Here is an 82,608-nt window from a genome sequence, read left to right as displayed (position 1 = left end):
GCTACATAGGGGGGCAAATAAGGGATGTGCCGAGAGAACTTCTGCCAAAGAAAAGACTTCATGGGTGTGTATTATGCTACGTACAGATAGGTACTACTTCGCCAACGCCTGGTTGGGAGCCATCTGCAACATATCCTGCGGTACAGAAGAGCATATAGTGCTTGCGAAGGCATCCAACAGAGAGGTGCGGACAAAATCGCTTCTGAATGCCAAATGAATGGCACGCACGGGGCGAGGGATCGCAAAGGGCCGTACCAGCGAGCGTTGGTCTGTACCCAAATAACGCTCCGCCAACTTGGGAATAAATGTCATCCCCTGCCCCCCCTCTACAAGGTGCATAAAGGAGAGGAGATTGCCCTCCGAATAGCGAATAGCACGCTTGGCACTGGCCGATAGTTGGCAGTAACGCACCAACTGATCGCGGAAGCAATGCCCCTCATCAAGCAGCCACAGACGAGAGGCATCCACCTCACTACTACGCACTACCGACGAGCAATAGATCTTTTCGTTGCGGGAGACATAGCCCAAAAACTCTTCGTAAAACAAGAGGCGGTATTGCATCCCCTCTACCTCGGGCGCACTTGCTATGATGGCCATATCTATACTGCGCTCTTGCAAAGCAGCAAGGCATTGACTCGTCTTAAGCTCCACAATTTCGAGTTTAAGATTCTTGAACCTTGCCTTCCATTTAGGCAAGACTAAGGGAATAAGATAGGGTGCTATTGTAGGCAAAACAGCCAGCGTAAAATCTCCCGATAGCGTATCGCGGCTTTCGGCGATAAGCTCCTCAATAAGGGCCGATGCGCCCAACGTACGCCGCGCCTGCTCTATCACCTTCTCGCCAATAGCTGTAGGCTCCACGGGTTGTCTCTGCCGATCAAAAAGTTGTACCCCCAACTCCTCTTCGAGGCGTTGTATCATGGTACTCAACGTGGGTTGCGTTACATTACAGGCAGCCGCAGCTTTGGCAAACTGACGATGCTTGTCGAGGGCAACCAAATACTCTAGCTGTTGGAGGGTCATAGCAAAGAAAGATTTAGTTGTTGGGGACTTTTCTGCGCTTTAGATAGTGTTTTACAATCAAAATCGCTAGTACTAAAGCGACGAGCGAGAGCAGGGTAAAGCCAATCTCGTGGCTGTACTTGGTAACCTGTTCTACGAGCTGTTCCTTGGTATCTATGCCCGGCACCATGGAGGGAAGGAAGTATCCCATAAGGAAAAGGATCGTATTCCAGAGCCCGGCACCAAGCAACGTATAAAAAAGGAATGTGGCAAGAGGCATTTTTGCCAACCCTGCCGGGATAGAGATAAGCTGGCGAATCCCCGGCAAGAGACGCCCTATAAACGTAGAGATGGCTCCTCTTTTATCAAAGTACTGCTCGGCTTTGATGAGCTTAGCCTCACTCAGCAAAAGAGCATGCCCCAAGCGACTATTCACAAAGCGATAGACAAGAGGACGCCCCAACCAGAGGGCTAAGAGGTAATTGATAAGGGCACCGGCTATAGCCCCCAAGGAAGAGGCCAGCACAACGCCCCACGAAGAAAGCTCGCCGGCTCGGGCTAGATACCCGGCCGGAGGCACCACCACCTCACTAGGGAACGGGATAAAACTACTCTCGATGGTCATCAAGAGGAAGATCGTTCCGTAGTTGAGATGCTCTAGGCACCAAGCGATAAAAGAGAGGTCTTGCATCCCTAGGAGGTACTATTTTTTAGTGGCAATCTTACCCCAAGTATCCTTGAGAGAGGTCGTACGATTGAGGATAAGACGCCCCTCTTTTGCCGTATCCTTATCGACCACGAAGTAGCCAATACGCTGGAATTGGTAGTGAGCTCCTACAGCGGCATCGTGCAAGAAGGTCTCCACTTTGGCATGAGGCAATACCTTCAAACTCTCGGGGTTGAGTAGCTCTGCCAGCTCTTTCCCCTCCACACTTGAGGGATCTTCGTCTAGGAAAAGATGGTCGTAGAGACGCACCTCAGCATCCATAGAATGCGCAATAGAGAGCCAGTGAATGGTACCCTTTACCTTGCGATTGCTACCGGGGAGACCGCTACGTGTCTCGGGGTCATACTCGGCATATACCTCAAGGATGTTGCCATCAGCATCTTTTTTGCAGCCCGTACAACGCACGATATAGGCATTTTTCAAACGCACTTCCCCCCCGGGGGTGAGACGGAAATACTTCTTAGGAGCATCCTCCATAAAGTCATCTCGCTCAATCCACAGCTCACGAGAGAAGGTGATAACATGGCTGCCCGCCGTAGGATCTTCGGGGTTGTTGATGGCTTCAAAGTCCTCCGTTTGACCTTCGGGGTAATTGGTAATGACGAGTTTGATTGGGTCGAGTACCCCCGATACGCGCGTAGAAATGCGGTTAAGATCTTCGCGTACAGCGTGCTCGAGGAGGGCAACATCGATCATACCATCGTACTTGGTATACCCGATGCTATCGACAAAATTGCGAATCGCTTGAGGAGTATAACCACGGCGACGGTAGCCACATATCGTAGGCATACGAGGGTCGTCCCACCCTGCAACGAGCCCCTCTTTTACGAGGGCAAGGAGCTTGCGCTTACTCATCATCGTATGGGTTAGATTGAGTCGATTGAACTCATACTGCCGTGGACGATAGTCGCTATCCTGAGGCTTTAATAGGTCTATAAAATAATCGTATAGGGGACGGTGGGGTACAAACTCGAGTGTACAGATAGAGTGCGTTACCCCCTCGAAGTAGTCGCTCTGCCCATGGGCAAAGTCGTACATAGGGTAAACGTTCCATGTATTCCCCGTGCGATGGTGCGGATGTTTTATGATACGATAAATAATCGGATCGCGGAAGTGCATGTTGCTCGATGCCATATCAATCTTGGCACGAAGGGTCATTGCCCCCTCGGGGAACTCGCCTGCATTCATGCGATGGAAGAGGTCAAGACTTTCCTCTCTAGGGCGATCCCGATAGGGACTTGCTACCCCGGGCTCTGTGGGAGTTCCCTTTTGTTTGGCAATCTCCTCGGCACTCTGCTCATCCACATAGGCGTGCCCTTCCATAATCAACCGCTCGGCAAAAGCGTAGAGCTGCTCAAAATAATCGGAGGCATAGTATATATTGCCATACTCAAAGCCGAGCCAATGAATATCCTCTTTGATAGAGTCTACATACTCCACGTCCTCCTTAATGGGATTTGTATCATCGAAGCGCAGATTGCATACTCCTCCGTAACGCTGAGCAATACCAAAGTCTATGCAAATAGCTTTTGCGTGCCCAATGTGCAGATAGCCGTTGGGTTCGGGTGGGAAGCGCGTCTGCACGCGACCCTCGTTAAGCCCTTCGGCAAGGTTTTGCTCCACAATTTGCTCCACAAAATTAAGGGAGCGTTTTTCTTCTTTAGGCTCTTCAATAGGAAGAGCAGGGGCATTTTCGTTCATCTTTCTATACCGGCTACGATAGGATATAATACTACAAAGATAGTAAATAGAACGTTTGGGGCGACCTCCGCCTCCCCTCTCCTCGCTCGCGCTCTGGAGCAAAAAAGAAAAACAAAGACGTGATAGGGTAAAACCACTCATGCAAAAGGTCTCTAGACAAGGCATAGGAACTCTCACAGCAAAACCCCTCTTAGACATAGAAAAAGGGTTGGAAAAGCCTAAAGACTTCACCAACCCTTATGGAGAAAAGAGCAGGAATGCTCTTAACAAAGTATAGTAGTCCTCACATTATCTGAGGGGAACCATCTCGTACGTATGCGAGGGATCGTACTGCATAGTCCAGAGGAAAGGAATCCAAAAAAAGAGTCCTCCAACAATTGCTCCGGCATCAACCCTTTCGTTACGAGTAAGCATTACATGGAAGTCTTCGTAGCCATCAAGTTTAAGAGTAATAGGAGTCGTGCTTCCTAGAATCTTTGTATCGCTGTAAGTGTAAGGCGTTGTACCCACTCGCGACTGATTAATATACACAGTAGCACCCTGTGGTACACTGTTGATAATGGTGGTGCTTGCGCAACTTGCCAAGGTGATAAGCCCCACAACAAGGAGGGCAAAATTTCTAAAGAAAGTTTTCATTTCTGTTTCTAATTATTTGTTCCGAAAAAATTCAAGGCAAAGGTAACAATTTTTCATTTCTGCACAACATCACGAAATAACCTCCCCTAGAGTAAAAAGAAAGCTAGGCACCATCTCGTAAAAGAGAGAGTGCCTAGCGAAAAAGTAGTGGGCTAAAAGGATTTCTCTTTTGCCCTATGGATTAGTGGCGAACCACCAGTACAGAGGTAGTAAGAGAGTTATCTCCCTTAGTAACCCCTACAATATAGCTACCTGCGCTCAGAGCAGAAGTATCAAGCGTATAGCTCTTCTCGCCATGGAGGTTAATTGTGGCCACCTGAGCACCATCCGTGCTAAATACAGCAATGTATTGGATGCCCTGTTCACTACGGATGGTAGTAGAAGCATCCGCCGGATTGGGTGCTATCATAGCATCGTCCATTGTCACATCAATCTGCTCATTGGTTCTCTTACTATAGAAAGATACCCCATAGTTTGCTTTGTTATAGATAGTATGAGAAGATGCGGAGATCTGTCCCTGTTCGTTCTTTCGGAACGCACCGAGAATGACAACCCCACTGCGTCCGGTAGCTCTCCTCACATAAGCTGTATTTTCGAACTGGGGGGCATAGGAGATACGTGCCTTAGCCTCAATACCTGTCTCAACAAAATTCAAAGAAATACCAACGAGTTGCGCCCTTCCACCAATGACTGCTGAGAGCAAAGAGCCCAACACAATACTATTGGATGAAGAGGCGAGAAGAGGCTTTTCTCCACGGTTTTCGATCTCAAATGATGGAGTGATTTGCGCTTCGGGATCAATATCGTACCAGAAAGCGGAGCCTTGAGTATTATACGCAACAAGGGTAACCTCTTTATAAGAATCGGGGCGAACGATAGTAACGGGAGTCTCTGATATGCGAAGGGCATTGCTCCCCGATAGACGAGCCGTGAAGTAACCTACCATCTCCTGTTCGAGGGTTTCCTTTAGATTAGCAAACCGAACATAGGGATAAACCTGGGTACCCTCGTAGAGATTGATAATAGGATCAAGCTCAACCTCTAGCGTTTGACCTGCGGGAATTGATACGAACGTGGTGCGCACTTTTTCCTCTCTAGGATACCATTGCTCGCCCTTATCAGCAGAGGTTAGATACAGCTCTATGGGGCCATAGTACTCCTTCTTGTTGGGGTTGGTAACCTCTACCTTAATCTTAGAGGGAGCAAAAGCATAAAACGCTTGACCGGCAAGGAGTTTGGCCTTCATGGGCAATAGCGTATTATCATAGGCAATAGAATTGTCTACAATCTTACCGTCTTTGACCGAGAAATAAATGATCTGAGGCTCATCGTTGGTAGGAGCAAAAGCTTCTTGTTGGGGGAAAGCGTCGTTGCCCCAAGTGTAATGTATTTCGTAGTCTCCATCGGGATACTTTTCTTTGCTTATGCCAAAGAGGTACTCAACCCTCTTAGATGATAGCATCAGCAAAGAGACAGTCTTCTCCTTAGAGTCAATAACGTCTGTGGTACCCTTTTTGTAGATGGTTGCTATAGATTTGATATCCATCTTTTTATAAGAGTACTGCGATACAATTACATCCGCACTAATCGTTTCTCCGGAGCTATATACATATGCACGGGTATACAGGCTGGGAGCAGAGGGGCGAGGCTCCTCTCCGGGGTTATTGTCGCGGTCGGGGATAAGATCTACAATGACGCTTTGTCCCATGTTGTAAGCACCCATACCGGCACCGATACCCAGCTCGGCAGGCTCAAGGGCATTTAGGCGATAGTACCCATTTGCCATACCGCTCCAACCCCAATTGAAGTGGAAGGTATTGTCACTTGCTTTGTAGCCATCACACACATAAGCGTGCCCACCCTCTTCTCCTGCACCGCAGTAGAAGACAGGACGCTGAGCCTTAAGTTCTTCGAGAATAATCTTAGTCCAAGACTCTACCGTGTGTGCAGAGCGGAAGTGAAGACGAGCCTGTTTCTTAAAATGGAAACGCGTCTTAAGAGCTACCAAAGCGTCAGACTCCCAAGCACCACTAGCCGATGAAGAGTAATTCATATCTACAGCGTAGCCAACTTCTTTGAGCAGAAGTCCAATCGCATCAGCCTCCTCTTTGGTCGGCTTGCGGTCATTGTCGAAGTTTTCCGGCATGTGGTCCCAATCATAATCCTTCTGTCCAAAAGTTATGGAGCGAGTAACACCTCTATCTTTGTAGCTATATTCTCCGGGAACGGAACGCACAGGCCACCGATAGCTGCGAAGTATTTGAGCCATAGCTGTAGCAACACACCCTGTTACTGCACGCCCTCCCATATCTGAGGGACACATACTATTGTAGGGATGGTTTTGGTCCCAACGAATATCCTTGAGAAGGGGTGCAATATCACTCTCTTGGCGCAGAACCGATGCCAGACGAGACTGGCGAGGCTGAATGTAATTAGCCTCGGGATGGGTATAGAGATACTGATACTCAGCATCGTACTGAGACATCCAGTAACGAACTTGTGCCGGAGCTTGTGCCAAATCGAAGTGACCCGTCTCCGAGTACCCTAGCACGGCAGCAGTACGATCATCTGCCGAAACAATCACAAAACCCTCATCAGTACCTCGATTGAATACATAGTAATAGGCTGGTGAAGAGAGTAGTTGAGATGAATTGCCGGAGCGCAACTCGTTACTACCCTGGTGCGTATAAGTCAATGCCACAGGGGTTGAACTGCGGAGATCTGACCCATTAAGATAGCTCTCTGCTATCTTCTGCGCTTGCTCGGGAGTAACCGGCCCCGCCAGAAGCACCAACTGAGAGATCACTGCCGCCAGCGTAGAGAGGATAAATTTTCTCATAGGTTCTATACTTATTTTTTAATTCGATATTTCGTTACTGTAGCTTTGTTGTAGCAAAGAGGGTTGTTAGTGTCCATCCAACCATCCATCCCACAAAGGTATATCTCTTGGGGCGAATTCTATCACTTTGTCACGTGAAAAGACTATAATACTGCCAATACTAGGGGATACGGCAGCTATCTCCGTCGAGTATCACCCGCCCCTTTGCCAGAAGTTGCTGCAAAGCCTCAAAAAAAAGACTCGAAGGCACCCTACTCTGCTCTCGCCAAGAGACAAGCGGCAACGCCTTGTCTTTGGGGATGAGAGCCTCTGCCTCTTCTTGCAGTAAAGCCACGGCTTGGGAGAGAGACATAGAGGGAGAGGGGCGTTTATTCCGATGCGAAAGACAGACATCACACATACCACAAGGCTCACTCTCCTCCTCCCCAAAGTAGCGGAGAAGCAGCTGACTACGGCAAGTATCAGACGCACCCGCATAGGCAATTATGGCCTCAATACGCTCTGCCAATCGCTCTCGACGCACCTCGTACACCTCTTGGGAGATGAGTAGGTGCCGACCCTCTTCGCGTCGGGTTAAAAGGAAAAGTTTGGGTAGAGACGAGCGCGGCACATAGTGTACAACGTTGCTCCGCGAGAGGTCGACAAGCATTAAATAGGCCTCCTCCACAGAGCAATTAAGAGCTCTTGCAATGGTATCTTCTTCTATAAAAACGTACTCGGTAAAAATACCCGTATAGCGACGGAGTAGAAATTGGATCAGGGTATCACTTGCCGGTGATAGGCTTGCATTGTTGTATAGTGCCTCGCGATCAATGGTAAAGAGAAGGCGCGAGTGCTGGTCTTCTTTGTCCCGATACTCCCACACTCCTGCAATATCAAGCAGACGAATGGCACTCATCGTATAAATGGGAGAGAGCTTATTAAGTTTGATAAATCTCTCAATATCGACTAGGAACGTGCGCAAAAACCCTTCGCCCATGCCCACACCCAAATAGCTCGTAAGCTGGTCGTACACATCCGAAAGGAAGCTGCGAGAGGGAAATTCCTCATTAATACGCCTACGGATAAGCATGGGATCTCGCTTATCCACGAGTGCCACGGCGAACGACTTCTTACCATCTCGCCCGGCTCTCCCGGCCTCTTGGAAGTACTCTTCGGGCGACGAGGGGAGCATCCAATGGATTACCGAACGTACATCAGGCTTGTCAATACCCATACCAAAAGCATTGGTTGCCACCATCACACGCACCTCACCGGCCATCCAACGACGCTGTCGCTCGTTGCGCTCGGCATGGGTAAGTCCGGCATGGAAAGCGTCTGCCGATATCCCCTGTTCCCTCAGATACTCGGCCAATTCTACGGTACGTTTGCGATTGCGACAGTAGACAATGGAGGTGCCGGGTACTCCGGAGAGAATGCGCAGCATCGTGGCCGCCTTGTCGCTTGTGTGCCGTACAACATAGGCAACGTTGGGACGAGAGAAACTTCGTTGGATAATATTGGGTTCGGGGAAGTTCAAAACACGCATCACATCCTCCGCAACTACCCTGGTAGCCGTAGCTGTAAGAGCCAATACAGGAGCCTTCGGCAGCAAAGAACGCAACTCAGTAACTCGCATATAGGAGGGACGGAAGTCGTACCCCCATTGGCTAATACAGTGGCACTCGTCTACCACAATCATACTTACCCTAAGCTGTGGTAAAATGGCGCGAAATAGGGGCGAAGCGATACGCTCGGGGGAGAGATACAAAAACTTGTAAGCCCCCAAGACTGCGTTGTCGAGCGTGCGTTGGATCTCAAAACTTGCCATACCGGAGTGGATAGCCACGGCAGGTATTTTACGCTCTTTGAGGTGCTCTACCTGATCACGCATGAGAGCAATAAGGGGGGTTACAACGAGTGTGACTCCTCGCATCATAAGCCCCGGGACTTGAAATGTGATGCTCTTACCTCCTCCCGTTGGTAGCAACCCTAATGTATCACGCCCTGCGAGTATCGAATCGATAATCTCGCGCTGTTTGGGTCGGAACTCAGAATACCCCCAATAGTACTGCAAAACCTCCTCGGGGGTCTCAAAGCGAGTTCTTCTATTTCCGACCTCCTCGTCGTCACCCTCTTGCGAAAGGAGTATTTCCTCCCCCTCTCCTTGGGGAAAAGAAGGAGTCTCCGGCTCATCAGCCAAACCGGCAATAGAGTCTAGCTCGTAGCCATACTTATCGCAATAGGATCGCCATTCCTCCTCGTCGTCAAAGGCTGGCGCACCCTCCACTCTTGCCCCTTCGGAAGATGTACTCACAGCGTACCTAGGTAAAACGTTAAGAGACTCTATGCAGAGAAATTGTCCTCATGCTTGATATCCTTGACCAGTATTTGTATCGATGAAGTGCCATAATAATCGTTTTCCTCCACCGTATAACAGATAGAAAAGGGTCGGTAACTCTTGATGTAGGATATATGCGAAGAAAGCCCGTAAGCAATACCGCTCTTGACCTGGAACATCTGAGGAGAGTCCGTCATCTCCAGCTTGATATGCTCTCCATTCTTGCCCACAGCCTTACTTGTACCGGTATCGAAGAGGAAACGTGTCATAAAGATAGGCTTGGGATTATCAGGACCAAAGGGACCCATTTTCTGCAAGTTTTTGTGCAAACTCTTCGTTATCTCCACAAGGCTCAGCACGGCATCAATTTCGATTTCCGGATTAAACTGCTTGGCGTACACGTTCTCCTCAGCATAGTGCTGGATACGCTCGGTAAATTCCTCCACCTTATCCTCGCTCAAAGTGAGCCCGGCAGCATAGGGATGCCCCCCAAAGTTGGTCAGCAGATCACGGCAATGCTCTATGGCATGGTACATATCAAAGCCTCCATAGCTACGCGCAGAACCAGAGACTTTGTCCCTTTCTCCACTCAAAACCACCACAGGACGAGCATACTGCTCAGCCAGGCGAGAGGCTACAATGCCAATCACCCCCTTATGCCACTGAGGCTTGTGAATCACTATGATTTTGTACTTCTTATGGGGCTTAAACTCCTCCACAAAGCGCACGGCCTCTCGGGTAATTTGCTTATCAAGCTCACGCCGCTGCTCGTTGTACTGTACAATCTCGAGGCACTTCTCTTCTGCCTCCTCTATATCCCGACTGATAAGCAGATCGACCGTTTTTTTGCCGTCCATCATACGCCCCGAAGCATTGATCATCGGACCAATCTTAAAGACGATACTACTCATATCAATCTCCTCATTTGCCAAGTTGCAGATATTGATAATACCCCTCAAGCCCGGCGACGGATTACGATTGAGTTGCTGCAAGCCAAAATACGCCAATATGCGGTTTTCTCCCAATGTGGAGACCACATCGCTCGCAATGCTCACGGCTACCAAATCAAGCAAAGAGTAGAGACGACGCATGCGTATGTTGTTGTTGATGGCAAAGGCTTGCATAAGTTTGAAGCCAATACCACACCCCGAAAGCTCCTCAAAAGGGTAGGTATTATCCGCCCGCTTGGGGTCGAGTACCGCCACAGCATCGGGCAACACCCCATCCGGCGTATGGTGGTCGCATACGATAAAATCAATCCCTAAAGACTTAGCATAAGCGATCTCCTCAATCGCCTTGATGCCACAATCGAGTACAATAATAAGCTTAACCCCCAACTCGTGGGCGCGGTCGATCCCCTGCTTCGAGACCCCGTAACCATCGTCGTTGCGATCCGGGATGTAGTAATGCAACTGATGATCGCTACAGCCCGATTGGCGCAAAAATTTATACACCAAAGAAACCGCCGTAGTGCCATCTACGTCGTAATCGCCATACACCAAGATATTCTCCTTCTTACCCAACGCCTTATTGATGCGCTCCACAGCCTTATCCATATCCTTCATGAGGAAGGGGTCGTGGAGGTCTTCGAGCTTGGGAGAGAAGAAATGACGCGCTTCGTCGGCAGTTCTAATACCACGCTTAACCAGCAGCCGCCCCACTACGGGAGCTAACTTTAGCTCCGCAATGAGTTCGTTGCTGGTAGAAATCTCTTCGTCTGTTAGAGGCTTCCAAATCCATTTGTTCGTCATTATATCGTTCTATTTTATTCTATCAGAAGGTGCACCAATCAAAGGCTCTCGCATTGATCGCTCCGGCTACCTTATCCCCGACTCTCACGGCAATAGCTCTCGCAAAAAAAGGAGCAAACTGCCCAAAACAGAGTACGGCTCGTAAATTTACGACAATCTGCCGAAACCTCACTCTTACCTAATCCTAAACTATGTAAGCAAGCCTTTTCAACTGCCCCCAGAGCCCCCCTCATACCCCCTCCTGTAGAACGCGGAAAAACTCCAGGCAAAAACCTCTCTCACTACTGCCCTAGATTTTTTTATTTTCTGGGCAAAATACCAACCCATTTTAGGGTGAGAAAAAAGAAAAAATAGGGCAGAAAGGGAAGGCATTACTAGCTGATTTTCGGAAGGGAGCTCCTCTAGTAAATTCACAAGAATATCCTGCCCCTAAATTATAAACAGATGAATCTAGGAAAAAAGCCCCCTAAATGGGGTGCTCCATTAGGTAAAAAGGGGTACTTTTGCAGAAGCAAATGAGAGAGCTATTTTGCCGAGGGCGAAGATGAGCCTAAGACGGTAGCTGTTACGAACCAAGGTGCAACGAATAATCTACTAACTACTATTGTAATGGTTTCAGAAAATCCCTATTTGGTCTTTTCGGGGTCTAAATCCCAATACCTCACTGAGCAAATTTGTAAAAGTTTGGGGTGCTCTATGGGGCGAATGACAACGCAACACTTTGCCGATGGCGAGTTCGCAGTTTCGTACGAAGAAAGCATCCGAGGTAGAGATGTCTTCCTCGTTCAATCGACCTTCCCCTCGGCAGACAACCTGATGGAGCTACTCCTTATGATTGATGCTGCTAAACGAGCATCTGCCCACTACATCACAGCTGTAGTACCTTACTTTGGCTGGGCTCGTCAGGATCGTAAAGACAAACCTCGTGTATCTATTGGTGCAAAACTTATTGCAGACCTCCTAAGCACGGCAGGGATTACGCGCCTTATCACGATGGACCTCCATGCCGATCAGATACAAGGATTCTTCGATGTACCCGTAGATCACCTCTATGCTTCGTCTGTCTTTATGGACTATATCGAAAAGACGATGCCTCTAGACAACCTCGTAGTCGCGACTCCCGACGTTGGGGGAACTAAGCGTGCCAGCAGCTACGCTCGCCACTTGGGAGTACCCATGGTTATTTGCCACAAAACTCGTTTGCGCGCCAACGAAGTTGCCGAAATGCGCATCATTGGGGATGTAGAAGGCAAAGATGTACTACTCGTAGACGATATTGTAGATACAGCCGGCACCATTACCAAGAGTGCGGACTTGATGCTCAAGCACGGAGCCAAGAGCGTGCGCGCTATGGCAAGCCACGCCGTAATGAGCGACCCTGCTACCGAGCGGGTAAATGACTCCGGGCTCTCCGAAATGATTTTTACAGACTCTATCCCTTACACCAAGGGATCTCCCAAAGTAAAGATTATCTCGGTTGCCGACCTCATTGCAGAGTCCATCAAACGCGTTTGCAGCCACGAGTCTATTAGCTCTCTCTACTCTTTCTAAGAAATAGAGCTCTTAATTAGTCTACCCTCTCCCTCTCGTAAGATTCTTTCTTACTCCCGAGGCGAGATAAAATAACGAAGCCCCACCGTTCCTTTGCAGGCAACGATGGGGCTTTTATAACAGCGCTTTTTTCGTCTGTCTAGCTATTCTGTTCTGGTATGGAAGGGCACGTAGGTAAGATCGGAGCCTACACCATTCTCCTCGTCATAGGCAAAGACCACAATATAATAATCCGTATCCTTCATAGTGGCCCTGCGATATTCCGGAGTTAGTTTAAACTCTCCTTGAACAAGATAGGGATTAAATTCATTCAAAAGATCAGCCTCTATTATCATCTTGGCCATCTTATACTCCATATTTTTCTCCCTGTAAAAGTCCACAAATTTCTTCTTCTGGACCGTTACACTGTACTTGTCGTTGGTCGAGGGTTTGATGAGAGCATCCACCCCATCCAGGTAAATATTCTCAATCCGAACGTCAAATGTTACATTCTTTTTCTCCGACGACTTTGTTGTAAACTCCAAGGTTTTTACACTTCCTACCTGCTCTGCCTGGTCATTTAGAGCGTAAGCATATACCACATAGGTCGAGTCGGGATCCAACGTCAAGAGGCAGCCTGGCTTAGGCAACTTTAGTGTAGCAACTCCCTTTGTGCAGTCTTCCAAGAATAAATCTTGCCAAGTCTTTCCGGCATTTGCCTCACTCAAAAACATAAACCAACTCTTTTCGAAACCATAAATACCGGCGTCAGTACGAGAGCTCTCTGTCTGGTACTTCTCCCGAGTCATGGCATAATAGTAGTAACGCATGGTAGGATCTTTGGGGACAATCTTGATGGTAGCAGATGTTTTTTCCAAAGCTACGATCTCAAAATCAACCTCCAGACCTTTGGCTTTCACCTCAACTGTGCACTTAGCTTCTAAGTCCTCCACCTTTGCCGTTATGGATGCTTTTCCTTCAGCCACTCCCGTAATCGTTCCCTCTTTTACAGAGACAACATTTGGATCACTAGAGGTCCAAACGATACTTTTCCCATCAAGAGTAGACTCTTTAGGCGTAGCAATGAGCCTAAGAAGTAGACTCTCGCCAACGGAAAGATTGATAGTTTCTTTCTCAAATTTTATCTCCGAAATCTTCTGAGGAGAGGGAGGTTTAGTCCCATTATCACATCCTGCAAGAAGGAGCGAAACGAAGGAAAAGACTCCCACAATAAGCAACAAATTCCTTTTCATCTCTGGCATTTTGATTCATTTATACTCTTCATTATAATCAAGGTCTTCAAGAAATGGAATAATTATATCTCCACGTCATTAACCCTATTCGGCGCAAATGTAAGATTTTTATTCGAAATGCCGCAATAAAAAGAACTGTCTATTATATATCTTCAGCTCAACCACTCTTGCCCTCTCCCCTCTGCTCAACAAAAATTGCCCTATGAATGGTTATCTCACTCACAGGGCAATCCAATCCCCCACCCTCTGAGGGCAATTTGTTAGCATGATCATCAAGAGAGAATGCCCATTTGACTCCCCCGTATTTCAAACTATACTAGGGTACAATTTGGAGATTCCTTCACAATTACAGGCAACCGTAATCTTGTATTTCAATTCCACTAAGGTACAATTTGGAGCAAAAAGAATTAGGATTTATTTCCCTGTCTCTCTTATTTCAATTCCACTAAGGTACAATTTGGAGTCACTACACGAAGCAAAGATAAACAAAATAATGAACGTATTTCAATTCCACTAAGGTACAATTTGGAGGATCTCGCTCGTGAGGTCTCTGAGCTGCAATCTAATTTCAATTCCACTAAGGTACAATTTGGAGGAAAAACGTAACGAGGAGTAATGAAGAATACGCTGAATTTCAATTCCACTAAGGTACAATTTGGAGTTCCAAAAGAAAATGGAGAATATATTATATTGCTTGAATTTCAATTCCACTAAGGTACAATTTGGAGGTAGCCGAGCGGACGTGGACGGACGAGATCGAGAGAATTTCAATTCCACTAAGGTACAATTTGGAGATATGACGAAAACTACTAAAGGATGGCTCTCTTATATATTTCAATTCCACTAAGGTACAATTTGGAGGGCGAGCCTGGAGTAAGCCCATCCGCCCTAGCTGATTTCAATTCCACTAAGGTACAATTTGGAGATGAAGTTGCGCATCATCTGCGCTGCCCTCAACGAATTTCAATTCCACTAAGGTACAATTTGGAGACGGTATGGATCTTGATTACGGGGCTGTCCCTAAATTTCAATTCCACTAAGGTACAATTTGGAGGCCGCCTTATCGGCAATGATAGAACGAGATTTACAATTTCAATTCCACTAAGGTACAATTTGGAGTGATAGCTCGACTTGCTCAAGATCAGTGACAACCATATTTCAATTCCACTAAGGTACAATTTGGAGGGTCTCCTGCACACTCTATATCCTCACCTTCTAAAGATTTCAATTCCACTAAGGTACAATTTGGAGGGGGAGAACCTCTCCTCTTACGAGGAGCAGAGGAAGATTTCAATTCCACTAAGGTACAATTTGGAGCGGGGCTGAAAGACAAGAACGGAGTAGAGATATACAATTTCAATTCCACTAAGGTACAATTTGGAGTCAGAGTTTTTGCATTTTACCTCTCAGATGCTTATAAATTTCAATTCCACTAAGGTACAATTTGGAGGGAGGGCACGAAAGCCAAGACGTGTTTTCGCTCATTTCAATTCCACTAAGGTACAATTTGGAGTCTCTTATAAGTCCAATACGGAGTCTGTTATTACCAATTTCAATTCCACTAAGGTACAATTTGGAGGATCTCTTTGTGGTTCCCATCAGTCCCCTTTAGTTTATTTCAATTCCACTAAGGTACAATTTGGAGTGTCGATAGTCGGAGGGATAGAAGACGAAGAGATAGCATTTCAATTCCACTAAGGTACAATTTGGAGCCGTGAAGTTAGACAGAAAATATCACATAAACAAGGGCTTTGAGAAACGTTTCCGATGAGATAATGAGGAGAAAATATCGTCGATGTGCAATCCTAAGAAAAGGGCCGAGGATCGACAAGAGCACTAATTATCTGCTAACCAAACACTTCAATGGCGCAATCTATTTGAGGTATAGCTATTCCTCAGAAAAAGCTCCTTCTTCGACACAAAAAGAGCTCTGAAACCGCTATCTCCCACCCTCTTTGTGCGAGCTGGTACTTATCTAGCTCTAGCAATATTACCAATAAATACTGAAATAGAAAAGTGCTCTCTTCAGTAGCAATCTATCGTTTAGTAGAAGCCTTGACCCTAGCAATCTTGTGCTACCTAGCATCAAGAACCTGTACTACAGGCGCCCACACGATAGAGAAAAGCCTCTCGTAATACCAGAAAGAATAAAACTTTCACGGCTCTCCATGGCTAGAGGAAATTATCTATAGCAGCTTTTTCTTTTCCCAATATTTCCCTCTCTAGTCTTTGCCTCTGTCTCGAAGAAAAAATAATAACGCTATCTTCTGTTTGATCCAAAATGCAGGATGCCTCAATCTTCAATTCCTTTAGTTTCACCTCTGTGATCTCTCCTTCAAAAACAGAGTTTTGGATCCAATTGAGGTATCTCCGGCAAAGCTTCAGCATCTTAGCCACGCGTTTTTCGCCAACGTCGTATACTAGAATAACGTACATTACCAATACATTCTAAAGGGTTCATACTCCTCTATTCCCAGCAAATCCTTCGCTAACTTATAGCACTCTAGACGAACCAAGTGCTTATAGCTGACCGAACGCCCAAGCCGTCTGTGCTTTATTGTTTCGCTTAATCGCTCTTCAAAAGCCTGTACGAATATCTTTTTCCCCGAAGGATTAAGCACACAACGATTCAACTTATTATCAAAGTGCCGCTCTTGTAACATCCCCTTATTCAGTACCTTAAAGATAGTTCTATCCACAAGAATTGGCTTAAAAATCTCAGAAACATCCAAACAAAGAGAGTAGCGCCTCTCGCCGGGAGTGTGTAGGAAGCTGATTGTCGGATTCAATTGTGTTTGGTGTATTGATTTGAGACAAACGGTGTAACACATCATATTTCCAAACGAAATCAAAGCATTGACTTCATTCTGAGGAGGGCGTTTCGTCCTCGTTCCCATATCAAAATCATTGATGATAACATCAAAAGCTCCGTAGTAAGCCTGTCTTATATTTCCTTCAATCCCCATTAGCTCTTCAATACTTTTTGTTGTAGCAATATGAGGAGTATACTGATCAATTTGCTCTATTATCGACTGCAAATCCTTCCCTCTATTGTGGTAATAACTTAGGTTTTTCTGCATATTGAATGCAGCTCCATAGACAAACTTTTGTGCCAATAGGAGTCGGCGGCTTTTCTTATGATACGCTTGCGCCTGTGCCAATATCATTTTGCCGGAGAGAAGGGATTCTTTAGGCATAAATGAGCCTGTATAGTTCTCGTAGTAGTCGAAGAAATGCACAGCAATATCATTCACTCCTAGGAAATTAAACAAGGAACTATTAGCTCGCAAAGAGCCAAAGACATACATATCTCCTACAGTCTCTACGGGGATATAACGGGGGACTCCAAAGGATTCTGCTCCATTAACCCCTTCTTCTATTGGGACGAAACGCAACGAATTATCCTTACGAGACAACTCCCCCGGATTGAATAAATAAAAACTCTTTTTCATAGATACCAAATCTTCACAATCTCTAATATTACACATCTCTCTCCTAGAGAAGGTTTTCCCTAGTTTCCCCCCTTCTAATCCGACCTCAGCTATCTTTCGAAAAAAACCAGCCCTATTTTCTAAAAAATCTCACTCAAAATAGAGATGCCTTTTTGGGTAGAAATCTTTGAAAAACTAGGCAGCAAATCCTTTGCTTTTAGGCTGGATATTTCTCTATCTGTACTTAGCCCTAAAGTTGCTCTCTTCTACGACTCCTCTCCCGAGAAGCAGAAGTCGTAGTAACTACAGAGCTTACAAATCCGAGACTTGATACAGGGAGGACACTCCGAACTCTCTGTAATCTCTTCTATATCAGCTGTTATCTTCTCTATATTTTCTCGATCAATATCCGTCAGCAAGACCTCTTCTGTTTTCCTCAACTTGGGATATTCCAATATCCCAGTAGCTCCAAGGATGCCATTTTGTTCTAAAACATAGAGATAATAGAGCAGCTGGAGACGATGGGCTGGAGCTATTTTATTCGATTTCTTCACCTCGTGAACGATTTTATTCCTCGCGTCATAGAAATCTATTTTGATCCCATCAATAGCAAGTTCTTCGTAACGAACGGAACGTTGGGGGTAGGATTCTTCATGGATTAACTTGCCCTCATAGACTAGATCCGAAGTGTGCTCCATCGTTATTCCTGAGGAAAACAACCACAACTTCCGATGGCAAACTTGATAGTAATTGAAGTGCGTTCCCGTAATAACCATAACGTAATAGAAGAAGAGATGTACCCCACCCTAAGAATACATCTCTTCTTTAGAAATCACATAGTTAGCATTGATTTTCGTAGTCGAAAGACTGCATCAAATGGATGAGATGCTTCTCTGCCGCCTCAAGAGCATCGGCACTTTCATTCTCCACCACAATGTAAGCAGCACAGGGAAGGGCTACAAACAGCTCAGCCCCGGCCTTCTCATCTACAATGGGTTTCGCCTTTGGCTTATCTCCTCCATCGTCAATCAATTTGGCACGAATAGCTCCGGCTTGTGCATTTGCGTTATCACTAATCGCCACAGCAAGTGTTTCCATCAAACTAAACGTACGAGCTTGATTAGAAGTGATGCGCCAATGGATAAGAGCGTGAGCTAAAGCCGGTATTATCTTTTCACGCTCCTCTTTGCAAAGAGTCCAACAGTCTCCAAAAATATTTTTGCTTCTAATCCACTTTTTCGAGTCTAATTCTATGGTTGAAGATAAATCATGGACAGAAACAGAAAAGAGGGTACGCAAGTCAATGGCAACGTCATAGACAAATAGACCAGAGGCTCTACCTTTACTCGGTATCCATTTTCGGTAAAGGTCTCGATGAGTATTGTCTAGTATATTTTGTACTTCCTCTTCACTTAAGAAATCTCCATTCTCATTTCTGATTTTTACTTTGTGAAGATCCTTATTGTCAGACCTATCGAATGATACATTTTCCTCATGATAACCGACTAAGAGAGGGTGTAACGGTACCATTGCCGAGATGGATAGAGGACTTCTTCGCTTTAGAACATTATCGTCCTTTTCTTCCGAATCGTTCTCTTTTTTCTTCCCCTTTTTCTTATCATCTTTATCCTTCGCAAGCATCCATCCTCCAATGAGTTGATCTGGATAATTAGGGTCGCACAGAGATAAAACCTCTGCCTCACTAAGTTTGGGTTGCTTAAAAACAAAGGTTACACTACTCCGCTGAACATTAAGAGCAGATAAGAACTCTTCCATTATACTACGCTTGACTTGTTGTCCACTTGAGTAAGGAAGTTTTCTATTATTCGAATTGTAATTACAGTATATTGGATCGTAGAAAAATTTCTGCTCCTTATCTACACAAAATACAGAGAGAGGAATACTCTTTAGTCCTCTGAGATAGAGGACAGGTTGTTTGCTTTTATTCATATCTATTTTACCTTAATATTACATGGTGAATCTTTGTTAGTGCGATGAAGTAAGGAACATTTTCGGCGGGCATATCATGTATTATTTTGATGACATCCATAATTGTTTCCCTTTCTTCTTCCGCATCTTTGAGAATCGGATAGACATTACGAACAACAGATTGCTTTGAAGGATGTGCCAATAGCTCCTCAATAGCATTGTCTCGATTCGTCCTATCTTTTCCTTGTCCCTTTCTAAAGGAATCTAAGGCTCGGGCAAATTCGTTTGCCCTATTCCATAGTTCTTCGTTGTTCAACATAGCTAATAACCAAATTTGATATGTTTCGTATTTTAATTTTTCTTCCTGCTTATAAGATGGAATCTCTTTACCCATCATAATTGAACTAAGTCCCTCTGGTTCCAGTGCCTTGAGACCAATAACTCCCTCTTTGCAAGCCATTGAGAAGCCAAATGCAGTACCAAATAGTTTCATTGCTTTTTCTTCATCCTCTGTTCCAAAGTGTTTCTTGTACAAGTAATTAACCTCACGAGTTGAAGACAAAACAAAGGGAATAAAACCAATAGTCGTATTCATATTATCCATTTTGTACACATACCCCATCATCCGTGGATCAGGAAAATAAAGGCTCACAGCTGTAATTAGCTCTATCCAAGACAAAGTCTCAATCTTTGTAAGGTCGCTCTTTTTCTCCCCCTTTTTCTCTTTATTTGAAAAAGCAGAATCAAAATCCAACAAGCTGGAACTATCATTAATGTCATACTTCCTTTTGAGCCATTGTCCATTCCAGGTGTTTATCTGATTTCCTTTCATCCCAGGGGTTGTATCTAGATACTTACGATACCACCCCCAGCCCTCTGCAATATCAAGCAAAATATCGGGTTTAGAAAAAAGGATCGTCAACCCACCTTTGATTCCTACGCCCAACCCTGCTCCAATCCAAGATAGGTAAGCCTCTTCAGTTTTCATCCTATAATTGTGAATGCAAGTTTGCCCCGAAGTGGTTGCATCACTCCTTTCTGCTTTATATCCAACAGCAATACTAGCATCAAAAAATTCCGCACTTTCTATTTTATCAATCAACTTATTCTTTTTGATTTCAACAATCTTTTCCTGTCTTGTTTTTTCATTATTTTCCTGAGGAATCTCCTCCTTTTTTAAATTCTGTACAATAGCGGAATTTTGTATCCAAATTAGATACTTCTCATTTGCAAAGAAGATCGGATAGTATACTTCCACAAAGAAACTCTTGGGCGTATAAGCCTTGTTATGCTTCTCATTGTATGCTTCTAAGAATATCTTTCCTATGACTGATGTTACCATTGTATCACTCTCACTTATAGTATTTCAAAGCTCTTGTTTTTCTCTTCCTCCAAAAAGTCCTCTACGTATCCTAGCTCCTTATCATAAGCCCTATCGGGAATAATGTAAGGATATGACCCCTCCTCTAGCTGTATAATCCCCTTAAATGATCGAATTGCTTTTGAGACAGGGATTTCAAGCTCTACCCGAGATGAGTAATTGCCCTGTAGGTAATCTGTATAATCGCTCTCCGTAATGCAGCAGACAGAATCAATGTCTAACATTTCGAGAAGAACCGACTTAGGTCTGTGCTTCAGCTCTTTAAGCGTCCATTGCCCTCCACTAAAAATTGAATGCAACTCAATATCGACTATAGGGATTTCGGGATAAACAAAATCCAGCAGGGACTGAACTTCCGTCTCATGGAAAGGGGCTCCATCTTTCAAAGCATCGAAACTTCTTTGCAAAACATCCAACTCATAGGGTCTGCATTCAGCCTCTTGATCAGAAGGAGCCAGCACATATATAGGCTTTTGTTGGCCAATAGTCTCATAAGATCGTCGCCTATTGATCCGACCAAAACGTTGAATTAGCGAATCCATTGGAGCGCACTCCGTTACCATAACATCAAAGCTAATATCCAAACTAACCTCCACAACCTGAGTAGATACCACTATGCAAGCCTCCGTACCTTTATCGTATTTCTCCTTCAAATCTTGCTCCAAACGCGATCGATCTCCTCGCTTGAAGCGACTATGAATAAGCATGGATGGAACTTCGGGATACTTTTCGTGCAACTCCATATAGAGACTTTGCGCTCTCTTTACTTGGTTACAAACAAAAAGGAGCTTGCGCTTCTGTCGGATCGTTTCCTCTACGATAGGAGTCGCTTCTTCTAGCGTATTCAATTTATGAATAACGTGTCGGTCAAAAGTTACGAGCTGCTCATCAGACAACTTTACCTCATACACTTCTTGAGGTCCTCCTAAAAGATTCAATAATGTATCGTACAAGATACTCGGCATCGTAGCTGTACCAATGTGCACACGGCAACCCAGAGCTGTAAGTATCTCGACAATCTTTAAGACCATAGCTTGAGCAACAGACGAATAGGTGTGGATCTCATCCAAGATTACATCACACCCTCGTAAATCTAAAGCCATTGCCTCATATCCTTTTAACCCAAATGCAATGGCTCCCATCTGATGGGGCGTAAGGATTTTGATAGAAGCTCCGACATGGTGAGAAAGCACCCGTTCATACTCACCATCCAACTTCAATATAGATGCCGCATGGAGTGGATAAATCTGAGCTTTTGACCCTTTCAAATCTTGTTTTACCCTATCGTACATGGCATTAATAGAGGCTTGAAAAGGCAATGTGTAGAATACACGTCCCTCACACCGCTTCAATAAGAAATCGGTTTTGCCTGCTCCCGTAGGAGCCGTTACTAAGGTGTGGATACGAGGATCGTCAGACGAAATTTGGGATAAAGGGTACAATGGACTTTGCCTACTGCTGTAATAGGATAGATCCGGCTTGATAAATAGTTTCTGGAGAGCGGTATCTGTATAATCTTCTAGAGCTGAGGCCAAGTGGTCAGCAGCCATCAGTAGACCTTTCCAACGGGAACAATTCGGAGTAAGGCTTCTACAATACGCTAGAGTTTCATCGTAATTTGATTTTGCCTCCTCAATAGAAATAGGACGTACTTGCCAGCCCAATTCCTTCAAAATCCCCAACGCTTCTTTACTCCACAGCTCAAAATCTTTGCTATGATGACTAAAACAACGGCTATCCAGTGCATTATCCATAAAACCCTTCTTTCTTTTAATACCTCCACAAACAGAGTTGTGATGAGCAATAATCATCCGAGTAATAGTCTGTCTCTTTTCTACATCCTCAATCAACGATAGAAAGAAAAGAGAAGCAATCTCATGACGAAATACTAAAGCACAGGGAGGAAGATTTTTCTGTTTCAATCGCTCTTGGAAAATTGGACTAGCCTTACCAATATCGTGAAGATGCGCTCCCATGCGAGCAATTTCGGGATCTAAACCTACATTTTGAGCTATACACACAGCTATCTTCGCAACATCCTCTAGATGCTGTTGGAGTGTAATCCCATTACTCTTAGCTAGAATGTGATCAAACATTTCCATCTCTACGATAGGATAGCTTCGCCTCCAATCTCTATTCTTCCGTACATGTGAGCATTATCATCAAAGCGATTGAAGCCAACCATAAAGGCGTCCGAAAAAGAGGAGCCAAACCGCAATTCAAATCCTGGCAGGGCATCAAATTGAGATTCCTCCATGGGTATTATATCCTTTTCCGGTAGTACAACATCTTCGTTGCGACACAAGCACAGATGTTGCTCCGAAGCTATAATGGCATCTTCCTCCGTTGTAAAAGCAAGATAAAGAGAGGGATAAAGCATCACACCCCTATTGAGAATAGATTGCTTTCTCTCGTAGAAATTCTTCTTTTTATAGAATGTCCATGCCTGAGGTTGGGTTCTTTCTCGTTGCACGTCTATACCTTTATAGGAGAGCTTATGTCGGACAATTTTATGTATTCCCTTATCTGATAATGTCTCGGGAAATAGTTTCTTTTCCATTCCCTCTACAATGGAAGGAGTGAGGAATTGCTGACTATACGTCTCTCCATCTCGAACGGCAGTCCAAGGCTTGATGTAGCCAAATGTACCCGAATAGTGAACTACAAATAATATTCTTTCCTTCTCCATCACATCTTTACTTTATGGCTCCAAATCCAATTCCCGTAGAGTTTCCCAAGCCGGCATTCCATGCCAAAAGTTTTGTCTCGGGGCTACCTATAATCCGTACAGGAGACCAACTAACTTTATTCTTCACGCCTTTATAATCGACAAGCATCTCCTTAGCAACTCCTTCACAAGGAGCAAACTCTGCTGTTGCATCCCTATCATCAATCCCTGCTGCGAGGAGCTTTTTCTGTAGGTTTAGAGTCAATACCTCATTAGCTTCTGAGTCTTGATACAACAGATGCTTATAATGGTTTTCCTTTTGTTTTACCTTAAGAAGAATAGGACTTGCCGGATAAAACAATTCGCGTTTACTTAAGTCCGGATCCTCTTCAATCACAACCTCTTGAACGGTTAACCCACAAAACATCTCCGGATCTTGCTGAATCCCTCGCAAAACCTGCCTTAAGAAATCAGGGTTACTAGCTCCAATAAAGAAAGTTGCTCGGTGATCGAAAAGAATACCCTCCAGATCTTTTACTGCCTTGCCCCCCGATAAGCGAGAGAACGAAAAGAGGGACGATTGCCCATGCCAAGTATTAGGTCCTAACCATTTATGGATACAACCTACCATTTTTTGCTGATGAACAAAAGGAACAATGGTTCCATTTGCTTGTACATCTAATAATAATCTCATAGAATTTCTGATAAACTAATTACCAAGATCCGCCGGCTCCACCACCTCCGGTAGAACCTCCACCCCAACCACCGCCAGAGCTACCTCTGGAAGAGCCGAAGCCTCCTCTACCCGACAATCCTCCTAAAATACCGCCTACAGCTGCGGCTGTAGCGATATCTCTCGTCGGACTTTCTTTCGGTCTCTTCTTTCTATCTTCATGGTTACAATAGAGGCATTTGTAATGGGTTATATAGTGGTTAGTCGTCTCTTCTTTTCGGACAACATAGTAGGCATAAGTACCACACTTGGGACAACGAGAATAACGCGAAGGAAGTTCTCGCACCGGAAAAACATGCTCATACCCACAGCTACTGCATTGCATCGCTCCGTACTCACGCGACTTTATATCCGTCTCCAGAAGCATCTGGGGATTGAGTAGAGCACGCACTTTTGCTCGGTCACTAATGGGTAGCATTGCTTCCTTTCCGCAATTAGGACAACGCTTACTCTCCTTATCAAGCTTCTTACAAAGATTCTTTCCTAGCAGGTAAATCACAATCCCAATAGGCAGACAAGCAATGGCAAATATCACACTATAGGTTTTATTTTTCGACTTCAAGCGAGCCAATCGCTCTGGCGCACTCTTGTATTTGTATTCTCCCTTTTTCTCGAAAATATTCGTCAGTTTACCGTAGGATTTAACGGCATAATAAAGTACAAACAAGAGATAGAAAATGAAAAGAATATAGTCCCCTTCTTCATCTTCAGAGCTATTTCCTCCGTCTGATCCCTCAAAATCACCCGTCTTAAATATCTCACTTATGGCATCTATTCCACTCATGAGACCCTCTGCATAGGCATCTTCTTTGAAGTAGGGTATCATACGATTTCGAATGATACTAGAACAAGTAGCATCGGGTAGTACCCCTTCTATGCCATAGCCCGTGGTGATAAAAATCTTGTGGACGTCCATAACAAGAAGGATGAGCAGCCCACTATTGGTTTTCTTATTGCCCAATCCCCATGTGCGAAAGAGCTCTACACTGAAGTCTTCTATTGTCCGATCTCCTATGGAGGGCAACACCACAAGGGCAGCATCTACCCCAAAATTTAAGCGAAGTTGATGGAGCTTATTATCCAACTCCTCTACTTCCGAACTATCCAAGAAATGGCCAGGATCGGATACAAAACGTAGACTATCCCCTATCTGTACATTAGGTACATCCTTTACTTCAAAGACATCTCGACTCTCCGTCGCCTCCACTGGAAGGAGGGTCGAGAGAGCCAGGAATATCCCTAATAAGGGTACTAAAAGTCTCTTCAAATTCATGGTATTATCTACCCATTTTTATGGACTTAGAATTGTACCGTAGGAGCGGATTCGGCTCCCTCTTGGGCTTTGAATTGGGGACGTACAGAGAAACCAAAAATCCCTGCTAGCATATTATTTGGGAAGCGACGTACCAACTTATTGTAGATAGTAGCGGCATCATTGTAGCCCTTACGAGCCACTGTAATGCGGTTTTCTGTTCCTTCAAGTTGTGCTTGTAGTTGCAAGAAATTTTCGTTTGCCTTAAGTTCGGGATATTTCTCTACTACCACCATAAGTCTATTCAAGGCTCCGGAGAGTCCATCTTGTGCCTTTTGAAAGTTAGCAAGTTGCTCTTCGGTCATATTGCTTGGGTCTATGGTAGTTTGGGTTGCTTTGGCACGAGCTTCTATCACACCTTCGAGTGTTTCTTTTTCGTGTGCTGCATATCCCTTTACCACATTCACTAGATTTGGGATAAGATCAAGGCGACGTTGGTACTGATTTTCTACTTCAGACCATTGAAGATTTACGTTTTCATCCTCGTTTACCATACTATTGTAACCTTTCATAAGCCAGCCTACAATGAGGATAAGCAAGGCCACAATCCCAATGAGGATTAAGGGTTTCTTGTTTTTTGTCATAGTTTTATTCTATTAAAAGTTAGTAGTTATTTTCTCTGTTTGATAGGCTCTTTTCCTTTCTTTACGGACCAGCCGAAGTAACCAACAAAGCTCCCCAATCCAAAATATTCTCCATGAGCATAGGCAAGAAGTTCACTTTTATGGAGATCTAATTTACCCGTCTCGGGATTGAGCAAAGACTCATCTACCGATACACTTACAATCTCTGCCAAAAACATATCGTGCGAGCCAAGCGGCAAGATCTCACGCACACGGCACTCCATACTGAGGGGGCTCTCAGCCACCAAAGGGCATTGTATCAATTGAGCCTTCTCGGGATGCAAACCCGTCTTTTCCCATTTATCTCCATCCCTACCACTAATAACGCCTGCCATGTCGGTGGCTTCTGCCATAGATAGGGTAGTGAGGTTGAGCCCAAACTCCATGCTCTCTTTGATAAGCTCATAACTATACCGCTCGGGGCGAATGCTTACATAACACATTGCCGGATTGGTACAAACGATACCTGTCCAAGAGGCCGTAAAAAGATTGGTTCGCTCCCCATCTAGACTCGCACTCGTAACGAGCAGAGCCGGTACGGGACTAATCATCGTACCGGGTTTCCAGTGCTGTTTCATAGCTTGTATCTCTCTTTCTTATTGTAAATCAGCCTCAGTACCTACTACCTTACGACCACAATAGGCACACTGTATTACTCCCTTCTCATGCCCTTGTAGAGCCGAAAATCGGGTAGGCATAGGTTCATTATTGGTAATGCACTTGGGGTTGGAGCAGCGTACAATGCCCACAATCTCACTCGGTAGTTCTACCGATTTCTTTTCTACTACCTTGTAATCTCGTATTACGTTGAGGTGTACATTGGGAGCAATAAGAGCTATTCTATTGACTATATCCCCATCGAAAAAGTGGTCGGCTATCTTGATAATCCCTTTACGACCCAGCACTTTACTGGGGAAGTTATTACCAATCGTAATGGGGCTTTCCATCGTGTCTAGATGCAAAAGGGCAGCTACCTTAAAAAGTTTATCACTGGGGATATGATCTATAACGGTGCCATTGCAGATAGAGGCAACAGGCATCTCTGCTGAATATTGTTTCATACTTTACGTTTACTCTAGAGACTCAATTTTTTACCTCAATGCCCAATACTTCGGACAAAATACTCTGACGAACGTACAATCCGTTGAGGGCTTGCCGGAAGTAATAGGCTGCCGGATGATCATCTACCTCCTGCGCAATCTCCTGCACACGAGGCAATGGATGCAATATTTTCAGGTTCGGCTTGGCAAGACGCAGCAACTCTCTGTCTAGTATATAGACGTTTTTGACACGCTCATACTCTTCCGGATCCGAAAATCGCTCCCGTTGTACACGTGTCATGTAGAGTATATCCGCCTCGGCAATTACCTCAGAGGTAAACTCGGTTACCTCCTCAAAGGGGATGTTATGCTCCCTACAATAGGAGCGGTACTCCTCAGGCAAAGCCAACTCTTTAGGTGCCACAAAAATAAATCGTGGGGAGAAGGGTTGCATTCCCTCTATCAGCGAATGAATGGTACGCCCATACTTCAGGTCGCCCACCATCACTATAGTTTTTTGCTCTAGTGAGCCTTGAGTTTGACGGATAGAGTAGAGATCGAGCAACGTTTGCGAAGGATGCTGATTAGAACCATCCCCGGCATTGATAATAGGCACAGGGCTAACCTCCGTAGCGTACTGCGCTGCACCCTCAAGATAATGACGCATCACAATAGCATCGGCATAGTTAGAAACAATCTTAATAGTATCCTTGAGAGTCTCTCCCTTAGTACTGCTAGAAGTACTAGCGTCTGAGAAGCCAATCACCTTGCCTCCCAGGCGACAAACTGCCGTCTCGAAGCTCAATCTGGTACGAGTGGATGGCTCAAAAAATAGGGTAGCTACCACACGCCCTTGCAAAAAGTCACGGTTGGGATTGCGCTCGAATAGAGTAGCTCTATCCAAAATACGCATAATATCTTCTGCACTGCAATGGCTAATAGAGACGAGGTGTTTCATTGTCTAATGTAAAATCTAATACCAAATCTTACGTGCATTTCAGGGCTACTCAGAGATCACCTTAATCTCATGATCTCCGCTTTATTTGACCCCAAATTCACTCAATACAAAGATACTATTTTTTATCTCTAAGATGAAAGAAAGAATTTATACACTCTCACCTCTTTTTAGGATAAGCCGGAAACAACAAAAACGCTACCCTCAAGATCGAAATTCTAAGGGTAGCGTATAGGTATCTAGAGATAGCGTTTTCCTACACAGAAAAGCGATGAAATAGAACCTCCGTTACATGCAAAGAGAGACCGGATTGCCACAAAGTGAACTCGCTTTCACCCATCCCGTAAAAGTCTTATTGCGACTATTCGTATGTTTTACCTTTACCCATTGCCCTTTTATTGCCATAGGCTGAACAACAACATCTGCTCCAATACGTATGGAGACAGGTGCAGACGAAGAGGGTTCTTTGAGAAGCTGAACATCTACACGCGTGGTACAACCAAGCAGTGAGCTGTGAATCCATAGAGTAGGCATCTCTCCATCGCAGTAGAGATCTTCCTCTGTATCGAGTACCTGTATGGGGTTATCAATGCGAAACCAACCATTCCATTCTTCCAAAACACTCACCATATAAGAGTGCTCATTGGGCATAAGTATACGCATAACCACCCCATTGGGTATCTGACGTACATTGGTACCCGTAGGATCGGGGTCTGTAACCCAAGCCTGAAATACCGGCTCATCACGACGATTCTGATTGCGGTAGGTCTCTTTAAAGAGCTGCTGAGTGCTTTTCTTCTGTACCTTACTAGTTTCTGTTTTAGCGATAGATTGTGTTTTGTTTTGCGCCACAGAGAAACAAGTGCCGAGGAAGAGCATCCCCATCATGGTCAAACAAAGTCTTACTTTTCTCATAACAATGGTATTACAATGATTTAATATTACTATAGCTAGCATAGGCAAAGATAATCTTTTTCTCTCTCATCGGGCTCAAGAGATATACTCCTGACCCCATCAATTTCTCTGCTTCCTATCTTCTTATTTATTTTAAAATATAGAATTACATAGAGGAAGAAAAAAAGGCTGTTCATAGTGTAGATAGCTGCTCTTGCCATACCGGTAAAACTCCACTTATAAACTGGGATACCAACGCTAGACTAACGAGTTATTAAACCCATTATCAACATAGATTTCCCTTGGTTTACTCTAGTTTTGCTGCTATTATCAACAATAAGTCTTCTCGGTTTAGATTACTATTTTTAGTTTTCTCCCCTCTCAGATCGTAGAAAACTGACTCAATAACGAAACAATAACTCGTGCTAACTTGGCTTGTGTAGTTCGGATTAATTCCTTAGGGGAAGGGGGATATTGCCTCTATACTCATGGAGCTACTTTTTCTTTGATGACAGGTTGATAACGGCTTTTCTACAGGTTATCAACGATTTTTCTAGCTGAAAACAGACTCGGAAAGTAGCTGGTTTTGCAAAATATATTAGCCTATTGTACCCTCCTATTTTGGTTGGAAACGGAATATTTTTAGGGCAGGAGATTTTTCTTAATCAAGTACCTTTGTTACTTGTGAATGTATTACGCAGAATAAATTTCTAAGATGACTACAGAAGAACTCCTAGCATTTGACCGAAACCATCTATGGCACCCCTATACATCAACCATAGACCCTTTGCCCGTCTACCCTGTGCAGAGTGCTAAAGGGGTAGAGATTACACTCGAAGATGGACGTGTATTGATTGATGGTATGAGTTCGTGGTGGGCAGCTATCCACGGGTACAACAATCCCGAACTCAATAGAGCCATAGAGACGCAATCGAAGTCTATGAGTCATATTATGTTTGGAGGCTTTACCCATAGACCAGCCGCAGAGCTTGCCTCTCTTTTGCTTCCTCTTTTACCTAAGGGTATTGACCAAATTTTTTATGCCGATAGCGGTTCGGTAGCTGTAGAAGTGGCTCTTAAAATGGCTCTTCAGTACCATGAAAGCGTAGGAGATAAGAAACGAAAACATTTTGCAACGATCCGCTCGGGCTATCATGGGGATACCTGGCATGCTATGAGTGTGTGCGACCCGGTAACGGGTATGCACGGCATCTTTGGGTCGGTGTTACCGGCGCAGTACTTTTTGCCTCAACCTAAAAGTCGTTTTGGAGGAGAATGGAATGCTGAGGATATAGCCCCCTTTGCAGATCTTATTACGGAGCATGGAGATGAAATTGCAGCACTCATCTTGGAGCCCATTGTGCAGGGAGCCGGGGGAATGTATTTTTACCATCCTCAATATCTAGTGGAGGCGATACGAAAGGCGCATGAGGCAGGTATATTGGTAATTTTTGATGAGATTGCCACCGGCTTTGGTAGGACGGGCAAATTCTTTGCTGCCGAGCATGCCGGGGTAGTACCCGATATTATGTGTATTGGCAAGGCTCTGACGGGAGGATACATGACCCTATCGGCCACCTGTACGCACAAGAGCATTGCCGACCAAATCTGTAGTGGTGCGGCAGGATGTTTTATGCACGGACCTACATTCATGGCCAATCCGCTTGCTTGTTCCGTAGCACTGGCAAGTCTGCGTCTTTTGCTCAATTCTCCTTGGCAGGAGCGCATAAAAGCAATAGAGAGCCAACTAAAGGAGGAATTAAGTCCGGCTGCGTCATTCGATACGGTTGCCGAAGTGCGTGTATTGGGAGCTATTGGGGTAGTGGAGATGCGTGAGGCGGTAGACATGGCAAAGATGCAGCGTCTTTTGGTAGAGCAAGGTGTTTGGGTGCGTCCCTTTGGGCGTCTGTGTTACCTAATGCCTCCCTATATCATCAATCGGGAGCAGCTCCATAAGCTTACGACTGGTCTCTTGGCGGCTATTGCTGAAAGTAGGCAATAGAGCTTTCTTCTTATTCTATATTCTTTATAGATAGAACATATAGTAGTAGTAGAGGGTGGGTCAATTGTGTTCTCATCCTAGGAGTATTCTGTACTTACCAACAGTCATATCTACCTATTGTATACGCTATATAAACAGGTTATTCAACCAGTTATCAACATATATTTGGCTGATAAAACCTAGAGATTAGGCTACTTTTCAACAATATGGTCTACCAAAGAGGTTTACTCTAAGGAGAAATTCACCTAGATTATAGGTTGATAAGAGGGTGATAATCCACTTATAACTCATGCCAATTTGACTTGTTTAGGTCGATTTATTTAGCTAACGAAAAAGAAAGGGGAGTCTATAATCCATAGATTACCCCCTATTTGTAGACAGGTTATGAACGGCCTATCGTTCTAAAAAGGCATAGAGAGGAGGAAGGATTTCTCCGAACGTCTGAGGCATGAGGGAGCTACGATCGGGACGCCAAGGAGTGTCGGCAAGGCGTAGAGTAGCCCGGAGAGTTTCCTCGATTTGCTCTAGAGAAAAAGGATCGAAAAGTACTACCCCTCGTGTCCCTTGCAGCATACTGGCAATACCGGTAGCTCTACTGATGGCACTAGGTAGCCCAATGGTAAGAGCTTCGTTGGCTACCGCACCAAATCTCTCTAGGGTGCTGGCAAGTACAAAAGCATCCGCCATAAGGTAATGGCTATAAAGCTCTTTTCCCTCTTTTCTCCCTGCGAAATGAATCCGTTGCCGGCAAGGAGTTTTCTCCGCTTTGGCACGTAAGAAGCCTTCTAAAGGCCCATCGCCTACGAGTACTAAGTGTACGTCATTTTGTAGCTCAAAGGCACGAGAGAAGGCAGAAATAAGGCTATCTAGATTTTTTTCCGGCGAGAGTCTCCCCACGTAGAGTAGTATTTTGTCGGAGGAATGGTGGGTATAATGGCTACGCAGTGCTGCGGCATCGGGATAGAGAGGGGGCAATATCTCTCGGATCATTTCTTCCTCTTGCAGGATAGGGAAGGTGTGGTAGCGGTGCCCCTTTCCAAACTTGTGAGAATATACCTCTTGTGCCCTTCGATCACATAGTATCATCCCATCGAGCATACCACTCTCGAGGATAATCTCTTTTAGGTCGAGTTGCTTTTTTACGGTCTCTTGGGCAAGGGAATAACTATCGTCTACCATGGGGACGATGCGACTATGGGGAGAAGCTATATAGCGAGCGGCAAGAGCGAGTAGGGTAGTGAGGTTAATTTCGCTGGTGAGAACAAGGTCGTATCGCCCCCGAGCTACGAGCTTGAAAATATCCCATCGCAGGTTTTTTATCCCGACTACTCCGGGGGATAGGTATTTATAGGGAAAGCGAACTCGCGACTTTAGTAGGCTTTGATTGAAACTATGGTTCTCGGCTTCTTTTTCTTCAAAGTAGATGTCGCACCCATAGCGAGAGTAGAGAGCGTTGAAAAGATCTATGCGGTAGGGAGTGAGTGCGCGATGGATGATAAGGGTTCTGAGGTTCCTCCCAGATGGTTCTGTTTTCATACGAATCTACTTTTTATTCGGGACAAAAATACGAACATAAAGGCGAACCTCCATATCCTCTACCAATCGAACATAATAATGGTTCCAATTTCCGGATTTTCTGAGGGGAGGTACAATGCGGATTCAAATTCGAGAAAATTGAGACCTTTGATAACCCTCTGTTTTCATGATAAATCGTTGATTACAAATAGAATGTATCTTGAAATATCCCTCTTCCTCTCTCCTATAATCTAGAATTATAATCTCTAAAAATCTATAATACATCGTCTAGCATACAAAAAGGGGTACCCAAATTGACTTTGAGCATCCCTCTTATTACTTGGAACTTATCCGTGGTGGATATCAGTCAATGACGTCCGGACCATCCAAAGGAACAAAGTTCATACTCGCAAATATGCGCTTACGTCCGTCTTTCATTTTGATAGTCCATTGACCCAAAGTGAACTTATTGCCCTTCTCGGCATGGCTGTAGAGGTTTTTCTTATCCCCGGTTTTGGAGATCGTATAGCCCAAGCCCTTGACATAAGTATCGAAGGCACCCATTATACCGAAGCCTTCTCCTGCGGGTTTGATGATGTAATTGGCTGGGGTTACTTGCAAGAGTACTTTCACGAGTTTGCCCTCTTTCACTAGGTAGCGAGCTATAAACATTTCTTCGTACTCCTCTCCGAGTTTTTGTGAGCCGTAGATAATTTCCTTTCTTCCAAGTTCGTCGATTCTTTGTTCAAGGTATTTGCGGCCGGCTTTTTCCTCAAATTTCTTGATGGCATCTTCTGAAGCATTCCAGTCGAGCAAGGGTAAGGGAAGAGTTTCGAAGGTGGGTTCTTTTAGATTGAAGCCGAGGAAGGTACCAACCCCGGGATATTCTACATAGATGAATCCGGTAACTGTTTTGTACTTATCCGTCATGAGATTCATGAATTTGGGCGTCCAATCATTGCTTCCATAGATGAATCCATTTTTTTCTAAGAAGCTCTTCAACTCTTCGCTTTGAGCTACCTCGGGAGTCAAATCAATCTGAACAGCTTGCCCCACGATGTACTTAATAACGGGCATCTTCTTACTCTTGGTTTGGAAAGAATAATACTGCATGCTTTCGTCTTTTTCCGCAGGGATATTGCCACGAGCCGTCTCAAAGGCAATGAGTTCTTCGGCAGAATCGAACCATCGTAGGTAGGGCATCATAAGCTCTGGCTGTGGCCCATCTTCTTCTTTTTTGGTTACGGTGATGGTTGCTTCAGCTTCTTTCCCGTTGTAAGTAGCCTTGAGGGTGGCTTTTCCTACCTTGAGAGCCGTGATTTTCCCCTCCTTAGAGATGGATATAATATCCGCAGGTGTGGTGCTAAAGGCCGCTTGGCTGGTTACCTCTTTTTGACCCAACAATACTTTGATTGTGAGGCTTTCGCCCATCTTGATAGAGGCTTCTTTGGGTGTAATGGAGAGTGTCTCTTCTACGATCGGTGGTTGAGGTTTGTTACCGTTATCACAGCTTTGGAAGCCCATGAACCCCACAACAAGTAGGAGTAGTGAGGTTAGATAATTCATTCTTGTCCGTTTCATTTTCTTTTCTGTTAGTTTGTTTCTCTACTTGGTGTAGCTACTATTCACTCAGATGGTGAGGACCTTAGTTTGCTATCCTATTGACAAAGATATGAGTATTTGTGCTTGCATGTGTCGCTTCTTGGGCGATATTTGAAATATTTTAGAGTTGAAATCTCCAAATTCTTGCTCCATATGTTTTTGATATCATAACGATAAGTACTACTTTTGTTTGTCGGAAGTAAGTAGAGATAGTGCAGAGATTGTACCGCCTAGATATAGAGGAGCATGAATATAATAGAGCAAATAGTTCAACCGATTGAGGATTATCGTTTGGCTTTCGAGGAGGAATATGTCCAAGCCTTTGTTACTGAAAGTTCTATCGTTGCTCAGTCTATAGAAAAGATCACAGCAACCCGTGGAAAGCATATTCGTCCTATTTTGATGGGCCTTCTTGTTTCATTACAAGGAAAGGAACCCAACCAGCGAACGATCTCGTGTGCAGTACTTCTTGAGATGCTCCATATGGCTAGTTTGATCCATGACGACGTGATCGATCAAGCTCCCTTGAGGCGTGGAAAACCTACCCTCAATGCCTTTTACGGCAATCACTCTGCTGTATTGGTGGGCGATTATATCCTATCTATTGCTTTTCTTCGTGCGGCAGAGATTGGCGGCTCTAGCTTGATACGTACCGTTGCCAACCTGGGAAAGCACCTATCGGAGGGAGAGCTATTGCAGATACAGGTTGCCACCGAACACACCATAGACGAGAAAAATTATTTCTCTATCATCGAAAAGAAAACAGCAACCCTCTTCGAAGCTTGCGCCGCTTTGGGTATGTATAGTGTAGATGCCAATGCAGAAGAATTACTGAAGGTGACGCAATTAGGTAGGCATCTTGGGATTGCTTTTCAACTCCGGGATGATATCTTTGATTATACGAAGGAGTCGGAGGTAGGGAAGCCTGTGGGTAACGACCTTAAAGAGGGAAAGATAACTCTCCCGCTTATATACGTCTATAACCAAGCCGACGCCAATCTAAAAGAGCAGATAAAGAATCTACTCGATAAGGTGGAAAGTGACGAAAAAGCCATTGCGGACCTGCTCCAAATGGCACACCAATTCGGGGGTATTGACTATGCCCAAAAGAGGCTGGAAGAGGAGCTCTCGAAGGCCTTAACTATTCTGAGAAGTTTTCCCAATTCTCCCGCGAATAACTCCCTTGTCTTGCTCACGGAGTACCTTGGTAAGCGCACCTATTGAGCATTTGCTAAAGCTCCTTATAGAGTGGAGTAGGGTAGTGCAAAGGGAATCATCTCCACTGTTTATCAAATAGATATCATTTTCCCAAGAGCATTCTATGGCTTCTTTATACCTTTGTGGGAAGAAAATTAAGACTACACTATGAATCGCGAAGAGTATGATGTGATTGTGGTCGGAGCCGGGCATGCAGGTTGCGAAGCGGCTGCCGCTGCGGCTGCAATGGGGTCGCGGGTACTGCTTATCACCCTCGACATGAATAAGATAGCCCAGCTGAGTTGTAATCCGGCTATGGGTGGAATCGCAAAAGGGCAAATCGTGCGAGAGGTGGATGCTCTTGGGGGATGGTCCGGATGGATCTCTGATGCTTCTTCTATACAGTTTCGCATGCTCAATAGAAGCAAAGGCCCTGCCATGTGGAGCCCTCGTGCCCAGATCGATCGTATGCGTTTTATGGAACGCTGGAGAGAAACCCTAGACACAATTCCTAATCTTCACATCTGGCAAGATGGTGTAGCAGAGCTACTCGTAAAAAACAAGAGAGTAATTGGGGTTAAAACCTTGTTGCTCAAAGAGTTCTACTCTCGCTCCGTAGTGCTTACTGTAGGTACTTTCTTGGGAGGAATGATGCACTTTGGGCGTACCATGATACCGGGTGGGCGCATTAGTGAACCTGCTTCATATGGACTCACCGAGCAGCTGAGGGACTTAGGGTGCCGCACCGATAGGATGAAGACGGGTACCCCGGCTCGCATCGATGGGCGTAGTGTAGACTGGTCTCTTACCACAGAGCAAAAAGGCGACGAAGGTGACTTCCATCACTTTTCTTACTGCACAGAGGGCGCGAATACCTTGCGTCAATTGTCTTGCCATATTCTCTATACTTCGCCCGAATGCCACGAGATACTTCGCGCCTCGCTCGCCGATTCTCCCCTCTACAATGGCCAAATACAAAGTATCGGCCCGCGATATTGCCCAAGTATAGAGACTAAGATTGTAACCTTTGTCGATAAGCAACAACATCAGCTTTTCCTTGAGCCCGAGGGCGAAAATACCAACGAATACTATCTCAATGGCTTCTCTTCGAGCCTCCCTCTGGAGGTGCAATTGGACGCGTTACGTACCCTTCCAGCTCTACGTAATGTGCGTATTTATCGCCCCGGTTACGCCATAGAATACGACTTCTTTGACCCTACACAGCTCTATCCAACCCTCGCACATAAGCTCCTTGGAGGGCTATATATGGCAGGCCAAATCAATGGTACTACGGGGTATGAAGAGGCTGCCGGTCAGGGGATTTTGGCAGGAATAAATGCCCACAACGAGGTTCATGGGTTAGGAGATTTTGTCCTACAACGCAGTGAGGCCTACATAGGAGTGCTGGTAGACGACCTCGTAACAAAAGGGGTGGATGAGCCCTACAGAATGTTTACTTCGAGGGCTGAGTTCCGTACGCTCTTGCGCCAAGATAATGCGGACGACCGCCTTACTCCCTATGCGATTAAACTGGGATTGGCCTCCGAGCTGCGAAGAGATCGCTTTACCTATAAGGAGCAAATGATAGAAGAAGTGAAGGCATTTATGGCTCAATATTCGGTTCGTCCCGAGAGAGTAAATAGCCTTTTGGAGCAGCAAGGAGAGCAGCCTCTAAAGCATGCAATTCGCCTTAGAGAGTTGTTGCTTCGCCCTAGATTGCCCCTCGATCATTTGCTGGATGTGCTACCGCAATTCCGCGCGTTTGTGGAGAAGATAGCTTCGCAGCGAGAGGAGATCTTGGAGCGTGTGGAGATTGATGTCAAGTACGCTGGTTATATAGAGCGAGAGAAACAACAAGCGGATAGAGCCATGTGTCTCGAGAGTATTACGCTGGGCAATCGATTCGACTACCTCTCGCTGGAGCAACTCTCCACCGAAGCCCGACAGAAACTCGATCGTATTCGCCCCGAGACAATAGGCCAGGCAGCGCGTATTCCCGGGGTCTCTCCTCACGATATTAGCGTGCTTTTGGTTCTCTGTGGTAGATAATTAGCTGCTTTTTGTTCCACGTGAAACAAAAGAGCCTCCCCCAAGATTTATGACCCTCGAAGAGATAAAAAAGATCCTTACCACCCTCCCGCTCTCTCCCGGTTGCTACCAATACTACAACGCCGAGGGGGAGATTATTTATGTGGGTAAGGCAAAGAATCTGCGACGGAGGGTGAGTAGCTACTTCCAGAAGGAGCACGCCGATCGAAAAACACGCCAGTTGGTTGCTCAGATTGTGGATGTAAAATACATTGTCGTAGCAAGCGAGAGTGATGCTCTTCTGCTCGAAAACAATCTGATCAAGACTTACCAACCTAAGTACAATATCCTCCTCAAAGACGATAAGAGTTACCCGAGTATTGTGGTGACAAGAGAACCGTTCCCTCGGATATTTGTAACCCGTACGATTGACCCCTCTTGGGGCGATTATTATGGTCCCTATACCAGTGTGGCAATGGCGCATGGCATAGTGGGGATTATACGAGAGATGTACAAAGTACGTACTTGTAGGCATCGTTTTACTCAGGAGGCAATAGAGAGGGGGAAGTATGCTCGCTGCCTTCAGTATCATATCAAGCGGTGCGAAGCTCCCTGTGAGGGCCTCGTGTCGAGAGAAGAGTATCTCAATAATATTGCCGCTGCGGTGGAGTTGCTAAAGGGGAATCTGCGGCAGGTGATACAGCAAACAACTAGCCGCATGTTGGCACTTAGCGAGGAGCTTCGCTACGAAGAGGCTGGACAAGAAAAAGCTCGGCTTGCTATGCTGCAAGCGTATAGTACAAAACATATCGTAGCTCCCGAGACGCGTCTCGATATTGATGTCTTCTCTTACGAAGAGGAGGGGGCTATGGCCTACGTTAATATGATGCAGGTGCATGAGGGTGCTATCGTGAGAGCCCTTACGGTAGAGTATAAAAAAGCGATAGACGAGGAGGCTGAGGAGGTTTTTGCCACAGCCATCACAGAGTTGCGAGGCCGTTACGAAAGCAGGGCAAAGGAGGTGATTTTGCCTTATACTTTAGGCTGGGAGTCTTTGGGGCAATTCACTATCACCATCCCTAAGCAAGGCGAGAAGAAGAAGCTTTTGGAGCTATCTATAGATAACGTAAAGAGGTATAAACTAGATGAACTTAAGCGTGCGGAAAAACTGAATCCGGAGCAGCGTGTACAGCGTCTGATGAATAGGATGATAGAGGACTTGCACTTGCCGGTGGCTCCGCGTTACATTGAGTGTTTCGACAATTCCAATCTACAGGGAACAGCCCCTGTCGCAGCTTGTGTGGTCTTTCGCAATGGAAAACCCTCCAAAAAAGAGTATAGAAAGTTTCACGTGAAAACCGTAGAAGGTGCCGACGATTTGGCCTCTATGCGAGAGATTGTAGAGCGGCGCTATCGCCGTTTGCAAAAGGAGGAACTTCCTTTGCCACAGTTGATCGTAATAGATGGTGCGCGAGGGCAACTCGAAGCTGCAGTGGAAACGCTTTCTGCCATGGGTATTGGAGCTCCGACTACTACCATAATCGGCTTGGCAGAGCGCATGGAAGAGATTTATTTCCCAGGTGAGGAGAATCCTCTTTTTCTCTCTCGAGATAGCGAAACGCTCCGTACACTTATGCATATTCGAGACGAAGCGCACCGCTTTGGGATAACCTTTCATCGAAGCATTCGAAGTAAGAATCAAATTCACTCCGTGCTTGATGATATAGAGGGAGTAGGCAAGCAAACCAAGGAGGTACTGCTCCGGCATTTTAGGAGTGTAAAGCGTATAGAGGCTGCCGATTTACCCGCATTGGAGTCTCTTATTGGTAAGAAACGAGGAGGCATTGTGTACAAAGCACTGCACCCTAACGAAGAGAAAATATAGATACGAGCTTAGAGAATGAGAGTTGTAATACAGCGAGTGCGCTATGCTCGCCTCTCTGTTGCTGGAGAACTAATCAGTCAGATCTCGCAAGGTTTGATGGTGTTGGTTGGCATCGCAGAAGAAGATGGTCGAGAAGAAATTAACTACCTTTGTAAGAAGTTTGCTGCCCTGCGCATTTTTGATGATGACGAAGGGGTGATGAACAGATCCGTAGTGGATGTGGGCGGAGAGGTGATGCTTGTAAGCCAATTCACCCTAATGGCCAATACTAAAAAGGGCAATAGACCTAGCTATATACACGCTGCGCGCCCAGAGATAAGTCGCCCTTTGTACGAAGAGTTTTGCTCTGCTTTGGAGAAGGTGCTCGGTAAAGAAGTGGCACGAGGACGCTTTGGGGCTGATATGCAGATTGAACTGGTCAATGATGGCCCCGTAACCATCACGATAGATACGGCTAGGGATCGATAAGAGAGAGATATGACTATAAACGAATGGCAAAAATCCGTAGATGAATGGATTCATACCTATGGGGTGCGTTACTTCGATGAGCTAACGAATATGGCGATTCTTGCCGAAGAGACAGGAGAAGTAGCTCGTATCATGGCTCGCCGCTATGGGGAGCAAAGCGTGAAGGAGGGGGCTACTCTTGGAGATTTGGGTGACGAATTGGCCGATCTTATATGGGTAGCAACCTGCATTGCCAACCAAACCGGTATCGATCTTGAGGCAGCTCTGCATGCTAATCTGGAGAAAAAAACGCAGCGCGATAGGGAGCGTCATCGGCGCAATCCTCGCCTTCAGGGCTCAGAGAACAGCTCTCTTTCTCCTTTGAATCTCGCTCAATCAAAAGACAATAATAACTCGAATTAAGATGGAACTACAAGGAAAAATCCAAGAGACTTTTGAGCATTTTACTCCGGCATCTTCTCCCGAAGAGATCGACAAGATCGTTGAGGGGATTATTGCTCGCCGCTACAAAGCCGCTTACACGATAGAGACTCTTCGCTTTTTATTCAGCACCATAGACCTCACAACACTCGCCGGGGCTGATACCAAAGAGAGTGTGCAAAAGCTTGTGGAGACGGTAAATCACACGGCTTCTCATCCCGAGGAGGGGCTTCCCAACGTGGCTGCGGTCTGTGTATATCCCCTACAAGTGCCTGTTGTAAAGGAGTTTATGAAAGCCGATGGGGTGCGTATTGCTGCTGTAAGTGGAGGCTTTCCCGCATCACAAACTTTCCTAGAGATTAAGTTGGCAGAGACGGCTCTTACTGTGGCTGCCGGTGCCGATGAGATAGATATTGTGCTGAATCTCAATCACTTCCTCCCAGGCAACTATTCGGCTGTAGTGGAGGAGATAGAGGAACAGAAGGCGGCATGTCGCTCGGCGCACCTCAAGGTGATATTGGAGACGGGGCTTCTCAAAGATCCGGAGTTGGTACGTAAGGCCTCGATTCTTTCGCTCTACTCCGGTGCCGATTTCATCAAGACGTCAACCGGTAAAGAGTATCCCGGTGCCGATCTTCGTGCTGCCTATACTATGTGTTGTGCTCTTCGTGATTACCGCAAAGAGACCGGTCTCTTGCGAGGGATTAAGTTCTCCGGAGGGATCCGTAGTGCCGAAGATGCGGTCAAATATTACTGCATTGTGGAGGAGATTTTGGGTACAGAGTGGATGACCAATAAGCTATTCCGTATAGGGGCAAGTAGTTTGGCAGGGAATCTTATAAAGGCTATTTCTGAATGTAAATAACCTTCGATCATTTTGTTATGAAGCCCATGGCTCTTCGGAGCCGAGGGAATTAGGTGATACCTCATTGGGGTGTCACCTATTTTTTTTGAGAGGATTTTTTCTGGAGCTGGAGGCTGATTCTTGGGAATTTCCTGCGTACTATTGCGCTCCATTTCCGGCTAAAAAAGAAAAGATTTTTGCCTGAGATTGGGGCGGCTCCAGCCCGAGAAACATTTTTTTTCTTGCCCTGTGGCGGAATCTTTTTCACCCTGCCTTTTCTTGGCGTTTCTCGCGTAATAAAACGCTTTTTCAATAGCTAAAAAGAAGGGCAATCCCAAGCCAAGTAGGGGAATTAGGAGGCAACGACAAATGAATATCGCTTGCTATGCCGGGCGGTAGTCAGTTCGATGGAGACAATATAAGGCGTGTGGGGAGGTAGGGTGTAAAGCTGAGTAAGCTCCCCTCTGAGCAATGCACGACACCACGCTTGGGTAGCTGAGCGTCCCACGACTGCCGAGCGGTATCCTCTGAGTGTGTAGAGGGTGAGGGTGGCATTATTGGCGGGGTCTTGTAGCGCATAGAGGGTAAGTGCGGCTATTTGCTCCGGAGTGAGGGTTTCGCCCTCGCGCTCCTCGATGGGTAAATCGCATTCTACCCGCACGGAGTTGGGGCTGCCAGGGGTTGCATTTCCCTGTTCGGGTCGTGCTACATGCCAATTATCGGGAGCGAGTGCCGGTCGGGAGAATAGGATGCGCTCTAGGGATACTCCTTCGCTCATTTCTCCTCGAGATGCAATTTTAGGTCCGTAGAACATCTCTTCCACAACGACCGAATCGCGGAGGGAGTAGAGTACTATTTGCCCCTCTCGATTGGGGAGTGCCGGGAGCTTCTCCACCTCACTCAGGCTGTCTATTGAGCAGTGATAGTAGTCGGCAAGGCCACGCTTCCAGGGAGTGATAGCCCGATATTCGTTGGGCTGAATCAGATGATTTTTTTCCACGATAAGAGGATATAGTTTGCTTCGCCGGCCTTCTGTGCGAACCGCCAAAGCATAGTCTCGAATGTCAATGGGGTGCGTGGTGGGGTTGTACACCTCGACGAACTCCGCCGCGTGGGCTGTTGGGTGGGGGAGTACCTCGCTAAGAAGCAGGTGGTCTTGGGGTAGGTGCTCTTCGTCGGGCTTGCCGAGTCCTATTGAGTCGCTGGGGAGAGATATTTCAAAATCGATCCGCTCCGAGGGGGCGAGAGCGCCATCTAGGGTTTTGATACCCCGAACAAAAAGACTGTAGTTGCCCGATTTGAATGGGTTTTCTAGATCCAGCGTGATGGTTTTTCCCTTGATGCTGGGGGTAAGGGTACCACAGGAGGGTTGCAGATTAAAGTCCGCCCCCTCTATACTTACAAGGCTATGCGTTATGAGACGGATGCTTTGAGGGGTAAAATCGAAGGAGGCAAATATGGACTCTGTGGGGGGTGAAGGCGTTTCGTTTGCGGCGAGGGGCTTTTGCGAGTAGAGGAGCCGGTGAAGCGTAAAGTGCTGTGCGTTTTTGAGCGAGTAGCGTAGGGCAATGCCCGAGAAGGAGCCTTGTGCATAATCTTGTGGGGGAAGACTTGTTGAGTCGCACCCTATGTAGATAAATTTCTGCTGGGGTTGTAGGCTCTTCTTTAGGTAAAGTTGCCATCCCTCTGTGCCCGAGTAGGTGATATGCCAAGCAAGATGGTGGAGGTTGGGCGAGGTAAATCGGATGGCATCGTTTGCGGAGGAGGTTACGATGGGTTTATCTGCATTCTTGTCTTTGTGCCGTATTATCCCATCTTTCCCAAGCGAGAAATTTCCCTCAAAAAGCCCAATACTCCCCGTCTTCTCTCCCGAGAGATAGGCATAGCGACAGGTTGTATATCCATTCTCTTGCGTGGGGGCGCTCAAAGGGGCTATGAGCACAACGAAAGTATTGGCAGAGGTGATAGCAAAGCGAAAAGAGATCTCTCCCCGCCAGGTATGTATGCCGGATAGCGTGGGAGTGTGGAGTAGAGCTGCTTTGTTATTGGTCCTTTGGGGAGAGAGGTCGTGGAGGGCAACGCCTTGAGGGGTGAGGGAAAACTTGGCAAGAGTCCCCTGCCATGGAGGGCTGGATAGCGTAGTTGAATCCGCAAAGACAATCTGTTCTTGAGCCTTTGTCTGCGGTGAGAATAGTAAGATGAGGAGCAGTGCAAGGCTAAGTATAGAGGTGGATTTTACTTTGCATGTAGTGTGGTGTGCCGGCACTTCCCCCACACCATGATATACCTTTGGCACTGATGGTTTCATCTATTTGAGACTTAGATAGGATGTTTTCTTTGCAAATTTAAGCATTTCTATCCTCTTGCAAGAAGGAAAAGTTTGGACTTTAAGTCCTCGAATGAAGTCTTAGCACTACTTTTGTCATACCGTCGCACTTGATACTGGAATCTGAATATGTACCCGAAATGCTTTTTTCGGGTACACGTTACAAGGATGTGTACCCAAAATCCTATTTTCGGGTACACATCATAAGAGTGATTGATTATCTGTCACCGATTCTATAATCTCATCTTGTCGTGGTAATGGTAATGCAGAACCTTGATTAAGAAACAAGTCCATAAGAGCGTGGTTAATATAATAATTCTCCCTCCCTATCTTTACGACAATTAAAACCCTCTCTTCGACCATCATATTCAAATACTTAGCTGCTGTTTTACGCTGAACCATTAGATCCCTCTGCATGAACTCGATTTTAGTGTAGGGATGATAAAATAGATTGTTGAGCAACTCGTGTTTGTAGTTCTTGCCAAATAAGGGACGCAGAATCTGCTTATACTCCTGCATTAGTTTAGAGATACCCTGCACCAATCGAATGGTGTCGCGAGCCGTTTGTTCGACACCTTTGAGAATGAAAAGAATCCATTCTTCCCACTCCAACGAGTTATCTTCACTCTTATCCCTAATAGCCTGAATCAAGGAGTAATACTGCGATTTATTTTGAGTAATATACCTGCTTAGGTAGAGAATTGGTAAGTCGAGCAAATTATTTATCACCAAATAGAGCACGTTAATAATACGTCCCGTTCGTCCATTACCATCATAGAAGGGATGAATACTCTCAAACTGATGATGTATAATCGCCATCTTAATTAGAGGATCGACTTCGCACATCTTAGGATTATTGATAAAAGCCTCAAGGTTTGCCATACACCTCTCTATATCATCTATATTTTGAGGTGGAGTATAAACGGTTTCTCCCTGACTATTCTTTAGCATTGTCCCTGCTTGTGAACGGAAACCTGCTCTATTTCCTTCAAGGTGCATTTGAATATCCTTTATTCTGCTGTTGGTTAATAGAGCATCCTTTCTAACCAATTCAAATCCTCGCTGTAAAGCTTCTCGATACCTAAGGACCTCTTTGGTAGCCGCCGTTACAAGATGCTTCTCTATATCTATCTCAGCTTTGTAGAGATCATCTTGCGTTGTGACGATATTCTCTATTTCGGAACTATCCTTTGCCTCTTGAAGAGTCAAGGAGCTAATCAGTATCGCTTCGTTAGGAATTGTTGCTGCTATCCCCTTTAATTCCGCCAAAGCACGATTGGCCTTGTTCACCTGTCGTAATATCTCTTTGCTCTCTATATCAAAGGCGAGAGGCAATGTAGGTATGTTATAGCCTTTGCCCATATCCATTTACTACTTATTAATTAGGCTTTCGAGTCCTTTTGAAAGAGTATTATACACTTTATCAGTGGCAAATGTAAGGAATAGAAATCTATTATATCCCTTTTCGGGTATTTATCAGGGCGCCTGCCGGAGCGACTCGTTTCCACTTCGTTAAGGGAATGTTATGTATCTTTGGCGGGAGAATATTCGTCCCCTCTCTCGGGATTTTGCGACTCCCCGGGGGGCTTGGATTGTTGTGCTAAACGATTAGCAGAGATAGTATGAAACAGAATACTCCCCTTTGGGCTACCGCCCTCTTGATGCTCTCTACAGCCGCTGTACAAGCTCAAGAAGAACGCTCTTTACACTGGTACGAGCAGCTTCAAAATCAAACTCTTCTTGCACATAGTGGGGCTATTCGAGGGTATAATCCTCGTCTTACGGCTCCTTTTATGGCTCAACCTCAAGGTGCTGTTCTTGCCGACTTATTGGCTCGGAATGCTCACGAAAACTATCGTTTGGGACACACCCTTGCGGCGGAGACGATTCACTATTTCTTAACGAAAGTGCCGGTGGATGAGCGACGCCCTATTTTGTCTCTAGAGCGAGCTGCTTTGTATATGGCCGAGGGTGATTTTCATCGCGCACGCAATCTCCTCGAAAAGGTAGACGAAAGTGCACTCTCAAGAGCCGAGCGTACCGAGTGGCAGGTGCGTACAGCGTATGCACTCCTGCGTACGAATCGAGGAGGGGACAAGTTAGATCCTTTGTTTGCCGAAGCTGCCCAAGCGAATAACCGCTGGGGACGCATTGCCAAACTCTACGTGGCAAGCAGCAAGATGGCAAAGGGAGATTTGCAAGCGGCGGAGGCTATCTATCGATCTCTTTCGGGGGATCAAGAGTTGGCTCCCGAGACGCGCATCGGTATGGCTGCTCTCTCCTATTATTCGGGAGATTATGCCAAGGCGGTTGCCGAGGTGGGTGAGATTGAGCGCGTAGAGCCTCGTTTGGCTTCTAATCCATCACTTTTGCAAGTGGCCGGTAATGCCTATTATCGATTGGGAGATGCCCCTAATGCGAGTAAATACCTAGAGCGGTTTATCGAAGATTCTCCCGAATTTGCTTCCCCGGAAGATTACCTCTTGCTGGGAGCCGCTTACATGGAGCAACAGAGATACAATGAGGCTATCGAGCCCCTCAAGCAGGCTACGCAAGGGAAGGGTGCTACGGGATATGCTGCCAGCCTTTACCTAGGGCGCGCCTTGCGAGATCAGGGGAATTACCCCCAAGCCATTGTGGCCTACGAGCGAGCCGTAGAGGAGAGTGCCCCCACACAAGTGCGGGAGGCTGCCATGTACGAGATGGCGTTAGTTATGCGCTCTTCCGGCCAATCCAACTTCGGACAAGATGTGCGTATTGCCGAGCGTTTCCTCAATACCTTTCCCACCTCCAAGCATCGCCCTACGATGGAGAAGTTCCTAACGGAGTTTTATCTCTCCAATACGGACTATGCTACCTCGTTGGTATCTATTCGGCGACTGAAGAAAACGACACCAGCCATAGACGAGGCACGCCAATATGTTCTTAACCATTTGGCTCTTGATGCGCTCTCTCAGGGCAAATTCTCACAAGCGGCTAAGTATGTAGAAGATGCTCTTGATAAACAGTCCGTAAGCTCTCTATACAAGGGAGAGTCGCTGCTCATTCAGGCAGATATACTACGAGCTCAAGGAGATTATGCCGGCTCTATTCGCCCTCTTACCGCTTTCCTCGCTTTGCCGGAGAGCGCACAGAGACCCAACCGATCGGAGGCACAGTACTATCTCGGGTATGCCCTATTCAATGGCGGGCGGTATGCCGAGGCTAAGGGTTATTTCGCCTCTTCTGTACATGATTCTAAGCAGGGGGCTTTGCGTCAGAGCGATGCTTATACCCGCCTTGGGGATTGCCAGTATGCGACCAATGCTCTAGATGCTGCTTTTGCGTCCTACGAGCGAGCCATCAGTCTTGCCCCATCGCAAAGTAGTGATGCTCTTCTGCGTTTGGCAGAAATTAACGGACTTCGCAAGCAATACTCTCGCCAGATAGCTTTGCTTGATAGACTTATCACCTCCTTCCCCGATAGCCCTGCAGCAGCACAAGCGTCGTACCAAAAGGGGCGTGCTTACCTGCTCCAAGGGAATAACGATGCTGCGGAAAAGGCTTTTGTTGCTACCGCTTCGCAATACAGTCAGAGTGAGGAGGGGCGTCTTGCTTTGCTACAGCTGGCACTCCTCTATTACAATACACAACGTGTAGAGAAGTCGCTCGATACCTATACACAGTTGATGCACCGCTATCCCAAGAGTGCCGAGGCGGCTACTGCCTTTACGCACCTAAAGAGCATTTGCATTGAAGAGGGACGCACCGATTATTTGCAAGGGGCTGTACAGAAGACGGGAGGGGCATTCTCTTTGAGCGAAAGCGAGAGTCGAGAGCTAGAATTTAAGGCACTCGAGAGAGAATATAAGCGTCGCTCCCAAGATGTTGAACCCAAGATGGAGGCCTTTGTTGCCCGATATCGTGTGGGGAGCGATGTCTCCACCATCCAAAAGTACCTCGCAGATTTGGCTTTTGAGCGAGGTGACAAGGATCGCGCCTACACCCTATACACCGCCCTTGCAGCAGAAGTTAAGCAGTTGCCTCGTGCCGCACAATCTTCGGTACTACAACGCTTAGGAGCGTTACAAATAGAGCGAGACGATAAGCAAGCGGCATACGATACGTACCATACCCTTTATACCCAAAGTTCGGATCGTTCGTTGCGAATGCAAGCGGCTGAGAAGGCGGCAGAAATGGCTCTTTCCATGGAAAAATGGAAGACTGCCATCGCTGTAACTACAGATGCCCTCACGGCTTTGGGAGAAGAGGGTGCAGAGAGGCTCCATCTCCTTCGAGGGAATGCTCATAGCGAACTCGGGGAGCGTGCAAAGGCATTAGCAGAGTATAAAATGATTCTTGCCAAGACGGATCTCTCGGCAGGAGCTGAGGCGATCGTCCACTATGCCTCCCTACAGGCAAAAGGCTCCGGCAAAGAAAAACAAGAGGCCAAGCAGCTACTCAATAAATTTATTGAGAAGGGTACTCCGCATGAGTACTGGCTCGCTCGAGGGATATTGGCACTGGCAGAGATCTATCGCTCCGAGGGCGACAAGGTCACCGCAGACCAATATGTGGAGAGTCTAAAGAACAATTATCCCAAGCGTGAAGACGATATTCTTGAGCGCATTGCACGCTATCAAGACCAGCAAACAGGTACCCCAAAGAGATAGAGATAAGTGATGAAACGATATTCCCATACACTATTTTTTGTGGCATTTGCCACCTTCGGACTTCTCACAAGCGGTCTTGCTCAAGCCCAGCAACCCACAAAACCGCAAAGGGCAGATACACTCCGTCGTGAACTTACTGTGGTAAGCGATGCCGAAGTACACCTGGGCACGGTGCAGCCCTTGGCCTCCACATATCAATTTGATAAGCCCAAAGTAACACGGCTAGAGCCTATCCCACCTCGCTCTACGGGCGATTTTACCCCTCCTGTACTATTGCCGGAGTATCCTGCTCTGAGCAATATGGCGTCGTGGGTGCCTCGCTCAAATAAGGCCGGCTACCTAGATCTTTCTCTAGGACTAGAGCCGGTGGTACGAGCTCAGGCCGGCTATACACAATGCTTCAAAGGGAAGCATGTTGTGGATTTGCACCTGCGTCACAACTCCTCCTTCAACAATAATTCTCGTATCTATCAAGGAATCCCTGCAAGGCTTTACACCTATCGCCACCTAACGGACTGGGACCTAAGTTATGAGTATAGGGGGAAAAAGTCCGCTCACTCGCTACAGATTATTGGGGACTATGACCAGTTCAATTACTATGGTCTGGATGCCCAAACGGCAGCTTTCTTGACGAGCAATCGCCCTCCCATGGAGGTAAAGCAGGACTACGAAGCCGCTATTTATCGTTATGTACACCCCGGTAATGTGGGACGAGCCAATCTGTTTGGCCTTGATAATCAGACCTCGTTTCGCTTCCTCGTAGAGCATACGGGCCGTAACTACTCGCAACTTCCTGCCTTCTTTAGCAAGTGGAAGCATCACGAACTCCGCTTCATCGGCGACTTCGATCTTCTCTTTACTTCTAAGCAAGATTTTGCTTGGGGGCTTGCCGGTATGCTGCTCTATCAAGATTGGCAAAGAACCCCAAAAGACCCAAAACAACAAACTATTTACGTACCAGGGGGGCCGTTGCCTTCTCTCTACTTCAACATCACCCCCAAGATTTATTTCAATGGCTGGCTGGGGAATACGGAGTGGCAAGTAACGGCGGGAGTGAATGTGCTTCCTCTTTCTCCGGTATTCAGAGGGTCGCTTCGCTGGCGTAATAATCTAGAGGTGTTTGCCCGTGTAGATGGTAAGGTAAACATGCCCTCTTTGCACGAGTTGGCTCGGGAGAATCGCTATCTGCACCCCGATTCGCTCCTCCGTCCTGAGATGAAGTTTGTGGATAGCGAGTTGGGCATACGAGCACAACTACCCGGTGGTGTCTCTCTCTCCCTCTCGGGAGGCTATGAGCGCACACGTAATACCCACTTCTGGCAACCCTTCCTTTTTGGCGAAAGGGCAGACAATAACACTCCTCGCTTCTTGGCTTTTACGCCTCAGTATGCAAGGAGCCAATCTTGGTTTGTTTCGGGGCGTATAGGGTATGCCTTGGGAGCGAAGTTGCAAAGCTCTCTGCAATGGACCGAACGCCGTTACAAGCTCGATGGGGGAGGAATAGCACAAGGAAAGCCCATCCGTTCGATTGACTTTTCTCTTATCTATAGCCCCTCTTCAAACCTCGACATCTCGGCTCAAGCCTCTTTGCGAGAGGGTATTCCCTTTATCTCCCCACACGACGCGTCCAAGACTCTTACCACGGCGCAACGTGTGGCTCGCGTAGCTACGGCATGGCGCATTACAGACTGGCTTGCCCTACACGGAGAGCTGTCCGCTCCCTTCCTTTTTGGTAGCGAATATCCCTTGGGTTATCAAGATCCTAACTATATCGTAGGCATCGTTGGAGCCACGCTTCGCTTCTAAAATAAGGATAATATGTTGGGAAAACGTACAAAGTCTAGTGGAATGTGCCTACCTTTGTGCTGTTATGGAGGGATAGAACGCTTCCTCCCATTTTGTTAGAACCAGGTAGAAATATCAATACAATTCTAGAATAATAATTGAGTTTAGTATGCAACTGAAACGTTTTGCACTAGGTGTGCTTCTGATCTTTGGCTGCCTCGTACCCGCGAGTTTGCGAGCCCAAGATCCAATGATGCAGCAGTTACCCATTGATCCGGCTGTACGTATGGGTACGTTGCCCAATGGTTTGACCTACATCATTCGTCACAACGAAAACCCCAAGAATCGTGCTAATTACTACATCGCACAGAAGGTGGGTTCTGTTCTCGAAGAAGACTCACAAGCCGGTCTTGCTCACTTCCTTGAGCACATGGCATTCAACGGGACGAAGAACTTCCCTGGGAAGAACCTTATTGGATTCTTGGAGCGCATTGGTTGCCAGTTTGGGGCAGACCTTAATGCTTACACTGCATTTGACGAAACAGTATATACCATAATGGATGCTCCTACAGACAAGGGGATTGAAATTATCGATAGCTGTCTTCTTATCATGCACGACTGGAGCAACAACATTACACTCGACGGCAAGGAGATTGACGAAGAGCGTGGGGTAATCCACGAAGAATGGCGTTCGCGAGACAATGCAAGCTTGCGTATGCTTACAGCTCAGCTCCCCATCGTGCTCCCCAACAATAAGTATGCAAAGCGCATGCCTATTGGTACAATGGAAGTAGTAGACAACTTCAAGCACAGCGAAATCCGCGACTTCTACCACAAGTGGTATCGTCCCGATCTCCAAGGTATTATCGTAGTTGGGGATATCGATGTAGACTATGTAGAGAAGAAACTCAAAGAGATTTTTGCTGACGTACCTGCTCCCAAAAATCCTGCCGAACGCTACTTTGTACAAGTAGAAGACAACGCAACTCCTATTGTCGCTCTCGCTACCGACAAGGAAGCTACCTCTACGAATATCTCTGTAATGTTTAAGCACGACGTTCTCTCTAGAGAGGAAAAAGGTTCTATTGCTGGAGCATTGGTAAATTATATGGAGGCTATTGCTACTCAGATCATCAATGAGCGTTTTAATGAAATTACCATCAAGCCTAATGCGCCCTTCCTCCGTGGTGGAGCTTTCGACTACAACTACATGGGCATTGCCAAGACCAAAAATGCCTTCACTTTTATGGCTATTGCTAAGGATGGTGCATTCAAACCCGCTTTTGAAGCTCTCGTAGCAGAGATCCAACGTGTGAAGCAACATGGTTTCCTCAAGAGCGAATATGACCGTGCTCGTACGGATGTTCTCAAGATGTTCGAAGATCAATTCAAGGCTCGTGCTGACCGCAAAAATGGTTCGTTCTGCGAAGAGTACAAAAACTACTTCCTCGATGGTGGCTACATCCCCGGTATCGAAGTAGAAAAGCAACTCATGGAAATGATTGCAGAGCAGGTTACTCCCGAGATGGTGGCTCAGTACATCCAAGAGATGATTACTACCGATGGTAAAAATCTCGTTATTACGGTTACCGGCCCCAAGAAGGATGGCATTACCTATCCTACCGAGGCTGAAATAATTGCTCTTTACAATGAGTGCGTTGCTAAACCCGTAGAGGCAAAGAAAGAAGAAGTAGTTGATACGAACCTCATCGACAAGGATCTCAAGGGTGGTAAGATTGTTAAGGAAAAGAAGAACCAGAAGTTCGGAACAACGGAGCTAACCCTCCAAAACGGCATCAAGGTTTACCTCAAGAAGACTGACTTTAAGGAAGATCAGATCCTTATGTCCGGTACTACAAACGGAGGTTTCCGTCTCTACTCAAAGCCCAGCGACATACTCAATACTAAGATTGTAGACGATATTGTAACGCTTGGTGGTTTGGGCAAGTTCGATGCTATTGCTCTTGGCAAGGCTCTTACAGGTCGTACCGTAAGCGTATCTCCTGCTTTTGGCAACTTTACTTCAGGTTTTAGCGGTAACTCTACGGTGGCTGACTTTGAGACAATGCTCCAGCTCACCTACCTCTATATGACCGATATTCGTGCAGACAAAGAAGCCTTTGCTGCATACAAAGAAAAGACTACCGAAGCTCTCAAGATGGCCGAGCGTCAGCCCTTCGCTTCTCTCAGCGACTCTATAAACTACCTCCTCTTCGACAATGATATCTGGCGTAAGAAGGTAAAAGCTGATGATATGGAAAAGGTAAGCTACGAGCGCGCACTCCAGATGGCTCGCGAGCGTCTCTCTTCTGCCGACGGCTTCCAGTTCTACTTTGTTGGTAACATCGACGAAGCTAAGGCTAAGGAACTTATCGTAAAATATCTCGGATCTGTACCCAAGGGCAAGGCTACTCCTAAGATGGATAGAACGAAACAAGCCGGCTTCCGCAAGGGTGAAAAGACAATGGAAGTATACAAGGATATGAATACGCCTACCGGTATTGTTATGGACTACCTCCAGGGTAAGGCTGTTTACGATCATAAGACGATACTTACAGCTCAGATCCTCAATGGCGTACTCGATCAGACTCTTATCGCCTCTATTCGTGAGCGTGAGAGCGGAACCTATTCTCCCTCTGCCGCTGCTGAGGTAGACGAATTCCCAACACCCGAAGGTTCTGTTACGGTTCAATTCTTCTGCGCTCCCGAGCGTGCTGCTCAGCTCAATCAGGTTGTATACGATGAGTTGAATCTCATCGTTAAGAATGGCGTAAGTCAAGAGTATTTCGACAAGACTGTTGTGAATATGAAGAAGCGTCATGCAGAACGTATTCGTGAGAATGGTTACTGGCTTGGTAACATAGAAGAATACTTCTTCAATGGCAAGAACTGGGTCGACAATTACGACAAAGTACTCGACTCTATCAAGCCTGCCGATGTACAAGCTCTGCTCAAGTCAATTGTTACCAGCGGCAATCGCTTGCAACTTTATTTCCGCAGCAACCAAACAGAAGCTGACCAGAAAAAGTAATTTTTCAGCCCAGTATAGAGAGGGGAGTCTGACCTAAAGATTTCTCCTTTCTACCCAGAGGATGTATCTCCCGCAGCGGAGGAAATAGGAATTTACGACCTATTCCTTCTCTCGGAGACACATCCTCTTTCTTTTTCTCTAAAGGGAGGGATACTCGGGGGAGTTGCCTACCTACAAATGGCACTACAGAAAGATTCTGTACCTATTAATTGGTACGAAAATTGCCTTTTTCTCTTATTTGAATGTTTGTGTCTTCCCCATTTTGTTGCTCTTTTAGGTAGATTTATCTTCTTTTAGTTCGCATGATAGGAATGTTTTCGTACATTTGCTGACGAAGATCAAGGGGGGGGATTTTCCGATGAGGCAAAGTTGCCACTGACCACTCGTGCCTTGATAAAAGTTGATTGACACAGGATTTATTAAACGGATAATGTAATGAACAAACAATTACTTGTTGGGAGAAATCTCTTTTTCTCCGCCTTTTTCGCGTTAAGCGGAAGCTGTTGGGCTGCGTATGCTCAGAGTGGGACTCCTACCGTATCGGAGACCTATATTGAGCTTACGACGAAAAATGCCAACGACCCCTTGGAGATCACGGTAAAGGGTGCATCTTATGCAGATGCCTGCTGGATAGATCTTAATGGGAATAATACGTATGATGGTGCAAGTGAAGATGCTCCTCGATTTTATAAAAGGCTCGAAAAGAGTATTGCTTCGGTCCGTATTTATGGTAATGTGGGAGAGTTGTCTGCCAATCGTACCAATATCGTAAAGGTTGATCTTACTCACAATCCTTCTACTTTAAAAGAACTCTCTATCAAGGAAAACAAAGAGCTTTCGGAACTAGATCTCTCAAAGAGTGCTCAGCTGGAAAGCTTGGAGGTGGATGGTTGTGAAGCACTTACCCAACTCTCTTTCCCTGAGGGAGCAAAGCTTACACTTCTTTCTTGTGGAAAGAGCGGTATCAAAGAGCTTGACCTGAAGAATCTAAAGGATTTGGAAGCCCTCATGTGTGGAGAGCTGGGGCTTACAACGTTGGATGTCTCTATGTTGGAGAAGCTTACGAACCTTAGTTGCTTTGGAAACAAACTCGCAAAACTCGACATTAGTAACAATAAAAAACTCTTCTCTCTAAAGTGTGACAACTGCGAGATGGAGGAGCTTGTTTTGGGTGATGTAAGCTCACTAAAGTCCTTCTCGGTTAATAACAATAAGCTTAAGCATATAGACGTATCAAAGCTAACACAGATTTCAAAACTATCCTTGCAGGATAACTTGCTAGAGTCTATTGTTGTGAGCAAAGAGATGTCAATGCTTAATGATCTTAGAATCTACAACAATAAGTTGAGTGCAAAAGCCATGATGGCTTTCATTGAGCTGCTCCCGAAAAAAGAGTACGATGATGGTTCGCTCTTTGTTATCAATACAAAGGTCGCAGACAAAAATGTTTGTACCAAAGATGCTGTTGCTAAAGCAAAGGAACTCGGTTGGACTGCCTACGATTGGCAAGATGGTATGGGAAACGAGGGGTACAATAAGTACGAAGGCTCTGATCCCGTAGAGGAAACCCTTGCCAAAATGACGGTTACCGCAAATAAAAATGATGGAAGATGGAGATTCCTTTTCAATGCAGAGGAGGAAGATAAAGCCAACTGTTTTGTCGATCTTAACGGCGACGGAAAGAAAGATGCCGGCGAAGAAATCAACAACTGGAGCATGTATCTTGATGCCAATCACTATACTCGTAACACCAGCTCCGTAACGATCTATGGTAATATTACAGCCTTTAGCTGCGGAAGCAATGATATTACAGAAGTAGATGCTTCTGCTAATCCTAACCTCAAGGTATTGCGTTGTACCAGCAGTCCTCTTGAGAAGATAGACATGACTAAGCTCCCCAACCTCAAGGAGCTTATGGTAAGTCATACCGATATTGCCTCTTTAGACCTCTCAAAGAACACCGCACTTCAGGAACTTTATGTTTCTTCTTGTAAGAACCTCAAGTCGTTGAACGTTACTGCCAATACCAACCTTCGTATCCTCAATGTAGCTTTTGTGAGGGATCTTAAGGAGATTGACCTCTCAAAGAATGCGAAGCTTACTACGTTCTTCTGCGATACAACTTCTATTAAAGAGCTTGACTTCTCTAACAATCCCGAACTTGACCGCCTTGAGTGTGCAGGTACAGGCCTTAAGAAGCTCGTTCTAAAGGGTACTAGCAAATTGCGTGTCTTGCATTGCAACGACAATCCTCTAGGCAAGTTGGATGTTTCGGAATGTGCCGCTCTCGAAGTGCTTCATGCTCATCGTGCACAGCTTACAGAGGCTAACCTCTCTGGACTTAAGAATATGACCGACGTTTGGTTGGACAACAACAAATTGTCTCAGCTCGATGTGAAGTCGGCTTCTGCCCTCCGCGAACTTGATATTCGAAACAATGAGTTTAAGACAATTGACCTCAGTGGTTGTAAGAGTCTAGAGAGCTTGTTCATCGAGTTCAATAAGTTTGAGTCGTTGGATGTCTCCAAGTGTGAAGCTATTGCTGTAGTTTCTTGTTTCCAAAATAATCTGAAGGGTGAGGCCGTAGATGCTCTTATTGCTTCTCTTCCCCAACAAGATCCCGACTTTGGTGTAGGTACTCTCCTTTTCGTAGACCTTACTCTCACGGGAGACAACAACAAGATCTACGAAGATCAAGTGCAGGCTGCTCGCAAAAAGGCTTGGACGGTATACGACCACAATGGTGGAGCTTCCATGGCTAAATATCCTGGAGAACCTCGTGGTCTAGAGTCTGTACGCGCCGAAGAGGTAACACTCTATCCCGTACCTGCAGATGTAGATATGACTCTCACTATTCCTGCTGAATTGGTTGGAAAGGCCATTGCTATCTACGATGCAACAGGGGCAAAAGTGCGTGAGTTTACTGCCACTGCACCCTCTATGCTCCTCTCTGTAGAAGATCTCAATGCCGGAGTATATGTCCTCTCCATTGGTTCTGTTTCTAAGACTTTTGTAGTTCGCTAATTAACCGATTATACTAGGAGTTCTCGCTCATATGGCTGGGAACTCCTAGTTTTATCTACAGAACACTATTAATCACAAAAACGCAAAATGAAAGCCTTTCGCTATTTCATGCTCGGGGGAGGGATTCTCTTTTCTTCTCTTGCTGCAACGGGGCATGCCACGGCTGCAGACCCATCTTCATACACAACTGATGGTCCAAAGATTGTTATGACTACAGAGGCCGTTTCCTCCTTTGTCCCCTGGGCTATCATGATAAAGGCAGATGCCGCCGATGCAGAGTCTATTTGGATCGACCTAAATAATAACCAAAAATACGACGAAGGCGAGGAGGCCAAAGTCAATACGGATAGAGCGGACGAATACTCCAAAACGGGAGCGACCGTAACTATATATGGAGCCGTTCGGGAGCTAACGGTTAATTTGCAAGCACTCTCCTCTCTGGTGGTTTCGGGGAATGAGAAATTACAAGTTCTCAATTGCTACAAGAATAAACTCACCTCACTTGACCTCTCCAAAAACAAGGAGCTGACCCATCTTACTTGTCGCAATAATCAACTCACGCGCCTTGATCTTACCGCTAATGGCAAGTTGCAATCGCTTGATTGCGCCGGCAATAATCTTGCGGATCTTAAGCTCAATCCATCTGCTCCTCTCCAGAAAGTAAACCTGAGCAGTAACCAATTCATAGGTTGGAGTGCAGCCGGCTATGCTCAGTTAGAAGAGGTGGCTTGCTTTGGCAACTTCATCTCTTCTGAGAAGATGACAACCCTCATTCAGTCTCTCCCGGTGCGCACTGCCGAGAATCCCGGTAGTCTCTATATGGTAGATACAGAAGAGTTCCCTAATGGACGCTATAGCGCTGATATTGTGAAGGAAGCCACCAAGAAAAATTGGAAGGTTTTCGACAATAAGGGAGGGAAAAAAGGTGTAACCTATGAGGGAGCATCCCTTACGATTGCTCCGGGAGAAGAGGAGTATATCATCATAACAACAAGTAAAACAACGGGTCAAGGTTCAGATACTTGGGGTATCAAAGCTGTGCTTGCCGATAATGCAGATGCAGGTAAGGCTTGGATTGACTTCAATGGCAATGGGGTTAAAGATGCGAATGAAATCATTAAGGAGAATGGAGTGCCCATCTACCTCAAGAAGACCGTTCCTACCATTGTTGCCTATGGTAAGTTTGCTGCTTTTGACTGTGGTAGTCTGGAATTAGCAGATAATTGTATCTCTGCGATCGATCTTGCTCATGCTCCTACTCTAGCCGTTTTTACTGCTTATAGCAATGAACTTACCGAGTTGGATATAACGAACAACCCTAATTTGGCTCAGGTTAGCTGTGCAAAGAATAAAATCGAAAAGGTAAACTTCTCGCAGTCTTCTAAGATGCAAGTAGTAGAGCTTTCGGAGAATAATCTCACCTCACTGGATCTCTCTGCATGTGAAGAATTGAAGGCTGTTTTTGCGATGAATAACGAGATTTCTTCTCTAGAGCTTCCTGTGTCTTCTCAGATGGAGATGTTGATAGTTCCTTTCAATAAACTCACGAGTATAGACCTTAGGGCGAACAAAAACTTACTCCAATTCGTTTGTGAGGGCAATAAGATAGAGTCGCTTAATGTGGCAGATCTTCGCAAGCTCTTCCTCCTCAGCTGTGGTAGCAATAAACTGAAGAACCTAGACCTTCGCAATAATTCAAGTCTAAGGCTCTTGCGCTATGAAAATAATGATGATCTAGAGCCTGTAGATCTCTCCAGCCTCGTAAACCTATATCAACTCTACTGCGGCACGAAAAAACTTACCGAGTTGGATGTTACACATATGCCCGCTATCTATGAGTTGGATTGTAGTGAAGCAAGTCTTACCAAGTTCCTTATCCCTCAGGAGAATATCCTGCATTTGGTAAGTTGCTACAGCAACAAATTGGACGAACAGGCTATACGTGGCCTTGTTGATCGTCTCTGTGACCGCTATAAGGTAAATACGGCAGAGTTTGAGCCCGGTAGCTTTTATGCTATAAACACGAGCAACGATGCTGAAGGTAATTTTGTCTCTACGTATGCTGCCGATGTGGCTCGTAGTAAGGGATGGGATACCTACGACTGGCAAGATGGTGAAAACAAAGGGAAGAATCCCTACACTGGAAAGCCCGGTGCTGCCGAGTTGCTGCATGGAGAGGCTGTGGCTCTCTATCCTACGGTAGCGTCTGAGACTATTACGCTCTCTATCCCTAATAAAGAGGGTGCTCGAGTACAGATTTATGCGCTAGATGGTACACTCGTGCTTAACACTGTAGCTGCTTCGTCTAAGACCACTATAGATGTATCTTCTCTCGCAGAGGGAGTTTACTTCTTACATGTCGCTAATCGTATCGAGCGTTTCGTAGTGGCTCGCTAAACCTTTTCTCCTGTCTCTTTTGTAGAGAGTAGGAGATACACACTTTTAGGGTGTCTTGTATAAGGGGGCGTTTCTCCCTTTGCAAGATGCCCTTTCTGCTTTTATGGGAGAGATGCTCGGAAGGGGATTTTCTTCTTTGCTTTTTCTCTCCGTTGCACTCACGACTAGAATCTACAATTCTGAGAAATAGGGAGAAAACTTTTGTCAGGTGAGAATTTCTTATTACCTTTGCCGCGCTATACGTATAATTATGCTGTAGCAACTACATAAGTAGATTGATTAATAAATGAAATAAGAAATGCCTACGATTCAACAGTTAGTTAGAAAAGGAAGGGAATCATTCAACGAAGTTGGTAAGTCGCCTGCTTTGGGGGCTTGTCCGCAACGCCGTGGGGTTTGTGTACGTGTGTACACCACTACGCCTAAAAAGCCTAACTCGGCTATGCGTAAGGTGGCACGTGTGCGTCTTACCAACGGTAAGGAAGTAAATGCGTACATCCCGGGAGAAGGTCATAACCTCCAAGAGCACAGCATCGTGCTTGTTCGTGGTGGTCGTGTGAAGGACTTGCCAGGGGTGCGTTATCACATCGTGCGTGGTACTCTTGATGCTGCCGGCGTTAATGGTCGTCTTCAGCGTCGTAGCAAGTATGGGGCTAAGCGTCCTAAGGCTGCTGCAAAGAAGTAGTTCCCTTTGTTTTTAGAGAGACGTGAGAGTAGGGGCTTTTAGAGAATACAATAGTCGCCCTCACCTCAAAGATTTCTCATCCTCCTTTCCTGTTCTACAGTTGTTTTAAGCCAAAGAGTGGCTTAGAGAAAGAAGAAAAAAGAACCAGTTTCGGGTTCAATTGGATAGGCTATCCTTAGAGATAGGTTGAGTAAATGCCCTTGCGTGGGCGTTGAAGACGTAAATTACCGACAACCAATTCGATTCGAACGAATTTTAGACAACAATGAGAAAAGCAAAGCCTAAGAAGCGTCAGGTACTTCCTGATCCTGTATTTGGTGATCGTCAAGTGACTAAGTTTGTCAACCACTTGATGTATGATGGCAAGAAGAATCTTGCCTATAGCATCTTCTACAATGCCCTTGAGATCGTAAAGGGTAAGCTCGCGAATGAAGAAAAGTCTTCGCTTGAGATTTGGAGAGCTGCATTGGATAACATCACCCCTCAAGTAGAGGTGAAGAGCCGTCGTATTGGGGGGGCAACCTTCCAAGTGCCTACGGAGATCCGTCCTGAACGCAAGGAATCTATATCAATGAAAAATCTCATCATTTACGCTCGTAAGCGTGGTGGTAAGACTATGGCAGATAAGCTTGCTGCGGAGATTGTTGATGCTTACAACAATCAGGGTGCTGCCTTCAAACGTAAAGAAGATATGCACCGTATGGCAGAAGCCAACCGTGCGTTTGCCCATTTCCGTTTCTAATACATAACGCATCATGGCAAACGAAAAACATCTCGAATTAACTCGCAATATCGGCATCATGGCGCACATCGATGCCGGTAAGACTACGACTTCAGAGCGTATTCTCTTCTATACCGGTCTTACTCACAAGATTGGTGAGGTGCACGATGGTGCCGCTACCATGGACTGGATGGAGCAAGAGCAGGAGCGAGGTATTACGATCACGAGTGCTGCTACCACTACTTTTTGGAATTACAACAACAATCGCTACAAGATCAATCTTATTGACACCCCGGGACACGTTGACTTTACCGTTGAGGTAGAGCGTTCTCTTCGTATCCTTGATGGTGCTGTAGCTGCATTTTGTGCTGTAGGGGGCGTTGAGCCTCAGAGTGAAACTGTATGGCGTCAGGCTGACAAGTACAACGTACCTCGTATTGCATACGTAAATAAGATGGACCGCTCTGGTGCCAACTTCTTCGAGGTTTACAACCAGATGCAGACGGTCCTTGGTGCTAATCCTTGTCCTATCCAGATCCCCGTAGGGGCTGAAGAAACCTTCAAGGGTGTAGTGGACCTCGTGCGCATGAAAGCTATCCTTTGGCACGATGAAACGATGGGGGCTGACTATGACGTGTTGGACATCCCCGCTGAGCTTCAGTCCGAAGCCGAAGAATGGCGCGACAAAATGCTTGAAAAGCTCGCAGAGTGTGACGATGCACTCATGGAAAAATACTTCGACGATCCCTCTACTATCACAGAAGATGAGATTCGTGCTGCTATCCGTAAGGGTACGCTCTCAATGAAGATTTTCCCCATGCTCTGTGGTTCTTCTTTCAAGAATAAGGGGGTACAAACACTTCTTGATGCTGTTTGTGCATACCTCCCCAGCCCTATCGATACTCCAGAGGTTACGGGTACGGCTGTTGATGATCCTGATCAAGTTGTTACGCGCAAGACTTCTCCCGATGAGCCTCTTTGCGCTCTCGCCTTTAAGATTGCAACTGACCCCTATGTAGGTCGTCTCTGCTTCTTCCGCGTTTATTCAGGATCTCTCACGGCTGGTAGCTATATCTACAACACACGTACGGGTAAGAAGGAACGTATCTCTCGCCTCTTCCAGATGCACTCTAATAGCCAGAACCCAATGGAGGTAATTGGCTGCGGTGATATCGGTGCCGGTGTCGGTTTCAAGGATATCCGCACAGGGGATACTATCTGTGACGAAAACGCTCCTATGACTCTTGAGGCTATCGACTTCCCCGATCCCGTGATCGGTATCGCCGTAGAGCCTAAGACTCAAAAGGACTTGGATCGTCTCGGTGTTGGTCTTGCTAAGCTTGCAGAAGAAGATCCTACGTTCCGCGTTCAGACGAACGAAGAAACGGGTCAGACCGTAATTAGCGGTATGGGTGAGCTTCACCTCGAGATCATTATCGACCGTCTTAAGCGTGAGTTTAAGGTTGAATGTAACCAAGGTCGTCCCCAAGTTTCTTACAAAGAAGCTATTACAAAGTCTGTTCAACTTCGCGAAGTGTACAAGAAGCAGACTGGGGGTCGTGGTAAGTTCGCAGATATTATCGTACGCGTAGAGCCTGCCGATGACGACTTCGAAGGCGATCTACAGTTCGTAGACGAAGTGAAGGGTGGTAACGTGCCTAAGGAATTTATCCCCTCTGTTCAGAAGGGTTTCCAACGTGCTATGAAGAATGGTGTGTTGGCAGGTTATCCTCTCGATCGTCTTAAGGTGACTCTCGTGGATGGTTCATTCCACCCTGTGGATTCAGACCAACTTTCATTCGAAGTTGCTGCTATCCAAGCATTCAAGAATGCCTCTGCTCAGGCTGGTCCTGTCTTGCTCGAGCCTATCATGAAGCTTGAAGTGGTTACTCCCGAAGAGAACATGGGTGATGTCATTGGCGACTTGAACAAGCGTCGTGGTCAAGTCGGTGGTATGGAAACAAGCCGTACTGGCGCACGTATCGTAAAGGCAGATGTGCCCCTCTCTGAGATGTTTGGTTATGTAACTGCTTTGCGTACGATCTCTTCAGGTCGTGCCACTAGTACGATGACCTTCTCGCATTATGCAGAAGTTTCTTCGTCAATTGCTAAGCAGGTGCTTACCGAAGTTGATGGTCGTGTAGATTTGATTAAGTAATAAGCTCTATATAAAAAGATGAGTCAGAAGATTAGAATCAAGCTTAAGTCTTACGATCATATGCTCCTCGACAAGAGTGCCGAGAAGATCGTAAAGGCAGTAAAGGCTACCGGTGCTATGGTATGTGGTCCTATCCCCCTGCCTACGCACAAGCGTATCTTTACGGTGAATCGTTCTACGTTCGTGAATAAGAAATCTCGCGAGCAGTTCGAACTATCGTCGTACAAGAGACTTATAGACATTTATAATGCCTCAAAGCAGACTGTAGATGCTCTTACCAAGCTCGAAGTCTCTAGCGGGGTTGAGATTAATGTCAAGTTATAAACGTAGTAAATAACACAAGAAATGCCAGGTTTATTAGGAAAGAAAATCGGAATGACTTCCGTTTTCAGTGCCGATGGTGTAAACACGCCATGCACTGTTATCGAATTGGGTCCTTGTGTGGTTACTCAGGTCAAGACAAGTGAACATGATGGCTACGATGCTCTTCAGCTCGGTTTCCAAGAAACCACTGAGAAGCATGCCACAAAGCCTCTCATGGGTCACTTCAAAAAGGCAGGAGTAGCCCCCATGAGACACTTGGCAGAGTTCAAAGGTTTCTCTGGAGACTACAAGTTGGGCGACACTATCAAGGTCGACATCTTTGAGAATGTAGTCTATGTGGATGTAATAGGTACTTCTAAAGGTAAGGGTTTCCAAGGGGTAGTTGGTCGTCACGGCTTTGGCGGTGTAGGTCAGTCTACTCATGGTCAGCACAATCGTCTACGTGCTCCCGGTTCTGTAGGTGCTTGTTCTTACCCTGCAAAGGTCTTCAAGGGTACTCGCATGGCTGGTCAGACGGGTAACGAACGCGTAACGGTTCAGAACCTCGAAGTAATTAAGGTAATGCCCGAGCACAACTTGTTGCTCATCAAGGGTAGCATTCCCGGGCACAAAGGTTCAATTGTAGCAGTGGAGATCTAAAGTATGGAAGTATCTGTATATAACGTAAAGGGCGAAGATACAGGGCGCAAGGTTGTTTTGGACGATGCCGTATTTGGTATCGAGCCCAATGACCACGCTATCTATCTTGCTGTAAAGCTTTATCGCGCCAATCAGCGTCAAGGTACGCACAAATCGAAAGAGCGTAGTGAAATGAGTGGCTCTACTCGTAAGCTTGGTCGCCAGAAGGGCGGTGGCGGAGCACGTCGTGGGGACATTAACTCTCCTCTTCTCGTGGGAGGAGCTCGTGTGTTCGGGCCTCGTCCTCGCAGCTATAGCTTTAAGTTAAACAAGAAGCTCGTACGCCTTGCACGTCGCTCTGCTCTCTCCTACAAAGCGCAAGCTCAGGAGATTAAGGTTGTAGAGGCTTTTGACTTTGCAGCTCCTAAGACAAAAGATTTTGTAGCACTCACATCTGCACTTGGTCTTGCCGGCAAGAAGACTTTGTTCGTAATGAACAATATCCCTGCCAACGTGTACCTCTCGGCTCGTAATGTGCCTAGTGCTCGCATAGCTAACGCAGTATCTCTTAATACGTACAGTGTGTTGGATGCTACTCAGCTCGTGTTTACGGAAGAGGCTATTGCTACAGCCAACGAAATGTTTAAGGCTTAATCTAGGAGAGTACAATGAGTATTATTATCAAGCCTGTTATTTCGGAGAAGATGACAGCGATCACGGACAAGCAACCCGAGCGTTGCGCCTTCCGTGTTTCTCCTAAGGCAAACAAAATCGAGATCAAGAACGCTGTTGAGAAGATGTACAATGTGAAGGTGGTAGATGTCAACACCATCAAGGTTACTCCAAAGCTCAAGACTCGCTATACCAAAGGTGGTATTATCAGCGGTCGTGCAGCTGCCTACAAAAAGGCAATTGTAACTCTTGAAAAGGGGCAGTCTATTGACTTCTTCAGTAATATTTGATTGAGTAATGGGAATTAGAAAACTCAAGCCCACAACTCCTGGGCAGAGACACAAGATTATTGGTGCGTTTGACAAGATCACAGCCAGCACACCAGAAAAATCCCTTGTAGAAGGTAAGCGTAAGACTGGCGGTCGTAACAATACGGGTAAGATGACCATGCGTTACATCGGTGGTGGCCATAAGCAGAAATTCCGTTTTATCGACTTCAAGAGAACCAAGGATGGCATTCCCGCCACGGTGAAGAGTATCGAGTACGATCCTAATCGTTCGTCTCGTATTGCCCTTCTCTACTATGCCGATGGGGCAAAGGCTTATATCCTCGCTCCTGATGGTATAGAGGTTGGTCAAACTGTGATCTCGGGAGAGAATGTTGCTCCCGAAGTAGGGAACTCACTTCCCTTGTCTATGATTCCTGTTGGTACCGTGGTGCACAACGTAGAGTTGCGTCCCGGTCAGGGGGCTAAGTTCGCCCGTTCGGCAGGAACATTTGCACAGCTTGTTGCACGTGAAGATAAGTACGTCGTGTTGCGTATGCCTTCTGGCGAAACTCGTCGTGTGCTTTCTATGTGTAAGGCTACGGTTGGTAGCGTAGGGAATAGTGACCACGCTCTCGAAAAGTCGGGTAAGGCAGGTCGCTCACGCTGGCTTGGACGCCGCCCTCGCAACCGTGGTGTAGTAATGAACCCTGTAGATCACCCCATGGGTGGTGGTGAAGGACGTGCCTCTGGGGGCCATCCTCGCTCACGTACGGGTCTTTATGCTAAGGGTCTTAAGACGAGAGCTCCTAAGAAGCACTCTTCTAAGTACATTATAGAAAGACGCAAGAAAAAGTAACTCTGATAAGAACAAGATAATATGAGTCGTTCGCTAAAGAAAGGTCCCTTTATCAGTGTAAAGTTGGAGAAGAAGGTACTCGAAATGAATGAGTCCGGCAAGAAGTCCGTGATCAAGACTTGGTCTCGTGCTTCTATGATCTCCCCCGACTTTGTAGGGCATACGATTGCCGTACACAATGGGAATAAGTTTATTCCCGTGTATATTACGGAAAATATGGTAGGTCATAAGTTGGGCGAATTTGCTCTTACACGTACCTTCAGAGGTCACTCTGGTAACCGTAAGTAAGAGAGTGTAATTGGTCCAAGTTGTAGACACAATACAAAGTACAATGAGTGATAAGAATAAAACTATGGCCACCGACGGTACAATCGATTGCTTCGCGAAGCTAAACAATGTACCGACATCTCCTCGCAAGATGCGTTTGGTGGTAGACAATATACGAGGTATGGAGGTAACCCGAGCATTGGGTATCCTTCGTTTTTCTTCACGCAAAGCTTCTGCTACTCGTCTTTTGAAGCTCCTCCAGTCTGCTATTGCCAATTGGGAGCAGGTGAATGGTCGCAAGACCGAGGAGGGAGAGCTTTATATCTCTCGCGTTTTTGTCGATGGAGGTGCAACGCTTAAACGTCTTCGTCCGGCTCCTCAGGGGCGCGGCTACCGCATTCGTAAGCGCAGCAACCATGTGACCCTTTATGTAAGTTCGCTTAATAACGCTAATAATCAGAAGCAGGATGGGACAGAAGATTAATCCTATAAGCAACCGTCTAGGTTATATCCGTGGCTGGGATTCAAATTGGTATGGTGGAAAGAATTACGGTCCAACTCTTCTAGAGGATAGCCGTATCCGCAAATATCTCAATGCACGTCACGCCAAGGCCGGTATTTCTCGTATTGTTATTGAGCGTGCTCTTCACCTCGTAACAGTTACGATTTGCACTGCTCGTCCAGGTCTTATTATTGGTAAGGGCGGTCAAGAAGTAGATAAGCTCAAGGAAGAACTTAAGAAACTCACGAAGAAGGAAGTACAGATTTATATCTACGAAATCCGTCGTCCTGAGCTCGATTCTTCTCTTGTAGCCTCTAGTATAGCACGTCAGCTCGAAGGTAACGTTGCTTATCGTCGTGCCGTTAAGATGGCTATCGCATCTGCGATGCGTTCGGGAGCCGAAGGTATCAAGGTGCACCTCTCTGGTCGTCTCAATGGTGCAGAAATGGCTCGCAGCGAAATGTTTAAGGAGGGGCGTACTCCTCTTCATACATTGCGTGCCGATATTGACTATGCGCACGAGGAAGCTCTCACGAAGGTGGGAATGATCGGTGTAAAGGTTTGGATCATGAAGGGCGAAGTTTATGAGAAGCGTGATTTGGCGCCTAACTTCCAACAAGCCTCTCAAAACAACCAACGCCGTCAAGATTCCTTCGGTCGCAACGATCGTCGCCGTCGCAACAATCGTAAACCTAACCGCTAAAGAAAAGAAGGAAAGTAATTATGTTACAGCCAAAGAAAACAAAGTTTAGAAGGCAGCAGAAGGGTCGCATGAAGGGGAATGCCCAGCGTGGCAATCAGCTCGCTTTCGGTTCCTTCGGTATCAAGTCTCTCCAGACCAAGTGGATCACGGGGGCTCAGATAGAGGCTGCGCGTATCGCCGTTACTCGTTACATGCAGCGTCAAGGTCAGGTTTGGGTTCGTATCTTCCCCGATAAGCCTATTACCAGCAAGCCTGCCGAAGTGCGAATGGGTAAGGGGAAAGGTAATCCCGAAGGCTTCGTAGCACCTGTTACCCCAGGTCGTATGATCTTTGAGGTAGAGGGTGTTTCTTACGAGATTGCTAAGGAAGCATTGCGCCTTGCAGCTCAGAAGCTTCCCGTTACTACTAAGTTTGTTGTGCGTCGAGACTTCGATGCTACGAAAGAAAATGCGTAATCAGTAAGAGAGAGAACCTATGAAAATGTCTGAGATTAAGGAGCTAACAACTCCCGAAATAGTGGAAAAGCTTGAAGTTCTTCGCAAGAGCTACAACCTCGACCGCATCAATCATTCTGTTTCTCCTCTTGAGAATCCGGCATCGCTTCGCGCTCAGCGTAAGACGATTGCTCGTCTCGAGATGGTACTGGCTATGCGCCGTGTAGAAAATCAATAATAAGAGACTTCACAAGAATGATGAGAAATCATAGAAAAGAACGTGTCGGGATTGTGACTAGCAACAAGATGGAGAAATCCATCACGGTTGCTATCCGCTGGAAGGAAAAGCATCCCATCTATGGCAAGTTTGTAAATAAGACAAAGAAACTCTATGCCCACGACGAAAAGAATGAATGCAATGTGGGCGATAAGGTACGTATTATGGAGACTCGTCCTTTGAGCCGCCTTAAACGTTGGAGACTAACAGAAATCATCGAAAGAGCGAAGTAATAGACTATGATACAGCAAGAATCAAGACTCAAAGTCGCTGATAATAGTGGTGCTCGTGAGGTACTTTGTATCCGTGTACTTGGCGGTACGCGTCGTCGCTATGCTTCAGTGGGCGATATTATCGTTGTCTCGGTAAAGAGCGTTGTGCCTTCGAGTGATGTAAAGAAGGGTGCCGTATCTAAGGCTCTCATTGTTCGTACGAAGAAGGAAATCCGTCGTGCTGATGGTTCCTACATTCGTTTCAGCGACAATGCCTGTGTGCTCCTTTCTGCTTCCGGGGATCTCCGTGGTACTCGTATTTTCGGTCCCGTTGCTCGTGAGCTTCGTGCCGTTAATATGAAGGTTGTTTCACTAGCACCCGAAGTGCTCTAAAACCAGTTTGAATTTATGAGCAAGTTGAATATAAAGAAGGGCGACAACGTATTCGTCAATTCCGGCGAGTACCGTGGTCGTACGGGTCGCGTCCTTAAGGTATTGGCCGAAAAGAATCGTGTCATTGTAGAGGGGCTTAATATGATCAAGAAGCATACGAAGCCCAATGCAAAGAATCCTCAAGGCGGTATCATCGAAGAAGAAGGACCCATTCACATCTCTAACGTCAATCTTGTAGATCCCAAGTCTGGGAAAGCTACTCGTGTTGGTCGTAAGAAGGATGCCAATAACAAGAGTATTCGTTACGCTAAGAAGTCAGGAGAGGAGATTAAGTAATGAGCGCCAATACAACGAGTCTTAAGACTGAATATAAGGAGCGCATTGCTCCCGAGTTGATGAAGCACTTTGGTTACTCTAGCATCATGCAGGTGCCAAAGCTTTCTAAGATTGTGATCAATCAAGGTTTGGGTATTGCTACGGGTGATAAGAAGATCATTGATGTTGCAATTGAAGAGCTTTCTGCTATTACTGGGCAAAAGGCCGTACCTACCTATTCGAAGAAGGATATCTCGAACTTCAAATTGCGTCGTAAGATGCCCATTGGAGTTATGGTTACTCTTCGTCGTGATCGTATGTATGAATTCCTAGAGCGTCTCGTACGTGTCGTTTTGCCTCGTATCCGAGATTTCAAAGGTATCAATAGCAAGCTTGATGGTCGTGGTAATTATACCCTCGGTATTGATGAGCAGATCATCTTCCCCGAAATAAATATCGATACGATTACCAAAATATTGGGGATGAATATTACCTTTGTAACCACTGCGGAAACTGATGAGGAAGGTTTCGAACTTCTCAAAGAGTTTGGTCTTCCCTTTAAGAGCACTGCTAAGTAAGAAGAGTTATGGCAAAAGAATCGATGAAAGCCCGTGAGGTTAAGCGCCAAAGAATGGTTGCAAAGTATGCTGCGAAGCGCGCTCAGCTCAAGAAAGAGGGCGACTACGAAGCACTCCAAGCAATCCCTCGCAACGCTTCTCCTGTACGTTTGCACAATCGTTGCAGCATGACAGGGCGTCCCAAAGGGTATATGCGCCAGTTTGGTATTTCGCGTATCCAATTCCGCGAAATGGCATCTAAGGGACTTATCCCCGGTGTAAAGAAGGCCAGCTGGTAAGAGCTCCTTTGGAAAGAAAGAGTATTTAAATATTGTCTGGGTAGCCAGATCAATTTAATTCAGAATATATATGACTGATCCTATTGCAGATTATCTGACAAGATTGCGCAACGCAATCAGCGCAGGACATCGTGTTGTAGAGATCCCTTCTTCTCGCCTCAAGCAGGAGATTACGAAGGTTCTCTTCGACAAAGGTTACATCCTAAACTACAAGTTTGAGGATGTAGATGAGTGTCGTGCTATTATCAAGGTCGCTCTTAAGTATGACCTTGCACAGAAGACCAATGCCATCAAGGCTCTAAAGCGTGTATCACGCCCCGGTCTTCGTCGTTATGTAGGTTATCGTGATCTCCCTCGCGTACTCAATGGCCTTGGTATTGCCATTCTGTCTACGTCTAAGGGTGTGATGACTGACAAAGAAGCTCGCGACCTCAAGGTAGGTGGCGAAGTATTGTGTTACATCTATTAATCATCAGGAGAAACAGGTTATGTCAAGAATAGGAAAATTGCCCATAGCACTACCTAAAGGCGTTACAGTTACTCTTGCTGATAATAAAGTAACCGTAAAGGGCCCCAAAGGCGAGCTTACGCAGTACGTAGATCCTCGTATTAGTGTATCTATCGAAGAGGGTGAAGTAAAGCTCTCTCGTGCAACTGACGACAAGGAAGATCGAGCTCTCCATGGGCTTTATCGTTCGCTCGTCAATAATATGATTGTAGGGGTATCCGAAGGCTTCAAGAAGACTTTGGAACTCGTAGGGGTAGGTTATCGTGCTTCTAATCAAGGTCAGCTCCTTGAGCTCTCTCTTGGTTTTACGCACCCTATCTTCTTTATGCTTCCCGCTGAGATAAAGGTGGAAACGAAGAGTGAACGTAACAAGAATCCTTTTATCTATCTCGAGTCTTGCGATAAGCAACTCCTCGGGCAGGTATGTTCTAAGATTCGTTCATTCCGTAAGCCAGAGCCTTATAAGGGTAAGGGTATTAAGTTTGAAGGCGAGATTATTCGTCGTAAGTCGGGTAAAACAGCCAGCAAGTAACTCTAGATTATCATGACAAGAAAAGAACTTAGAAGACTTCGTATCAAGACGAGTGTGCGTGGTAAGATTAGTGGTACTAAGCAGCGTCCTCGTCTTACGGTATTCCGTAGTAATAAACAGATCTATGCTCAGCTTATCGACGATGTAGAAGGTCGTACTCTCGCTAGTGCTTCCTCTCTCGCTCTCGAGGCTGCCGGAGCTAAAAAGGAGATTGCCGCCAAGGTGGGTGAGCTTATCGCTCAGCGTGCCAAGGAAGCCGGCGTCGAATCTGTAGTATTCGATCGCAATGGTTATCTCTATCATGGTCGTATCAAAGAGTTGGCAGATGCCGCTCGCAATGGTGGTCTTAAATTTTAAGGAACAATGGCAACAGCATTCAATAGAGTAAAGTCTACCAACGACTTAGAGCTAACCGATCGCTTGGTGGATATCAACCGCGTAACTAAGGTGACTAAGGGGGGGCGTACCTTCACTTTTGCCGCTATCGTTGTGGTTGGTAATCAAGATGGCGTTATCGGATTAGGGCTTGGCAAGGCAGGTGAAGTAAGCACCGCTATTGCTAAAGGTGTAGAGGCTGCAAAGAAGAACCTTATCCGTGTACCTGTTCATAAAGGAACTATTCCTCATGAGCAGAAAGCGGCTTTTGGAGGTGCTCGTGTCCTTATTCGCCCTGCATCTCAAGGTACCGGAGTGGTAGCCGGAGGTGCTATGCGTGCCGTATTGGAGAGTGTGGGTATTACCGACGTTCTTGCAAAGAGCCAAGGCTCGTCTAATGCACACAACCTTGTAAAGGCTACTATCGCAGCTCTTGCAGAACTTAGAGATCCTCTTATGGTTGCTAAGTCTCGTGGCATCTCAGTAGAAAAGGTTTTTAGAGGTTAATAGGAAAGGAGAAGATAGACTATGTCTACAATCAAAATCAAACAAGTACGGAGTCGCATCCGTCGCCCCAAGAACCAAAAGCTAACCCTTGATGCCCTTGGGCTTAAGAAGCTCAATCAAGTTGTAGAGCACGAAGATACTCCACAGATAAGGGGTATGGTCGCCAAGGTTAGCCATTTGGTGGAAGTAGTAGAGTAATAAGCATAAGCAATAGAGAACTATGAATTTGTCTAGTTTGAAGCCAGCTGCTGGTTCTGTTCATGCTCGCAAACGTATTGGTCGCGGTCCCGGTTCGGGGCTTGGCGGTACCTCTACTCGCGGTCATAAGGGGGCTAAATCGCGCTCTGGCTATAAGCATAAGGTCGGCTTCGAAGGAGGTCAGATGCCTATACAGCGTCGTCTCCCGAAGTTTGGATTCAAGAATATCAATCGTGTAGAATATCGTCCGGTAAACTTGGAAGTGGTACAAGATCTCGCAGACAAGCTTGGTTGCACTACCATCAACAAGGAGCTACTTATAGAGACGGGTTATGCTTCTGCTAAGGATTTGGTAAAGATCCTTGGATGTGGAGAAGTGCGTGCCGCTCTTACTGTAGAAGCTGATGCTTTCTCTAAGAAGGCAGAAGAAGCTATCACGGCTGCTGGTGGTTCTGCTGTAAAACTGTAAACTTTATGAGGTTAGTAGAGACATTGAAGAACATATGGAAGATTGAGGATCTTCGCAAGAAGCTTCTTGTCACCATATTATATGTGGTTATTTACCGCTTAGGATCCTTTGTGGTGATCCCTGGGATCGATCCCGAAGCATTAAGCGCCCTTCAGTCTCAGACTGAGGGTGGTCTATTGGCTCTAGTAGATATGTTCTCTGGGGGAGCATTCTCTCATGCTTCGATCTTTGCGTTGGGTATCATGCCCTATATCTCCGCATCGATCGTAATGCAGCTTGCCGCCATTATTGTTCCTTCTATGCAAAAATTGCAGCGAGAGGGAGAGAGTGGGCGTCGCAAGATAAACCAATGGACACGTTACCTTACGGTCTTAATCTTGTTGCTTCAGGCTCCTGCTTACCTCATGAACCTTAGTTCGCAACTTGCCGCAACGGGGGCTCAACTCCCTGCCGGATTCTGGTTCCAGGCATATGCTACAATCATCCTTGCCGGTGGTAGTATGTTTGTGCTTTGGCTGGGAGAGCGCATTACAGACAAGGGGATTGGTAATGGTATTTCATTCATCATCCTTGTAGGTATTATCGCGCGTTTGCCTCAAGCTCTATCTGCGGAGTTCCTGTTCCGTTTGAATAGTGCTGCCGGCGGTATGGTTGCTTTTTTGGCCGAGATTGTTTTCCTCCTTTTTGTTTCTGCAGGTGCTATCCTATTGGTACAAGGTACTCGCAAGGTGCCTGTACAATATGCAAAGCGCATTGTAGGTAACAAACAATTTGGAGGTGCTCGTCAGTATATTCCTCTTAAGGTTAATGCTGCTAACGTGATGCCTATCATCTTTGCTCAGGCTATTATGTTCATCCCTATCTCTGTGATGAACATGGCTCGAGTAGGAGAGGGAAGTGCCTTTGTGCGTGCCTTTACGGATAACACAAGCTTCTGGTACAACTTTACGTTTGCCGTCTTGATCTTGCTCTTTACCTACTTCTATACTGCAATCACTATTAACCCAACGCAGATGGCAGAAGACCTCAAGCGCAATAATGGTTTTATCCCTGGGATAAAGCCTGGCAAGCAGACTCGTGACTACATTGACACGATCATGGATAGAATTACCCTCCCCGGGGCATTCTTCCTTGCCATTGTTGCCATTCTTCCTGCTTTTGCTGAGTTGCTTGGTATTAGCGCAGGTTTTGCTCAATTCTTTGGGGGAACTTCGTTGCTCATCCTTGTGGGGGTAGTACTTGATACATTGCAGCAATTGGAGAGCCACCTCTTGATGCGTCACTATGACGGTTTGCTCAAGAGTGGTCGCATCAAAGGGCGTTCGGGGAGCGTTTCGGCATATTAATTTAGAGAATGATTACTCTCAAAACAGAAGAAGAAATTAACCTCATGAGGGCGGCCAATCAGTTGGTTGGTCGCACCTTGGCTGAGGTTGCCAAGCATATTGCTCCGGGTGTATCTACCTTGCAGCTAGATAAGGTAGCACACGACTTCATTTGCGACAACGGAGCAACGCCGGCTTTCCTAGGATACGGAGGTTTCCCCGGGAGTATTTGTACTTCGATAAACGATCATGTGGTGCACGGTATCCCACGGGCTGATGTCCTCCTGCAAGAAGGTGATATTATCTCTGTGGATTGTGGTACCAAGCTTAATGGCTTTACCGGGGACTCTGCTTACACATTTGCTGTAGGAGAGATTTCTGAAGAAAAGCGGGCTCTACTTGTAGCAACAAAGACTTCTCTTTACAAGGGTATAGAGCAAGCCGTTGCCGGAAACCGAGTGGGGCATATTGGCGAAGCAGTGCAGCGATATACAGAAAGCCTTGGTTATGGGGTGGTGAGAGAGCTTGTAGGGCATGGCATTGGTCATGACATGCACGAGTCTCCCGAGGTGCCCAATTATGGACGCCGAGGCACGGGCGCACTATTGCGCAATGGTATGTGTATCTGCATCGAGCCCATGATCAATATGGGAAGCAAGAATGTAGTATTCGGCGATGATGGCTGGACGGTACGTACCAAAGATGGTAAGCCTTCTGCCCATTTCGAGCACTGCATTGCTATCGTACAGGGCAAGGCGCAGATTCTTTCTTCATTTGATTTTATAAAAGAGGTTTTGGGAGATCGAGAGTTTTGATATGGCAAAACAAACAGCGATAGAGCAAGATGGCGTGATTTTGGAGGCCCTCTCCAACGCCATGTTTAAGGTCGAATTGCAGAATGGGCACGTTATTACGGCTCATATCTCGGGGAAGATGCGTATGCACTTTATTCGTATTCTCCCCGGAGATAAGGTAAAAGTAGAAATGTCGCCCTACGATCTAACTAAGGGGCGTATCAGTTATCGTTATAAGTAAATAGAGACTTCAAGAGATATGAAAGTAAGAGCATCTTTAAAGAAGCGTACGCCCGATTGTCAAATAGTACGTCGCAAAGGGCGTCTGTACGTGATCAACAAAAAGAACCCTAAGTTTAAGCAACGCCAAGGGTGATCCGCAACCAAAGAATAATACAAATATAGACTATGGCTATAAGAATTGTCGGCGTTGACTTGCCGCAAAACAAGAGAGGTGAAATTGCCTTGACCTATATTTTTGGTATAGGCCGCAGCCGAGCCGCTTATATCCTTGATAAGGCGGGTATCGACAGAAACATCAAGGTAAAAGATTGGTCTGACGACCAAGCTGCCCAAATCCGTGAGATTATTGGTTCTGAATTTAAGGTAGAGGGAGACCTCCGCAGCGAAGTTCAGCTCAATATCAAGCGTCTAATGGATATTGGTTGCTATCGTGGTATTCGTCATCGTGCTGGTCTTCCTGTAAGAGGGCAAAGCACCAAAAACAATGCCCGTACACGCAAGGGTAAGAAGAAGACCGTTGCAAACAAGAAGAAGGCTACTAAGTAATAAGGCGATTATCATAGATAAGATATGGCAAAGAAAGTAACAGCCAAGAAGAGGGTGGTAAAGGTAGAGGCTACCGGTCAGGCACACATCCACTCTTCTTTCAACAACATCATTGTGTCTATCACCAATAACGAGGGGCAGGTTATCAGCTGGTCTAGTGCTGGTAAGATGGGGTTCAGAAGTTCTAAGAAGAACACTCCCTATGCAGCTCAGATGGCAGCTCAAGATTGTGCCAAAGTGGCTTATGATCTTGGTCTCCGTCGCGTTAAGGTGTATGTAAAGGGACCGGGTAATGGTCGTGAATCGGCTATTCGTACTATCCATGGTGCCGGGATCGAGGTAACAGAGATTATCGACGTTACGCCATTGCCACACAATGGTTGTCGTCCTCCCAAGAAGCGCAAAGTATAAGTTTTACGGCATAAAGATAAGAATAGGGATACTGACTGCATCTCGGATGCCCTGTGGTATTTCTCTTGCGCAGTGCAAGCGTGCATTCGCAACTCCCATATCGTTTCTTTCTTCCTCGTTTGGAGGTTTTTGACCTATTCACTTTTCCCTCTCTTACGAATAGGACTGCGGCTGTCTACTCTCCAAGGATTGGGAAGAAGAGAAAGAGATGCGGAGACAAGAAAATACAAGGCTTTGCAAGCAAAGAGATAACTATTATAGCACAGAGACCCATCTCTCTTGAAGTAGAGGATGCAGGGTAAAAGTCCCATTACTCATTAAATATTATGGCAAGATATACAGGTCCTAAATCAAAAGTCGCTCGTCGCTTTGGCGAGCCTATCTTTGGCCCCGATAAGGTACTTAGCAAAAAGAACTACCCCCCGGGGCAGCATGGTGAAGGTCGCCGTCGTAAGTCGAGCGAATATGGTATTCAGCTCGCAGAAAAGCAAAAAGCAAAGTATACCTACGGGGTGTTGGAACGTCAGTTCCGCAATCTCTTTAAGGCAGCTCAACGCTCCAAAGGGGTAACGGGTGAGGTGCTTCTCCAGCTTTTGGAGTGCCGTCTCGACAACATCGTTTACCGTCTTGGTATTGCTCCTACGCGTGCTGCAGCTCGTCAGATCGTGTCGCATCGTCACATTACGGTGGATGGCAATGTGGTAAATATTCCTTCTTACTCTGTAAAGCCCGGGCAGATTATTGCTGTTCGTGAGCGCGATAAGAGCATGGAAGTAATAGCCAACTCACTGGCAGGCTTCAACCACGGTAAGTATTCTTGGATCGAGTGGGACAACAGCTCAATGTCCGGTAAGTTCCTCAACATACCTCAGCGTGCTGATATCCCCGAGAATATTAAGGAACAACTTATCGTTGAATTGTACTCTAAATAATCCCTGACATCATGGCAATATTAGCATTTCAAAAACCCGAGAACGTAGTAAAGGTAGAGGTGCCTCAGTATGTCCTTGACGAATGCGAACCGTACGAACTTGTCGGTCGTTTTGAGTTCAAACCTCTAGAACCCGGCTATGCCAAGACGATTGGTAATGCCCTGCGTCGGATCTTGTTGTCCTCTCTTGAGGGGTATGCCATCGCCTCTATTCGCATTGATGGTGTAGAGCACGAATTTGCTACTATTCCTGGTGTAACGGAAGATGTTACAAACATTATACTCAATCTCAAGAAGATTCGCTTCAAGCAAAAGGTTGACAATGCAGACGAAGAGGTGGTAACAGTAGCTTTCCCTGCGAATAAAGACGTCTTTACCGCAGAGGATCTCAATGCCGCCCTCAGCAACTTTGAGATCACGAACTTAGATCAACACATCTGTAGTTTCGACCCTCAGGTAGCTAGCAATGTCAAGATAGAGTTCCGCATCAATAAGGGGCGTGGTTATGTACCCAGTGACGAGAATGCTCGTGAGGGAGACCCACTCAATACGATTGCTATCGACTCTATTTACACCCCTATTCGTCGGGTAATGCCCAAGGAAGAGTCTTTCCGTGTAGAGCAGAAGACCGACTACGAGAAGCTTATCTTGGAGGTAGTTACCGATGGTACTATCGAGCCGGAGATGGCTCTTCGCGAGGCTGCAAAGATCCTTATCGATCTCTTCTCTCTCTTTAGTGATGGGGAGATGCATATGGAAGAAGCCGGCGACGAGACGGGTGATGTAATGGACGAAGAAACGCTCCGCATACGTCAGATGCTAAGACAAGAGCTTGACTCTTTCAATCTCTCGGTGCGTGCTCGCAATTGTCTTCGCTCCAACAATGTCTTCACTCTGGCCGATCTCGTGAAGCACAATCGCCAAGAGCTCCTTAAGTTCCGCAACTTCGGTAAGAAGACGTTTGAAGAACTTGAGGGATTCCTCGCAGAGGTTGGCTTGGAGTTTGCTACCGACTTGAGTAAGTATAACCTAGATAAAGAGTAAAAGATGAGACACAATAAGAAATTCAATCATTTAGGTCGCACGAAGGCACACCGCGAGGCTATGCTTTCTAACATGGCCACTTCGCTTATTATGCATAAGCGTATCGCTACTACGGTGGCTAAGGCAAAGGCGTTGCGTGTGTATGTAGAGCCTATCATCACACGCTCTAAGAATGACAATCTTCACTCACGCCGTATGGTTTTCTCTGAGCTTCAAAACAAGGAGGCTGTAAAGGAGCTTTTCGGTGTAGTATCAGATAAGGTTGCCAATCGTCCCGGTGGGTACACTCGTATTCTTCGTACGGGCTACCGTCTTGGAGACAACGCTGCTATGTGCATTATCGAGCTTGTAGACTTCAACGAGGCTATGCTTGGCGAAAGCAAGAAGGCTGCTCCTCAGAAGCGTACTCGCCGTTCGCGCAAGTCTTCGGCTACTCAAGCAGAAACTGCAGCTCCTGCAGAAGCTTAATCGCTTTTTTGTAGAGCTTCGAAGAGGGGAGGTGGCATGAGAAGGAGCCTTGTTGTAAGGCACCCTGAATGATGTAGAACCTCCATTCTTTCAAATACTAAGGCCCTACCCCACGGAAGTGTTGGGGTAGGGCTTTTTGTTTATCCAGAGGCAAGGGTTTGTATAACTTAGGAGGGAGACCTCCTTCCTCTCGCCCCTTACGTGCCTTACCAGACACTCCCCTTGAGACCAATAGAACCCAAGTTTCGTCTCTCCCTTTGCTCCTTTCTATGTCGACAACTCCTAGCCGCGAATGGTGGCTCCTACATACTAATCGCCCCTCTCTATTCGTTTTGGTAGTATGTACGAGAAAGGATTAGGGCGTAGAGCGACCTCGTTGTGGCTCCTCAAAGGGGTGCTTTTGTTCCTGTTGGGGGTAAGGGCATTACCGCTGATGGGGCAATACGACGCCGTTTTTTCTCAGTACGATAGGGCGGCTACTTTCTATAACCCTGCCGCCGCCGGGGGGCAAGAGGAGCTGGATATAACCGCCATATATCATCAGCAGTGGGTGGGTATCCCGGGGGCACCTGCCAATATCTCCCTTCTTGCCAATACGCAGGTCGATTTTTTAGAGCGAAAGCATGGAGTGGGAGTAGCCTTCCTTACGCAGAAGAAGGGGCTTTTTGTCAATACCGACTTAGCCGGTCAGTATACCTTCTTTCTGCCCTTGTTTAAGGGGCAATTGGGCATAGGGCTGCAAGCTGCTTTGTTCAATAGTGCCTTTGATGGTACGAAGCTTTTTCTGCCCGATGGTGAGGGCATTACCCCTAATGACCCTGCTTTACCCCTTACGCGAGTGTCCGGTAAGTCTTTTGACTCTGCGGTGGGCCTTTCGTGGCGCAATAAGCGCATGTATATAGGCGTGGCGTCGCATCATCTTTTGGCTCCACGTGTTCGCCTCAGCAATAATTACTCTATTGAGCTAAAGCGGAATTACACCTTTCACTCGTCTTATAAGTTCTCTTCGGAGACCTCGCCGCTTACATGGAAGCCCTCTCTCTTGGTGCTTACGGACCTCAAGGCATGGCGCATTGATGCCAATTTGCAGCTGGAGTATGCCGAGCGTTTCAGGGCAGGGGTAATGTTCCGGCCGATGAATGCCGCAGGCTTCTCTCTCGGGATGAAGTTTGGGAGTGTAGCGGTAGGGTATGCCTTTGAGATGCCGATCAATCAAATGGCTAAGGGGAATTGGGGTAGCCACGAACTGGCGGTCTCTTACCTCCTTCCCCTCAAGAAAAACAAAAACAAAGAGGTGCGCTACAAGAGCGTGCGTCTGCTCTAGAGACCGGATAGCCAATTTTCTACGATACTTGCACCGTGGGGCGATAGGTAGCTCTCGGGATGGAATTGTACCCCAAACAGGGGGAGTGTTTTGTGTCGGAATGCCATGATAGCCCCATCACTCAGTGCCGTTGCCGTAATCTCTAATACGTTGGGGAAGTGCTCTTTTGCCACGCACCACGAGTGATAACGCCCTACCGAACTATCGGAGGGGAGCTGCTCAAGGAGGGTACGCCCCTCTACCTCTTTTATCGTGAGCTTTTCTGCATGACCATGTAGGGGGTGGGGCATTTGCAATAGTTGCCCACCAAAGTGTAGGGCAAGAGCTTGATGCCCGAGACAAACCCCAAAAAGGGAGTGTGTATGCACGGCGCGAGCAATGAGGGGCATGAGCCCTTTCACCTCCTCAGGATGCCCCGGTCCCGGGGAAAGTAGTATCCCTTGGTAGTTCTCCAGGGGTAGGGAGGGGCAATGCTCCGTCGCTACAACATCGAAGGTGCAATTAGGGTATTTCCTAAGGATCTCTACGAGATTGTAGACGAACGAATCGTGGCTATCTGCCACCAATAGATGCACTTTGTTCATTCCGACCACGAAGGTACTACGGATTCTTTATACAGGGAGCGTTCTCCGCCAAAAGAGGGGCTCCTCGCTCTCTAATACTATGCCTCTTTCTTTGGGGTGGAGCCCTCTCCTCTTCCCATGCGCCCTCTTTGCATACAAACGAAGAGCCCCCGACTCCTGTAAGAGACGAGGGCTGTAAGAGATGAAAAATAGTTGTATTCTACTATAAGGGGGCGGCGTTACTTCGTCGTAATGTAGATAACTCCGTCTAATCCGAGGGCTTTGAGGTCGTACTTCTTCCCTCCGATAGTTACTTCCGTTTGAGATTTGTCTACGCGCATTTCTGCGATCTTTTCGCTGGGCAGGTTGCTTACGTCACTTACTACCTTGCCGTCCAATACATAGAGGACTTTAGGCGCGTCCGAGCTTTTTGCTGAGGAAGATTTGGCGTTATCTGCACTTAGTTTGAAGTGGACGGGGAGGGTGAAAGAGACGCGTACGACTTTTCCTTTGAGCTTCCCGGGCGTCCACTTAGGCATCTTGCCCACTACACGCAGGGCTTCGGCGTCGAGCAGCGGGTCTACACTTTGCATAATGGTGGGGTTGCTTACGCTGCCATCTTTTTCCACAACGAAGTGTACAAGCACTCTGCCTTCGATACTCTTTTCTTCTGCCTCTTTGGGGTAGCGTACCTCCTCGGCAAGCCAGAGGAAGAGTTTGTCATTCCCTCCGGGGAATTGGGGGAGTACCTCGCACGTTTCGTAGACGGGGTCTTCGTCCCCTATGTTTTGTAGGAGGGGGAGACGCTCCGCAACCGGGCGAGCCAGTAGGTAATTACCGCCTAAGAGGGTAAGGGCAGCCACGGGTAGGGCGAGCCATAGGCGTTGGATAGCTCGCTTGGGTGAGTTTTTTTTGTTCATCATTTTGATCCTTTCTTTTAAGTTGTTAGATCCATTGTAGGGGTTGTATAGAGGGCTTACAGAGCAGTCTGTAGCGCATCTTAGGAGTTGGTATTGATAGGGTTTGCCCTCAATGCCTTGGGCTAGCACGGCATCGTCGGCTAGGTGCTCAAGGTTTAGGCTGAGGTCTCTACGCAGTAACCACATGGCGGGGTTCCACCACGAGAGGATGAGAGATAGCTCTGCGAGTAGAAGGTCTATGTAGTGTCGCTGCCGGGTGTGCTCCTCTTCGTGTGTGTAGACCATAGTCCACTCGTTCTCCTCTAGCATCTTTTGGGAGATGTATATCTCTCCAAAGGCACTAAACGCGGTATACCCTTGGGGGAGAAGTTGTATTTTCCGTCCATTGGGGAGGAGGTAGGGGGTGCAGTTCCGTTTGAGTTTGACCAGAGCTCGTAGGGCGACCAAGAGGCGAATCCCTCGAGCGAGTGCTCCTATCCCCCAAATGCAGCTCAAAGCTAGGGGGAGCCACCCCCAAATGGAGGGCGAGACCTCTTCCGTCATGGGCGATAACTCTAGGGGGAATGGAGCGAGTGCTACTCCCCCTTGGGAGGGAGAGAAGAGTATTGACCAATCGATATAGGGAACAACAATGCCAACGAGCGGTATCACCCACGCCGAGACGAGGATGATAAGGTAAAAGGCGCGAGTTGCCTTATGCCACGTAAGGGGGAGGAAGAGCCACCGCCCGAGCAAGGCTCCGAGGGCGAGGGATGCTCCGCTGATGAGTAGGTAGTAGAGTAGTACTTCCATGGGGTAAGGATGGCTAAGAGGTGAGGTTACTTCTTCTGCTCAATCAAGTCTATTATCTCTTTGAGATCCTGGGGTGAGATACTCTCTTTGCGTGCAAAAAACTGCACTACTTGCCTGTAATCTCCTCCAAAGAAGTTTCGTACGATGTGCTGGAGAGTGGAGGCGGAGTATTGCTCTTGGGTTACTTCGATCTTGTACAGCATGGTCTTTCCGCTTTTTTCGGGTTGGATGTATTCCTTGGTGTGCAGGTTCTTTACAATGCTTGCCAGGGTGGTGTAGGGGGGCTTGGGTTCGGGCATCTTGTCTAATATCTGCCGTATGGCTGCTCCATCCCCTAGCTCCCAAATAATCTGCATAACGCTCTCTTCTTGAGGGGTTAATGGAGTGAGTTTTGTCTTGTTCATAGCTCTTTGTATTGCTTACCGAGCGCAATGTACGAACTTTTCGTAGATAATCAACGATTTTTTTCGTAGATATTTTTCTCTTTCCGATTTGGCTGAGGATAAAAGAGCCCTCTTGAGGAATGTTCTTCGAGAGGAGGGAGGGGACGAGGAGATTCGGGTATAGCTCTCTCTCAGCTTGTTTTTGGTGCCGTTTTCGCCCTCGGGGGAGTCGCGTGTGGGTCGTTGGCTAAAATCGTGAAGAAAACTATCCTAGAAATATTTTTATTTCAGTTGGTTTTACCCTCACATTTTGGGCAAGAAATATTTTATTTTCAGCCAAGAGGGGAAATGGTTTTCACCCAGCATTTTTTCTCCGTTGTGCGCACCCAGTTTCTACAAAGAAGAGGATGTAGGTATCCTCTCCTGTGTATTTTGTAGAAGAAAATAGTTTTAATCTGATTTTCTGAGGATTAGATTAAAACTAAAACCTCCTGATCCAGCGTTTGTTTTCATCCATTCCCCATTGGATATGCCATTTTCTTCCATTCGTTTTGTCTAAAAGGATGAATTGGTACATATTCTTAGTTGGATAAAGTTCAAAGGTGTTAGATTTGTATCCTGCCCCAAAATCTAAAGATAAAATTGTGCTATTTATAAACCACTCCCCTTCATTTTCTGCTTCTAAAGACCACTGAACTTGTTTTACAATTCCCGTTGCTGTGTCTAATTGTAATAGTGTATAGATATTATCAGTACTATACAACTTGTATCTGTTCTCAAGTGCAACATTAAGTTCTTTGTTTTTCAGCAGTAGATTATTCGTCATCAATAAGGTATCGATTCTTGAGAGTAAATGTAATATTTCCTCTGTTTGTGTATTTGGTGACTGTGTAGAATTTTTACTGCTTGTTTGTGCTAGGCTCCAGAACGGAATCGTGCTCAGGATTGCTAGGAGATAGATTCTTTTCATATTTGTGTGTTTTGAATAACTGAAAAAGCACTTTTGAAGATTTGGAGATGTCGTCCTCTAATCGGTTTATTGAGCTACTCTTCTGCTTCCTCAATTGTTAGCAAGCAGATTTTATCTCTAGGGTTTTGTTTCAAAGAACTGAAGTTGGCTATACTCCTTTTCTATGTCTATAAATTGCGCATACCATTCTGGTGATCGATTGCTTATGACGCCAAAATTACTCAATTTCTAATTAGGGATCGCATTAAGGAATCTGTGTCTCGTTTACATTGCATAGTTGGGGAAATAGGTATCTTTGTCGCCAAGGAGGGTGGCATTGGAATGCCGTCAGACATCTGGTTTTGCGCCTCAAGGAGAGATGTTGCACGGGCTGGTGCTACCCAATATTTGAATTGTTAGCTTATTATGAAGTGCCGTACGTTTGTAGCTCCCCTTATCCTGTTTCTAGTGGGGCTGTTCTGGTTCACCTCTTGCTATCGAGGTCCACAGTCCTACCGTAAGGAGTATAGAGACCCTGCTCTTTTTGGGGAGTGGATGAAAATTGATGAAATAGAGAGAATGCATACCGATGCCGAATATTTTGAAAATACGATTCGGACGCATTCTGATTTTTGTGTGGGAGTCGCTTTTCTTGCAAATGGGGATGATGTTGGTGTGTATGCCAAGTATGAAGACGGAAGTGAAACACCAAAGCTCTCGAGAAAGTATACAGGAGTTTACTACACCAAGGGTAGTGGATTGTACAGCGTTTCTGCAGGCCCTAGCTGGAGTGCTCCCTCTCATATTGTACAGGAGTACGAGGTGAAGGGGGATACTCTCTATCTAGGATCACAAAGTTCCTTTATGAGGAGAGTCTACAAACGCCAAAAAGTAACGGAAGATCTTCTCCCCAAACGCCCGACCAAGCCCTCTGAGAAATGAAGTTGCACCTCCCTCTCCCCCTCTCTAAGGAGGAGAGGTGAGGAGCCCCCTTTGAATCTAAAAGGGAGTTCTTGCGCTATTCTCGTGGACTGAATATCCATGTCTGGTGCTCGTGAGAGAGCCTTTTGTGAGCGTTTGTTCTGCGAGAGCCGATAAGAGAAGGGCTATCACGGGGGCTACTCTCTAGGCAGGGCGAGGCTGGCATTTGGCTAATTCAAAAA

General features: G+C 46.3%; 78 protein-coding genes and 1 CRISPR repeat array. Of the genes, 48 read left to right on the top strand and 30 right to left on the bottom strand.

The genetic code is table 11. The features are described 5' to 3' along the window. Nucleotides 1-93 precede the first annotated feature (93 nt). The 7 genes from ACTTHR_RS06295 to recJ all read right to left on the bottom strand — a co-directional run bounded on the left by ACTTHR_RS06295 (nt 94) and on the right by recJ (nt 10,976). Nucleotides 94-1,023, bottom strand: coding sequence for a hydrogen peroxide-inducible genes activator (locus ACTTHR_RS06295; RefSeq protein ID WP_276773425.1), 930 nt, complete (start codon nt 1,021-1,023; stop codon nt 94-96). 13 nt (nt 1,024-1,036) lie between these two features. After that, nucleotides 1,037-1,693 carry a DedA family protein gene (locus ACTTHR_RS06290; protein WP_311551777.1) on the bottom strand — a complete coding sequence of 219 codons (657 nt, stop codon included), beginning with the start codon at nt 1,691-1,693 and terminating at the stop codon, nt 1,037-1,039. A 12-nt stretch (nt 1,694-1,705) separates the two neighbouring features. Continuing rightward, the gene (locus ACTTHR_RS06285) at nt 1,706-3,430 is read right to left on the bottom strand and encodes a glutamine--tRNA ligase/YqeY domain fusion protein (RefSeq protein WP_442605563.1); all 1,725 of its coding nucleotides are present in this window, start codon (nt 3,428-3,430) and stop codon (nt 1,706-1,708) included. A gap of 288 nt (nt 3,431-3,718) precedes the next feature. Then, entirely contained in the window at nt 3,719-4,066 is a 348-nt protein-coding gene (locus ACTTHR_RS06280; RefSeq protein ID WP_442605562.1) for a PEGA domain-containing protein, read from the bottom strand. Between the two features lie 181 nt (nt 4,067-4,247). Next, the gene (locus tag ACTTHR_RS06275) at nt 4,248-6,905 is read right to left on the bottom strand and encodes a thiol protease/hemagglutinin PrtT (protein ID WP_442605561.1); all 2,658 of its coding nucleotides are present in this window, start codon (nt 6,903-6,905) and stop codon (nt 4,248-4,250) included. A gap of 160 nt (nt 6,906-7,065) precedes the next feature. Next, a complete protein-coding gene (locus ACTTHR_RS06270) occupies nt 7,066-9,201 on the bottom strand; it encodes a RecQ family ATP-dependent DNA helicase (RefSeq protein ID WP_442605560.1) in 2,136 nt (711 codons plus the stop codon). Nucleotides 9,202-9,230: 29 nt separating this feature from the next. Next, nucleotides 9,231-10,976, bottom strand: a complete 1,746-nt coding sequence (gene recJ / locus ACTTHR_RS06265) for a single-stranded-DNA-specific exonuclease RecJ (RefSeq protein ID WP_442605559.1) — start codon at nt 10,974-10,976, stop codon at nt 9,231-9,233. Nucleotides 10,977-11,585: 609 nt separating this feature from the next. Between recJ and ACTTHR_RS06260 the strand changes: the two genes are divergently transcribed. After that, nucleotides 11,586-12,527, top strand: coding sequence for a ribose-phosphate pyrophosphokinase (locus tag ACTTHR_RS06260; RefSeq protein WP_314862684.1), 942 nt, complete (start codon nt 11,586-11,588; stop codon nt 12,525-12,527). 143 nt (nt 12,528-12,670) lie between these two features. Here ACTTHR_RS06260 and ACTTHR_RS06255 read toward each other — a convergent pair whose 3' ends face one another. From ACTTHR_RS06255 to ACTTHR_RS06185, 15 genes are all read right to left on the bottom strand, one after another. Further along, entirely contained in the window at nt 12,671-13,759 is a 1,089-nt protein-coding gene (locus ACTTHR_RS06255) for an Ig-like domain-containing protein (RefSeq protein WP_442605558.1), read from the bottom strand. A 368-nt stretch (nt 13,760-14,127) separates the two neighbouring features. After that, a CRISPR array of direct repeats spans nt 14,128-15,471; the repeat unit is 30 nt; unit sequence ATTTCAATTCCACTAAGGTACAATTTGGAG. A 460-nt stretch (nt 15,472-15,931) separates the two neighbouring features. Beyond that, the gene (gene cas2, locus ACTTHR_RS06250; protein ID WP_276773574.1) at nt 15,932-16,195 is read right to left on the bottom strand and encodes a CRISPR-associated endonuclease Cas2; all 264 of its coding nucleotides are present in this window, start codon (nt 16,193-16,195) and stop codon (nt 15,932-15,934) included. Beyond that, nucleotides 16,195-17,211 carry a type I-B CRISPR-associated endonuclease Cas1b gene (gene cas1b, locus ACTTHR_RS06245; protein ID WP_424777712.1) on the bottom strand — a complete coding sequence of 339 codons (1,017 nt, stop codon included), beginning with the start codon at nt 17,209-17,211 and terminating at the stop codon, nt 16,195-16,197. The genes cas2 and cas1b overlap by 1 nt, the downstream gene beginning before the upstream one ends. Before the next feature lie 245 nt (nt 17,212-17,456). Further along, complete coding sequence (gene cas4, locus ACTTHR_RS06240; RefSeq protein ID WP_424777713.1) at nt 17,457-17,966, bottom strand: CRISPR-associated protein Cas4; 510 nt, start codon at nt 17,964-17,966, stop codon at nt 17,457-17,459. A gap of 64 nt (nt 17,967-18,030) precedes the next feature. Further along, complete coding sequence (locus tag ACTTHR_RS06235; RefSeq protein ID WP_442605557.1) at nt 18,031-19,140, bottom strand: CRISPR-associated protein Cas7; 1,110 nt, start codon at nt 19,138-19,140, stop codon at nt 18,031-18,033. Between the two features lie 7 nt (nt 19,141-19,147). Beyond that, entirely contained in the window at nt 19,148-20,461 is a 1,314-nt protein-coding gene (locus tag ACTTHR_RS06230; protein ID WP_442605556.1) for a hypothetical protein, read from the bottom strand. Nucleotides 20,462-20,475: 14 nt separating this feature from the next. Further along, nucleotides 20,476-22,596 carry a CRISPR-associated helicase Cas3' gene (gene cas3 / locus ACTTHR_RS06225; protein WP_442605555.1) on the bottom strand — a complete coding sequence of 707 codons (2,121 nt, stop codon included), beginning with the start codon at nt 22,594-22,596 and terminating at the stop codon, nt 20,476-20,478. An 8-nt stretch (nt 22,597-22,604) separates the two neighbouring features. Further along, nucleotides 22,605-23,189 carry a hypothetical protein gene (locus ACTTHR_RS06220; RefSeq protein ID WP_442605554.1) on the bottom strand — a complete coding sequence of 195 codons (585 nt, stop codon included), beginning with the start codon at nt 23,187-23,189 and terminating at the stop codon, nt 22,605-22,607. A gap of 7 nt (nt 23,190-23,196) precedes the next feature. Then, nucleotides 23,197-23,862, bottom strand: coding sequence for a CRISPR-associated endoribonuclease Cas6 (gene cas6 / locus ACTTHR_RS06215; protein WP_442605553.1), 666 nt, complete (start codon nt 23,860-23,862; stop codon nt 23,197-23,199). Between the two features lie 19 nt (nt 23,863-23,881). Beyond that, nucleotides 23,882-25,168, bottom strand: a complete 1,287-nt coding sequence (locus ACTTHR_RS06210; RefSeq protein WP_442605552.1) for a TPM domain-containing protein — start codon at nt 25,166-25,168, stop codon at nt 23,882-23,884. A gap of 32 nt (nt 25,169-25,200) precedes the next feature. Continuing rightward, nucleotides 25,201-25,797 carry a LemA family protein gene (locus ACTTHR_RS06205; protein ID WP_442605551.1) on the bottom strand — a complete coding sequence of 199 codons (597 nt, stop codon included), beginning with the start codon at nt 25,795-25,797 and terminating at the stop codon, nt 25,201-25,203. Nucleotides 25,798-25,823: 26 nt separating this feature from the next. Beyond that, a complete protein-coding gene (locus tag ACTTHR_RS06200; protein WP_442605550.1) occupies nt 25,824-26,414 on the bottom strand; it encodes a flavin reductase family protein in 591 nt (196 codons plus the stop codon). 18 nt (nt 26,415-26,432) lie between these two features. Further along, the gene (locus ACTTHR_RS06195; RefSeq protein WP_281677647.1) at nt 26,433-26,897 is read right to left on the bottom strand and encodes an aspartate carbamoyltransferase regulatory subunit; all 465 of its coding nucleotides are present in this window, start codon (nt 26,895-26,897) and stop codon (nt 26,433-26,435) included. A gap of 22 nt (nt 26,898-26,919) precedes the next feature. Further along, the gene (pyrB, locus tag ACTTHR_RS06190; RefSeq protein ID WP_004333659.1) at nt 26,920-27,834 is read right to left on the bottom strand and encodes an aspartate carbamoyltransferase; all 915 of its coding nucleotides are present in this window, start codon (nt 27,832-27,834) and stop codon (nt 26,920-26,922) included. A gap of 285 nt (nt 27,835-28,119) precedes the next feature. Beyond that, nucleotides 28,120-28,746, bottom strand: a complete 627-nt coding sequence (locus ACTTHR_RS06185; protein ID WP_442605549.1) for an SH3 domain-containing protein — start codon at nt 28,744-28,746, stop codon at nt 28,120-28,122. 694 nt (nt 28,747-29,440) lie between these two features. On the opposite strand from ACTTHR_RS06185, the gene bioA reads away from it, so the two are divergent. After that, entirely contained in the window at nt 29,441-30,727 is a 1,287-nt protein-coding gene (bioA, locus tag ACTTHR_RS06180; RefSeq protein WP_442605548.1) for an adenosylmethionine--8-amino-7-oxononanoate transaminase, read from the top strand. A gap of 393 nt (nt 30,728-31,120) precedes the next feature. Here the strand turns inward: bioA and ACTTHR_RS06175 are convergent, their stop codons facing one another. Continuing rightward, nucleotides 31,121-32,263 carry a glycosyltransferase gene (locus tag ACTTHR_RS06175; RefSeq protein ID WP_442605547.1) on the bottom strand — a complete coding sequence of 381 codons (1,143 nt, stop codon included), beginning with the start codon at nt 32,261-32,263 and terminating at the stop codon, nt 31,121-31,123. 342 nt (nt 32,264-32,605) lie between these two features. After that, on the bottom strand, nt 32,606-33,823 hold the full coding sequence (locus ACTTHR_RS06170; RefSeq protein ID WP_442605546.1) for an Ig-like domain-containing protein: 1,218 nt from the start codon (nt 33,821-33,823) through the stop codon (nt 32,606-32,608). 267 nt (nt 33,824-34,090) lie between these two features. Between ACTTHR_RS06170 and ACTTHR_RS06165 the strand changes: the two genes are divergently transcribed. From ACTTHR_RS06165 to deoC, 6 genes are all read left to right on the top strand, one after another. Beyond that, the gene (locus ACTTHR_RS06165) at nt 34,091-35,068 is read left to right on the top strand and encodes a polyprenyl synthetase family protein (RefSeq protein ID WP_442605545.1); all 978 of its coding nucleotides are present in this window, start codon (nt 34,091-34,093) and stop codon (nt 35,066-35,068) included. Between the two features lie 141 nt (nt 35,069-35,209). Further along, nucleotides 35,210-37,090 carry a tRNA uridine-5-carboxymethylaminomethyl(34) synthesis enzyme MnmG gene (gene mnmG / locus ACTTHR_RS06160; protein WP_442605544.1) on the top strand — a complete coding sequence of 627 codons (1,881 nt, stop codon included), beginning with the start codon at nt 35,210-35,212 and terminating at the stop codon, nt 37,088-37,090. Nucleotides 37,091-37,139: 49 nt separating this feature from the next. Continuing rightward, entirely contained in the window at nt 37,140-38,954 is a 1,815-nt protein-coding gene (gene uvrC / locus ACTTHR_RS06155) for an excinuclease ABC subunit UvrC (protein WP_442605543.1), read from the top strand. A 15-nt stretch (nt 38,955-38,969) separates the two neighbouring features. Continuing rightward, entirely contained in the window at nt 38,970-39,422 is a 453-nt protein-coding gene (gene dtd, locus ACTTHR_RS06150) for a D-aminoacyl-tRNA deacylase (protein ID WP_442605542.1), read from the top strand. Nucleotides 39,423-39,431: 9 nt separating this feature from the next. Next, nucleotides 39,432-39,824, top strand: a complete 393-nt coding sequence (locus tag ACTTHR_RS06145; RefSeq protein ID WP_377451020.1) for a nucleotide pyrophosphohydrolase — start codon at nt 39,432-39,434, stop codon at nt 39,822-39,824. Between the two features lies 1 nt (nt 39,825). Beyond that, a complete protein-coding gene (deoC, locus tag ACTTHR_RS06140) occupies nt 39,826-40,707 on the top strand; it encodes a deoxyribose-phosphate aldolase (RefSeq protein WP_442605541.1) in 882 nt (293 codons plus the stop codon). 331 nt (nt 40,708-41,038) lie between these two features. Here the strand turns inward: deoC and ACTTHR_RS06135 are convergent, their stop codons facing one another. Further along, the gene (locus ACTTHR_RS06135; protein WP_442605540.1) at nt 41,039-42,994 is read right to left on the bottom strand and encodes a hypothetical protein; all 1,956 of its coding nucleotides are present in this window, start codon (nt 42,992-42,994) and stop codon (nt 41,039-41,041) included. A gap of 219 nt (nt 42,995-43,213) precedes the next feature. Further along, entirely contained in the window at nt 43,214-44,380 is a 1,167-nt protein-coding gene (locus ACTTHR_RS06130; RefSeq protein WP_442605539.1) for a Fic family protein, read from the bottom strand. A 254-nt stretch (nt 44,381-44,634) separates the two neighbouring features. Here ACTTHR_RS06130 and ACTTHR_RS06125 point away from each other — a divergent pair, with 254 nt between their 5' ends. The 39 genes from ACTTHR_RS06125 to ACTTHR_RS05935 all read left to right on the top strand — a co-directional run bounded on the left by ACTTHR_RS06125 (nt 44,635) and on the right by ACTTHR_RS05935 (nt 77,838). After that, the gene (locus tag ACTTHR_RS06125) at nt 44,635-47,664 is read left to right on the top strand and encodes a tetratricopeptide repeat protein (RefSeq protein ID WP_442605538.1); all 3,030 of its coding nucleotides are present in this window, start codon (nt 44,635-44,637) and stop codon (nt 47,662-47,664) included. 9 nt (nt 47,665-47,673) lie between these two features. Then, nucleotides 47,674-49,470, top strand: a complete 1,797-nt coding sequence (locus ACTTHR_RS06120; RefSeq protein ID WP_442605537.1) for a hypothetical protein — start codon at nt 47,674-47,676, stop codon at nt 49,468-49,470. A 148-nt stretch (nt 49,471-49,618) separates the two neighbouring features. After that, nucleotides 49,619-52,480 (top strand): M16 family metallopeptidase, encoded by a 2,862-nt coding sequence (locus ACTTHR_RS06115; RefSeq protein WP_442605536.1) that lies wholly within the window; start codon nt 49,619-49,621, stop codon nt 52,478-52,480. A 435-nt stretch (nt 52,481-52,915) separates the two neighbouring features. Continuing rightward, nucleotides 52,916-55,504 carry a T9SS type A sorting domain-containing protein gene (locus ACTTHR_RS06110; protein WP_442605535.1) on the top strand — a complete coding sequence of 863 codons (2,589 nt, stop codon included), beginning with the start codon at nt 52,916-52,918 and terminating at the stop codon, nt 55,502-55,504. 87 nt (nt 55,505-55,591) lie between these two features. Then, entirely contained in the window at nt 55,592-57,901 is a 2,310-nt protein-coding gene (locus ACTTHR_RS06105) for a T9SS type A sorting domain-containing protein (protein WP_442605534.1), read from the top strand. Between the two features lie 298 nt (nt 57,902-58,199). Then, a complete protein-coding gene (gene rpsL, locus ACTTHR_RS06100) occupies nt 58,200-58,586 on the top strand; it encodes a 30S ribosomal protein S12 (RefSeq protein ID WP_004333797.1) in 387 nt (128 codons plus the stop codon). 265 nt (nt 58,587-58,851) lie between these two features. Continuing rightward, entirely contained in the window at nt 58,852-59,328 is a 477-nt protein-coding gene (gene rpsG, locus ACTTHR_RS06095; RefSeq protein ID WP_276773313.1) for a 30S ribosomal protein S7, read from the top strand. 13 nt (nt 59,329-59,341) lie between these two features. After that, the gene (fusA, locus tag ACTTHR_RS06090) at nt 59,342-61,465 is read left to right on the top strand and encodes an elongation factor G (RefSeq protein WP_442605533.1); all 2,124 of its coding nucleotides are present in this window, start codon (nt 59,342-59,344) and stop codon (nt 61,463-61,465) included. Between the two features lie 18 nt (nt 61,466-61,483). Beyond that, complete coding sequence (gene rpsJ, locus ACTTHR_RS06085; RefSeq protein WP_004333583.1) at nt 61,484-61,789, top strand: 30S ribosomal protein S10; 306 nt, start codon at nt 61,484-61,486, stop codon at nt 61,787-61,789. A 21-nt stretch (nt 61,790-61,810) separates the two neighbouring features. After that, nucleotides 61,811-62,428, top strand: a complete 618-nt coding sequence (gene rplC, locus ACTTHR_RS06080; protein WP_297949143.1) for a 50S ribosomal protein L3 — start codon at nt 61,811-61,813, stop codon at nt 62,426-62,428. A 3-nt stretch (nt 62,429-62,431) separates the two neighbouring features. Then, complete coding sequence (gene rplD / locus ACTTHR_RS06075) at nt 62,432-63,061, top strand: 50S ribosomal protein L4 (RefSeq protein ID WP_004333510.1); 630 nt, start codon at nt 62,432-62,434, stop codon at nt 63,059-63,061. Nucleotides 63,062-63,075: 14 nt separating this feature from the next. After that, nucleotides 63,076-63,369, top strand: a complete 294-nt coding sequence (gene rplW / locus ACTTHR_RS06070; protein ID WP_004333657.1) for a 50S ribosomal protein L23 — start codon at nt 63,076-63,078, stop codon at nt 63,367-63,369. Nucleotides 63,370-63,376: 7 nt separating this feature from the next. Further along, nucleotides 63,377-64,204, top strand: coding sequence for a 50S ribosomal protein L2 (gene rplB / locus ACTTHR_RS06065; protein ID WP_004333537.1), 828 nt, complete (start codon nt 63,377-63,379; stop codon nt 64,202-64,204). Nucleotides 64,205-64,225: 21 nt separating this feature from the next. After that, complete coding sequence (rpsS, locus tag ACTTHR_RS06060; RefSeq protein WP_004333700.1) at nt 64,226-64,492, top strand: 30S ribosomal protein S19; 267 nt, start codon at nt 64,226-64,228, stop codon at nt 64,490-64,492. A 43-nt stretch (nt 64,493-64,535) separates the two neighbouring features. Further along, entirely contained in the window at nt 64,536-64,955 is a 420-nt protein-coding gene (gene rplV, locus ACTTHR_RS06055) for a 50S ribosomal protein L22 (RefSeq protein ID WP_004333762.1), read from the top strand. Beyond that, the gene (gene rpsC / locus ACTTHR_RS06050; RefSeq protein ID WP_004333616.1) at nt 64,939-65,676 is read left to right on the top strand and encodes a 30S ribosomal protein S3; all 738 of its coding nucleotides are present in this window, start codon (nt 64,939-64,941) and stop codon (nt 65,674-65,676) included. The genes rplV and rpsC overlap by 17 nt, the downstream gene beginning before the upstream one ends. A 20-nt stretch (nt 65,677-65,696) precedes the next feature. Further along, nucleotides 65,697-66,131 (top strand): 50S ribosomal protein L16, encoded by a 435-nt coding sequence (rplP, locus tag ACTTHR_RS06045; protein WP_004333770.1) that lies wholly within the window; start codon nt 65,697-65,699, stop codon nt 66,129-66,131. 19 nt (nt 66,132-66,150) lie between these two features. Then, nucleotides 66,151-66,348, top strand: a complete 198-nt coding sequence (rpmC, locus tag ACTTHR_RS06040) for a 50S ribosomal protein L29 (protein WP_004333826.1) — start codon at nt 66,151-66,153, stop codon at nt 66,346-66,348. A gap of 17 nt (nt 66,349-66,365) precedes the next feature. Then, nucleotides 66,366-66,620, top strand: a complete 255-nt coding sequence (gene rpsQ, locus ACTTHR_RS06035) for a 30S ribosomal protein S17 (protein WP_004333615.1) — start codon at nt 66,366-66,368, stop codon at nt 66,618-66,620. A gap of 6 nt (nt 66,621-66,626) precedes the next feature. Beyond that, nucleotides 66,627-66,992: a 50S ribosomal protein L14 gene (rplN, locus tag ACTTHR_RS06030; protein WP_004333691.1), complete on the top strand. Its 366-nt coding sequence runs from the start codon at nt 66,627-66,629 to the stop codon at nt 66,990-66,992. A gap of 15 nt (nt 66,993-67,007) precedes the next feature. Then, complete coding sequence (gene rplX / locus ACTTHR_RS06025) at nt 67,008-67,328, top strand: 50S ribosomal protein L24 (RefSeq protein WP_004333623.1); 321 nt, start codon at nt 67,008-67,010, stop codon at nt 67,326-67,328. Further along, entirely contained in the window at nt 67,328-67,885 is a 558-nt protein-coding gene (gene rplE, locus ACTTHR_RS06020; RefSeq protein WP_004333655.1) for a 50S ribosomal protein L5, read from the top strand. Before rplX ends, rplE begins: the two co-directional genes overlap by 1 nt. An 8-nt stretch (nt 67,886-67,893) precedes the next feature. Further along, nucleotides 67,894-68,163, top strand: a complete 270-nt coding sequence (gene rpsN, locus ACTTHR_RS06015) for a 30S ribosomal protein S14 (protein ID WP_004333502.1) — start codon at nt 67,894-67,896, stop codon at nt 68,161-68,163. A gap of 70 nt (nt 68,164-68,233) precedes the next feature. Next, on the top strand, nt 68,234-68,632 hold the full coding sequence (gene rpsH, locus ACTTHR_RS06010) for a 30S ribosomal protein S8 (protein ID WP_004333663.1): 399 nt from the start codon (nt 68,234-68,236) through the stop codon (nt 68,630-68,632). A gap of 19 nt (nt 68,633-68,651) precedes the next feature. Then, complete coding sequence (gene rplF, locus ACTTHR_RS06005) at nt 68,652-69,203, top strand: 50S ribosomal protein L6 (protein ID WP_297949155.1); 552 nt, start codon at nt 68,652-68,654, stop codon at nt 69,201-69,203. A gap of 12 nt (nt 69,204-69,215) precedes the next feature. Continuing rightward, nucleotides 69,216-69,560: a 50S ribosomal protein L18 gene (gene rplR, locus ACTTHR_RS06000; protein ID WP_004333670.1), complete on the top strand. Its 345-nt coding sequence runs from the start codon at nt 69,216-69,218 to the stop codon at nt 69,558-69,560. A 6-nt stretch (nt 69,561-69,566) separates the two neighbouring features. Then, nucleotides 69,567-70,085: a 30S ribosomal protein S5 gene (gene rpsE / locus ACTTHR_RS05995; RefSeq protein WP_004333653.1), complete on the top strand. Its 519-nt coding sequence runs from the start codon at nt 69,567-69,569 to the stop codon at nt 70,083-70,085. A 21-nt stretch (nt 70,086-70,106) separates the two neighbouring features. Beyond that, nucleotides 70,107-70,283 carry a 50S ribosomal protein L30 gene (gene rpmD / locus ACTTHR_RS05990; RefSeq protein WP_004333535.1) on the top strand — a complete coding sequence of 59 codons (177 nt, stop codon included), beginning with the start codon at nt 70,107-70,109 and terminating at the stop codon, nt 70,281-70,283. A gap of 22 nt (nt 70,284-70,305) precedes the next feature. Beyond that, nucleotides 70,306-70,752, top strand: a complete 447-nt coding sequence (gene rplO / locus ACTTHR_RS05985; RefSeq protein WP_304284736.1) for a 50S ribosomal protein L15 — start codon at nt 70,306-70,308, stop codon at nt 70,750-70,752. A gap of 5 nt (nt 70,753-70,757) precedes the next feature. After that, complete coding sequence (secY, locus tag ACTTHR_RS05980; RefSeq protein WP_004333822.1) at nt 70,758-72,098, top strand: preprotein translocase subunit SecY; 1,341 nt, start codon at nt 70,758-70,760, stop codon at nt 72,096-72,098. An 8-nt stretch (nt 72,099-72,106) separates the two neighbouring features. Further along, nucleotides 72,107-72,892, top strand: coding sequence for a type I methionyl aminopeptidase (map, locus tag ACTTHR_RS05975; protein ID WP_304284737.1), 786 nt, complete (start codon nt 72,107-72,109; stop codon nt 72,890-72,892). 1 nt (nt 72,893) lies between these two features. Beyond that, the gene (gene infA / locus ACTTHR_RS05970; RefSeq protein ID WP_004333810.1) at nt 72,894-73,112 is read left to right on the top strand and encodes a translation initiation factor IF-1; all 219 of its coding nucleotides are present in this window, start codon (nt 72,894-72,896) and stop codon (nt 73,110-73,112) included. An 18-nt stretch (nt 73,113-73,130) separates the two neighbouring features. Beyond that, nucleotides 73,131-73,247 (top strand): type B 50S ribosomal protein L36, encoded by a 117-nt coding sequence (gene ykgO, locus ACTTHR_RS05965; RefSeq protein ID WP_004333565.1) that lies wholly within the window; start codon nt 73,131-73,133, stop codon nt 73,245-73,247. A 32-nt stretch (nt 73,248-73,279) separates the two neighbouring features. Further along, a complete protein-coding gene (rpsM, locus tag ACTTHR_RS05960) occupies nt 73,280-73,660 on the top strand; it encodes a 30S ribosomal protein S13 (protein WP_004333525.1) in 381 nt (126 codons plus the stop codon). A 24-nt stretch (nt 73,661-73,684) separates the two neighbouring features. Further along, nucleotides 73,685-74,071 carry a 30S ribosomal protein S11 gene (gene rpsK / locus ACTTHR_RS05955; protein ID WP_004333829.1) on the top strand — a complete coding sequence of 129 codons (387 nt, stop codon included), beginning with the start codon at nt 73,685-73,687 and terminating at the stop codon, nt 74,069-74,071. Nucleotides 74,072-74,397: 326 nt separating this feature from the next. Continuing rightward, a complete protein-coding gene (rpsD, locus tag ACTTHR_RS05950; protein WP_040580746.1) occupies nt 74,398-75,003 on the top strand; it encodes a 30S ribosomal protein S4 in 606 nt (201 codons plus the stop codon). An 11-nt stretch (nt 75,004-75,014) separates the two neighbouring features. After that, nucleotides 75,015-76,046, top strand: coding sequence for a DNA-directed RNA polymerase subunit alpha (locus ACTTHR_RS05945; RefSeq protein ID WP_276773282.1), 1,032 nt, complete (start codon nt 75,015-75,017; stop codon nt 76,044-76,046). 3 nt (nt 76,047-76,049) lie between these two features. Then, entirely contained in the window at nt 76,050-76,514 is a 465-nt protein-coding gene (gene rplQ, locus ACTTHR_RS05940; protein ID WP_297949173.1) for a 50S ribosomal protein L17, read from the top strand. Between the two features lie 340 nt (nt 76,515-76,854). Further along, nucleotides 76,855-77,838 carry a PorP/SprF family type IX secretion system membrane protein gene (locus ACTTHR_RS05935; protein WP_442605532.1) on the top strand — a complete coding sequence of 328 codons (984 nt, stop codon included), beginning with the start codon at nt 76,855-76,857 and terminating at the stop codon, nt 77,836-77,838. Here ACTTHR_RS05935 and ACTTHR_RS05930 read toward each other — a convergent pair. The 4 genes from ACTTHR_RS05930 to ACTTHR_RS05915 form a co-directional block, all read right to left on the bottom strand. Next, entirely contained in the window at nt 77,835-78,422 is a 588-nt protein-coding gene (locus tag ACTTHR_RS05930; RefSeq protein WP_442605531.1) for an anthranilate synthase component II, read from the bottom strand. The genes ACTTHR_RS05935 and ACTTHR_RS05930 overlap by 4 nt on opposite strands. Nucleotides 78,423-78,640: 218 nt before the next feature. Next, nucleotides 78,641-80,113: a TonB family protein gene (locus tag ACTTHR_RS05925; protein WP_442605530.1), complete on the bottom strand. Its 1,473-nt coding sequence runs from the start codon at nt 80,111-80,113 to the stop codon at nt 78,641-78,643. A gap of 26 nt (nt 80,114-80,139) precedes the next feature. Beyond that, nucleotides 80,140-80,517 carry a BlaI/MecI/CopY family transcriptional regulator gene (locus tag ACTTHR_RS05920; RefSeq protein WP_442605529.1) on the bottom strand — a complete coding sequence of 126 codons (378 nt, stop codon included), beginning with the start codon at nt 80,515-80,517 and terminating at the stop codon, nt 80,140-80,142. Between the two features lie 460 nt (nt 80,518-80,977). Then, complete coding sequence (locus tag ACTTHR_RS05915; RefSeq protein WP_424777739.1) at nt 80,978-81,466, bottom strand: hypothetical protein; 489 nt, start codon at nt 81,464-81,466, stop codon at nt 80,978-80,980. Between the two features lie 405 nt (nt 81,467-81,871). Here ACTTHR_RS05915 and ACTTHR_RS05910 point away from each other — a divergent pair, with 405 nt between their 5' ends. After that, nucleotides 81,872-82,387, top strand: coding sequence for a hypothetical protein (locus ACTTHR_RS05910; RefSeq protein WP_442605528.1), 516 nt, complete (start codon nt 81,872-81,874; stop codon nt 82,385-82,387). The last annotated feature ends 221 nt before the right edge of the window (nt 82,388-82,608 follow it).

The organism is Porphyromonas endodontalis (assembly GCF_052173515.1).
In the GTDB taxonomy this organism is placed as follows: domain Bacteria; phylum Bacteroidota; class Bacteroidia; order Bacteroidales; family Porphyromonadaceae; genus Porphyromonas; species Porphyromonas endodontalis_A.
The sequence above is the reverse complement of the archived record's forward strand: the minus strand, read 5'-3'. Positions and strand labels throughout refer to the sequence as shown.

Bases quoted from the DNA above. Each gene is read 5' to 3' on its own strand.
- ACTTHR_RS06135 (WP_442605540.1), bottom strand. From the start codon at position 42,994: ATGAAACCATCAGTGCCAAAGGTATATCATGGTGTGGGGGAAGTGCCG.
- ACTTHR_RS06110 (WP_442605535.1), top strand. From the start codon at position 52,916: ATGAACAAACAATTACTTGTTGGGAGAAATCTCTTTTTCTCCGCCTTT.
- rpsH (WP_004333663.1), top strand. From the start codon at position 68,234: ATGACTGATCCTATTGCAGATTATCTGACAAGATTGCGCAACGCAATC.
- cas2 (WP_276773574.1), bottom strand. From the start codon at position 16,195: ATGTACGTTATTCTAGTATACGACGTTGGCGAAAAACGCGTGGCTAAG.
- rplQ (WP_297949173.1), top strand. From the start codon at position 76,050: ATGAGACACAATAAGAAATTCAATCATTTAGGTCGCACGAAGGCACAC.
- rpsN (WP_004333502.1), top strand. From the start codon at position 67,894: ATGGCAAAAGAATCGATGAAAGCCCGTGAGGTTAAGCGCCAAAGAATG.
- cas1b (WP_424777712.1), bottom strand. From the start codon at position 17,211: ATGAAAAAGAGTTTTTATTTATTCAATCCGGGGGAGTTGTCTCGTAAG.
- rpsS (WP_004333700.1), top strand. From the start codon at position 64,226: ATGAGTCGTTCGCTAAAGAAAGGTCCCTTTATCAGTGTAAAGTTGGAG.
- ACTTHR_RS06280 (WP_442605562.1), bottom strand. From the start codon at position 4,066: ATGAAAACTTTCTTTAGAAATTTTGCCCTCCTTGTTGTGGGGCTTATC.
- cas3 (WP_442605555.1), bottom strand. From the start codon at position 22,596: ATGTTTGATCACATTCTAGCTAAGAGTAATGGGATTACACTCCAACAG.
- cas6 (WP_442605553.1), bottom strand. From the start codon at position 23,862: ATGAGATTATTATTAGATGTACAAGCAAATGGAACCATTGTTCCTTTT.
- rpsE (WP_004333653.1), top strand. From the start codon at position 69,567: ATGGCAACAGCATTCAATAGAGTAAAGTCTACCAACGACTTAGAGCTA.
- ACTTHR_RS05945 (WP_276773282.1), top strand. From the start codon at position 75,015: ATGGCAATATTAGCATTTCAAAAACCCGAGAACGTAGTAAAGGTAGAG.
- rplW (WP_004333657.1), top strand. From the start codon at position 63,076: ATGAGTATTATTATCAAGCCTGTTATTTCGGAGAAGATGACAGCGATC.
- infA (WP_004333810.1), top strand. From the start codon at position 72,894: ATGGCAAAACAAACAGCGATAGAGCAAGATGGCGTGATTTTGGAGGCC.
- ACTTHR_RS05935 (WP_442605532.1), top strand. From the start codon at position 76,855: ATGTACGAGAAAGGATTAGGGCGTAGAGCGACCTCGTTGTGGCTCCTC.
- rplE (WP_004333655.1), top strand. From the start codon at position 67,328: ATGAGCGCCAATACAACGAGTCTTAAGACTGAATATAAGGAGCGCATT.
- uvrC (WP_442605543.1), top strand. From the start codon at position 37,140: ATGACCCTCGAAGAGATAAAAAAGATCCTTACCACCCTCCCGCTCTCT.
- ACTTHR_RS05920 (WP_442605529.1), bottom strand. From the start codon at position 80,517: ATGAACAAGACAAAACTCACTCCATTAACCCCTCAAGAAGAGAGCGTT.
- map (WP_304284737.1), top strand. From the start codon at position 72,107: ATGATTACTCTCAAAACAGAAGAAGAAATTAACCTCATGAGGGCGGCC.
- rplB (WP_004333537.1), top strand. From the start codon at position 63,377: ATGGGAATTAGAAAACTCAAGCCCACAACTCCTGGGCAGAGACACAAG.
- rpsQ (WP_004333615.1), top strand. From the start codon at position 66,366: ATGATGAGAAATCATAGAAAAGAACGTGTCGGGATTGTGACTAGCAAC.
- rplV (WP_004333762.1), top strand. From the start codon at position 64,536: ATGAGTGATAAGAATAAAACTATGGCCACCGACGGTACAATCGATTGC.
- ACTTHR_RS06170 (WP_442605546.1), bottom strand. From the start codon at position 33,823: ATGAAACGGACAAGAATGAATTATCTAACCTCACTACTCCTACTTGTT.
- ACTTHR_RS06145 (WP_377451020.1), top strand. From the start codon at position 39,432: ATGACTATAAACGAATGGCAAAAATCCGTAGATGAATGGATTCATACC.
- ACTTHR_RS06295 (WP_276773425.1), bottom strand. From the start codon at position 1,023: ATGACCCTCCAACAGCTAGAGTATTTGGTTGCCCTCGACAAGCATCGT.
- pyrB (WP_004333659.1), bottom strand. From the start codon at position 27,834: ATGAAACACCTCGTCTCTATTAGCCATTGCAGTGCAGAAGATATTATG.
- ACTTHR_RS05930 (WP_442605531.1), bottom strand. From the start codon at position 78,422: ATGAACAAAGTGCATCTATTGGTGGCAGATAGCCACGATTCGTTCGTC.
- ACTTHR_RS06255 (WP_442605558.1), bottom strand. From the start codon at position 13,759: ATGAAAAGGAATTTGTTGCTTATTGTGGGAGTCTTTTCCTTCGTTTCG.
- ACTTHR_RS05915 (WP_424777739.1), bottom strand. From the start codon at position 81,466: ATGAAAAGAATCTATCTCCTAGCAATCCTGAGCACGATTCCGTTCTGG.
- fusA (WP_442605533.1), top strand. From the start codon at position 59,342: ATGGCAAACGAAAAACATCTCGAATTAACTCGCAATATCGGCATCATG.
- ACTTHR_RS06205 (WP_442605551.1), bottom strand. From the start codon at position 25,797: ATGACAAAAAACAAGAAACCCTTAATCCTCATTGGGATTGTGGCCTTG.
- ykgO (WP_004333565.1), top strand. From the start codon at position 73,131: ATGAAAGTAAGAGCATCTTTAAAGAAGCGTACGCCCGATTGTCAAATA.
- ACTTHR_RS06290 (WP_311551777.1), bottom strand. From the start codon at position 1,693: ATGCAAGACCTCTCTTTTATCGCTTGGTGCCTAGAGCATCTCAACTAC.
- ACTTHR_RS06235 (WP_442605557.1), bottom strand. From the start codon at position 19,140: ATGAATAAAAGCAAACAACCTGTCCTCTATCTCAGAGGACTAAAGAGT.
- rpsJ (WP_004333583.1), top strand. From the start codon at position 61,484: ATGAGTCAGAAGATTAGAATCAAGCTTAAGTCTTACGATCATATGCTC.
- cas4 (WP_424777713.1), bottom strand. From the start codon at position 17,966: ATGGTTATTACGGGAACGCACTTCAATTACTATCAAGTTTGCCATCGG.
- ACTTHR_RS06230 (WP_442605556.1), bottom strand. From the start codon at position 20,461: ATGGTAACATCAGTCATAGGAAAGATATTCTTAGAAGCATACAATGAG.
- rpsK (WP_004333829.1), top strand. From the start codon at position 73,685: ATGGCAAAGAAAGTAACAGCCAAGAAGAGGGTGGTAAAGGTAGAGGCT.
- rpsC (WP_004333616.1), top strand. From the start codon at position 64,939: ATGGGACAGAAGATTAATCCTATAAGCAACCGTCTAGGTTATATCCGT.
- ACTTHR_RS06260 (WP_314862684.1), top strand. From the start codon at position 11,586: ATGGTTTCAGAAAATCCCTATTTGGTCTTTTCGGGGTCTAAATCCCAA.
- rpsD (WP_040580746.1), top strand. From the start codon at position 74,398: ATGGCAAGATATACAGGTCCTAAATCAAAAGTCGCTCGTCGCTTTGGC.
- ACTTHR_RS06200 (WP_442605550.1), bottom strand. From the start codon at position 26,414: ATGAAACAGCACTGGAAACCCGGTACGATGATTAGTCCCGTACCGGCT.
- rplR (WP_004333670.1), top strand. From the start codon at position 69,216: ATGACAAGAAAAGAACTTAGAAGACTTCGTATCAAGACGAGTGTGCGT.
- mnmG (WP_442605544.1), top strand. From the start codon at position 35,210: ATGAATCGCGAAGAGTATGATGTGATTGTGGTCGGAGCCGGGCATGCA.
- deoC (WP_442605541.1), top strand. From the start codon at position 39,826: ATGGAACTACAAGGAAAAATCCAAGAGACTTTTGAGCATTTTACTCCG.
- recJ (WP_442605559.1), bottom strand. From the start codon at position 10,976: ATGACGAACAAATGGATTTGGAAGCCTCTAACAGACGAAGAGATTTCT.
- rplD (WP_004333510.1), top strand. From the start codon at position 62,432: ATGGAAGTATCTGTATATAACGTAAAGGGCGAAGATACAGGGCGCAAG.
- rpsL (WP_004333797.1), top strand. From the start codon at position 58,200: ATGCCTACGATTCAACAGTTAGTTAGAAAAGGAAGGGAATCATTCAAC.
- rplN (WP_004333691.1), top strand. From the start codon at position 66,627: ATGATACAGCAAGAATCAAGACTCAAAGTCGCTGATAATAGTGGTGCT.
- ACTTHR_RS06220 (WP_442605554.1), bottom strand. From the start codon at position 23,189: ATGGAGAAGGAAAGAATATTATTTGTAGTTCACTATTCGGGTACATTT.
- rplF (WP_297949155.1), top strand. From the start codon at position 68,652: ATGTCAAGAATAGGAAAATTGCCCATAGCACTACCTAAAGGCGTTACA.
- rplO (WP_304284736.1), top strand. From the start codon at position 70,306: ATGAATTTGTCTAGTTTGAAGCCAGCTGCTGGTTCTGTTCATGCTCGC.
- ACTTHR_RS05910 (WP_442605528.1), top strand. From the start codon at position 81,872: ATGAAGTGCCGTACGTTTGTAGCTCCCCTTATCCTGTTTCTAGTGGGG.
- ACTTHR_RS06275 (WP_442605561.1), bottom strand. From the start codon at position 6,905: ATGAGAAAATTTATCCTCTCTACGCTGGCGGCAGTGATCTCTCAGTTG.
- ACTTHR_RS06165 (WP_442605545.1), top strand. From the start codon at position 34,091: ATGAATATAATAGAGCAAATAGTTCAACCGATTGAGGATTATCGTTTG.
- rpmC (WP_004333826.1), top strand. From the start codon at position 66,151: ATGAAAATGTCTGAGATTAAGGAGCTAACAACTCCCGAAATAGTGGAA.
- rpmD (WP_004333535.1), top strand. From the start codon at position 70,107: ATGTCTACAATCAAAATCAAACAAGTACGGAGTCGCATCCGTCGCCCC.
- rpsG (WP_276773313.1), top strand. From the start codon at position 58,852: ATGAGAAAAGCAAAGCCTAAGAAGCGTCAGGTACTTCCTGATCCTGTA.
- ACTTHR_RS06120 (WP_442605537.1), top strand. From the start codon at position 47,674: ATGAAACGATATTCCCATACACTATTTTTTGTGGCATTTGCCACCTTC.
- ACTTHR_RS06285 (WP_442605563.1), bottom strand. From the start codon at position 3,430: ATGAACGAAAATGCCCCTGCTCTTCCTATTGAAGAGCCTAAAGAAGAA.
- dtd (WP_442605542.1), top strand. From the start codon at position 38,970: ATGAGAGTTGTAATACAGCGAGTGCGCTATGCTCGCCTCTCTGTTGCT.
- ACTTHR_RS06175 (WP_442605547.1), bottom strand. From the start codon at position 32,263: ATGAAAACAGAACCATCTGGGAGGAACCTCAGAACCCTTATCATCCAT.
- rpsM (WP_004333525.1), top strand. From the start codon at position 73,280: ATGGCTATAAGAATTGTCGGCGTTGACTTGCCGCAAAACAAGAGAGGT.
- rplC (WP_297949143.1), top strand. From the start codon at position 61,811: ATGCCAGGTTTATTAGGAAAGAAAATCGGAATGACTTCCGTTTTCAGT.
- secY (WP_004333822.1), top strand. From the start codon at position 70,758: ATGAGGTTAGTAGAGACATTGAAGAACATATGGAAGATTGAGGATCTT.
- bioA (WP_442605548.1), top strand. From the start codon at position 29,441: ATGACTACAGAAGAACTCCTAGCATTTGACCGAAACCATCTATGGCAC.
- ACTTHR_RS06185 (WP_442605549.1), bottom strand. From the start codon at position 28,746: ATGAGAAAAGTAAGACTTTGTTTGACCATGATGGGGATGCTCTTCCTC.
- ACTTHR_RS05925 (WP_442605530.1), bottom strand. From the start codon at position 80,113: ATGGAAGTACTACTCTACTACCTACTCATCAGCGGAGCATCCCTCGCC.
- ACTTHR_RS06105 (WP_442605534.1), top strand. From the start codon at position 55,592: ATGAAAGCCTTTCGCTATTTCATGCTCGGGGGAGGGATTCTCTTTTCT.
- ACTTHR_RS06115 (WP_442605536.1), top strand. From the start codon at position 49,619: ATGCAACTGAAACGTTTTGCACTAGGTGTGCTTCTGATCTTTGGCTGC.
- rplX (WP_004333623.1), top strand. From the start codon at position 67,008: ATGAGCAAGTTGAATATAAAGAAGGGCGACAACGTATTCGTCAATTCC.
- ACTTHR_RS06125 (WP_442605538.1), top strand. From the start codon at position 44,635: ATGAAACAGAATACTCCCCTTTGGGCTACCGCCCTCTTGATGCTCTCT.
- ACTTHR_RS06130 (WP_442605539.1), bottom strand. From the start codon at position 44,380: ATGGATATGGGCAAAGGCTATAACATACCTACATTGCCTCTCGCCTTT.
- ACTTHR_RS06195 (WP_281677647.1), bottom strand. From the start codon at position 26,897: ATGAAACAATATTCAGCAGAGATGCCTGTTGCCTCTATCTGCAATGGC.
- rplP (WP_004333770.1), top strand. From the start codon at position 65,697: ATGTTACAGCCAAAGAAAACAAAGTTTAGAAGGCAGCAGAAGGGTCGC.